77 protein-coding genes and 1 riboswitch (1 of these 78 only partly in view) are annotated in these 90,951 nt (G+C 35.3%); of the genes, 53 read left to right on the forward strand and 24 right to left on the reverse strand.

Annotated features, from left to right (window positions below; translation table 11 throughout):
* On the reverse strand, positions 1 to 31 hold the 5' end (the start) of the coding sequence (locus tag VB796_RS04810; protein WP_323345376.1) for a hypothetical protein. 362 nt of this gene lie to the left of the window's left edge; 31 of the gene's 393 nt are visible here — the first part of the coding sequence; its start codon is at positions 29 to 31; the stop codon falls past the left edge of the window.
* 901 nt (positions 32 to 932) lie between these two features.
* On the opposite strand from VB796_RS04810, the gene VB796_RS04815 reads away from it, so the two are divergent.
* From VB796_RS04815 to VB796_RS04830, 4 genes are all read left to right on the forward strand, one after another.
* Entirely contained in the window at positions 933 to 1,619 is a 687-nt protein-coding gene (locus VB796_RS04815; RefSeq protein ID WP_323345377.1) for a hypothetical protein, read from the forward strand.
* A gap of 108 nt (positions 1,620 to 1,727) precedes the next feature.
* Positions 1,728 to 2,729: a hypothetical protein gene (locus VB796_RS04820; RefSeq protein WP_323345378.1), complete on the forward strand. Its 1,002-nt coding sequence runs from the start codon at positions 1,728 to 1,730 to the stop codon at positions 2,727 to 2,729.
* Positions 2,730 to 2,919: 190 nt separating this feature from the next.
* Entirely contained in the window at positions 2,920 to 3,159 is a 240-nt protein-coding gene (locus VB796_RS04825) for a hypothetical protein (protein WP_323345379.1), read from the forward strand.
* Between the two features lie 2 nt (positions 3,160 to 3,161).
* Positions 3,162 to 3,659 carry a DUF2335 domain-containing protein gene (locus VB796_RS04830; protein ID WP_323345380.1) on the forward strand — a complete coding sequence of 166 codons (498 nt, stop codon included), beginning with the start codon at positions 3,162 to 3,164 and terminating at the stop codon, positions 3,657 to 3,659.
* Positions 3,660 to 3,773: 114 nt separating this feature from the next.
* On the opposite strand, the gene VB796_RS04835 is transcribed toward VB796_RS04830, so the two are convergent.
* The 3 genes from VB796_RS04835 to VB796_RS04845 all read right to left on the reverse strand — a co-directional run bounded on the left by VB796_RS04835 (position 3,774) and on the right by VB796_RS04845 (position 9,816).
* Positions 3,774 to 5,261 carry a RagB/SusD family nutrient uptake outer membrane protein gene (locus tag VB796_RS04835; RefSeq protein WP_323345381.1) on the reverse strand — a complete coding sequence of 496 codons (1,488 nt, stop codon included), beginning with the start codon at positions 5,259 to 5,261 and terminating at the stop codon, positions 3,774 to 3,776.
* Between the two features lie 135 nt (positions 5,262 to 5,396).
* Positions 5,397 to 8,579, reverse strand: coding sequence for a TonB-dependent receptor (locus tag VB796_RS04840; protein WP_323345382.1), 3,183 nt, complete (start codon positions 8,577 to 8,579; stop codon positions 5,397 to 5,399).
* Between the two features lie 157 nt (positions 8,580 to 8,736).
* A complete protein-coding gene (locus VB796_RS04845) occupies positions 8,737 to 9,816 on the reverse strand; it encodes a glycoside hydrolase family protein (RefSeq protein WP_323345383.1) in 1,080 nt (359 codons plus the stop codon).
* 353 nt (positions 9,817 to 10,169) lie between these two features.
* Here VB796_RS04845 and VB796_RS04850 point away from each other — a divergent pair, with 353 nt between their 5' ends.
* Both VB796_RS04850 and VB796_RS04855 read left to right on the forward strand, forming a co-directional pair.
* A complete protein-coding gene (locus VB796_RS04850; RefSeq protein ID WP_323345384.1) occupies positions 10,170 to 10,601 on the forward strand; it encodes a CHRD domain-containing protein in 432 nt (143 codons plus the stop codon).
* Positions 10,602 to 10,662: 61 nt separating this feature from the next.
* Complete coding sequence (locus VB796_RS04855) at positions 10,663 to 12,000, forward strand: dihydroorotase (RefSeq protein WP_323345385.1); 1,338 nt, start codon at positions 10,663 to 10,665, stop codon at positions 11,998 to 12,000.
* Positions 12,001 to 12,097: 97 nt separating this feature from the next.
* Here the strand turns inward: VB796_RS04855 and VB796_RS04860 are convergent, their stop codons facing one another.
* Complete coding sequence (locus tag VB796_RS04860) at positions 12,098 to 13,471, reverse strand: hypothetical protein (protein WP_323345386.1); 1,374 nt, start codon at positions 13,469 to 13,471, stop codon at positions 12,098 to 12,100.
* Between the two features lie 296 nt (positions 13,472 to 13,767).
* Between VB796_RS04860 and ftsZ the strand changes: the two genes are divergently transcribed.
* Together ftsZ and VB796_RS04870 are read left to right on the forward strand one after the other, a co-directional pair.
* The gene (ftsZ, locus tag VB796_RS04865) at positions 13,768 to 15,051 is read left to right on the forward strand and encodes a cell division protein FtsZ (protein WP_323345387.1); all 1,284 of its coding nucleotides are present in this window, start codon (positions 13,768 to 13,770) and stop codon (positions 15,049 to 15,051) included.
* Between the two features lie 78 nt (positions 15,052 to 15,129).
* Positions 15,130 to 15,648: a hypothetical protein gene (locus VB796_RS04870; protein ID WP_323345388.1), complete on the forward strand. Its 519-nt coding sequence runs from the start codon at positions 15,130 to 15,132 to the stop codon at positions 15,646 to 15,648.
* Between the two features lie 11 nt (positions 15,649 to 15,659).
* Here VB796_RS04870 and VB796_RS04875 read toward each other — a convergent pair whose 3' ends face one another.
* Positions 15,660 to 15,986 carry a DUF721 domain-containing protein gene (locus tag VB796_RS04875; protein ID WP_323345389.1) on the reverse strand — a complete coding sequence of 109 codons (327 nt, stop codon included), beginning with the start codon at positions 15,984 to 15,986 and terminating at the stop codon, positions 15,660 to 15,662.
* 105 nt (positions 15,987 to 16,091) lie between these two features.
* Here VB796_RS04875 and VB796_RS04880 point away from each other — a divergent pair, with 105 nt between their 5' ends.
* The 9 genes from VB796_RS04880 to VB796_RS04920 all read left to right on the forward strand — a co-directional run bounded on the left by VB796_RS04880 (position 16,092) and on the right by VB796_RS04920 (position 24,503).
* A complete protein-coding gene (locus VB796_RS04880) occupies positions 16,092 to 16,484 on the forward strand; it encodes a hypothetical protein (protein WP_323345390.1) in 393 nt (130 codons plus the stop codon).
* Between the two features lie 306 nt (positions 16,485 to 16,790).
* The gene (locus tag VB796_RS04885) at positions 16,791 to 17,630 is read left to right on the forward strand and encodes a MotA/TolQ/ExbB proton channel family protein (protein WP_323345391.1); all 840 of its coding nucleotides are present in this window, start codon (positions 16,791 to 16,793) and stop codon (positions 17,628 to 17,630) included.
* 104 nt (positions 17,631 to 17,734) lie between these two features.
* Positions 17,735 to 18,340, forward strand: a complete 606-nt coding sequence (locus VB796_RS04890) for a biopolymer transporter ExbD (protein ID WP_323345392.1) — start codon at positions 17,735 to 17,737, stop codon at positions 18,338 to 18,340.
* 243 nt (positions 18,341 to 18,583) lie between these two features.
* Complete coding sequence (locus VB796_RS04895) at positions 18,584 to 19,099, forward strand: biopolymer transporter ExbD (protein ID WP_323345393.1); 516 nt, start codon at positions 18,584 to 18,586, stop codon at positions 19,097 to 19,099.
* A gap of 268 nt (positions 19,100 to 19,367) precedes the next feature.
* The gene (locus VB796_RS04900; protein ID WP_323345394.1) at positions 19,368 to 20,204 is read left to right on the forward strand and encodes a TonB family protein; all 837 of its coding nucleotides are present in this window, start codon (positions 19,368 to 19,370) and stop codon (positions 20,202 to 20,204) included.
* Between the two features lie 120 nt (positions 20,205 to 20,324).
* On the forward strand, positions 20,325 to 20,576 hold the full coding sequence (locus VB796_RS04905; RefSeq protein WP_323345395.1) for a hypothetical protein: 252 nt from the start codon (positions 20,325 to 20,327) through the stop codon (positions 20,574 to 20,576).
* A gap of 53 nt (positions 20,577 to 20,629) precedes the next feature.
* Positions 20,630 to 21,580 carry a substrate-binding domain-containing protein gene (locus tag VB796_RS04910; RefSeq protein ID WP_323345396.1) on the forward strand — a complete coding sequence of 317 codons (951 nt, stop codon included), beginning with the start codon at positions 20,630 to 20,632 and terminating at the stop codon, positions 21,578 to 21,580.
* Positions 21,581 to 21,917: 337 nt separating this feature from the next.
* A complete protein-coding gene (locus VB796_RS04915) occupies positions 21,918 to 23,591 on the forward strand; it encodes a tetratricopeptide repeat protein (protein ID WP_323345397.1) in 1,674 nt (557 codons plus the stop codon).
* A gap of 141 nt (positions 23,592 to 23,732) precedes the next feature.
* Positions 23,733 to 24,503, forward strand: coding sequence for an SDR family oxidoreductase (locus VB796_RS04920; protein ID WP_323345398.1), 771 nt, complete (start codon positions 23,733 to 23,735; stop codon positions 24,501 to 24,503).
* Between the two features lie 107 nt (positions 24,504 to 24,610).
* On the opposite strand, the gene VB796_RS04925 is transcribed toward VB796_RS04920, so the two are convergent.
* Positions 24,611 to 26,521, reverse strand: a complete 1,911-nt coding sequence (locus tag VB796_RS04925) for an ATP-dependent DNA helicase RecQ (protein ID WP_323345399.1) — start codon at positions 26,519 to 26,521, stop codon at positions 24,611 to 24,613.
* 119 nt (positions 26,522 to 26,640) lie between these two features.
* Between VB796_RS04925 and VB796_RS04930 the strand changes: the two genes are divergently transcribed.
* Positions 26,641 to 27,738, forward strand: coding sequence for an acyltransferase (locus VB796_RS04930; protein WP_323345400.1), 1,098 nt, complete (start codon positions 26,641 to 26,643; stop codon positions 27,736 to 27,738).
* Here the strand turns inward: VB796_RS04930 and VB796_RS04935 are convergent.
* Positions 27,735 to 28,268 carry an acyl-CoA thioesterase gene (locus VB796_RS04935; RefSeq protein WP_323345401.1) on the reverse strand — a complete coding sequence of 178 codons (534 nt, stop codon included), beginning with the start codon at positions 28,266 to 28,268 and terminating at the stop codon, positions 27,735 to 27,737. The genes VB796_RS04930 and VB796_RS04935 overlap by 4 nt on opposite strands.
* Before the next feature lie 13 nt (positions 28,269 to 28,281).
* On the opposite strand from VB796_RS04935, the gene VB796_RS04940 reads away from it, so the two are divergent.
* From VB796_RS04940 to VB796_RS04980, 9 genes are all read left to right on the forward strand, one after another.
* Positions 28,282 to 28,413 carry a hypothetical protein gene (locus tag VB796_RS04940; protein WP_323345402.1) on the forward strand — a complete coding sequence of 44 codons (132 nt, stop codon included), beginning with the start codon at positions 28,282 to 28,284 and terminating at the stop codon, positions 28,411 to 28,413.
* A 157-nt stretch (positions 28,414 to 28,570) separates the two neighbouring features.
* On the forward strand, positions 28,571 to 29,251 hold the full coding sequence (locus VB796_RS04945) for a response regulator transcription factor (protein WP_323345403.1): 681 nt from the start codon (positions 28,571 to 28,573) through the stop codon (positions 29,249 to 29,251).
* A 105-nt stretch (positions 29,252 to 29,356) separates the two neighbouring features.
* A riboswitch (cobalamin riboswitch) is annotated at positions 29,357 to 29,649 on the forward strand.
* Positions 29,650 to 29,754: 105 nt separating this feature from the next.
* Positions 29,755 to 31,716, forward strand: coding sequence for a TonB-dependent receptor plug domain-containing protein (locus VB796_RS04950; RefSeq protein WP_323345404.1), 1,962 nt, complete (start codon positions 29,755 to 29,757; stop codon positions 31,714 to 31,716).
* A 38-nt stretch (positions 31,717 to 31,754) separates the two neighbouring features.
* Positions 31,755 to 32,849: a YncE family protein gene (locus tag VB796_RS04955; protein ID WP_323345405.1), complete on the forward strand. Its 1,095-nt coding sequence runs from the start codon at positions 31,755 to 31,757 to the stop codon at positions 32,847 to 32,849.
* A 250-nt stretch (positions 32,850 to 33,099) separates the two neighbouring features.
* Positions 33,100 to 33,687 carry a DUF6580 family putative transport protein gene (locus tag VB796_RS04960; RefSeq protein ID WP_323345406.1) on the forward strand — a complete coding sequence of 196 codons (588 nt, stop codon included), beginning with the start codon at positions 33,100 to 33,102 and terminating at the stop codon, positions 33,685 to 33,687.
* 156 nt (positions 33,688 to 33,843) lie between these two features.
* On the forward strand, positions 33,844 to 34,779 hold the full coding sequence (locus VB796_RS04965) for an ABC transporter substrate-binding protein (RefSeq protein ID WP_323345407.1): 936 nt from the start codon (positions 33,844 to 33,846) through the stop codon (positions 34,777 to 34,779).
* 106 nt (positions 34,780 to 34,885) lie between these two features.
* Entirely contained in the window at positions 34,886 to 35,590 is a 705-nt protein-coding gene (locus VB796_RS04970) for a diphthine--ammonia ligase (protein ID WP_323345408.1), read from the forward strand.
* A complete protein-coding gene (locus VB796_RS04975) occupies positions 35,591 to 36,232 on the forward strand; it encodes a diphthine--ammonia ligase (RefSeq protein WP_323345409.1) in 642 nt (213 codons plus the stop codon).
* A gap of 13 nt (positions 36,233 to 36,245) precedes the next feature.
* Positions 36,246 to 36,452 (forward strand): cysteine-rich CWC family protein, encoded by a 207-nt coding sequence (locus tag VB796_RS04980; RefSeq protein ID WP_323345410.1) that lies wholly within the window; start codon positions 36,246 to 36,248, stop codon positions 36,450 to 36,452.
* A gap of 51 nt (positions 36,453 to 36,503) precedes the next feature.
* Here the strand turns inward: VB796_RS04980 and VB796_RS04985 are convergent, their stop codons facing one another.
* Positions 36,504 to 37,607: an Mrp/NBP35 family ATP-binding protein gene (locus VB796_RS04985; RefSeq protein ID WP_323345411.1), complete on the reverse strand. Its 1,104-nt coding sequence runs from the start codon at positions 37,605 to 37,607 to the stop codon at positions 36,504 to 36,506.
* A 266-nt stretch (positions 37,608 to 37,873) separates the two neighbouring features.
* Here VB796_RS04985 and VB796_RS04990 point away from each other — a divergent pair, with 266 nt between their 5' ends.
* From VB796_RS04990 to VB796_RS05010, 5 genes are all read left to right on the forward strand, one after another.
* Positions 37,874 to 38,887: a histidine kinase gene (locus VB796_RS04990; protein WP_323345412.1), complete on the forward strand. Its 1,014-nt coding sequence runs from the start codon at positions 37,874 to 37,876 to the stop codon at positions 38,885 to 38,887.
* Between the two features lie 125 nt (positions 38,888 to 39,012).
* Positions 39,013 to 39,915: a sensor histidine kinase gene (locus VB796_RS04995; protein ID WP_323345413.1), complete on the forward strand. Its 903-nt coding sequence runs from the start codon at positions 39,013 to 39,015 to the stop codon at positions 39,913 to 39,915.
* A gap of 762 nt (positions 39,916 to 40,677) precedes the next feature.
* Positions 40,678 to 41,286, forward strand: coding sequence for a histidine kinase (locus VB796_RS05000; protein ID WP_323345414.1), 609 nt, complete (start codon positions 40,678 to 40,680; stop codon positions 41,284 to 41,286).
* A gap of 161 nt (positions 41,287 to 41,447) precedes the next feature.
* Positions 41,448 to 42,314, forward strand: coding sequence for a sensor histidine kinase (locus VB796_RS05005; RefSeq protein ID WP_323345415.1), 867 nt, complete (start codon positions 41,448 to 41,450; stop codon positions 42,312 to 42,314).
* Positions 42,315 to 42,318: 4 nt separating this feature from the next.
* Positions 42,319 to 43,065, forward strand: a complete 747-nt coding sequence (locus VB796_RS05010) for a LytTR family DNA-binding domain-containing protein (RefSeq protein ID WP_323345416.1) — start codon at positions 42,319 to 42,321, stop codon at positions 43,063 to 43,065.
* A gap of 183 nt (positions 43,066 to 43,248) precedes the next feature.
* On the opposite strand, the gene serA is transcribed toward VB796_RS05010, so the two are convergent.
* Positions 43,249 to 45,159, reverse strand: coding sequence for a phosphoglycerate dehydrogenase (gene serA / locus VB796_RS05015; RefSeq protein WP_323345417.1), 1,911 nt, complete (start codon positions 45,157 to 45,159; stop codon positions 43,249 to 43,251).
* Between the two features lie 72 nt (positions 45,160 to 45,231).
* Entirely contained in the window at positions 45,232 to 46,200 is a 969-nt protein-coding gene (locus tag VB796_RS05020) for a YheT family hydrolase (protein WP_323345418.1), read from the reverse strand.
* 276 nt (positions 46,201 to 46,476) lie between these two features.
* Between VB796_RS05020 and VB796_RS05025 the strand changes: the two genes are divergently transcribed.
* The gene (locus VB796_RS05025; RefSeq protein WP_323345419.1) at positions 46,477 to 47,628 is read left to right on the forward strand and encodes a tetratricopeptide repeat protein; all 1,152 of its coding nucleotides are present in this window, start codon (positions 46,477 to 46,479) and stop codon (positions 47,626 to 47,628) included.
* Between the two features lie 70 nt (positions 47,629 to 47,698).
* On the opposite strand, the gene VB796_RS05030 is transcribed toward VB796_RS05025, so the two are convergent.
* Positions 47,699 to 49,051 carry a M28 family metallopeptidase gene (locus VB796_RS05030; protein WP_323345420.1) on the reverse strand — a complete coding sequence of 451 codons (1,353 nt, stop codon included), beginning with the start codon at positions 49,049 to 49,051 and terminating at the stop codon, positions 47,699 to 47,701.
* A 408-nt stretch (positions 49,052 to 49,459) separates the two neighbouring features.
* Positions 49,460 to 49,972, reverse strand: coding sequence for an RNA polymerase sigma factor (locus tag VB796_RS05035; RefSeq protein ID WP_323345421.1), 513 nt, complete (start codon positions 49,970 to 49,972; stop codon positions 49,460 to 49,462).
* Positions 49,973 to 50,323: 351 nt separating this feature from the next.
* Here VB796_RS05035 and VB796_RS05040 point away from each other — a divergent pair, with 351 nt between their 5' ends.
* The 8 genes from VB796_RS05040 to VB796_RS05075 all read left to right on the forward strand — a co-directional run bounded on the left by VB796_RS05040 (position 50,324) and on the right by VB796_RS05075 (position 61,287).
* Positions 50,324 to 52,648: a TonB-dependent receptor gene (locus tag VB796_RS05040; protein ID WP_323345422.1), complete on the forward strand. Its 2,325-nt coding sequence runs from the start codon at positions 50,324 to 50,326 to the stop codon at positions 52,646 to 52,648.
* 62 nt (positions 52,649 to 52,710) lie between these two features.
* Entirely contained in the window at positions 52,711 to 53,346 is a 636-nt protein-coding gene (locus VB796_RS05045) for an OmpW family outer membrane protein (protein ID WP_323345423.1), read from the forward strand.
* A gap of 317 nt (positions 53,347 to 53,663) precedes the next feature.
* Positions 53,664 to 56,498 (forward strand): TonB-dependent receptor, encoded by a 2,835-nt coding sequence (locus tag VB796_RS05050; protein WP_323345424.1) that lies wholly within the window; start codon positions 53,664 to 53,666, stop codon positions 56,496 to 56,498.
* A gap of 136 nt (positions 56,499 to 56,634) precedes the next feature.
* A complete protein-coding gene (locus VB796_RS05055; protein WP_323345425.1) occupies positions 56,635 to 58,374 on the forward strand; it encodes an Ig-like domain repeat protein in 1,740 nt (579 codons plus the stop codon).
* 94 nt (positions 58,375 to 58,468) lie between these two features.
* A complete protein-coding gene (locus VB796_RS05060) occupies positions 58,469 to 59,017 on the forward strand; it encodes a hypothetical protein (RefSeq protein ID WP_323345426.1) in 549 nt (182 codons plus the stop codon).
* A gap of 238 nt (positions 59,018 to 59,255) precedes the next feature.
* Positions 59,256 to 59,831, forward strand: coding sequence for a DNA-3-methyladenine glycosylase I (locus tag VB796_RS05065; RefSeq protein ID WP_323345427.1), 576 nt, complete (start codon positions 59,256 to 59,258; stop codon positions 59,829 to 59,831).
* Between the two features lie 86 nt (positions 59,832 to 59,917).
* Positions 59,918 to 60,658 (forward strand): polyprenol monophosphomannose synthase, encoded by a 741-nt coding sequence (locus VB796_RS05070; RefSeq protein ID WP_323345428.1) that lies wholly within the window; start codon positions 59,918 to 59,920, stop codon positions 60,656 to 60,658.
* Positions 60,659 to 60,744: 86 nt separating this feature from the next.
* On the forward strand, positions 60,745 to 61,287 hold the full coding sequence (locus tag VB796_RS05075) for a CopD family protein (protein ID WP_323345429.1): 543 nt from the start codon (positions 60,745 to 60,747) through the stop codon (positions 61,285 to 61,287).
* Between the two features lie 282 nt (positions 61,288 to 61,569).
* On the opposite strand, the gene dxs is transcribed toward VB796_RS05075, so the two are convergent.
* From dxs to cysS, 4 genes are all read right to left on the reverse strand, one after another.
* Positions 61,570 to 63,531, reverse strand: coding sequence for a 1-deoxy-D-xylulose-5-phosphate synthase (gene dxs / locus VB796_RS05080; protein ID WP_323345430.1), 1,962 nt, complete (start codon positions 63,529 to 63,531; stop codon positions 61,570 to 61,572).
* Positions 63,532 to 63,720: 189 nt separating this feature from the next.
* Complete coding sequence (locus VB796_RS05085) at positions 63,721 to 64,632, reverse strand: rhomboid family intramembrane serine protease (RefSeq protein WP_323345431.1); 912 nt, start codon at positions 64,630 to 64,632, stop codon at positions 63,721 to 63,723.
* Positions 64,633 to 64,757: 125 nt separating this feature from the next.
* Positions 64,758 to 65,549, reverse strand: a complete 792-nt coding sequence (locus tag VB796_RS05090; RefSeq protein WP_323345432.1) for a rhomboid family intramembrane serine protease — start codon at positions 65,547 to 65,549, stop codon at positions 64,758 to 64,760.
* A gap of 85 nt (positions 65,550 to 65,634) precedes the next feature.
* Positions 65,635 to 67,125 (reverse strand): cysteine--tRNA ligase, encoded by a 1,491-nt coding sequence (cysS, locus tag VB796_RS05095; protein ID WP_323345433.1) that lies wholly within the window; start codon positions 67,123 to 67,125, stop codon positions 65,635 to 65,637.
* Positions 67,126 to 67,335: 210 nt separating this feature from the next.
* On the opposite strand from cysS, the gene VB796_RS05100 reads away from it, so the two are divergent.
* Positions 67,336 to 68,511: a hypothetical protein gene (locus VB796_RS05100; protein WP_323345434.1), complete on the forward strand. Its 1,176-nt coding sequence runs from the start codon at positions 67,336 to 67,338 to the stop codon at positions 68,509 to 68,511.
* A 59-nt stretch (positions 68,512 to 68,570) separates the two neighbouring features.
* Entirely contained in the window at positions 68,571 to 68,981 is a 411-nt protein-coding gene (locus VB796_RS05105) for a DUF4296 domain-containing protein (protein WP_323345435.1), read from the forward strand.
* Positions 68,982 to 69,032: 51 nt separating this feature from the next.
* On the opposite strand, the gene VB796_RS05110 is transcribed toward VB796_RS05105, so the two are convergent.
* From VB796_RS05110 to VB796_RS05125, 4 genes are all read right to left on the reverse strand, one after another.
* Complete coding sequence (locus VB796_RS05110; RefSeq protein ID WP_323345436.1) at positions 69,033 to 70,037, reverse strand: Gfo/Idh/MocA family oxidoreductase; 1,005 nt, start codon at positions 70,035 to 70,037, stop codon at positions 69,033 to 69,035.
* 234 nt (positions 70,038 to 70,271) lie between these two features.
* Entirely contained in the window at positions 70,272 to 70,478 is a 207-nt protein-coding gene (locus VB796_RS05115) for a tautomerase family protein (protein ID WP_323345437.1), read from the reverse strand.
* Positions 70,479 to 70,627: 149 nt separating this feature from the next.
* On the reverse strand, positions 70,628 to 71,896 hold the full coding sequence (gene ilvA / locus VB796_RS05120) for a threonine ammonia-lyase (protein ID WP_323345438.1): 1,269 nt from the start codon (positions 71,894 to 71,896) through the stop codon (positions 70,628 to 70,630).
* 207 nt (positions 71,897 to 72,103) lie between these two features.
* A complete protein-coding gene (locus VB796_RS05125; protein ID WP_323345439.1) occupies positions 72,104 to 72,538 on the reverse strand; it encodes a hypothetical protein in 435 nt (144 codons plus the stop codon).
* Between the two features lie 453 nt (positions 72,539 to 72,991).
* On the opposite strand from VB796_RS05125, the gene VB796_RS05130 reads away from it, so the two are divergent.
* From VB796_RS05130 to VB796_RS05140, 3 genes are all read left to right on the forward strand, one after another.
* Entirely contained in the window at positions 72,992 to 73,894 is a 903-nt protein-coding gene (locus tag VB796_RS05130) for a hypothetical protein (RefSeq protein WP_323345440.1), read from the forward strand.
* Positions 73,895 to 74,024: 130 nt separating this feature from the next.
* Positions 74,025 to 75,785, forward strand: coding sequence for an ABC transporter ATP-binding protein (locus VB796_RS05135; protein WP_323345441.1), 1,761 nt, complete (start codon positions 74,025 to 74,027; stop codon positions 75,783 to 75,785).
* Between the two features lie 410 nt (positions 75,786 to 76,195).
* On the forward strand, positions 76,196 to 77,356 hold the full coding sequence (locus VB796_RS05140; protein ID WP_323345442.1) for an MFS transporter: 1,161 nt from the start codon (positions 76,196 to 76,198) through the stop codon (positions 77,354 to 77,356).
* Here VB796_RS05140 and VB796_RS05145 read toward each other — a convergent pair.
* From VB796_RS05145 to VB796_RS05155, 3 genes are read right to left on the reverse strand one after another with little or no spacing between them, the layout of a single operon-like run.
* Positions 77,353 to 78,015: a DUF2490 domain-containing protein gene (locus tag VB796_RS05145; protein ID WP_323345443.1), complete on the reverse strand. Its 663-nt coding sequence runs from the start codon at positions 78,013 to 78,015 to the stop codon at positions 77,353 to 77,355. The genes VB796_RS05140 and VB796_RS05145 overlap by 4 nt on opposite strands.
* A 2-nt stretch (positions 78,016 to 78,017) precedes the next feature.
* Positions 78,018 to 78,644: a DUF4956 domain-containing protein gene (locus tag VB796_RS05150; protein WP_323345444.1), complete on the reverse strand. Its 627-nt coding sequence runs from the start codon at positions 78,642 to 78,644 to the stop codon at positions 78,018 to 78,020.
* Positions 78,583 to 79,407, reverse strand: a complete 825-nt coding sequence (locus VB796_RS05155; protein WP_323345445.1) for a polyphosphate polymerase domain-containing protein — start codon at positions 79,405 to 79,407, stop codon at positions 78,583 to 78,585. Before VB796_RS05155 ends, VB796_RS05150 begins: the two co-directional genes overlap by 62 nt.
* Before the next feature lie 743 nt (positions 79,408 to 80,150).
* On the opposite strand from VB796_RS05155, the gene VB796_RS05160 reads away from it, so the two are divergent.
* The 7 genes from VB796_RS05160 (at position 80,151) to VB796_RS05190 (ending at position 90,697) form a co-directional block, all read left to right on the forward strand.
* Entirely contained in the window at positions 80,151 to 80,606 is a 456-nt protein-coding gene (locus VB796_RS05160) for a hypothetical protein (RefSeq protein ID WP_323345446.1), read from the forward strand.
* A gap of 234 nt (positions 80,607 to 80,840) precedes the next feature.
* Positions 80,841 to 82,742 carry a YgiQ family radical SAM protein gene (locus VB796_RS05165; protein ID WP_416233513.1) on the forward strand — a complete coding sequence of 634 codons (1,902 nt, stop codon included), beginning with the start codon at positions 80,841 to 80,843 and terminating at the stop codon, positions 82,740 to 82,742.
* Positions 82,743 to 83,043: 301 nt separating this feature from the next.
* A complete protein-coding gene (locus tag VB796_RS05170; protein ID WP_323345447.1) occupies positions 83,044 to 83,796 on the forward strand; it encodes a lysophospholipid acyltransferase family protein in 753 nt (250 codons plus the stop codon).
* A 257-nt stretch (positions 83,797 to 84,053) separates the two neighbouring features.
* Positions 84,054 to 84,245 carry a hypothetical protein gene (locus tag VB796_RS05175; RefSeq protein ID WP_323345448.1) on the forward strand — a complete coding sequence of 64 codons (192 nt, stop codon included), beginning with the start codon at positions 84,054 to 84,056 and terminating at the stop codon, positions 84,243 to 84,245.
* 219 nt (positions 84,246 to 84,464) lie between these two features.
* A complete protein-coding gene (locus tag VB796_RS05180; RefSeq protein ID WP_323345449.1) occupies positions 84,465 to 87,305 on the forward strand; it encodes a PQQ-dependent sugar dehydrogenase in 2,841 nt (946 codons plus the stop codon).
* Between the two features lie 338 nt (positions 87,306 to 87,643).
* The gene (locus tag VB796_RS05185; protein WP_323345450.1) at positions 87,644 to 88,660 is read left to right on the forward strand and encodes a sugar phosphate isomerase/epimerase; all 1,017 of its coding nucleotides are present in this window, start codon (positions 87,644 to 87,646) and stop codon (positions 88,658 to 88,660) included.
* Between the two features lie 438 nt (positions 88,661 to 89,098).
* On the forward strand, positions 89,099 to 90,697 hold the full coding sequence (locus VB796_RS05190) for a hydrolase (RefSeq protein ID WP_323345451.1): 1,599 nt from the start codon (positions 89,099 to 89,101) through the stop codon (positions 90,695 to 90,697).
* Positions 90,698 to 90,951 lie beyond the last annotated feature (254 nt).

Below are 90,951 nucleotides of genomic sequence, written 5' to 3' on the forward strand. Positions count from 1 at the left end.
CAATTGCGAAGGTTTTTACGATAGTTTTCATTTTATTGATTGTTTAGAATATTTATGTTGTTTTAAAATTTATTTAGAGAATTGTAATTTTTCAGAGAAATAGATTTAGTGTAATTTTCAATTAAATAAGTTTAGAGGTTTGATTTACAGGTATTTGTGTTTTATTGTTTGTTTAGAGAATTGAATGTTTTAATAATAGATTTAGTATTTTTTTGAGTTCAAAGGTTTAGTATTTGATAGTTTAGAGATTGTTTTTGTTTTAATTTCTGTGTCAAAGTTATGTGTTAAAGCCAGTACCTTGTTATACAAAATAGCTAATCGGTTGTTTTAATGGATTACTGGTAGATTTTCTAAGGTTTTGGTTGATTTTTAATTTGAATGGTAATGATAAATGTCAATTTTTAGGTTGATAGAAAATCATGTTTTTAGGTTCATTGATAAGATGCAAGTATTGATAAAGAAGTTGCAAATTATTTTAAAAATATTTTAATTGTATCAAAGGTGCTTTTATATTGGGCGGTATAATTTATAGATAGTCATAATATTTATGGTTTCTATGTGACCTATAATACCGAATGTGGTTACTTTGATGATTCAAAATTATCAGTTGGAAGAAAATAATAAAAATGAATGTGATGAACCAAGTAAAGTTTGGGATAAAGTATCTGATTGGTGTGATTATGGGTAAAAATTGTATAAGCATCATCAAAAACCAAGACACCATCAAGTCCTGTAACCATTCCTAAATTGAAATAGCTTTTGATTGAGGAGAATCATTAATATTGTAAAGAATTTCAATGTTTGATATTCGGATTTCGATGTTTGGTTCTCGACTGAATCGAAAACTCATTTCAAAATCAAACATCAGGAATCGAAGCACCGAATCTGGAACATTGAGAAATGCAACCATCAAAAACTAAACATCGAAAAATATGGCAGAAGAAAAAAGTCTTGGACGAAAATTATTGAGTTTCTTTATTGAAGAAGAAACCACGCATACACAAACGCAAACAACCACAACACCCACACAAGAAGGGACACCGCCCAAAGTAGAAGTTCAACAAACGGTGGCGGTACAAAATTCGGCAGGGACGGGCGTGGTGGATAAAAAATTTGTTGACCATTTTGTTCAACTCATTGAAAACTCAAATTTGAAAGGTCCAGATTATTTTGAATATATGCAGGCTTTGAAAAGTTTGGCGGGTTTGGGACTTCCAGAAGACAAACAATATCAAGCGGCTTGGGCGAGTTTCAAAGCAATGGGCGGAATTACTGACGTTACGGTTTTATCAACAACTGCTAATCAGTACGTTGGAATTTTGGATGCTGACCGTCAGAATTTCCTAAAAGACGTTGAATCTGCCATTACGCAAAAAGTGGGCGGGTTGAAAAATGATTTGAAAGCGACGCAAGATGAAAACGAAGCGATAGCAAAACAAATTATTGAATTACAGAATCGAATAAATACGAATAGTGAGAAAATTACGAAAATAACAAGCGATATTTCGGAACAAAGTGCCAAGATTACCGCTAATAAAAGTAATTATGAAATCACATATAGTTCTTTCGTAGAACAAATAAAGGGTGATATTGCGAAAATTCAGCAGTATTTGAGTTAAGAAGAATGAGGAAAGAGGTTAGGAGGAAAGAAGTAATGAAATTTTGCAAGTGTTTCGCTTGTACACAAAAGATAAAAATTAAAATTTAACCAAATTAACAAAATAACAATGGCAGCAGACTTATCACAAATTGGAGGAGAAGGACCTCAAAAATCATTTTGGAGCAAACCAGAAGGAATTACTTCATTGCTTTTTATAGGAGCAGCAGGAGCTTTTGGCCTTTATTACATTAATGAAATCCTTAAATTTTTGATAGAAGTTACCTCAAATACGCTCTATTTAGCTGGGCTTTTAGCCGTTTTAGGATTAGTGATTTTCTTGGTTACAAGTCGTGACGTAAGAACGGCAGTTTTCTTTTTATTCAAAACTTTGATGCGTAAAATTACAGGTTTGGTTATTCAGCTTGACCCAATTGCCATTATGAAAATCTACATTTCTGACTTGCGAGAAAAGAAAGAAAAAATGTCTGGGCAGATTGATATTTTGGCGGGTCAATTGGTGAAATTGAACAAGAAAATCAATGAAAATAACGACAATATCAAAGCCAAATTTGCTGAAGCCAATAAAGCAAATTCAATGACTGACAAACCTGGTATGAAAGAAGCAGCCGCTTTGGCAACCATCGAAGGAGCAGGTTTACAAGAAATGAACGAAAAGCTTTTCCCTTTACAAAAAAACATGAAAACCGTGATGGGTTTTATGGAAAAAGTAGCTTCGTCAGCAGATTATATTATCAAAGAAACAGAAATTAAAGTAAAATTGAAAGAGGCTGAATATGAGATAGTTAAGTCGTCTTCAAATGCTTTAAAAACGGCTATTAGCATTTTCAAAGGCAATCCAGATAAGAAATTTTACTTTGATGAATCAATGGAATATATCCAAGATGATATGAGTAAAAAATTGGGAGAAATGAAACGTGCAATGGATTATTCAATGGATTTTATTAATTCCGTAGATATTCAAAATGGTATTTTGACCGATAAAGGACAACAGATGTTGGATGCTTATAATCAAGGAGAATTTAAGTTGATTACGTTGGATGCCCCATCTGAAAAAACGAAAGCAGTTAATCCTCCAAAGGATTCTAATTATAAGGGCTTGTTGGATTAGATAGGTGATACGAAAATAGGTAACATAAACTTTTTAAAAATTAAATACGTTAAACATAAGGATGGAATAAACTAAAATGTTTGATAGTCTATTCCATATTTAAACTTTTTTTGTAAACAACAGAGGATAATAAATAAAATAGGTATATTTATGCTATTACATTTAGCTCAAAATCAAACACTCTAAGAAAATGAACAAGACACGAATTGAATATAATACTGATTTCTTATTAGGCAAAAATAATTTCTGGGTAGGGTTAGGTAGTGTTCTTAATTTGCAAGGAGTTTTTTTTGATTATAGTTACTCAAAATCAGATGCAGAAGCAGATAATAGAGCATTATTTTCAGACTGGCAAAATGTTGGAGAAGATATCGAAAAAGCTACAAACAAGTTTGAAACAGAGAACTATCAAGAACTGAGTTTTAAATAGAAATGTCAAATAACTACTATATGAATCCTGATAAGAATAATTCAAATTCCATTAAATTAATACAATTAGAACGTGAACTTATTTCTCAAAACCCAGCTATTTTTGATGGAATACCATCCGAGAAAAAGGAGGAATTGCTTAGAGATATTTCCTTTACTATGATTCAACAAAAGTCTCATTCTGGACCATTACCTGATGCAGAAACATTAATAAAATACAACTCCGTTATTCCTAATGGGGCGGATAGAATAATGAAAATGGCTGAAAATCAACAGGAACACCGAATGATTATTGAAAAGAAAATTATTTTTGAACAATCTTCACAGAGTAAATTAGGACAATGGTTTGGATTGATTATTGGAATGGTTGGAATAGGCTGTGGAACTTTTTTAGCATACAGTGGAGAGACAACCGTTGGAGGAATTATTGCAGGAGGTACTGTGGTTAGTTTAGTGTCAGTTTTTGTGATAGGGAAGAAAATTCAATCATCCAAAAATTAAATGATTACTTTACAAAACAAAATCTTAAATATTCAAATAACGTAAATTTCATAAAACAAAAACGGTCGGTAAAGATTTTCTCTACCGACCGTTTTTATTTAAGAAACCAAACTCTTAATACCCAGAATTCTGAGTATATAAACCAGCTTTTACGTCTAATTCCGACTGTGGAACTGGGTAAAGAATATAGTCTGTTTTGAAGGCTTTCATTTGTTTCAAAACATCTTCTGCTGGAATCCAAGCCGTGATGGTTTTTTCAACTAAACCAGCACGAACTAAGTCATGCCAACGTGAGCCTTCTCCTGCAAATTCCTTACGACGCTCTTCCATCAATTGTGGCAAAGTCAAAGAAGTAATGTTGCCTAAACCAGCTCTTTTTCTGATTGAATTGATAAGGGTAACCGCTTCGTCTTGTGTTCCGCCACCACCTTGTAAAATACACTCAGCTTTCATCATTAATACATCTGCATAACGCATTGTAATAAAGTTGATTGGCCAGTCTGTACGACTTTTTCCGTATTTAGTAAGGTCGATATATTTTTTATAAAACGAACGAGTTTCCTGAACACCATTGGCTGTATAACCACTCAAAATACTGAATGCTTTCCGAGTATCACCTGTTGCATAAGAATTCAAAAGGTCATTCGAAATTGGACGGATTGTTAATGTTTGATTCGGTAAACCATTGGCAGTAAAATAAGTATCTGGTGCTAAAACAACTGGGAATGTTGTTCCTAATCCTAAACCTCCACTGATAAACTGAACATCAAAAATCACTTCTGCATTGTTCTCGTTTGTATATGAAAAAATACTTGGATAGGTTGGCAACAATGAATATTTTCCACTGCTGATAACTTCATTCAATAATGAATATGCCAAAGCCCATTCATTCACCCCTAAACCTGCCCCTTCGATGTTGTAAGTTGCTCCCGAACGAGTCATGTACACTAATGCTAATAATGATTTTGCAGCATTATTAGTGGCACGACCAACGTTTGCGGTGGTATAAGTAACAGGTAAATTTTGAGTGGCAAATTGTAAATCGCTGATAATTAATTTGTAAACATCTGCTACTGAACTTCTTGGAATTGCCAATGCTTCATTTTGAGAAACTACTTTGTCAATTACTGGTACTTTACCAAACCAACGAACCAAGTCGAAATAATACATGGCTCTTAAATAACGAGCTTCGGCTTCAAAACGAGTTTTTAAAGTAGCGTCTGAAATGATAGCTCCATTTTTAGCTAATTGATCTAAAAAATTATTTGCTTTGAAAATACCACTATAATTGGCAGACCAAGCCTCTGAAATAAAAGGATTGGTTGACAAGGTTGGATGGAAGCTATTCACACCTTCCCAGTCACGAACACCACCATCAGAAACGGCATATAAATTGTCAGAACGAGTTTCTGATAAATTCAATTGACGGTCTGGATAGCCTGACAATGAAGCATAAACCGAATTGATTCCTTGTAAGAAATCGTTATTACTTTGATAAAAAGTTAAGGTTGTGGCACTTGAAATGGGTTTTTGGTCGAGTTCATCAGTACAACCTGCTAATCCTAAAATGGCTGCTGATAAAAAGATATATATTCGTTTCATGATTTTAATTTAATTGGTTGTGATTGATAACACTGTTTAATAAGGTTTCTGGGAACTTCCCGAAAGTTTTAAAATTTCGGGAAGTTCCCAGAAACCTTATTAAATAGTGAATGCTTAAAAATTTCACTAAATTATTTAAAATGTTAGGTTTACCCCAAAGATGATTGAACGAGCCAATGGAAGTCCACCATAATCGCCACCTTGTGGGAATGAAGCATCGCCACTCAAGTTAGTATTTATAGCATCAGGGTTCCAACCTCCTTTGTATTGGTCTGCACCAAACCAGTTTTCAGCCGTTGCATAAACTCTTGCTCCTTGTAGATATTTCTTGCTAACAATTCTACCTAAATCATAACCAACTGTAATATTTCTTACTCGCCAATAGTCAGACGACCATAACCAATCTGTATTTTTAATTCTACCAAAAGTTGAATATGCTTTTCCTCTCAAACCTTCACCAGGATTTTCAGCCGAACGCCAACGGTCTCTATAAATTCCAAGAGCGTTATCTGTATAGCCTTGTCCAGTTCTATCAACTGCACGACCAAATAATGAATAAACTGAACCGCCCGTTTGTCCTTGTACCAATACTGTCAAGTCAAAGCCTTTGTATTTCAAGGTGTTAGTTATACCATAGATTAAATCAGGGTTTGGTTTTCCAGCATAAACACGGTCATTTGCATCAATTTTGCCATCGTTATTAGCATCAAAATATTTAGGGTCACCTGCGGTTTGAGTACCATATAAAGCTACTTTGTTATCAATATCTGCTTTAGACAAGATTCCTGTCATTTTTACTACATAAAAGGCATACATTGGGTCACCAACTTTTAAAACACTATGAGGAATGTCAAAAGATGAAGGAATATAAATTTGAGCATCACCTGGGGCTAAATGAACAACCTTGTTTTCGTTATGACTTAAATTCAAAGAAGTAGTCCACTGCAAAGCACCTTGATTTAGGTTTCTTGAAGTCAATTCAAATTCCCAACCTTGGTTCAATACCTCTCCGATATTTGTTAAAGAAGTAGCAAAACCTGTTGCAAGAGGTACTGGAACGTTCAATAATAAGTCGGTATTTTTCTTGGTATAATAGTCAAAAGCGGCTGTGAAACGGTTTTTCAAGAAACCAACATCTACCCCAACGTCAATTGTTTGTGATTTTTCCCAAGTTAAATCAGGATTTGAAATACGGTTTGGAGATTGTCCACCCACTTGAGCTCCACCAAATGTGTAGTTACCAAAACCCAATGTAGCAATACTACTATAATCACCGATATTATAGTTACCAGCTTGTCCCCATGATGCTCTTAATTTCAATTCACTAACTGCATCTTGGTTTTGCATAAAACTCTCTTCACTTAGTCTCCAACCGATTGAAGCCGATGGGAAAAGTCCCCATCTGTTGTTATCGCCAAAACGAGAAGAACCATCACGACGTAAACTGGCAGAGAGTAAATATTTCCCTTTATAGCCATACTGAACACGTCCGAAATAAGAAAGTAAAACGTTTTGTGTTTCGTTGGTATTTCCTGTTACTGAAGCGGCAGCGTTTAATGTCGTAATTGTACTACTGTTAAATCCACCTGCTGATGACATCGTTGATGTTGCTAACTTTGTTAAGTTATAAGCGTATCCAATTACGGTTGATAAATCATGGTCTTTTGCAATCGTTGTATTGTATGAAAGTGTATTTTCATTTACAATAGTTTGCTTTCTCAAAGTTGAAAAACTACCAGAAGTAGATATTCCCGGAGTATTTAAACGAGCTGTTTGGCTACCATTTACCCAATCAGGGCTGTATCTTTTCGTTGAAGCATCTGTATTGTCAAAGTTGATTGAACTTCTAAATGTCAATCCTTTCAATAATTCATAATCAACATACGTAGAGAATAGAGTACGGAAGTTTTTAGTCAAGCCAACATTGTTTTCTAACTGACGAATTGGGCTGTTTCTTGAAACACTCCACGCATAACTTGGAAATGCTCCTGTATTTGCATCAATACCTGCATTGGCTTCTTGTACAGGAGTCATACCTGCTACAATGTGAATGATGGCATCTTTGCCTTCAATGCCTGGGTCGTTGGCTTCAGAATATGATGGTGCTAAATTAATTCCGAATTTTAAATGGTCATTCGCTTTTACTTCTACATTGGCACGGGCAGAATAGTTTTTATAGAATGTATTTAGGGTTGTTCCATCTTGATTTAACAAATTTCCAGAAACGTAATATTTAACATTGGCATTACCACCGCTGGCAGAAAGTTGGTAGTTTTTTACCATTCCTGTTCTGAAAGCCTCTTTTTGCCAATCAATATATGTTAAACCTGGGTGTCCTTCTTGCGTCCAACGGTCATCTAACATCAATGAAGTGTTTACCGCAGTTCCTGATAATTTCAGAATAGCTCTTCTTTCAGCAGTTGTTTGGGCAGCGGTTCTTCCAGTTCCTGAAGCTACCCACTGAGCATTAATCATTTCAGTGGCACGGTCAATCCATTCATCTGCATTCAACATATCAAGCATACGAGTTGCTTTTGTGATACCTGAATAAACATTTAAGCTGATTTTTGCTTTACTATCTTGACCTTTTTTGGTTGTAATTAAAACAACACCATTAGCTGCACGAGAACCATAAATGGCTGCCGACGAAGCATCTTTCAATACTTGAATGTTCTCAATATCGTTAGGATTTAAGTTATCCAATGGATTGCCTGTACTAAAACCACCCGAAGCATTTTGTCCAGAGGTTTCTAAAGGGAATCCGTCAATTACATACAAAGGTTCATTACTTGCAGAAATCGAACCCGAACCACGAACTTGTACGCTAAATCCTTTACCAGGCGTTCCGCTTGTTTGTTTTACACTTACCCCAGCCAATTGTCCAATTAATGCTTGGTCAACTCTCGCTACTGGACGTTGGTCTAAATCTTTCGCATTGAAATTTGCCATTGAACCTGTTACGTTAGCTTTCTTTTGCGTGCCGTAACCTACTACTACTACTTCATCAAGTGATTTTGTGTCTGCCGATAAGGCAACATTAATCGTAGAGCGGTTGTTAATACTTATTTGCTGAGTAGCATAACCTACCGATGAAAATACCAAAATACCATTGCCATCTGCTACCGCAATTTTAAAATTACCAGATGCGTCACTGGTAACACCACGAGCTGAATTTTTCAATAAAATGCTTACTCCTGGAATACCTGAACCCGAAGTGCCATCGGTAACAAGTCCCGTAATCACCCTGTCCTGAGCAAATCCCATTAAAGAGACTAAAGACAGCATGATGATTTTCGATAATAGTCGAATTGCTTTCATATAAATTAAAATGAATTGTTTGGAAAAATTGTAATCTAAATCTTAAATGGGTAAATAAAAAGTGTTAATTAGACACAAATAATACTTGTCAGCCGAACATTAATAAACTAATAATCCGTGTTACAACCTTTGGCCTTATTTATGTTTTAGCACCAACCTAAGGCTCTATTTTAAAAACAAAACCAGAGGATGTCATATAATCGCCACCTTGTGTAGTGGTAAAAAGATAAGCAGGTTTGCCATCTTTCATTAATATTTGTGGACGTTCAAATCTGCCATAGCGAGTCAAGTGTGGGGGAGGAGGAAGTTGTTTTATATAAGTATCTGCTCCATGAAAGGCAATCTTTGGTTTTGCCCAATGAATTCCATCTTTCGACTCAAAGTATAATCCTACTGTATGATTAAAGAAACCCATATCTCTCATTATCATTTTGAATTTCTTTTTTTCGTAATAGATGTAAGCATCTTCAACCTGACGGTTTTCTCCATATCCCGAAAAATCTACAATTGGATTTCCTTCATATCTTACGTAAGGCCCTTCAAGATTTTTGGCAATAGCTAAACCGTACTTGCGATTTCCTTTGATTGTAGGGTTTTTAGCGTCGGTATATTCTTTGGAATTCCAAGATTTGTAGTATAGCCAATATTCACCATTTGGGTGTTTTAAGAAAGCTGGATTGGTTGTACAGTGGTCGTCCCAAGAACCATCCGAACCTGCTTCAAATAAAGGTTTGTCGGGGCGTATCCAAGGGCCATCCAAAGAATCTGCGGTGGCTAAACCAATACGTTTTGTATTAGTTTTTCCGTTTGAATTGCCCATGTAAAACAAGCAATATTTACCATCAATAAACTGAATGTGAGGATTATGACAGGTTGTACCATCCCAAAAGCCGTTACCTCTGGGTGCAAGGATAGTTTCAACATATTTGAATTCTGATTCTGGACTATCAGCTACTGCATGAGCAATTTCTGATTTATGTATCCATCCTCCCATCTTATATTTATCTGCCCATCTCGAATAAAATACGTGAACTTTGCCATCTGGGGCATAAATAGGAGCATTACACCAAACATAATAACCTTCGGTTTGTAGTATTCTCCCGACAGGTTTTAGTTTTTTACAGAAATCAGAAATATCTTTTTTACCAAACGGAACATCTGCCTTTAACTCTTCAATACTTATTAAAGAAAGTCCCGCAAGTGTTCCTAAGAAATCTCTTCTACTTACCTTTTTCATTATCTTAATCGCTTCAAACCCAACACATTATTTGCACATTTGCCTTATTTTTTTGTAAAATAACCTATACCGATTTCATTAACCCCCATGTAGTATCCTGCTAATCCCTAAAAAACTTGGAATAGTACAAGGTTTTTTTTAAAGAGTGGGTTTTGTCCTATTTTTAGATAATTATACGATTTTTTACCTGTCAGAGTGGTGAAAAACACCGTTCAAAGGGATACAGACTTTGTTTTAGGGTTACCTAAGCGGGATGAAACTCACAATTTGTTTTATCAAAAGCAACCAACGTGTTGAATTCTCCGTAAGTCTTTCACAAGTCCGTTTGGATTAAACACTTAAACAAAAACGAAATGAAAAAATTATTCTTCTCAATGATGATTCTTAGTGTGTTATTTGTTGTCTCTTGTAAAAAAGATGAAGCAGTTTCACCAGAAGTAAAATTTAATGTAACCTTGAATAGTGCAATGGAAGTACCTACCAATACTTCAACCGCTACTGGTAGTTTTGTGGGGACGTATAACAAAACGACCAAAATTATCAGTTACACTATTAATTATAATGGAGTAACGCCAACGGCTTGGCATATTCATAAAGGAGCTGTGGGTGTGTCTGGAGGGGTTATTTTTAATCTTGGAACAACATTCAATACTGCTTACAGTGCAACAACGGTGGCTTTGACAACTGAACAAGAAACAGATTTAATGGCAGGCAATTATTACATCAATATCCATAGTGTGTCTAAACCTGGTGGAGAAATTCGTGGGCAGTTAATATTACAATAGACTGAAAATAAAAATTACAAAAGCCGTAACCAAAAAGTTACGGCTTTTGTAATTTTACAGTATGAACACAATACTTATCCTCAATGCCCAAGTGGTTAACGAAGGCAAAATCGAAACGAAAGACGTTTTTGTGAAAGACGGCTTAATTGATAAAATTGGAACAGATTTGTCGGGTTTACAGGCAGATAACGTGATTGATGCCAATGGCAAGTATCTTTTTCCTGGCGTGATTGACGACCAAGTGCATTTTCGTGAACCTGGACTGACTCATAAAGCCTGTATTCATTCGGAAGCACGTGCGGGCGTAGCGGGTGGCGTAACCACTTTTATGGAAATGCCTAATACCGTTCCGAATGCACTAACCCAAGAACTTTTAGCGGATAAATATGAAATTGCGGCTCGTACATCTTTAGCGAACTATTCATTTTATATGGGGGTGTCTAATGATAATCTTGAAGAAGCATTGAAAACAAATCCAGAAAATGTTTGTGGATTGAAAGTGTTCATGGGGTCTTCTACGGGAAATATGTTGGTAGATAATGAGCAAACGTTGGATAATATCTTCTCAAAAAGTTCATTGTTAATTGCCACACATTGCGAAGTAGAAAGTATTATTAAAGCCAATACCGAAATTTACAAACAAAAATTTGGTGATAATCCACATCCAAGAGTTCATCCCGAAATCCGTAGTGTGGAGGCGTGTTACAATTCATCATCAATGGCGATTGAACTTGCTAAAAAACATAATACTCGTTTGCACATTCTTCATATTTCTACGGGTGATGAAACGGAATTATTCAGAAATGATATTCCTCTGAAAGAAAAAAGAATTACGTCAGAAGTTTGTGTGCATCACCTTTATTTTGATGCTCGTGATTATGAAACATTAGGCAACCAAATCAAATGTAATCCAGCCATCAAAGCCGACGGACACAAACAAAGAATTTTCCAAGCATTATTAGATGATAAAATTGATGTCATTGCCACCGACCACGCTCCGCATTTATGGTCTGAAAAAGAAAATCCTTATTGGTCGTCGCCATCAGGTTTGCCATTGGTGCAACATCCTCTAAATTTGATGTTAGAATTCTACCAAGAAGGAAAAATTTCATTGGAGCGTATTGCCGAAAAAATGTCTCATGCCGTTGCCGATTGTTTCCAGATTTCTAAACGTGGCTATATTCGTGAAGGATATTGGGCAGATTTAGTGCTGGTGGATTTAGCTAACTCAACAACCGTTTCCAAAGAGAATATTCATTATCAATGTGGATGGTCGCCCTTAGAAGGTAAAACGTTTAATTCACGCATTACACATACGTTGGTGTCGGGTCATTTAGCTTTTGAAGATGGACAGTTTGACGAAAGTGTACAAGGAAAAAGACTTTTATTTGAAAGATAAAAAACCGTTAGCAGTTAGCAGTTAGCAGTATAAAAGTTACATTAACCATTTTGCTAACTGCTAACTACTAACTGCTAACTGTTTACTGTAAAGTTGTTTACTGATAACCGAAAAGCTGCTTAACAAATGTCTTAGCCATCATTTGATGAGCCATCACATTGGGATGGTTATCGTAAATAGCAGAATCCGTTTTACTGGTTTTTTCCCAATGAACATACTTTGAATAATTTTCATCAGGACGAATATTTGCTCGTAACACAGAATCAGCATCAATAAAAGTGATGTTTCTGGCAAACTCGCTTTTTATTGTTTCTTTAAATTTCTTTCGGTCGTAATGATTTGCCATTCTTTGTTCATCCGAATAACCAAAACCACCCACATTCACAACTACCATTTTTACCCCATATTGTTTACAAAGCTGATATAGTCTCTCATAAACATATTTTTCTATTTTTTGATTATCAACTTCAGAAGTAGGAAGTAATCCTAAAAGCATTTTCCATTGAGCCACTTGCCGTTTCCATTTATCTATCATTGAAACGGTGATACCCACTTTAAAAATGAAAGAAAGTTTATCTGAAAATGAAGCAGGAGTAGTTTTGTAAATGCTATAATCAGGATTATACAAAGCAGAACGAAAGAATGGTTCATGAATATAAAAATCGCCTTTGTCATTTTTTGTTACAAAAGGAAAAGGCATAACACCATGAGCCGATGGGAAAAACATGAATCTGGCCCTATCCGCTAACCAAGGAGAGTATTGTACCGATAAAACTTTAGGTTGATGTTTGGGAATATTTTGTTCTGCTAAAATGAGCATTTGTGCCAATCCATAAGCATCCACACCACAGTTTAAGGATTTATAATTTAGAGATTGTGCCGTTAGAGTAGGATAAGTTTGTTCAGCCAAAACATAATCACCCCAAGTGAATGAACAACCCAAAAACATCATTAAACTATCTGATTTTGAGGTAACGATTTTCTCTGGAATTCTAAACCCTTCTGCATTTAATTTTATTGGAACATTTATTTGTGCGTGTTTTGAAGAGTAAGTTGCCTTACCATATCCATTCGGAATACCTCTGTGTCCAAGCGTATCATCAACTGTAAAAACATTGCCTGCAATACCGATATTTTTCTTGTAATAAACATACAATTTATCAATCGCCCTAAGATTGCCGTACACTTCCTTAGTCACAAAACAAACGATAATAACACAGAGAGCAAAACCAATGATGGATGAGGTCTTTTTTAATGTATTGGCATCCCAGATTTTCTTATAAGTAATGGATAATAAGAAAATTAAGGTAATAATTACGCCAATGACATCAAAAAATAACTCAACCAAATTATGATTAATTTGAATATGTCTAAAGCGAGAATGTCCCAAAAACCAACTAATAAAATTGGGGATTTGATAAAATAAGATGATGAGTGCAAGAATGACAAAAGTAAACTTTAGGCTTTTCATAGATTAGTAGTTTTAGTAGATTTTTCTTTCAAAAATTTCTGAAACTTTATAAGGGTTTTCAATTTTTTCTTTTAATTTTGAATAGCTGTTTAAAAATTAAGTATTGGTTATCAGTTATTTGCTATTATAAAGAATATATTATTTCTTGATGTTTTCTCTCGAAAAGGATAAATAATAGATAACTGCCGCATTAGTAAAATTATAGAAAATCCTTTAATCATTATAATTTATTCCCCCCCGAATTAATTATAATTTAATATCCTTATTCAAAGTATCCTTTCCTGAATATATACACTATGGCTTTTTACGATCACAATATCGAAATCCCCTCTGAAAAGAAAGATAATATTATTAAAGTTATTGGCGTTGGCGGCGGCGGAAGTAATGCCGTTGAACACATGTACGAAATGCAAATCAAAGATGTGGACTTTGTGGTCTGTAACACTGATTTACAAGCTCTTAACGACAATAAAGTTCCTACAAAACTACAGTTAGGGGCAATTCTAACAGAAGGTCTTGGTGCTGGTACAGAGCCTGACCAAGGTCGTTTGGCAGCCCTTGAGAGTGAGGCTCAAATCAAAGCATTGTTGCAAGGTGATACCAAAATGGTTTTCATCACGGCAGGTATGGGCGGAGGTACAGGTACTGGAGCTGCTCCAGAAATTGCCCGAATTGCCAAAGAGTTAGAAATATTAACCGTTGCTATTGTTACTGCTCCATATTCATGGGAAGGAACGGATAAAATTGATGCCGCCAATGCAGGTATCAAAATGTTACAACAAACTTGTGACACGGTTTTGGTAGTATTAAATGATAAACTTCTCGAAATTTTCGAAGACCTCAATATTTTAGAAGCCTTTGAACACGCCGATGATGTTTTGGCAAATGCTGCAAAGTCAGTTGCGGAGGTAATTACCAAATCAGGAAAAGTAAATGCGGACTTTAGAGATGTTAAGAAAGTATTGAGCAATGCAGGTCAAGCTGTAATGAGTAAAGCAACTGCACAAGGCCCAAACCGTGCCAAAGAAGTTATCGAAAAAGCACTTGACTCTCCACTTTTAAATAACCGTGATATTAAAGGAGCTGAGCGTATCCTTGTGACCGTTGCCACCAGTATGCAAAAAGTAATGGGAGTAAAAGAACAGCAGGCTATTACCTCACACATCATGGAGGCAATTGGAGGGCAAGCTCCCAAAGGATTTAAGTTAGGTTTTATCATTGATGAAACACTTGGCGAGCAAATGAGCATAACTGTAATTGCTGCTGGATTTGATAAAAAGGAAATTCCCGTTGAGCAGGTTAAGCCAATTGAAGAAGAACCAGAAGAAATAGAGGAAGAGATAGTCGATGAAGTAGAAATCGAAGAGCCAGAAGTTGAACAAGAACCCGCTCCAGTACAACCTATCGTATTTACACATCGTGAAGATGATACTATTCGATTAAGAAAAATGATTGATAGTTTCTGTCAAACAATGCCATCAGAGATGGAACTTGAAGCTCCTGCTTTTCAACGTTACGGAATAAAGTTATTAGATGTTTCTGAAATAAAAGGTGTTGAATTTCAACGACATACTTTATAATCATACTCAGCGTATTTTTAATCCCGCAAGAAAATAATTTTTGCGGGATTTTTACTTTAACAATCCTGCTTAATCTTTATGAAAAATAAGCTCATCCTTCTGATATTTGTTGTTTCAGCAAATACACTTTTTGCCCAAGAAGAAATCAATAAACTCACACTCGAAAGAGAAACTCTTTACCGACAGTATAAAGAAACCGAAAGTCTTTCAACAGGATTGTTTGGCAACCGTTCAAAAGATGATTTACAAACAACAATTGATGCACTAAACGAAATCATTAAAAAGGATAATGAAATTTTAGACGAACTCAAACATATCCAAGAAGATTCAAAAATAGAATTTACCAATAAGTACAATGACTTGATTCATCAAAACAATGAATTGAGCGATAAAAATCGTGAGCTGATAGAATTGACAGAACGCCATAAAGGTTACTCAAAAGAAAATCACCAAATACTTGAAGCAACTGAAGAAAAGCAAATTTTACATATTTCACTTTTAGCGATCTTTGTCTTATTGACAATTATTTACATGGTGAAATATTTTTCACTCAAAAGTGATTATAAGAAATTGAAATCAAATAATAGTGTTAGTTAAAGGTCTTTAAACTATATAAAAATAACGTCATCAATAATGTCTTCCCCAACTTGCTTATTGAGCAAAGTAATGATTTTCGTCTTTGCCAATAACAACTCATTGCGTAAGGGAGCAGAATCTAATTGAACAAAAAGTTTACGTTCTTTAATATAAAGTTCAGTTGTTCGAGAAGAAATGGGTAGTCCCATAATTTGTTCCCAATATGCCACAATATAAGTTTCGTTAAATTTAGAACGAAGCTTATATAGTTCCAACATATCTTCAATAGCTTCTTTCAAAGGTAAAGATTTCGTTTTACGTCGTGCATTCTCTCGATTATACTGATATACTTGTGCCAAAAGTCGTTATGTTAAATTTTTAAAGAACCAAAGATAGCAAAATTTAGCGTTAGGCACTTAGCTTTATGGGTGTATTCTTAATCATTTCACCTCAAAAACAGTATCATGAATCTTTTCATTTACCTCCAAATCACCAATTCACCAGAAGACATAAAGTTTTCAAACCCCATTATTGCTTACATCAAGGAACATCAAAATGATACAATTGTGTATGACTTTGATAATCATTCAGATACGTTAGTTTTAGGGTACATTAATAAACTCATTATGGATTCGGATACCACCCTGATATTTATAGACACCAATTTAAATAGTAATTTTTCAAAGCTGATGCCTTTTTTTACCAATATTCTTGATAATCCCCAAGGAATTAAAATTATTATGGAAGGAGATAACGCAAGGTTAGAAAAAATGATAAGTATTTTACCCCATTTAAAAATTCCAGAAAATACTTACGGCTTAGAGCAAATTGTCCAATTTTTTGCCAAAATATTCTAAAAAATCATCATCTATGAAAAATTATATACTTTCTACGAAAAATTATTTTCTTGAAATAGTACATCAAAAAAGTTTCAAAACCGATGAATTTATTGAGATAGTACAATGCGAAGGAATAGTTGAATATTTTTTTACTAAAACTTGACACAGACCATATTCAAATTAAAATTTTTTTATGTTAGATTTGTCAGACTGTGGAAGGAAGATAATTCAGTAGAATCTTTTGTGAACAGGTCATTTTTCATTTTTTTATTTTAAAATTCACCTAAAACTGTTTTTTAACTTAAACCCAAAATTACCAAACTAATGAGTACACAAGCAAAAACTCCAGCTGCTAAACCAGCAGCACCAGCTCAAAAAAAATCAGGCGGCATTCCAGCAGGCGTGGTTATGATTATTCTTTTTGTTATTGCTGAATTGTTTTTCCATTTTGTGATGGGAGACGGTTCACGTTTTGAAGGAGGTACAAACGAAGGACACCCACACCAAGGTGATTATTTAGCGATTGCTTACAAAGGTGGTGTTATCGTACCAGTACTTTTAACTTGTTTCTTGACTGCTCTTACATTCTCTATTGAGCGTCTTCTTACTATCGGTAAAGCAAAAGGTAGTGGCGATGTTAACGCATTTGTTCGTAAAATCCAATCTTTGTTGGACAAAGACGATACTGATGCAGCTTTGAAAGAATGTGATAAGCAAAAAGGTTCAGTAGGTAATGTAACTTTAGCTGCTGTTAAAAAATACAAGCAATTAACTACTGATGGTTCATTAGACAAAGAACAAAAATTAGCTGCACTTAGCAAAGAAGTTGAAGAAGCTACTTCATTGGAATTGCCAATGTTAGAGAAAAACTTGACTATCATCGCTACGTTAGCATCAGTTTCTACGCTAATCGGTCTATTAGGAACGGTAATCGGTATGATTAAAGCGTTCTCGGCACTTGGTAACTCAGGTGGATCAACTGACTCAACTGCATTAGCAAACGGTATCTCTGAAGCCCTTGTAAATACGGCATTAGGTATTGGTACTTCTGCGGTTTGTATCATCGCTTACAACTTCTTTACGTCTAAAATTGACGAATTGACTTACAGTGTTGACGAAATTGGTTTGAGCATCAACCAAAACTACGCAACTCACCATAATTAATAGTTATTCGTTTCTGTTAAACAGTTATCCGTTATTTTAATAACGTAACTCATAACTTATAGTCTCAGCGGCGAACCGCTTAAAACTTATAACTAAACAATATTATGCCAAAAGTTAAAGCAAAACGACAAAGCGTTTCTCTCGATATGACAGCGATGTGCGACGTGGCGTTTTTGCTACTGACTTTCTTCATGTTAACTGCAAAGTTTAAACCAGAAGAAGCGGTAACAATCACACCACCAACATCAATTTCAGAGAAAGCGTTGCCTGCAAATGCTGGTTTTCTTACAGTATCAGTAGGTCCAGAAGGCGGTATTTTCTTAGGAACTGACGACAAATTAGCTAAAGATGCAATGTTGGAAAGAATGGCAAACCGTATGGGTATTGCTATCACTCCTGAAATGCAGAAAAACTATAACTCTTCTGAATTAGTGGGTTATCCAGCAGGAGCGATGCGTCAGGTATTAGGAATGAAACCTTCAGATGTAAAAGCACAAGGTTTGATGAAAGGTATTCCTTGTGACTCTGCAAATAATGAACTTTTCCTATGGGTTAGTTACGCAAAAATTGCGAATCCAGCCCTACAAGTTGCTATCAAAGGTGATGCAAATTCAAACTACAAAGTATTCAATCAAATTGTTGGTACTTTGCAAGAACAGAATATCAACAAATTTCAGTTGGTAACATCACCAGAAGGTAAGCCTCAATAATTTTATTTTAGTTGTACTCAGTAGTTTTAACCCTGCCTCTCGCTCGAAAGGCAGGGTCTTATAGAACTTAATTAATAGTTGATAGAGAATAGTCAATACGTTTAGTTCTCTGTAGAATATGTTAAGGTTTAACTATTAGAAATACAACTAAATAGTTTGAAGGTTAGTAAAATTAGTATTTGTTAATTTCAACTATTAATCATTAATCATCAACTATTAACTACTTAACAAACCCCAGAAAAAATGGCAGAAATAAGTCAAGACGGTGGGGGCAAAAAAGGTGGTAAAAAACGTAGTAAGAAAGCGTCAACCAAAATTGACATGACACCAATGGTGGATTTAGGTTTCTTACTAATTACCTTTTTCATGTTAACCACGACGTTAGCAAAGCCCGTAGTAATGGAGTTGAATATGCCTGACAAAACGGAGACGGAAGAAAAATCACCAGTGAAAATGTCAGAAACATTGACAGTTATTCCTGATGCAGAGAAAGTATATTACTATCAAGGTCTTCCAACCGATGCTACAACTCAATTGCAAAAAACTGATTATTCAAACAAAGGTATCCGTACTGTTTTGTTTGATTTGAAGAAAAGAATTGGTGATAACTTCACCATTGTAATTAAAGCATCTAAAGGTGCTAAGTACAAAAATATGGTTGATTTATTGGATGAATGTGTTATCACAGGAAACAAGCGTTATGCCATCTTAGAAATTGACCCAGATTCAGAAGCATTGATTAAAAAATCAGGGCTTTAATTCAAAGGGTTAGAGAGGTTTTGAAGTAAACTAAGTTCAAAGTAACTCATAAAAACCTCTATGCTATATTAATCCAATGATTTAGAATTAAAACTAAAAAAATAGTTGAAAATATTTTGAAAACTAATTAAATAGTTTTAACTTTAATTCAAGAAAGATTAGCGAAAAAATTAGTGTAATTGCAATGTAACGATTGATTGTTGATTGATAGCGGTTTTCCGCTCGACTAATAATTGTTAATTGCTCAACAGTATTAACATCAAGAATTATGTCAAACGTAATAAGTCCAAACGCAACATTGGATGATATTATTTTCAGAGACAAAAACAGAAGTTATGGTGCTTTTGTCTTGAGAAAAGAATATCCCAAAGTGGTTACAAGGTCTTTACTGGTAGGCATAGCTTCTGTTTCAACTCTTTTTGCTCTATCTTTTGCTTATAATAAATTAGCAGAGACTATTGAAAAAAATAAAACAGAGGTAACAGCTGAGGTAATGAAGATTGACCAGCCACCACCAGAAAATAAAGTACCACCACCACCACCACCACCACCACCGCCACCACCACCGAAAGAAATTCCGAAGGTGACTACAACAAAATTCTTACCTCCTGAAATTAAAAAGGATGAAGAGGTAACGAAACCTGAGCCACCGCCAGAAGTTGTAGTAGGTAATACAGCATCTGAAACAGTAAAAGGCGAAACGGAGGTAGAAGCACCACCAGTTGACCCAGATGCTAAACCAGCTAAGGAAGAAGCTCCAGTTGAACCACCAAAACCGAAAGAAGAAGAAATCTTTACGGCGGTAGAACAACAAGCTGAATTCCCAGGTGGTATGGGAGCTTTTGCAAAATTCTTGCAGAAAAACCTAAAATACCCAGCTGCCGCTCAGCGTGCTAACGTTTCAGGAAAAGTATATATCCAATTCGTAGTAAATACGGATGGTTCTATTCAAAACGTTGAAACGTTGAAATCAGTAGGTTTTGGTTGTGATGAGGAAGCAGCAAGAGTAATTAAATCTGTACCAAAATGGACTCCAGGTAAACAGTCTGGTCGTGCGGTACGTTCAAGATTTACTATTCCTATTAACTTCCAATTATCAGAATAGTATTTATTCGAGCAATCGAAAATCATAGCTTAAAAAATGAAAACCTGTCAGGAAACTGGCAGGTTTCATTTTTCTTAACAGTTTATAATATGAATCGGGAGATTCGTGTTACAAAAAAATATGCCAAATAGAATTTTTGCAATAGTCAATGCCTTAATGGCGTTATCATATTCCATTATTGGAGTAATGTTGGTTTTATATCCACAATCAGCTTTTGCTCAAATGATGTTGCCTTCTTCTAAATGGGCTTATGCTTTAGGAGCAGTTCTTATTGTTTATGGCTTGTTTAGGGCATGGAGAGTGTATGAAAAGTTTAAGGATGATGATGATGACGATGAGGAGTATTCATATTACGATGGGAGAAAAGGGTAGTGTTTAGCAATTACAATCTTATTTACCAATCATTCGGTACAACAATTAAAATTATGAAAAAGCTATTGAATTTGACGCTAATAGGACTTGGAATGAGTGCTTTAGTTTCGTGTGGGGGAGGAAAAGATAAAGATGGAAATGAATTAGACACACCAGCCAATGGAACAATTACAGTGGCGGTGGATGAATCATTTAAACAAATAATTGAGGCGGAGAAATCAGCGTTTGAGAAGACATTTCCTTATACAAAAATAAATTTAGTATTCAAGCCAGAAGGAGAAGCAGTAGCAATGATGCTCAATGACAAAGCTCGTATGGCTGTGGTGTCAAGAGAATTAGATGAAAAAGAAAAAGCCGTTTTTAAGCGTGACGATATCAGATATAAGAGTTTTAAATTTGCTGGGGATGGTATCGCATTGATTACAAATAAGGCAAATCGTGATACTTTGATAACAACAAAGGAATTAGAAGAAGTAATGAAAGGTACGAAAAAGAGATGGTCGGAAGTAGGTAAAGGAGGTTCTGGACAAGATATAGTATTGGTTTTTGATGGTACAAGTTCAAGTAATTTAACATTTTTATTAGATACTTTTAATATTGATAGAAAGCAAAAGGTTTCATTTTTTGCTGCAAAATCTAATAAAGATGTAATTGAATATGTAAAAACGCACGCAAATGCTATGGGGGTAATTGGAGTAAATTGGATAAGTGATGGTGATGACCCTACTTCATTGAAGTTTATCAGAAGTGTAAATGTCCTGTCGGTGGCGAACAAACCGAATCCCAAAACAGAAGATTATTGTCAACCATTTGGGTATAATTTGGCTTTGAAAAAGTATCCATTAACTCGTAAAATTAGATTGATTTTGAAAGAAGCACACATGGGGCTTGGTACGGGTTTTATCAATTATATGACACTTGAACAAGGACAACTAATTGTCTATAAAAATGGATTGATTCCTCTGACACAACCATTACAGATTAGACAGGTGAAAACTCAATAGATGTTAATGTTTTGTTAAGGATATTTCAAAGGAGTTACTTCGTGTTTTCGAGGTCGTCAGATAAATATCTTTCATAATTTGCAAAATATTATAAAAATAATCCACTTATGTAAAATCTGAAAAAAGAATAGATAAAGAATAAAAGTGGGGTTTTTATTACAATTTTTTTATTTTAATTTTGTAAAGAGTCTTAAAATTGAAATAATATAAAAGTTTTATCAATTGGGGCTTTTATTTTAAATTTTAAGAGAATAAACTAAAGGGAACGAATTAAATTAATGTGTGCAAGCACTCAAAAACTACTTACAACTAAAAAATCAAGACGATGAACGTAAAAATGAAATCTCTATTGGTGGCTGCAGGTTTGTTATTTACTAACATGGTAAATGGACAGACAGTTCAGCAAGGATTAGCGCAGTTGGATGGAGACCAGCCAACAAAAGCGAAAGCAACGATGACAGCAGTAGTGACGGCTTCACCAACTGCTGAAAATATGTATTATTTAGGTTATGCTCAACTTCGTACTGGAGATTTGGCAAGTGCAAAAGCAACCTTTGAAAAAGGGTTAGCTGCTGAACCAAAACAACCTTTAAACTCAGTAGGTTTAGCAACATTGATGTTGGCTGACAAAAATGCACAGGGAGCTAAAGCTGCTTTTGACAAAATTTTGTTGGATACCAAAATGAAAAATGCTGAAGTGATGTTCCGTATTGCAGAAGCATATACTTTGTACGAAGAAACAAATGACCCAGGTGAAGCTATCCGTTTGATAGATTTGATTACTGAGAAAACGAAAAAACCTTTAACTGCTGATATGAACATTGTTAAAGGAGATGCTTATTTGTTGAAAAATGATGGTGGTCCTGCGGCAACAGCTTACGAGCAATCAATCTTAGTAAACAAAACGGCTAAAGCTTATATCAGATTAGGGGTTGTTTATTTGAGAGGTAAAAACTATCAGTTTACAGTAAATAACTATCAAAGTGCTTATGAAACTGACTCTGCTTTTGCTCCTTATTATAAGCGTATGGGTGAATATTATATCATTTTCAACCGTTATAAGCAAGCATCTTCATTGTTTAGAAAATATGTGGATAGAGCAGAAGCAACTTCTCCAGTATTGTTGAGTACAGCTAAATTGATTTTCTTAGCAAAAGACTATGAGTCAGCTTTAGAATTTACTCAAAAAGCAGAAGCTGGTGGAGCAACTGATAATGATGTATTTAGAATGAAAGGATATTCTAATATTGAATTAGGAAAATGTCAAGATGGTATTAATAACTTAGAGAAAATGGTGAAAGCAGGTGTGAAACCTTATTTCTTAGATAACGTGTATTTTGCGAAAGGTTATCAGTGTTTAAAACAAGATTCTTTAGCGATTACGTATTACGAGAAAGCTGCTCCTTTAGATACTATCAACAACCACAATGCAACAATGTACACAATTGCTTATGGACAGAAAAAGTATGCTAAGGCTGTTGACTATTCAACTAAGTCGATGGAATGGAAAGCTAAAAAGAAACAAGCTTTGACAAGTACAGACTGGTATAACCCAGCAATGGCTCAATATTTTGTAACTGCTTACACTCCACGTGAAGATACTTTAGGAAGATACAATCAAGGTCTTAAAGCAGATTCAATGTATGCAAAAGCAATTGCTATCAATGATAAATTTGCTCCGTTCCATTTGTATCGTGCAAGAACAAATAGTTATGTTGACTTTACTGGAACGAAATGGTTAGCTGTTCCTCATTATGAGAAATTCTTAGCGGTTGTTGACATGGCAAAAGCTAATAAAGACCAATTATATGAGTCTTACAAATATTTAGCAGGTTACCATATCAGCGTTACTAAAGATTTAGTAAAAGCTCAAGAATATGTTGACAAAGCGGTAGCTATCAAAACTGATGACCCAGACGGATTGAAAGTAATGTTGAATCCAGCTTCAGCAATTCCTGCAACTCCTGTTCCAGCAGTAAAAACACCAGCTCCGAAAACTCCGAAAAAATAATTTTTTAGATTTTTCAATACACAAAGCCCTGCCTTATGGTGGGGCTTTGTTAATTTTGGGGGTATTTGTTTGTAAAATATCAATTACTTCGTCAGAATAAGGGAAACACATCAAATTATTCATCATATTAAACCAAAAAATATGTACGCATTAATCACAGGAGCAAGTAAAGGGATTGGAAAAGAAATAGCTATTGAGTTAGCGAAAAAACAATTTAACTTAATTTTGATTGCTCGTTCAGCCAGTCAATTGGAAGAAGTTGCGAATGAAATTCAAAGTAAATACTCGGTTAAAGTTCAATTTTTAGCCGCAGATTTGTCAGCACCAGATGCCGCAAGAGGCGTTTTTAAATGGGTTGAACAAAATGGTTACAAAGTTTCTGTTTTGGTAAATAATGCAGGCTACGGAGCAGCAGGCAATTTTGATAAGTTCACGATTGAACAAAATCGTGATATGATGAATCTTAACATGATTACTTTGACCGAAATGTGTCAGGTGTTTTTACCAATGTTGAAGAATCAATCTCAAGGATATATTTTGAATATTGCCAGTTCAACAGCCTATCAAGCATTGCCACAAATGGCCGTTTATGCAGCAACGAAGATTTTTGTTTTGAATTTTTCAAGAGCTTTGAAATTTGAACTAAAAGATTCTCCCGTATCGGTAACTTGTGTTTGTCCAGGAGCAACGGATACGAATTTTAACGACCGTGCAGATATTCCTGCCAAAGCCAGAGAAGCCGCAGAAAAAGTAGTGATGACTCCGCAAGAAGTAGCTAAAATTTCGGTAGATGCCATGTTTGCGAGTAAAACGGAAGTTATTCCTGGATTTATCAATAAGTTAGGAGCGTTCTTGGCTTGGCTCGCTCCGAAGTCAATTACCGAGAAAGTAGCGGCTGGAATTTATCAGTAAATTTGGGTAGAGACAAGGCATTCCGCTGTCTAAGGCAATAAAAATTATTTGTGAATGTTATTACGCTATTGAGACAAGGCACTGCCTTGTCTCTACAATAATATAATTTATACCAAATTCCCTTCATCATCGTACCGAATTTCTTCATTGGCAATCATCTCTCTAATAATTGTTTGGAATTTGGTTTGATTATTTGGTTGCATAATTTGTGTAATTAATGGCAAACTCATGGCTCCGTTTTGTAATAACTGTTTTACTTTTTGGCGAATAATATCTTCAGAAGTCCTGTCTTCAATTTCACCTTTATTTTGACGTTTTTTCTTTAAACAGTTATCACAAACGCCACATTCTTCGTCCGTAATTTCGTTGAAATATTCTAATAATAATTGCGTTCGGCAACGGTTAGCATGTTCCATATAATGTCTGACTGCTTTTGCTTTTTGTAAATCTCGCTCTTTTCGATTTTTGATTTCCAATTCCTGCAAAGGCAACTCTCGAAGGTCGAATCGGGGCGTTAAAAAAGTCAATTGTGGTTTGTCTTTTTGTTTGTCGTAAATCAAAATATCAAACTTTTCTAAGATTTGAAGCCAAGCTTCTATTTCTTTAACGGGGATTGAATACGCTTTGGCAATATTCGCTTCTGAAATATTCAAGAAAGTTCCAAAAAGTTCTCCTCCGTACATTCTGAGCAATAATTTAATAAAAGAATCGTACTTCGGATTTCTCAATTGAAAATCATACAATTGCCGATTATCCACAATTAGCATAATTTTAGAAGTATTTTTAAATCCTTCGGATAATTGTAAAAACCCTTGAATTTCAAGAATTTTCAGAGCAAAATAAGTGTCGGTGGGAGGGAGGTCAAAACGACGTTGAAATTCTACTAAATCAAAATCATAGCTGGCAAATTCTCCTGCTCCAACTGCCAACTGAAAAAGGTTTCCTAAACATTGATAAACTCGTCGGATGAGCTCAATGGGGGGATAAGCTTGTTGCACATTTTTCTCTAAACCATCAATATCCGACTGATTAAATAAGGAAACCCCATAAGCCTTTTCACTGTCACGTCCTGCCCGCCCAGCTTCCTGATAATAGGCTTCCAGAGTATCGGGCAAATCCAAATGTACAACCGTTCTCACATCAGGTTTGTCAATTCCCATACCGAAAGCATTGGTGGCAACAATCACTCGTACTTGATTTCTAATCCATGATTCTTGCCTTTTGGTGCGTTCCGTTGCGTTCAGTCCTGCATGGTAAAAAGTAGCTTGTACGTGATATTTATTCAACAAATCCGAAATCTCCTGTGTACGCCTTCGATTACGAACATACACCACCGCCGAGCCTTGTACATTCTGCAAAATCTTCATCAAACGTCTTTCTTTGTCGTCCTCTTTGAAGGCTGAATACGATAAATTGGCTCTCGCAAAACTCTGTTGAAAAGTTTGCGGATTGTTCATTTCCAAACGTTCAACAATATCCATTTTCACTTCTTCGGTTGCGGTAGCCGTTAAAGCAATCATGGGAACTGGAGCAATAAGTTTCCGAAATTCCGCAATTTTCATATAAGGCGGACGGAAATCATAACCCCATTGCGAAATACAGTGAGCCTCATCAATTGCTAAGATATTGATTTTCATCTGCTTAGCTCTTTCAATGAAAATTTTGGTCTGTAATCTTTCGGGAGAAACGTAAAGGAATTTTATATCACCATAAATACAATTGTCGAGGGCAATATCAATTTGGTTTTTGTGCATTCCCGAAAAAATACCAATGGCAGAAATTCCACGCTTTTTTAGCTGTAAAACTTGGTCTTGCATCAAGGCAATTAAGGGAGAAATCACAATACAAATACCTTCCGACATGAGAGCGGGTACTTGAAAACACAAGGATTTGCCCCCGCCCGTAGGCATGAGGGCGAGCGTATCACGACCATCAATTACCGACTGAATAATGTCAGCTTGTAATGGACGAAAATTATCGTAACCCCAATATTGTTTTAGTATTTCTTGTGCTTTCATAAAATTGATAAGTGTGTCTTATTTTGTTAATCGGATACCATTCTCGTTTATTTTCAACAATTCAGCGTAAATTTGTTACAAAGAATTGCCCATAATGTATTTCGCAAAATAAAATAAATATGAGTACAATCTCCAATAATCGTAACCAAGCCATTGATTTTTTAAGAGCCATTGCTGTATCTCTAACTCTTTTTAGACATTTTGGAATCAATTTATTTATGTACAAAATTGGCTGGGTTGGTGTGGATTTATTTTTTGTTTTGAGTGGTTTCTTGGTTTCGGGTTTGTTGTTTGGGGAATTCAAAAAGACAGGTAAAATTGATTTTATACGCTTTTTTGTGCGTCGTGGCTTAAAAATCTATCCTTTGTTTTACCTGCTTATTGTTATTTATATCATTCAAACAAAACTTGACCCCATTGCCAAAATAGATTATCATGCCATACAAGTAGAGGCTCTTTTCTACAAAAATTATGTGGGTGGCAACGCATTCTGGATTCATACATGGTCGATTGATGTAGAAGAACATTTTTATCTGTTGCTCCCGTTGCTTTTCTTAGCCTTATTGTTTTTCAATAAAGCAAGTCAAACGCCTTTTAAAGCCATTCCCTATTTGTTTTGTGCAATTGCCATCGGAAGTTTAGCACTCAGAATTCATGCAACTTTAACGATGCCTTTCTCTCACGTTACCAACGTTTCGCCTACGCATTTACGGATTGACTCGCTTTTCTTTGGTACGCTGTTGTCGTATTTCTACCATTTTCATCGTGAAAAATTAGGCAGTTTCGTTACCAATAATAAAAATCTTCTCCGCATCGCAAGTTTCATCTTGCTTTTACCTTGTGCCATTTTTTGGGATGAAAACCCACAAATGATTACTTGGGGCTTTACCTCTTTATATTTAGGTTTTGGGGGAATTCTACTATTAAGTATTTATTCTGAAATAAAATTGCCTCCATTTCTTGAAAAAATATACAAGGGTATGGCAACGATGGGTTTGTATTCGTATTCAATGTACATCATTCATTGGCCATTGATTTGGTGGTTTAAATTACCTATTGGGGAGTATTTAGATAACCATTTCCCCATTAAATTAGGGGCGTTTTTTGTCTATTTTGGATTGGTTTATCTATTGGGATGGATACTTTCTAAAACGATAGAAATTCCATTTTTGGCTTTACGAGATAAACTTTTTCCTGCCAAATCAAAATCACTTTAAGATAGCATAAATGTACCTTCTGCCAATTCTTTTTTAATGACTTTTATTCTGTCGTTTAATGTAATATGTTCAAAATCAATGCCTTCAACGCAGATGGCTTTTAGAAATACTTCTACTTCTGGTTGGTGATTGGTCTTTTTCCCTGTGCGTACATCAATGTATTTTGAGGTCGTCCAAAGTACAGCACGAACCGTTTTACAGTCGTAGTCGGTCATAACAAATTCTGTAACTAACGTATTTTCGTTATGATAAATGGCTGATGAAATTATTTTGACCCATTCACTCACTTTTGCAGACGACACATAAGCAATTTGATGGTTATAAACCACCCATGATGTTTGATTATGAATAAAATAATCGTTGTAGTCAAATTGATAAACTTCTGCTACTTGGTCTTCCCGAGCATTGAAAAAATAGTCAAAGTATTTAGCGTTATTCAAATGTTGAAGCGGGTCGCAATCTTGGAAACGAATGACCGCTTTTGAATATAATTTCTTGGGATAAGTTTTATTGGAATCTAATTGGAACATATTTTTGGAAGTGATGAGTTATAATTTATACGGTAGGACAGGTTTCCAACCTGTCAATGAAGTACATTTGAGAGATTTCCAACCTGTCAATGAAGTACATTTGAGAGATTTCCAACCTGTCAATGAAGTACATTCGACAGGTTAGAAACCTGTCCTACCTTTATCAATACAAAGTTAGTTTATAAGCGTGGTTGAAGAAGGGCAAAGTAGAATGAATTGTAAATATTCTTCAAAACCCCTAAATTAGCAAGTAAATGTAGTTCGATGGCTTAACATCGAAAACATATTCAAATACAAAACGAATGACAAGAATATTATTAGTTGAGGACGACGATAGTTTAGGGTTTGTAGTAAAAGACAATCTTGAGCAAGAAGGATACGAAATAAACCTCCAAACAACAGGAAAAGCAGGACAAAGAGCCTTTCAACAGAATCAATACGATATTTATATTCTTGATGTGATGCTTCCAGAAATGGACGGTTTTACGCTTGCAGAGTACATTCGGAGTACGGGAAGTGATGTGCCAATCATTTTTTTGACGGCAAAATCTTTGAAAGAAGACCGCATTAAAGGCTTGAAATTGGGAGCGGACGATTATTTGACAAAACCATTCAGCATTGAAGAATTGGTTTTGCGAATCGAAGCTATTTTGAAAAGAACGGGTAAAAAGAGCAATCAACAACCCATAGCAATTCATACACTCGGCAAATATACTTTCGATACCAAAAATCTAAAGCTCATTTTTGAAGAAAAAATTCAAGACCTAACGCACAGAGAATCTGACCTTTTGGAGTTTTTGGTTCAGCATAAAAATGAAACTTTGTCGAGAGATAAAATCCTTATCGCTATTTGGGGAGACGACGACTATTTCAAAGGCAGAAGTTTGGATGTTTTTATTACTCGACTTCGTAAATATATCAGCCAAGACCCAAGCGTTAAATTAACCAATGTTCACGGCGTTGGGTTTAGATTGGAGGTGTAAAATGTAGCACGGGAATCCTTCCCGTGTGATTTGCAAGTATCCGTTTAAAACACGCCTCACGGGAAAAAATCCCGTGATACCATAATATTTTTCAATTTTCCCACTACCTTTGCATCAGTTTATGGTGCTTTCTATTCGTTATCGAACGAATTTAACGCTTAATAGGGAAATCGGTAAAAGCCGATACTGTCCCCGCAACTGTAAGTTTTATAAAGTCATTACCATTCTTCAATAACCACTGGTTGTTGGTTATTGGTTATTAGTTAATTAGTTATTGGTTAATGGTATTTTTAATACTTGTGCCTAATAACCAATCACTAATAACCAATCACTAAAACTGGGAAGGTTCAGTAATGATAAAACGAGTCAGGAGACCTGCCATTAAATCATTCTTGGTTTTTGTTTACGGAAGATAAACATAATCGAGCGTTAGATTTTCTCTTTTTATTTTCTTGGTCAATTTCAGCGGTGCTTCCGTCGGTCAAGGCTTAACGAATGTTGTTATGTCTCTTGTCGTGTATTCTGTACGTTCTCGGATTTTATTTTCATTAGTGGGTTTGGTTTTACCCTTGTTTGGCTACGCCCAAGAGATTGCCAACAAGCAAATTGATGAAGTAAAAGTTACGGGTTTTGCTACCGAACACTTTATGGCGGGTTTGAAAGTGCAAAAAATAGATTCAGCCACTTTAGCCAGATTTCAATTCCAAACCTTAGCTGATTTCCTACAATTTCAATCACCAATTGCTTTTAAAAGTTACGGTTCTGGGCAACTGACGAGTATTTCCTTTCGTGGAACGTCGGCAATGCACACGGCGGTACTTTGGAATGGCTTAAATATCAATAGTCCAATGGCAGGGCAAACGGATTTTTCAACCGTTCCTGTTTTGGGTTTCGACGAGATGTCAATTCAGTACGGTTCAGCCGCCAGTTGCGTAGGTACGGATGCGGTTGGAGGAAGTATTTTATTAAGTTCCGTTCCAAAATGGAAACAAAAAGGGACAAATTTTACCATTGGCGGTCAGTATGCAAGTTTTGATAATTATAACGGACAAGCAGGTTTGAGATTTGTAAAAATTAGTAAATCTGGTTTGCAATTTTCTGGAAAAACATTGTTGTACGGAAGTCAATTTAACAACCATTTTAACGCAACCGAAAGAACCGACAATACAGGGAGAACTTACCCAATTGAACCTTCTGAAACTGCCCAAAAAGGATTTATCCAAGATTTATATTTGAAGAAAAAGAATGGAAATACGCTTTCTTTGAATATTTGGTTGACCGATAATAAATTAGCCATTCAGCCCGATGTAATTGCTTTTCGGGAAATTACGCAAAGTAAAGCCTACCGTGTTTTATCAGCTTATCAATTTGGCAATACCAATGTAAAAGCAGGTTTTATTAAAGATATTTTAGATTACGGAACGGGTGATTTTCTAAATCCAAGTCATTCAGAAACAGATAGATACATTGCTCGTGCCGAACACGAATTTTCAATAAAAAAGAAAGATTCCTTCCAACAAACTTCTTTGAGAATTGGGGGTGAATTTGTGCATTACGTCGCCAAAGTAGATGGTTATGGTGGTGGCTCAATCACCGAAAGCCGACAAGATGTTTTTGCATTGTTACGCCAACAATTTACTCAAAAATTAACCGCTTCACTAAATCTACGTCAGGCATTTTCAACTCGTTATGTTGCTCCCTTTACGCCATCTTTTGGTTTAGAATATGCGGTGATTTCAAACGAAAAAACACAAATTAAATTAACAGGAAATATTGCCAAAAGTTACCGTTTACCAACGCTTAATGAACGTTATTGGAAAGTATTAGGCAATATCAATATTCAGCCTGAAAGCGGATTGAACAAGGAAGTTGGAGCAAATTGGAAACAAGTTGTTTCTGCCAATCTCAATGCTTCATTAGGCGTAAATGTCTATCATAATTTGATTGATAATTGGACGTACTGGAATCCAGATAAAGGCTATCGAGTAGAGAATTTACAGCAAGTTTTAAGTCAAGGTTTTGAGATTACGGGTAGCATTAAGTATTTGAAGGATAGGATATTAGGGGGCGTTTTAGCTACTTATGCTTATACCGATGCGTCTCAGCAAAAAGTCTATGATGTTTATGCCGTTGATATTATTGGCAAACAATTAATTTACGTTCCCCTACATACACTCACGGGAACGGCTTATGTGGGCAAGGGCGATTGGTCATTGAATGTTCAAGGGCTTTATAACTCTGAACGTTTTATTACCTTCGACCATTCAGGGCGACCATTTCCGTCGTATTTTATTGTAAATAGTACCGTTTCGGGCAAAATTCATTTCGGCAAAATTCAAAGTAATCTTATTTTTCAGGTCAATAATTTGACAGATACCGTTTATCCAAGCGTTAGAAAAAATGCGATGCCTGGGCGTAGTTTTTCTTTGGGTTTGGTGTTTTCGGGGAATGTTTTTAATCATTAAAATTCAATAATTTTTTATCCATATAAATCAAAACAATAATGCAGTTTAATTCTATTTATGTTCGTTCATTGGCAGTAGTTTCTTTATTTTTAGGGCTAAATGCTTGTAATTCAACTTCCGAACCAGAGCCTTCTCAACCTTACGATACTGGCGTTTTTGTACTAAATGGGGGAAACTTCTTCGATAATAATGGTACAATCTCTTTATATAATCCTACAACCAAAACGATTTCTTATGATGTTTTTCAGAAAGAAAATACTCGTGCTTTATCAGGTGGTGTTGCAGGTTATACAGAGGTAGATGGTAAGGGTTTGATTTTGGTAGATAACTCTACCAATGGAAGTGATGCTGTGGAAATTGTATCAGCAAGAACATTCAAATCTGTGGCAACAATTAAGGATTTAGAAAATCCAAGAAGTGTAATTAAAGCAAGCACCAATAAGGCTTATGTAGTTTGTTGGGATGTTCTTAATCCAGATTATTCATATAAGTTAGGTTATGTAGCAGTAATTGACCTTACAACGAATAAAATTACGAAGAAAATCCCTGTTCAAAACGGTGCAGAAGGTATCGTGATTGTGGGTAATGAAGCATTTATCGGTAATACTTCTTATTCAGGAATTAAAACAATTACGGTGATTGATATTAGCAAAGATGAGGTTTCTGGAACGGTTGCATCAGCAGGAGCAGCATCAAATTTGATAGTTGATGCGAATAATAAAATTTGGTGTACAATTGGAAAAGAAATTGTACGTATCAATCCTACTTCTAAAGTGGTAGAAACACGCCTGACTGCTGGTACAAGTACAACAAAAAGCCCACGAAACTTGACTTTGAATGCTAATAAAACAGCAATTTTCTTTGAATATTCTTTTTCAGATTCGTCTGATGGATATAAGCAAAAAGGAGATATTTTTAGTTTTAACATTAGTGATGCCACTATTTCAACGAGTACATCATTAATTAAACGTGCTTTCACAGGATTTGGGTTTGATGCTAAAAACGGAATTATTTATGGTGGAATTACACCATCTTATAAGCAAGCAGGTTATGTAATTAGATACCAAACTAATGGAACATTAATTGACTCTGTAAAAGCAGAAATTGCTCCTAATGGCTTCTTATTCAAATAGATATAGATAAGTGTGGGCGTAGGCGGTGCGACTACGTATTATTAGGTCAGACGATGGTCGGACAGACAACCAATTATACTTAGTGGTCTGACTACCGTCTGACCAACTTGGTCTGAATTATACTTAGTGGTCTGACTACCGTCTGACCAACTTGGTCTGAATTATACTTAGTGGTCTGACTACTGTCTGACCAACTCGGTCTGACTACAAATAAATTTTGCCACAAAGCAAAGTATAAATTAAAACAACCATGAAACAGACATTAAATCCTCGTTTTTTAACCTTGCTTTGCTTCATTTTAGCAATCGCTTTATTACGAATTGCAAACTCAACAGGGTTGACTCCTTTTGCTCATTATTCGCCAATTGGTGCTTTGGGATTATTTGGAGGAGCGTATTTTTCAAGTCGTTGGAAAGCTTTTGCCTTGCCGATTCTCACACTTTTAGTGAGTGATTTGGTGATAAACAAAGTCATTTATCAAGGAAAATATGGCGTGATGTATGAAGGTTGGTATTGGATTTATGGAATTTTTGCGATTATCGTTTTATTCGGAAAGGTAATTCTTCAAAAAATCAACGTTCAAAATGTAGTTTTGGCGGCAATTATTGCTTCAGTTTCACATTGGATTTTGGCGGATACTACCGTTTGGATTGGTGGCGGAACAGATTTAAGAACGATGCTTCCATTAAGTAAAGATTGGGCAGGTTTGCAACAATGCCTCATTCAAGGATTTCCATACATGAAAAACTTTTTGGTGGGAACATTAGCTTACAGCGGATTAATGTTCGGTGCATTTGAATTATTGCAAGTACGTTTTCCAAAATTAGCAATAGTATAGAAGGAGTATAGAGCACGGATTGAAGCCACAATGGAATTGGGATTAGACACGGATGGAAATTAATTTATAAAAGATTATTTGAAGTATAATTCAATCCGTGTCTAATCCGTTTAATCCGTGTTCCAATTTACTTGTAACACGAAAAGCCAATAAACAATGAAAGCCGTTTCTTTCCTTCCTGCCGCAACGCAAATGATTTATGATATGGGTTTGCAAGACCTTTTGTATGGCGTAACCTTTGAATGTCCCGAAAAATCACGGGCTGAAAAGCAAATATTGGTTCGTTGTGTATTGGAAGGAAAAGACTATTCGAGTGAAGAAATTGACCGTATTTTTTCCGCTTCAAAAGCACAGGGTAAAAGTCTTTATTATGTAGAAGAAGACAAGCTACAAGCCATTGCACCTGATATTGTTATTACGCAAGACGTTTGCGAAGTTTGTCAAATAGACACCAAATGCACTCAAGCAGTTATTGATAATCTTGAAAAAACACCTCTCATCATCACACTGACACCCCAAAGCTTGACTGATGTATTTCAGTCCGCCATCACAATTGCTTCGGCGTTGGGTCGAGAAGAAGCCGCTTTTCATTATTTGGCAAAACTTCAACATCGTATCGACACCGCCATTGACGTACTCCGAGAACATCGGGCTTTGCCGAAGCGAGTGATGGTGATGGAATGGATTGAGCCCATTTATAACTGTGGACACTGGATTCCGCATCAAATTGCGTATGCTGGAGGAACAGATATGTTGGGGAATCCTTCGGGAGATAGTATTGTAACTTCGTGGGAAAAGGTATTAAAATATGACCCCGAAGTTTTAGTCATAGCTCCTTGCGGTTTTGAAACCAAAAGAAGTCTTGAGGAATTGCACCTATTAACTTCAAAACATGGTTGGGAGAACCTACAAGCAGTTCAAAATAAAGCAGTCTATATCCTTGATTATGATTTGTTTACTCAACCAAGTGCCTCGACCTTAGTAAATGGTATCGAAATTTTGGCAGCATTATTTCACCCTACACTTTTTAATATTCCAGAATCATTGAAACATAAAATTTATCCAGTTTTCAATGAAATTTTAGTTGAATGATAACACATCAATACATTAAATAACCTCTAACTTATTCATTGGTCTGATACGAAAGTGCCAGACCAAATTTTATTCCTAATAAATTCTTTCTGTTACTCATACTTAAATGCAAAAAAGAGCCTTAATGAATTGGTCGGGAGGAAAAGATTCAGCCCTTTCGCTTTATCATGTTCTTCAAAATAAAGAATACGAAGTTGAATATCTTTTAACATCCTTGAATGATTCTTTCAAGCGAGTTTCGATGCACGGCGTTCGAGAAGAATTGCTCGACCAACAAGCCGAAAATATTGGCATTAATTTGATAAAATTACGTTTGGCTGAAACCGTTTCAATGGAAGAATATCAAGCAAAAATGGCTGAAACGATGCAACCTTTGATTGATTCGGGCGTTGAATATTCCATTTTTGGCGATATTTTCTTAGAAGATTTGCGTAAACATCGGGAAGAACGTTTGGCAGAAGTCGGTATGAAAGGCGTATTTCCTATCTGGAAACGTCCTTCGTTGGAATTATTGGATGAATTTTGGGATTTAGGTTTTAAAACAATGGTGGTTGCCATCAACGGAAATCATTTGGATAAATCATTTTGTGGTAGAATTCTCGACCGTGATTTTGTCAAAGATTTACCCAAAACGGTTGACCCTTGCGGAGAAAATGGCGAATTTCATACCTTCGTTTTTGAAACGCCTTATTTCAAAAATTCCATTAAATTTGATATTGGCGAAACGGTTGATAAAACCTATCATTTCAAAAATTCAGACGGGGATGATTTAACTTCGACTTACTTTTTTACCGACTTGATTCCTAAATAAATGAACTTAATTTGCTCATGGTCAGGGGGCAAAGATTCTTGTTTTGCTTTAATGCAAATGAATCAACCTCCCACCGTTTTATTGAATGCTCTAAATGAAAATGGAGAAATTAGTCGCTCGCATGGTTTGCATACCACTGTTTTGCAAGCTCAAGCCAAAGCGATGAACGTTCCGATTGACTTTATTTCGGCAACTTGGGCAGATTATACCGAAAATTTTATTCAAAAACTTCAACATCTTACCCAAGAATATCAATTAACCGATGCCGTTTTTGGTGATATAGATATTGAAACTCACCGAGAATGGGAAGAAAAAGTTTGCCAATCAGCAAGTCTAAATTGCCATTTACCTTTATGGCAACATGACCGTAAAGATTTGGTTATCAGGATGATTGAATCAGGAATTGTGGCTATGATAGTTTCTTGCAATGACCACTTAGGACAGGTTTTTTTGGGTAAAATAATTAATTTAGAAACAATTGCTGAGTTGGAAACCAAAGGCGTAGATGTATGTGGCGAAAATGGCGAATTTCATACCGTAGTATTAGATTGTCCTCTTTTTACAAGACCAATTGACGTTATTTTAGGTGAAAAAAAGAGTAATGGAACGGGTTATAATTTCTTGGAGTTAATGATGAAGTAGAAGTTGAATTATCATGGAAAAACACGTTGCCGATAGTTGCCCAAGGTGTGGCGATATTTTCACTTGCAAGGTAAATAACGTCTTGCAATGTGATTGTATGAAATTGGTTTTGACTAAAGCCGAAACGGAATACATTGCAGATATTACTGAATGGGAATATGAAGGTAATTGTCTGTGTAATAAGTGTTTAATAGAACTGAAAGAAGAAATAAAATCATAATTCGATGTTCGTTTTAAGAATTAACAAACATCGAATTATGACCAACAAAAATTATACTCTTACTTGTACAGGTTGCGTTTTTGCTTTACTTGCATTTCTAATAGCAACTTGTTGAGCTAATAAATTGGCAGATTCACGGAAGGCATCTGCAATTACACCTTCGTCCATTACCGCAGGGCGACCAGCATCCCCAGCCTCACGAATACCCTGTACAATTGGAATTTCTCCTAAAAGTTCAGTCTCAAATTTAGTTGCTAAGTTTTTTCCACCATCTTTCCCGAAAATATAATATTTGTTATCAGGTAGTTCTTCAGGTGTAAAGTACGCCATGTTTTCGATTACGCCCAAAACAGGTACATTAATCTGTGGCTGACGGAAGAACATTAATCCTTTGGTAGCATCGGCAAGAGCCACTTTTTGTGGAGTTGTCACGATAACAGCACCCGTTACTGGCACTAATTGTACCAACGAAAGGTGAATATCTGATGTTCCTGGAGGAAGGTCAATCAATAAATAATCTAATTCTCCCCAGTGTGTATCGCTAAAAAACTGACGTAAAGCCTGCGTTGCCATTGGTCCTCTCCACGGCACAGGATTATCTTGTGGTGCAAGAAAACCCATCGAAATCATTTTGATTCCGTACTGCATAATAGGCTGAATCATATTCTTGCCATCTACCTGATGCACCATTGGTTGCATATCTTCTGCCCCAAACATTACAGGAATAGAAGGCCCAGAAATATCGGCATCAATAATACCAACTTTTGCCCCTGATTGTTTGAGAGCCATTGCTAAATTGGCAGTAACCGTAGATTTTCCAACGCCACCCTTGCCAGAAGAAATGGCGATAATGTTTTTAACATCAGGGAGTAATGTTCCACCCATTCGAGAAGAGGTAACATCAGAACTCATATTGATAACAACGCTCAAATCTGCATCCACGTGTGTGTGAATAGCCTCTGTACATTCTTTACGAATCCGTTCTTTTAATGGACACGCTGGTGTTGTTAAAACTACCGTAAAGCGAACTTCACCTACACCCAATTCGATGTCCTTAATCATATTGAGGGTTATCATATCTTGTTTCAAGTCAGGTTCTTGAACAGTCGATAATGCCCTAATAATATCTTCTTGTTTTATTTTTAAATCACCCATGATTTTAATGAAATAATTAGTGAATTAAGCACTCGGAGAATGTTTTGTCCAAGCCTTAATTTTGAATTGTAAAGATACGGCTGAAATTTGGAAGGAGAGTTAGAAAAACAAAAAAGGCTTCGGAACAACTAAGGGCTTCTTTAAGTGTTGATACAAGATATTAGGCTGTTCACCCCGATTAAAGGCTGTTTAGCGTAATAAAATGATTTTTAAAGTATTGAAAGTTTGAGAATTGGTAATTTTGTTTAAAAGTTGTCATAGATAAAATGGATAAAAGGAGAAATCACATCATTTTTTGGGTAGGGTATTTTTTATTGATTAATGGAATTAATATTTATTCAAGGATTATAACAGGCTCTTTAACGATTCCTTTTTTTTTAAGAATTTTTGTTGGAGATGTCACAACTGTATCGCTAACCTATTTGTACCTGAATATATTATTTCCTCGTTTTTTAGTTACAAAAAAATATTTATGGTTGGTCTTGGTGAGTTTGTTTTTTTATTTCTTAATCGTTTCAAGTATTTATGGATTGTTTCATGGCTTACATCAATTATATCCTCTCGCTTTTTCTGATGTTCAATTTTTAGAAGAATTTATAAAGGTGCTGCATTCTTTTTTTAGAGTGCTTAACATAACATTTTCATTTTGGATTTTTAAAAAACTATTACTTGAACTTGAGCAAAGAAAAGAAAAAGAAAGAACATATTTTACCTTGAATAAACATATATCGAATGCCGAACTGATGAGTCTGAAAAACCAAATAAACCCTCATTTCTTTTATAATAGCCTTAACTTTTTATACGCACAATCAATTCCTTATTCAGACAAACTTTCAAAGAGTATTCTTTCCCTTGCAGACATGATGAGGTATTCTATCAGAGAAAATGATGAAACGAAAACGATATCCTTAGAACAAGAAATAGCCTATCTTGAGAGGTACATTTATTTAGAAAATATGGAATATCAAAATAGTTATCAAAGCCAATTTATAGTCACAGGCAATACCAAGTATAGACGGATTCTTCCAATGGTATTACAGCCTATTTTAAGTAGTAGTTATTATTTTGGTAAAGAGACTTACTTTGAAATATCAATAGAAGAAAATCAGATACAATTTGTCTGTAATTATACAAAAAAACAAGAAATTCAGATAGACGATATTTATGAGTTTTATCATACTTTAAGAAGTAAAATGGTTAGTAAATATTATCAGAGTTTATCGGTCAACTATAACCATAGCAAAGAGTTATGTAACATTTTCGTTGTCATATTATCATGAAAAACTTTAAATATCACATAATTTATTGGTCTATATTTTATGTTCTATATTGCACATTGCATTTTGGTACATATACGACTGAAATTTATTGGTACTCTTTTTTTATATTACTATTGAATTTATGTATGTATATAATACCATATTATGCTTCTTTTTTATTTATAATTCCAGAGTATTGGGAAAAGAAGAAATATAGTTTGGCTATTCTCCTTTTTTTTATGTCAATATGTTTTACGCATTTTTTAATACAATTTTTTTACACATTTTTAAAGATACCTATTCCAAGAGGAGATAACTCTAATGAATTATCAATGTTGCAGAATTTTTTATTTATGATGAATATATTTATTCTTACACTTCCATTTGCTTTTACCTTATTTTATAGAGAGAAAATAGAAAAAGAGATAGCAGAACAAAGAATAATAGAATTAGAAAATTTTCGACTTGAACAATCCATTACACAAGCAGAATTAAACAATCTAAAAAATCAAATAAATCCAGACTTCTTATTTCGGAAACTTAATCTTTTCTATACTGAATCTCTTCTATATTCACCCAGTTTATCAAAAGGTATCTCTTTATTAACAGATATGATGCACTATGCCATTGATGATGAAGATGATAATGGCATGGTGTCTTTAGCGAAAGAAATCAAACATATCCAGAATTTTATTGAGATTAATCAGCTCCGTTTTGATGGACGCTTACAGGTTGATTTTTTAATGACTGATATTGAAGAAAGGCATCAAATAATGCCTTTAATTTTGATAACCTTTGTGGAAAATGCGTTTAAGTATGGCGAGTTGTTTGATGTAGAAAGTCCTATAAAAATACAAATCAATGTATTGGATGAGTGCTTAAATTTTAGGACTCATAATCGTACCCGTAAAGGTCCAACAGAGCTATCAGTCGGAATCGGTATTGTCAATACTCAAAGGCGTTTGGCATTAGGTTATCCAGCCAAATATCAACTAAATATCAATCATGAAGATGAGTATTATGAAGTAAAATTACATCTTAAATTATAGAGAATATTTTGGGCAATAAAAAAGGCTTGTAAAGAATTACGAGCCTTTTTGTTATATAGATGCAGAGACTGGTTTATAAATTGATGGGCAAATTGCCTATGTAGAATACTTCGTAGAACCCTTAATTTCCTTAAAGTTGGTTTAAGTTTTTTAATAAAAAAAACTAATTATATGAACTCCTCAATAAAAATGATGAACTGGGCGAAATAAAGGGTGAACAGGTTTTTGGTAGTTTTTCTATTTAAAATAGAGATTATCCTAAAATAAATGGAGTCAGACACAAAAAACAACCAGTTCACGTAAAAAGATAATTTTTAACACAGCAAGAAATATAGAATTGGTAATTTTGATAAATGGAATCAATCAAACTAAATGGATAAAAGGCGAAATCATATAATTTTTTGGACTGGGTATTTTTTGTACTATTATGTTATGTATTTGGCTGCATATAAATCCAAATCTTATATGCCAACGATGTTGATAAACACTTTTAAAGTGTGCTTTAGTAGTTTATATTTATTTTATCTTTTTATTATACATATTCTCCCATCTGTGTTGCCTCTAAAAAAGTATTTCAAATTAGCTGGCTATGTTATATTTGCTTTTGTATTTAGTTTAATAATAAACTATAGTTTGTCCTTAATAATGCATCATTTATTTCCTAAAAGCATTGAAATATCACCTATAACTAGAAATATAGCTTGGACTTTGATATCATTACAGCAATCATTTGCTCTGGCACTAATCTTTTGGTTTAGCAAAATGTTTGTTGGAAATGTAGCGTATGAGACTATTCTCCAAACGAAACAAAATATACTACGAAACACAATTTTGAATACAGAATTATTAGCCTTAAAAAATCAGATAAATCCTCATTTTTTCTATAATATGCTTAATTTTTTTTATGCACAGTTTTTGCCATATTCTGAAAATATATCAAGTTCTATTCTAAAACTATCAGATATGATGAGATACACCATTAGAGACAATAATGAAGATGGAAATGTAGCCTTGGATTCAGAAATTATCTATTTGAGAAATTATGTGGAATTAGAAAATATAAGTGAGCAGTCCAAAATAGAAATTTATATTAATGGTAATCCTAAATTTAGGCGAGTTCGTCCGTTGATTTTTCAACCAATTCTTTGTCATAGTTATATTTTTGGGGTTAAAATAGTGTTGAATATTACTATTGAGGACAGTCAGATTATTTTTTCAAGTAATTATATTACAAAAGCAGGTGCTAATACTTCGCATATTTTTGAAAGTGTAGAGAATATTAAACAAAAATTGTCGAATATTAAAGGATGTCATACTACGTTTCAATTTGATGAGTTGGAACATCGTTTTCAATTATTTCTAATTTCATGAAGAACTTTAAATATCATTTCTTTTTATGGGTAACTAATTATATTTTTCATTGTACAAATCACTTTTTATTTTCTCCTACAAAAATTGGTGTTCTATCGCTTCTTATTATTTTGTATAATGTATTTATAAAAGCCATAGTTTTTTATATAACCTTATGGTATTTGTTACCATTATTCTGGGAACAGAAGCAGTACTTGCGATTTGCTTTGTCAACAACTCTTGTTCTACTTCTTATAACATTTGTTAACTTATTTGTAAATCATAATTTTATACCTGTTCCTGAAGGAGATATTACGGCAAATTATCCTTATGATAAAGAGTTTATCTTGACAATTGTAGGAATATTGATTGAATTCCCATTTGTATTTGTATTCTGGTATGTTAATAAAATTGTAACACAAGAACGAATTAAAATACAAATAGAGCAAGAAAACCACCATCTCGAACAATCCATTATAGAGACTCAGTTGAATAATTTGAAAAATCAAATTAACCCTGATTTCCTCTTTCGGAAACTCAATTATTTCTACCAAGAATCTTTGCCATATTCTCCCAATCTCTCAAAGGGAATTTCGTTACTGACGGATATGATGCACTATGCAATTGACGATGAGGAAGATAATGGTAAAGTCTCTTTACAAAAAGAATTAAAGCACATTCAGAATTTTATTGAAATCAATCAACTACGTTTTAATGGACGTTTACAAGTAAAATTTGATATAGTAGGTGTCGAAAAGAAACATGAAATAATGCCTTTGATTTTGATAACTTTTATCGAAAATGCCTTTAAATATGGAGAACTATTTGATATTAATCATCCTCTACAAATTGCATTGAAGGTTGAAGACAATAACTTATATTTTAGTACTCATAATGCAACTCGTAGAGGACCAACGGAGGACTCGGAAGGCATTGGAATTAACAACACTCAAAAGCGACTTTCTCTGGGTTATGCCGAAAATTATAGTTTGGATATCAAGCACGAACCAACGTTTTACGAAGTAGCATTATACCTTAAATTAGAATAACACCATGATAAATTGTTTAATAATTGATGATGAACAAGCGGCTATTGATGTCATAAAGTTTCATAGCAAAAGTATTCCTTTTCTAAATGTGATTGCTGAAAGTCTTGGACCTGTGGAGGCTTTGGAGATTATTTATACCCAAAAAATTGATTTGATTTTTATTGATATTCATATGCCTGAATTGTCTGGACTGGATTTTATAAAATTAACTAAAGGAAGAAGTAAGTTTATCCTCACCACAGCCTATAAACAATATGCACTTGATGGCTATGAACACAATGTGATAGATTATCTCTTGAAACCAATTTCTTTTGAACGATTTTTACAAGCTGTTCAGAAGGCTCAAGATATACTTTTTCCTGTTGCTATTCCTGTAGAAAATACGACAGTTAATGCAATGAAAACGAAAGATTTTATTTTTATTAAAACTGACAATCGAATGCAAAAAGTATTTTTCTCTGAAATACTTTTTGTCGAAGCTTTAGGTAATTATGTAACGTTTAATACCACCAAAGGAAGATTTGTTTCACTTTTGAATATGAAGGATTTGGAAGATGACGAGTCTTTACCCCACGATAATTTTTTACGTGTTCATCGCTCATTTATTATTTCGCTTGATAAAATTGAATACGTAGAAGGAGGGTATATTTATTTGGATAAGGATACGCCTATACCGCTCGGAGACACATATAAAAGTCAACTTTGGACAGCCTTAGACAGTAGAACGATTCTATCTAAAAAGAGTTATTGATATTTTATCTGTACCGCTATAAAGCAAAAAGCCCCAATCCGTGAAGAAAGGGGCTTTTTTGTTATTTTAGCTACTCGTTAAAAATCAATTTAGGTTTGATTATGTTGTAATAACAAGATTAATAATGTCTGCCAACATTAATCCGAACCTTCGGTCGAGTTAACAATTAAACCCCAGACCTGCTTAATACAATAATCTAAACTTAATTGTATTGTCAATTCCTTTCAATTCTGCTACAATTTCATCGGCATATTCTTTTGAAATATCAGTGATAACGTAGCCGATTTCGTTGGTCGTTTTCAAATATTGCCCTTTGATGTTTACATTATATTTGGCAAAAATGTTGTTGATTTTTGCTAAAATACCTGGTACATTTTGGTGAATATGTAACAAACGGTGAGCATCTTCCAATGGTGGTAATTGCAATTCTGGGAAGTTTACCGAACCATAAGTGCTACCATTATTCATAAATTGCAATAATTTACTCGGTACAAATTCACCAATATTTGCCTGTGCTTCTTCCGTTGAACCGCCAATGTGTGGTGTCAAAATTACTCTTGGCAAACCCCGTAATTCGTTGATAAATTCTTCGTCATTCGTTTTTGGTTCATAAGGAAATACGTCAACTGCAGCTCCCCAAACTTTTCCAGATTTTAAAGCATTTACCAAAGCAGGAATTTCAACAACGTGTCCACGAGAAAGATTGACAAAAATTACATTATCTTTCATTTGGGCAAATTCACGTTCACCAATAATATTTGCATTTGATTTACGTCCGTCCACATGAAGTGAAATGAAATCAGAAATGCTCAACAATTCTTCTAAAGTTTTACATTTCTTCGCATTTCCTAAGGCTAATTTATCGACTGCATCGTAAAAATAAACCTGCATACCCATAGCTTCAGCAATAACAGAAATTTGAGTACCGATACTTCCGTATCCAACCAAACCTAACTTTTTACCTCTGATTTCGTAAGAATTTTTAGCAGATTTATCCCAAATCCCTTCGTGCATTTTGTTCGACTTAGTCATGATGTCACGGGTCAAAATAATCATTTCTCCGATTGCCATTTCTACTACCGAACGAGTATTTGAGTATGGAGCATTGAAAACTGCAATACCTCTACGCTCGCATTCATCTAAATTAATTTGGTTTGTTCCGATACAAAAAGCCCCAACCGCCATCAAACGACTTGCATTTGGATGTTCTAAAACTCGCTTCGTTAAGTTTGTTTTTGAACGTAAACCCAAAATTGAAACGCCTTTGATTTTTTCAATTAATTCATCTTCATCCAAAGCCCCTTTCAATAATTCTACCTGAAATCCTTCAACCTTAAATGCTTCAACTGCTTTTGGGTGAACGTTTTCTAATAATAAAACTTTGATTTTTGATTTTGGGTAAGACTGTGAACGACTCAAACCATTGATGTATAAAAATTCATCAAATGAGTGTACAATTTCGTCTGCTTTGTCGGTAACTTTCTGACGTTCAACGTTTTCTGTAAAAGCAAAGAATTTGTTTGCTAAGCCAGCTTCACGCATTTCGTAGTCAGTATAACCATCACCAATGGCATAAATATCACCTTCAAGGTCTAAATCACGTAATAATTTTACCTTGCCTTTATCTTGCGACAATAAATTACTTTCGTCATAACCCGTGATATTTCCTTCTTCGTCGTAAGTGAAAGTATTAGCGAAAACATTTTCTTCTAAAATGCCCATTGAAGCTGCCACAGGAACAATAAAATCCTTAAAACCCGATGAAACGATATAAACGTGTTTCGCATTTTCACGGATAAAATCTTCGTTACGAGCGAAAGAATCGGAGATTTTTCCCATCAAAAACTCAATCAACTCTGTTACGTGCGAGCTATTGGCAGGCAAAAGAGCAACTCTTTCTTTCAAGGATTCGGCAAATCCGATTTCGCCAGCCATACCTCTATCCGTAATAGCTTTAATCTGACCTACAATTTTGTCTTGGTCTTTATGACCTTTCAAGGCAATGGCTGCCAATTCGTCAAGTCCTTCAACTTTAGTAAAAGTTGAGTCAAAATCAATAACGAAGTTAATTTCTTGTGCTGTGTTGGTTAACATTTATTTTTTAATCTTGTTTTTCTTATTTGTAAATTTCAGGTTTTGAGAAACCTTCTGTCTGTATTGATTCTCTCAATTCACTACCCACTCCAAAGCCCGCTTCTCCGACCATAAAACTCCTTGATAATCAGCTTGATAAAAGCCACAATGCCCTCCCATTTTGGGGGCTTGAAAGTGTACTTTTTCTAAATGTTTTATTTTCTCAAAAGGAAAACATTCTTTTGAGAGAAAAGGGTCATTTTGGGCATTGATGATTAGGGCCTGGATAGCGATTTTATCCAAAAAGTACAGCGAACTATTACGCTCGTAGTAATCTTCGGCGTTTTTGAATCCATGTAGTTGTGAAGTGTAACAATCATCGAAATCTTTTAATGTTTTAATTTTCGAGATGTTTGAAGTGTTTAGTTGAAACTCAGGATAACGTTGAGATTTCTCCTGTATTTTTTTTATCAAGGACTTGTTGAATCGTTTGGTATAAAGCCAACCGATTGTCTTACTGCTACTTGAAAGGTGCAAAGGTACTGAAAAAGTTACCGCTTTTTGGACTTCAGTGTAAAGATTTTGCCCTTTTTCGCCTAAAAACTTGAGTGTCAAATTTCCTCCAAGACTAAATCCTACCAAAAATATTTTTTGATAACCTTTTGAAATAGCGTGTTTTATCACAAAATCTAAGTCGTCTGTTGCTCCACTATGATAAAAACGTTTGGTTTGATTGAGTTCTCCTGAGCAACTTCTAAAATTCCAAGCTAAACAATCAAAACGATGTTCGTTAAATTGTTTAACCATACCCGTAATGTATTGCCGACTTGAATCTCCTTCAAGACCATGAGAAAGTATAACGAGTGGGGGGGGGAATGAGTGATTGAGTGAATCTGCTTTGGAGAAATCTAAATCTAAAAAATCATCATCATGGGTGCTAATTCTTTCACGCACATAATTGACTCCTTCAACTTTACGAAAAACAGATGGATAAATCGTTTGTGAGTGACCTTCTGGTAACCAAAAAGGTGCTTGATAGTCAGCGTGTTGTATGACTGGCATTTGTTTCAGAATTAGACAATGAAGTTACAGCGAATCCTTTAAATGTTCAATATTTATTGAGAAAATCAATGTTTTTTCATGGAATAGTTAAAAAAAACGTTTTGTAAGATGAATATTAATATTTTCACCTAATATTTTAGTTTTAAATCCTTAATGTCGAAGTTGCCTAAACAGCTTCATCTATTCAATTATGAAAACTCTTCACATAATTATCATCAGTATGTTTTGTTCATTTTCGGTAAAAGTATTTGCACAAAATTTTCTTTTAATGATTTAATGCAGAAAGGAGAATACGCACAAGCATTATCACAATTAGAAAAACTTAATATTGGCGATAGTACGCAAGCAGAAATTTTACAGAAACAGGCTTTGTGCAACTTCAAATTGGGGCGATTATCACAAGCTAAAAAATTGTATTATTCTGCTTTAGAGAAGAATGGGGATTCTCCAGAGATTCTATTGCAAATTGCGATAGTTACCGAAAAAGATTACAACTTATCAGAGGCTTTAAAAACTTTTCAAAAACTTAATAAACTTGATTCAACGAATACATTTTATTTGAAGGAATTAGCTCGAATTAATACCCGCATGGAGCGTGCTAAATTGGGTATGTCTTATCTCAAAAAAGCCATAGAAATTGATGATAAGGATATTGAAAGTATTGTTAGTTTAGCCAATTTGTACTTGAATGATGCTAAAGATGAATTAGCTGAACCTTTGATTAAAAAAGGCTTTGAATTAGATAGCTCTTCCATTAAAATGAGACATTTGAGAAGTAGATTATTGTACAGAAAATCAGACTTTTATGGTGTCAGAAGTGATTTGTTGTTCACCATGACATTAGGTGATTCAACCAGTTTTTATCAAAGATTATTAGGAACAGCCTATTACCAAATGGATAGTATTCCGCAAGCAATTGCCGTTTTTAAAAGACTTTTGAAAGTTGGTGAAGATACAGAAAATGTAAGAGTAGGTTTGGCTTTTGCTCAGTTGAAATCCACTGAAAATAATACGGATGTTTTACGAGAATCTACGGATAATTTCTATCTTGCAATCGATTTAGGAAAGTCTGACCGATTGACTGATTATGAATTGGGTTTGGCTGATGTTGCAGACAAATTAGGACAAACAGAAACTGCAATTCATCGTTTTCAAAATTTGATAAATTTCCGCCCAAAAGCTACTTTTAGATTAGCTGAAATATATGAAAAAAAGAAGAATGATAAGGAAATGTCTTTAATCTTTTATCAGGAATATCTTAGAGTTTGCGGGACAATGAAAAAGCCTACTGCCGACTGTAATTTTATGGAATTGGCAAATCGTAGAATGACAAATTTGAAAACTAATAAATCCATGGAAATTCCTAAAATTGTAGTTGCGAAGGATTCGGTAGAAATGGTTGTAGATACGGTTCGGAATGATGATTAAGATATAAAAAATGCTTGACGATTTCATATCGCCAAGCATTTTTTATATTATCATAGGAAATATTCCCGTCTTACATTCCAACTTTTGGTAAAACTGGTAAACTTTCGTTTCCGTCTTCGCTAACTGCTTGAACTGCAAAGAAATAATGGTCTTTTGAGTAGGGGAGGACAATCCCGTTTTTGGTAGTGAAAATCTTCTTTTGCCAAAATGGTTGGTAAGTTTCACGCATCAATACATAATAGCCTTTTACTTTTCCTGTTTTGGGTGCTTGCCAAAATAAAGTAGTTGAGTTTGTTAAACTTTTGGTGTCAATCGTTAAGTTTTGAACCGTTGCGGGGGCTTTTGCCAAATTTGAAAGTGTTGCTAAATTCATTGCCGTATTTTTGCGGAGATATTCAAAATCCATTGCCTCTGGAACATCACCGAATTTGATGCCTTTTTCAGTTCGTAAATCTTGGTGCTGATGTTCGTAGTTTTCGTTCATTTCCGTGATTCTAACCGCTGGGAAGCCTTTCTGTACGAATGGCGTATGGTCGCCCCCACGCAAGAAACGGTCATTTCTGTAAACCATAACTACTTCTAAATTATCAACATAACGTTCACCAACTTCTTTTGCATAACGTGCCAAAGTACGTGCTTTTCCATCATTTTCTTGTCCAAAATTACGGATACTGACTGCCTTTTTATCTAAGTCAAAAAATGGCAAACCTTCACTGAAAATTCTAACTCTGGTATTGTCAATAATATTGGTTTCGTTAGAATTGTTTGAACCCATGATGTCATTATTTAAAATTCCTTCAATGTTCCATTTTTCTTCAAATGCTTGACTGGCAAAATGGTCAGCTCCTAAAAGCCCTTGTTCCTCACCGCTAACAACCAAGAAAATTACCGTTGCAGGAAATTTTGCTTTTGCCATAACTCTCGCCAATTCAATCACGGCTGCCGTTCCTGAGCCGTCATCATTTGCCCCTGGAGCATCAGCGGTGCGGTTCATAACGTTTGAAACACGGCTGTCAATATGTCCAGAAACCAAGAAAATACGGTCGTCATTAGGGTCTGTACCTTTTAAGGTTGCGATGACGTTGCCCATTTCTATATCTGTATCTATTCTTTTTCCATCTGGTTTAAGTGTCCAAGAGTCAATTTTTGCGGTCATTCTTCCTTCCGACTGTTTGGCAAATTCTTGAAAACGACTTAAAACCCAATTTCGTGCTGCCCCGATTCCTCTTTTGGGGTCAGTCGTTGTGCTTAAAGTGCTACGAGTTCCAAAACTGACTAATTTTAAAATGTGGGATTTAAGACTATCATTATTTACTTCCATAACCATATTTTCAATTATGGGGTCACGTTGAATGACTTTTTGGGAAAATGCGGAAGTTAAAAATGTTGTTGAAATGAGGAGTGTTATAAACTGTTTTTTCATGAAATTATTAGTTGTTTTTTGGTTTGATGATGAATTAATAAAAATACGATATGTAAGTTTATAAAACAAAAAAGCCAAGCATTGCCTGGCTTTTTGTAACCTTCTTCTGTTAACCAAAAAACTAATCAATTAATTTCTAACGGAATTATCTACTATTTGTCGCAAGACAAAATTAGACCACGGATAGAACAGATAAAACAGATTTACACTGATTTTTCTTTAAATTTATCCGTGTAAATCTGTTGAATCAGTACAATCTGTGGTCTAATTTTATTCTGCGACAAATTGTAGATAGTTCCGATTTTTAATAAGTATTCGTTAAAACCAGTTAATGTATGATTGTATTGCAATGTGCTGATTAATACTAAGTTGTCATGCCAACACGAAGTGTTGGTCGCCTTTATGTAGCTAATTTGAATAGGCATACATATACAACTTATCTTTCAATTCCTTTCTTGCAATATGAATTCTGTTCTTCACAGTTCCGATTGGAATATCTAATTTATCAGCAATTTCATGGTATTTGAAACCTCTAAAATACATCATAAATGGCGTTTTGTAGGCTTCATCCAAGAGTCCAACAGCTTTATTGATGTCGTTCATCGCAAAAGTGCTAATTGCCATATTGTCTGTACTGCTTTCTACTGAGTTGATAAAATGTAAATTATCAGAAGTATCAATGAAAGTGTTTTTTCTCACCATTTTTTGATAATTGGTGATGAAAGTATTTTTCATGATTGTGTATAACCATGCTTTCAAATTAGTCCCTTCTGTATATTTATCTCGGTTTGTAAATGCTTTGAGTAAAGTATCTTGCAACAAATCATTTGCTTCTTCATAGTCTCTTGTGAGCTTCATCGCAAACGGTTTTAATGATTTAGAAACCTTACCTATGTGATATGTGAATTCTAATGCTGTCATTGTAGTAGTCTTGTTGGTGATTTGTTTAACAAATATAATATATTGTTAAACAAAAAAGCAAATTTTAAAAGCAAATTTCTATGAAATTTAATATTGAAATTATTTATTTATAGATATTTAGAAGTAAAATTAGCCATATAGACGTTTTTTGGCACTTTTGCGATTAAATTTAACTTTGTTTATAAATTTATAATTTTTGTTAAACAATATGAATGTTTAGCCTCATTTAAGATTCTTGTATGTTTGGGTAAACATATCTTTCAAAAAACTTTGATTTGCAATATTGTTGCATTAGTTGGTTTTTCTTATGAAAATCTGCGTAAATTGCACGCTAAAACTTCATCCGAATTCGTGAAAAAAACTATCATCATAATTACGTTATTTTTTAGTGCTTGGTTGTCAACATTCGCACAAAGAACTTCATGTACTTGTTCGCTTAAAGGAGTTGTGCATGAAAAAGATATTCATCAAGCGGTTGCTGGGGCAGTTATTTATATTAAAGGCACAAATATTTCAACTTTTGCTGATGGTAATGGAAGATATGGTTTCAAAAATTTGTGTCAGGGGCAATATACTTTGATTTGTCAAGCAGTTGGTTTTCAGAAGGTTGAGTTGATTGTGAATTTAACTCAAGAACACAATGAGGATTTTTCATTGGAAGATAGAGACGAACATTTGCAGGAAGTGGTAGTGGCTGGGAAAAAGATTGAAACGATTACCCAAACCAGAACTACGCTCGACGGACAGGCACTTGAGCAAACTCGTGGACAGAGTTTGGGTGAATCTCTCAAAGCCATCACAGGCGTTACTTCTTTACAAACAGGAAGCTCCATTTCAAAACCTATTATTCATGGAATGCACTCCAATCGGGTTTTGATTTTGAATAACGGAATCAGACAAGAAGGTCAGCAATGGGGGAGTGAACACGCTCCCGAAATAGACCCATTTGTGGCTAAAAAACTAACCGTTGTAAAAGGTGCCGCTGGAGTGAGATATGGTTCAGATGCTATTGCGGGCGTAATTATGGTTGAACCAGACCCATTGCCAGATTCTGCACATATTCACGGAGAAATTAATGCCGTTGGTTTGTCAAATGGGAGAGTGGGTGTTTTTTCGGGAATTATTGAAGGTGGACTTCCTAAAATACAAGGTTTAGCTTGGCGTTTGCAAGGAACATATAAACGTGGTGGAGATATTAAAACTGCCGATTATTATATGCTGAATACAGGTGTTCAAGAACGCAATTTTTCGGTTGCGATTGGGTACAAGAAGCAACATTTTGGAACGGAGTTATTCTTTAGTTATTTCGATACGCAATTGGGTATTTTCACGGGTTCGCACATTGGGAACTTGACTGATTTGCAAAATGCTATTCAGAATACAAAACCCAATGAAATTTATACGCCTGCCGAGTCAAGTTATGATATTAATCGCCCGAATCAGGATTTAGCCCATAATTTATTCAAAATCAAGAGTTTTGCCATTACCGAAAATCTTGGTAAATGGACACTTACGCTGAGTCGTCAGTACGACTGGCGTTTGGAATACGATGCTCCTCGTGGAAATCGAACCTTAAATACACTCAATTTTAAACTCACCACTTATACAGGAGAATTATTGTTAGACCATAAACCCATTTTTAAAAATATCAGCGGTTCAATTGGTTTAAGTGGTTTATATCAGGAAAATCTATCATCTGCTTATGAACTCCGTAAACCCTTGATAAATACCGTTTTGATTCCTAATTATCAAGTAGTCAGCGGTGGAGTTTTCTTGATTGAGCGTTATCTCAGACAAAAATGGGAGTTTGAAACGGGACTTCGTTATGATTTTAGAAATGCACAGGCTTTTGGTTTAAGTCCTTCGGGAGTGTATTTTGATAATTCTTTTAATTTTGGCAATTTTTCTGCGACCTTGGGGGCAAATTATACTGTAAATGACGCATTGAGTTTTAAATTTAATGTAGCCAATGCGTGGCGTTCTCCAAATATGAATGAGTTATTTTCAGATGGTGTGCATCACGGAGCGGCGGCTTATGAAAAAGGAAATATTAATCTAAAGCCAGAAGTTGCTCATAATTTTTCGTTGACGAGTAATTTTGAAAAAGAGAAAATTGCCATTGAATTAACGGCTTATTTGAATTATATCAATGATTTTATTTATCTAAGACCACGTATCGAAAATGGTATTCCACAAACAGTTTTGACGGTACGTGGGGCTTTCCCAGCCTTTGATTATACCCAAGTTGATGCCCGTTTTGCAGGACTTGATTTGTCTGTTAATTATTTGATAACGAATCGTTTATCTATCAATGAAAAGTATTCAATAGTTCGGGCAAAAGATATTTTGAATGATGTTTTTATGGTCAATATTCCCGCTGACCGTTTAGAAAGCACTGTAAAATATTCGTTCAAGAAATACGATTCATTTGTAAGTATTGGTAATCAATTGGTGGCACAACAAGCTCGTGTGGAAGACAAAAGTGATTTTGCTTCACCGCCACCTGCATACAGTATTTGGCGAATAGATGCTGGCATGAAAATTCAAAAAATTAGCTTAGGCTTAAGTGTTAGTAATGCTTTCAATTTAGCATATCGAGAATATTTGAACCGTTTTAGATATTTTACGAATGAAATGGGTAGAAATGTGACGCTGAGATTGAAGTATGTATTTTAAAAAGTCTTTCAGTAAAATTTACTAATTTAGCTTTTCGTTAATATAAATCAATATCCAAAAATATGTCTTTGAGATTCTATTCAGTTTTAATATCTATTATTTTATTAAACGCTTCACGAGTGTTTTCTCAGCAGACAACCGTTGGACATTTTACTTTGGGACTCCAAAGTGGGGTTTTGATGCCCTTAGGGGCGAATAAAGGCGTTGCTTCTGAGCAAATGGGAATTAGCAATGCGTTGACCTTTAAGTATTTTCCGAGCGACTATTTTGCGATGGGAATGACCATTGGTATGATGAATAATCATTTTATGGCACAGACGAAAGCCAATAATGTATCTATAACGCAAGTTCCGCTAACTTTTGATTTTGAATGGTATCCGACGGATTGGGTTGTGAAGCCTTATGTGGGAATGGGAGCAGGATTGACCTTTTTCTCGGTAAAACCCATAGGTGGATTAATCAATACGTTAAAAGAAATACCTGATACTTATACAACGCCAGGGTATTTATTGACAGGAAAAGCAGGATTGTCATATCAACTGAGCGACCGTTTTAGTCTTACAGGTGAAGGAAAATATTTTATGATTGCCGAACCCGGTGAAGCATTTCTTTGGCAACAAAATGACGGAACAGTATATCGTCAATTCTCCAATAAAGCCACTTTCACTTTAGGAATTCATTATCATTTTGATGAATAGGGTTTTATTTTTAGGTATGAGGTATTTTTTAGGTATGAATTATGAGGTATTATAAGGCAGACATACTACATAACCCATAACTACTTACGACCCCATACCTACGACCTCATACCTCATACCTAAAAAATACCTACGACCTACGACCTCATACCTAAAAAATACCTCATACCTACGACCTCATAATTCATACCTAAAAAACCTCCAAACTCCCCTTCTTAACATTACGGTAACATAAGCATAACCTAAGCATAATGAACCCGTAACATTGGGGTTAAATAGCCACTCTAATTTTGTAGCATCAAAAAACCAATATGATGATGCAAAAGTTACTGAGTACAATTTTAGTTTTAATCGCTTCTATTTCATTCGCTTTCGCCCAAGAGGGTACAATCAGAGGAACAATCAAAGACGCTAAATCAAAAGAAGATTTAGTAGGAGCAACAGTCTTCCTTGAAGGACATAATAAAGGTGGTGCTGCCGATATTAACGGATTCTTCTCTTTAAGTCGCTTACCAGTAGGCACTTACAAATTAAAAATCTCATTCGTAGGATATAAATCTAAATTTATTGAAAATGTAAAAGTCCTTGCAGACCAAGTTACAGAAATCAATACATCGCTTGACGAAGAAGGTTCGACACTTAATGAAGTTAAAGTTGTTGGTCAGAAATTGACAAATACAGAGGTTTCGGTAATTTCAGAAATTAAAGCAGCTCAACAAATTGTAAGTGGTATTTCTGCGGCTCAAATCGGTAAAACACTTGACCGTAACGCTGCTGAGGTAGTAAAGCGTGTTCCTGGTGTAACCATTTTTGGAGAACGTTTTATCAACATTCGTGGTCTTAATGAGCGTTATAATACAGTTTTATTAAACAACGCTTTTGCTCCAAGTATGGAAGCAGACGTTCGTTCATTCTCATTTGACGTTATTCCGTCAGCACAAATCGACCGTATTTTAGTATTCAAATCTCCTGCTGCTGAATTGCCAGGTGAATTTGCGGGTGGTGTGGTAAAAATCTTCACAAAAAGTATTCCTGATAATAATTATTTTACAATTGACATCAGCGGAGGTTCTCGTGAAGGAACAACAGGTAAAGAAATGTTGCAACCACAAAGAGGTAAAAATTACTTGTTAGGTTTTAACAACGGTTTTGCTGATTTACCAAAATATTTCCCTACAACGGCTGGTTTGAAACAAATTGCTACTTCAAATCCAGTTGCATTGACTCAGGCAGGACAATTATTGCGTAATACTTGGACTCCAACTTCAACAACTGCTCTTCCTGACTTACGTATGACACTGACAGGTGCATATAAATTCATTGATAACGATGGCATTAAATTAGCAAACGTAACAGCGGTAAATTATAGCAATACCAATTCAATCTTTGAAATGTTGAGAAGTGACTTCGGATATACCGCAGCAACAAGCAACGAGATTTCAATTAATGAGGATACAAAGTTTAGAGATTTACAATATAACAATGCCATTCGTTTGGGTGTGCTTCATAACTGGGCATTGAAAATTAACGACAAACATACATTTGAATTCAAAAACCTTTTCAACCAAATGAGCAATGCTCAGTATGTAAACAGAAATGGTTTTGAAAATGGTGGAACTTGGAATATCCGTTCTTTAGACCAAGTTTTTAGAGGAATTTATACAGGTCAAGTATTAGGTCGTCATAAATTAAACGATGATAAAACATTAGTTGATTGGGTAGTTGCTTATAACAAAACGTACCGTGACCAACCTGATTATAAACGTTTTAGATATTCAACAGATAATGGTTCAGAACCAAGTTTGTTAGTGCCATTTGGAGCAGCTCAAACGGTAAACTTAGGTAGAACAAATATCTTACTTGATGAAAAAGCATTGATGGGAGGTTTCAACGTAGTTCAGAAATTGACCGTTGTGAAAGGTGCAACGAAAGAAAGTAGTAAAGAATTAGAATTGAAATTTGGTGGATTCTACGAAAATAAAGACCGTTCTTTTAATGCTCGTAACTTAGGTTTTGTTCGTGCTAATGGAACATTGTTTGACGTTGGAAGTTTACCAATCGACCAAATCTTTGCTCAACAAAATATCAATTTAACTAACGGTGTGAAAATTGACGAGCAAACAAATGCTTCTGACTCATACTCGGCAAGTAATAACCAAATTGCTTTTTACGCATCAGGAAACTATTCTTTCACGAAAAAATTGAATTTGATTGCAGGCTTACGTGTAGAGAAAAACGTTCAGAAATTGAATAGTTACGACATCAGTAAAAATGCTCCAGTAAACTTCAATCGTGATATCACGAATGTTTTACCTTCGGCAAACTTAACTTACAATTTCTCTGAAAAATCATTGTTACGTTTTGCTTACGGAAAAACCGTTAACCGTCCTGAATTCCGTGAAATTGCTCCATTCTCTTTCTATGATTTTGTAAATAACCGTGTAATCACTGGTAATTCAAATCTTGAAAATGCACAAGTTGACAATGCCGATTTCCGTTACGAATTCTATCCAACACCTTCTGAAATTATCTCGGTTGCAGCTTTCTATAAATATTTCAAGACACCAATCGAAGTTGTTTTTGACGGTGTGAATAATAACAACATCAGTTTTAGTAACGCAGAAAGTGCTTTCAGTACAGGTATCGAATTAGAGGTTAGAAAATCATTGGATAAATTGACTGACTCTAAATTCTTGAATAAAATCAATTTGGTTTTCAACGGAGCATTTATTTATAGCCGAGTGAAATTTAGTGCCAATACGATTAACCAATCAGATAATCGTCCATTACAAGGACAGTCGCCGTACATCATCAATGCAGGTATTAATTACAACGATAACAAAAACAATACACAAATTAGCTTATTGTTCAACGTAATCGGAAAGCGTATTTATGCAGTAGGAAACTCATTTGCAGCAGGTTATCCAGACTGGTACGAAATGCCACGTAATGTGTTAGACTTGACTTTCTCGAAAGAAGTTTACAAAAACTTAATCGTGAAAGGTGGTATTACAGATATTCTTAATAACAAAAACTTAATTCTTCAAGACGGAAACAGAGATGGTAGTTTCAATAGCGATTCAGACCAAACAATCCAGTCTTATTCTCCAGGTAGAGTTTATTCTTTGGGCGTAGTTTATACAATTCGCTAATTGAAAATTTGATAAGCATTAAAAGAGCAGTAAGAAAGAATAAGCCGTTCCACAAAATCATAAAGAAAACAGTCAGTATAAATAAAATAAACATTATTTCAATTTAATATATTATAAACTATTCATTTCGAAACTCATGAAATCTATCAAAATTATTGCTCTGTTACTTTCGGTAATAACAATGTTTCAGGCTTGTAAAGACGATACTCCTGCTGTTGTGCCAATTCCAACAATTACGACAAGCGGAACTTTATCGGGAATTCCAGGAGCAACCGTTCAAATCAAAGCATCAATTAATGCTCCAGGTGGCGTAAAAGCAATTACAGTTTTGAAAAATGGTTCTGCTTTTGATTCTCAAACTGGAACTGGACAAACAACACTTGACTATACTAAAGATTACGTTATTGAGTCACTTGCAGCTAACTCGGTAGTTAATTTTACCATTCAAGTAACTGATAACAATAACCAAGTTTCTTCTTTAACTACTATTCCAGTAACAGTTTCTGCAATTCCTGCTCCAACAGTAGTTACAGTTTCAGGTAATTTAGAAGGTAATATTACTTGGACGGCTGATAAAATCTATAAATTGAGCGGTTTTGTTCGTTTGGGTCAAGAAGCAGTATTTGGTACTGTTACTAAAACGGCAACATTGACAATCCAACCTGGTACAGTTATCATTGGTGAACGTGCTACAAAAGGTACTTTAGTTGTTCAAAGAGGTAGTAAATTAATTGCAGAAGGTACAGCAGCGAAACCAATCGTGTTTACATCTGAGCGTGCAGCAGGTGAGCGTGAACCAGGTGACTGGGGTGGAATTGTAATTTGTGGTAAAGCAATCAACAACTTACCAGATGCTCAAGCAAACCGTGAATTAGAAGGTGCTTATGGTGCATTCCACGGAGGTACAGATAATACTGATAACTCTGGTTCTTTAAAATATGTTCGTGTTGAATTTGCAGGTATTCCAATTAACCCTAACCAAGAAGTAAACTCATTCACTTTTGGTTCAGTAGGTGCTGGTACAACGTTAGAATATTTACAAGCTACTTTTGGATTAGATGATTCATTTGAATGGTTTGGTGGAAATGTAAATGCTAAATATTTGGTAGCTTACAAAGGTTTAGATGATGATTTTGACATTGATAATGGTTTCTCTGGAAATGTTCAATACGGAATTGGTATTCGTGGTGCTACACAAGCAGATATTTCTGGTTCAAACGGATTTGAGGTTGATAATGATGCTGCTGGTTCTTCAAATGCTCCATTCACTTCTGCAACGTTTGCCAATATGTCTATCATTGGACCAAAAGGAAGTTTGATAACCATTAGTTCTCAATTCCAAAATGGAGCTCAATTACGTCGTAACAACAAATTGAAAATCTATAATACAGTTATTACAGGTTATCCAAACGGTGTTTATATTGATAGCCAAAGAGGAGATGCAAAAGGTAATGCTGCCAAAGGAGATATTACGCTTCAAAACGTTATCGTTGCAGGTTTAGACAAATGGGGAACAAATGGTTTTGGTCAAGGAGATGCTAACCTTCCACGTGGATTTGGTGTAGTAGATAACGAACAATCTACGGCTGCTCCAGCAATCTTGATTGGTACTCAAAAGCCTTCTGAATGGTTTGTTGCTCAAACAGGAAACAAATTATTGGCTAATACTTCAACGCTTGGTTTAAACTCATCTTTATGGTCAACTGGTCGTCCTACATTTGTTTTAGGAACTGGCTCTACTTTATTAGGTGTAAATCTACCAACAACTTTACCTGCTTTCTTCACGAAAACGACTTTTGCAGGTGCATTTAATGATACAGACTGGACACTTGGTTGGACGGAGTTTAATCCACAAACAATTGTTTACGTAAAATAAATAAGGTTTTAGGTTTAGATATTAGGTTTTAGTATTCGAGAATTTTCAAACTAAAACCTAATATCTAAAACCTATACTCTCAGAAATTACCAATATGAAAACGATACTTTTAGGCTTACTGATTACCTTAACGCTCATTTCCTGTCAATCTAATAATAACGACTTTGATAATTATTTTTCTAAAAGTCAACAAGATAGCCTCTTAACCAATATTGTTACTTACCTCTATTTACCTGCTCCAGAAGCAACCAATAAAACAAAGTTTCAGCCTCAATTTAGAGGTTTTTACGCCAAAAATATTCCTAATTTTAAAGTACAAAAGTATTACCAAGCAGAAAATGGTTGGCATTACTTTTTCCTGATTCGCCCAGTAGGTTCAAGCTCAGCTTTTAAAAGAGGCGTTCTCGGGAAATTCAAATTAACGCCCAATTCATTAATGCCAATAGCATTTGAAGAAGTTGCCAATACACCACATTTAGCGGAGGAAGTAGCAAAAGAACGTGGTAATTATTTATTCCAAGAATTGATAAAAAACGGGAATTTAAACCAGCAAATTCCTATGAAACAATATATAGAATGGCCAGATGAACATTTGGCTTATGATAAAAAGACAAATCAGTGGATAACTATAAAACCGTATTAAAGATTTCCTCTCTGCTACGGTAGGGAGAAAGTCCAAACGGATTTTCATATTGGTGTAATAAAGCAAAAGCCGAGATTTATAGTCTCGGCTTTTCTGTTTCTTTAACTTTTCACAGCAATAAATAATATCTTGAGTGTGTAGTCTTGAAAGAAATTAAACTTTCAAGTTTTCGAAATACTTTGATAGCATACTTGATAAATGCCACTTAAATTTGTAAATAGTTAAACAACACTCTAATATGACTATCGAAAAAGAAACTATAACCCGTTGTCAATGGGCTGGAAATGATGCACTTTACATAAAATATCATGATGAAGAATGGGGCGTTCCACTTTATGATGATGATAAGTTATTTGAATTTTTAATCCTTGAAGGTTTTCAGGCAGGATTGAGTTGGATAACCATTTTACGGAAAAGAGAGAACTTTAGAAAAGCATTTGATAATTTCGATGCCTTAAAAATTGTTAAATATGATGCTCAAAAAGTAGAAGAACTCATGCAGGATGCAGGTATCATCAGGAATCGTTTGAAAATAGAAGGAACAATCATCAACGCTCGTTTATTTCTTGAAATACAACAAGAATATGGCAGTTTTAGAGAATATATTTGGCAGTTTGTAGGAGGTCAACCCATTGTAAATCAGGCGAATAGTTTAGGTAGTGTGCCTGCAAGAACCGATATTTCAGATGCCATGAGTAAAACTCTCAAGAAACGAGGATTCAAGTTTATTGGTACTACAATTTGCTACGCCTTTATGCAGGCAACAGGTATGGTCAATGACCACATTATAAATTGTATCTGTTATAACCGATAATCTATCCCATAAAATTGACTTAGCTTTTGTAACTTTGCATATAAGAACGGTTCGAATCACCAATCTTCAAAATAAAACTAAAATAAATGAATTCACGTATCGTCATCATTCCTACTTATAACGAAATAGAAAACATTGAAGCCATTATACGTAAAGTGATGAGCCTTGAACCTGCTTTCGATTTATTGATTGTAGATGATGGTTCTCCAGATGGAACTGGAAAAAAAGTTAAAGAATTACAAACCGAATTTGGGACAAATCGTTTGCACTTACAGGAACGTAAAGGTAAATTAGGTTTAGGTACAGCTTATATTCATGGTTTTAAATATGCTTTAGGACTGAACTATGAGTATATTTTTGAAATGGATGCCGACTTTTCGCATAATCCAGATGATTTGGTAAGATTGTATAATGCTTGTGCCAATGACGGTGCAGACATGGCGATTGGTTCAAGATACATCAATGGTGTCAATGTGGTAAACTGGCCAATGAGCCGTGTATTAATGTCATATTTTGCAGGATATTATGTAAGATTTATTACTGGTATTCCTGTAATGGATGTTACGGCAGGCTTTAAATGTTATACCGCTAAGGTTTTGAAAACCATTAATTTAGATTCTATAAAATTTGTTGGTTATGCGTTTCAAGTAGAAATGAAATTTACCACATGGAAATACGGTTTCAAAATTGTTGAAGTGCCAATTATTTTCACAGACCGTACAAAAGGACAATCTAAAATGTCTGCCAATATATTCCGTGAAGCAATTTTAGGAGTTATTCAAATGAAAATCAATAGCTTCTTTAAAAAATATAAGAGAAGTTTATGAGTTTAGCGTTTATGAGTAAAAAAAGGAATATTCTTTATTCAGTTAAGACTCATAAACTCATGAATTCATAAATTTACAAACTCAAAATGACTTACGAACACATTAAAGCCATTCATATTATCTTCGTAACCAGTTGGTTTGCAGGACTTTTTTATTTGCCACGCCTTTTTGTGTATCATACTGAAGCTAATGATAAACCAGATTTGGAGCGTTCTATTATTCAAGAACAATTCAAAAAAATGGAAAAAATTCTGTTCAATGCCATCATGGTTCCTGCCATGTGGTTGACGGTTATTTCTGGGATTACAATGGTTTATTGGACTTGGTGGGATTCTTTCTCAGCTCATGGTTGGTTACATATCAAATTGAGCTTTGTGGTTGGACTAATCATTTATCATTTTTATTGTAGAAAACTGATTGCCGAATTACGCCAAGATAAATTTAGGTTTACTGGTTTTCAGTTAAGACTGTTTAACGAAATAGCTACTATTTTCCTTTTCGCCATTGTATTTTTAGTAGTTCTCAAAAATTCAGTGGATTGGATTTGGGGTATTTTAGGCTTAGTTCTTTTCGCCGTAATCATTATGTCAGCGGTAAGAATTGTGAAGAAAATTCGGGAGAAGAAGTAAGCTGAAATCGTAAACTAAAATTAGACCACAGATTGTACTGATTCAACGGATTTACACGGAAATTTAAAGAAAAATCAAAACTCCGTTATGGGTAAATTGTAGATGGTTTTGAAATCATTAACGGTACGATAAAGAGTTTGTCTCAACACAAACGATAGACCACTGATTGAACGGATTATACTGATTTTCGCTGATTTTTCTTTATCTGCTGTGTAAATCAGTATAATCCGTTTCATCAGTGGTCTAAATTTGTCTGCGACAAATAGTTTATAGTTCTGATTATTAATTCAAAACCAATTTCACATCTTCTGCTTTTTGTTGAATTTTCTTTGTTCCTAAAATAGCTCTAACGGCTTCTGCAATTCCTTCAGGGTCGAAACCACATTCACGATGAAGTTCAATTTGTTCGCCGTGTTCAACAACTCGGTCAGGAATACCTAAACGTTTGATTTGAGCCGAGTAATCATGGTCTAACATAAACTCTGCTACCGCCGAACCAAATCCACCTTGAATACAACCATCTTCTACCGTGATTACTTTATCATAATTTTGGAAAATTTCGTGTAACATCGCTTCGTCTAAAGGCTTTACAAAACGCATATCGTAATGTGCTGGATTGATACCTTCTTTTTCAAGGATTTTACAAGTTTCAACGGCATAATTTCCAATATGTCCGAGTGTCAAAATCGCTACATTCTCCCCGTCTTTTATCTTTCTACCTTTACCAATTTCCATTTTCTCAAATGGTGTTTTCCAATCAGGCATAACACCTTCTCCACGTGGATAACGAATTGAAATACAACTTTTTAAGTCCTTAAAATTGTCTTGCGAAACGGTAAACATAATATCTCGTAATTCCTTTTCATTCATCGGAGAAAACACAATCATGTTCGGAATACAACGCATATACGCAACGTCATACGCTCCATGATGGGTTGGTCCATCTGCACCTGCAAAACCCGCACGGTCAAGACAGAAAATAACAGGTAATTCTTGTATTGCTACATCATGAACCACTTGGTCAAAAGCTCGTTGCATGAACGTTGAATAAATATTACAGAAAACGGTCAGACCTTGCGTTGCCATTCCTGCTGAGAAAGTTACAGCGTGTTGTTCGGCAATACCTACATCAAAAGCACGGTCGGGCATGGCTTTCATCATCAAATTCAATGAACTCCCTGAAGGCATAGCGGGCGTAACACCCATGATTTTGGCATTTTGCTCTGCTAATTCAACAATAGTATGCCCGAAAACGTCCTGATATTTAGGAGGTTGTGGCGTAGAATAAACTTTTTTCTTGATTTCTCCTGTGATTTTATCAAATTTCCCTGGAGCGTGCCAAAGTGTCTGGTCTTTTTCGGCAAGGGCATAACCTTTGCCTTTGGTGGTAATGCAATGAAGAATTTTAGGGCCTGGAATGTCTTTCAAATCATTCAAAACCGTTACCATATATTCCACGTCATGCCCGTCGATTGGACCAAAATAACGAAGATTTAATGATTCAAATAAGTTGCTTTGATTGAGTAAAGTTGCTTTCAGTCCATTTTCTATTTTGGAAACAATATCTTGGGCAGATTTACCAAATTTGGACATTTTGCCTAATAAATTCCAAACTTCATCTTTTACACGATTGTAGGTATGAGAAGTGGTAATATCGGTCAAATATTCTTTTAAAGCCCCAACATTAGGGTCAATCGCCATGCAGTTGTCATTCAAAATAATAATCATGTTGTTAGGAATATCTCCCGCATGATTCATCGCTTCAAATGCCATTCCTGCTGTCATTGAGCCATCACCGATAATTGCTACGTGCTGACGGTCTTTTTCACCTTTATACTGAGAAGCCACCGACATTCCCAAAGCCGCTGAAATCGAAGTTGAAGAGTGCCCTACACCAAAAGCATCGTATTTACTTTCCTTTCGTTTTGGAAAACCCGAAATGCCTCCATAAAGACGATTGGTATGAAAATTGTCTCGTCTCCCTGTCAAGATTTTATGTCCGTAAGCTTGATGACCAACATCCCAAACTAATTGGTCATTTGGGGTATTGAAAACGTAATGAAGTGCCACCGATAGCTCAACCACGCCCAATGAAGCACCAAAGTGTCCTCCAAAAACAGACACATCATCAATAATATATTGACGAAGTTCATCACAAATTTGGATTAATTCCGAGCGGTCTCTATTTCTTAAATCCTCTGGGGAGTTAATTTGAGCCAATATTTTGCCAGGGGTGATTTGCATGGGTTTCAATTATCGAAAAGTGTAAAGATATAACTACAAATATTTTAAAATGTTTGGAAGCAATATCTATCTGGAAAGATTCTAACAACTTCTGAACAAATTTACGGAAATTTTTTGAGGTTCTTACAACGCAAAACGGTCAAGCGTTTTAGGCTTGACCGTTTTGCGTTGTAAGTATCAATTTTAATGTTATTTCTGCGAAGCTTTAAATAACTTTTGTTTTTCTTCTTTGGTCAAACTTTCATAACCTGAGCGAGAAATTTTATCTAAAATCTCATCAACCTCATCATCGTCTGGATAACCTCCGCCAACGCCCGCAGGGGTACTACTATAAGTGGATTCTTTTTGACGATAAGCCACTTTAATCGTTGGTTTTTCAGTACGCTTAAAGATATTTTGGAAAAAATCAAAAGTGGCATCCAGTGGGGTTCCCCAATCTCTGCCCACTTGCAATTGTTTTACATACAAATAACCTAATAACGCTCCTCCTAAATGGACAATTCCTCCGCCTGCATTTGTACCAATTGCTCCTGCCAATGAAATCAAGAAAAAGAAAAACGCAATGTATTTAATCCGAACAGGACCAATCAAGAATAAAAAGAAGGTATAATCAGGCATTAAGGTTGCGGCTGCAAAAACAATCGCCATAACGCTTCCAGATGCTCCGATGATGGTTGTACTAAGGGCTACTTGATAATACGGAATAAAATTGAAGGCAGCTAAGGCTAAGATTCCACCAAATAATGCTCCAAGAATGTATAAATTAATTAATCTACGGCTTCCTAAAAACTCCTGAATAATTGCCCCAAACCAATATAGCATCAACATATTGGGCAAAAGGTGAGCAATTGGATTTACCGAGTGAAAGAATGCGTAAGTAAGTATTGTCCAAGGGCGAAAAAGGAACGTTCCCATCGCTGGCGTGAGGCTGAAATATGAAAGTACATTTTCAAAAACATCGGATTTTTTGAAAAACACCGTTAATGTTATCAAGCACAATAACATGACCACATACACCGCCACATTCAGCCAAATTAACTGAATTAAACCGTTGTTACGCTTGGCGAAAGCGTCTTTGAAGTCATCTAAAATCCCACTCATATTTTTAGTTGTGATTTGTGAATTACGATTGGTGGTTTTCTAAACAAATTTATAAAATAAATTATCACCATTTATTTTGATAACATTTTGATTAATAAAAAGTTACCAAATTTGTAAATATAATTTTAATAAAAATTGTTTCGCTTTGTTCCCCAAATTTTAATGAGAATAAAAGCAAAAATCATGCCTCCAATATGGGCAAAATGGGCAACGTTATCGCCAGGCATTTTATGTAAGCCAGCATAGATTTCGTAAAGCCCATAGAAAGTTACAAAATATTTAGCTTTAATCGGAATTGGAATGGGGAAAAGCATTAATTCTGTATTGGGAAATAAAATGGCAAAACCTGCCATTACGCCAAAAACTGCTCCTGATGCCCCAATCATTGGGGTATTCAAAACACTTTTTAAACTTTCTTCAATAACAAATACGGATTCTTTCAATGAAACGTTGCCTGTATTTTCTAATAATCCGTAAACATTGGATGGAATTCCCTCCGAATAAAACTTTTGTATGAGACTTTCAAACTGTTTAAAATCTGGATTTTGAATATATGCTTCTGAAGCTGCTTGTAAAGCACTAATGTCGTAATATTTTAACCCCATATATAGCAATCCTGCCCCAATACCTGTTCCGAGATAAAAAGCTAAAAAACGCTTCTCTCCCCAAAACATTTCTAAGATTGGGCCTAAAAAAAATAGCCCCAACATATTTCCGAAAATATGCCCAATGCCCGAATGGACAAACATATACGTTACCAATTGAATTGGATTGAATTGTTCCGAAGAAAAATAGTGCAAACCAAACAGCGAAACAATCATTCTATCATATTGTGGATTAATAGATTGAACGATGAATACAATAACATTTATGGCAATTATCGCCCTAATAATAGGCGTGATAGTGGGTGTTCTCATTTTTTAGGGGTTGGGGGTTGGGGTTTAGGATTTAGGGAGGTGCATTGTAACTAACCCCTAAACCCCAAAACCTAACACCTTTTATCTATTCCTCATACGCCCAATCAATACGAGTTTTCATGTCTTTGATTACTAAACCATTGGCTTTGAAATATCCTCTGATTTCATCCACTTTATCGTATTGTTTGGCTTCTTTATGTTCTTTATATAACGATAACATTCCTTTGGCAAAAGCCTCAACGGAAGTATTTTGTTCCTCAACAATTCCTAAAACACCTTCAATGATTAAGACAAATTTTTCCTTCAAAAGGTTGAAAGTAGCTTCACCAATTTGAGCAGTTTGTACTTGACCCATGTATAATTGGTTGATTTTTTTCACGAGATTAAACAAACCTGCAATGGTTATTGCGGTGTTCAAATCATCATTTAAGCCATCATAACATCCTTGAATACCTTTTTCAATTTCGGCAATTTGTTTTTCATCAATAACGATAGAATCATCGGCAACGTATTCTAAGTTTTTTATAATTCTTAATCCGTTAATCAAACGTTTGTAACCTTTCTGTGCCGCTTTCAAAGCATCATTTGAGAAATCAAGCGTACTTCTGTATTGCGACTGCAACATGAAGAAACGAACCGTCATTGGGCTATATGCCTGCTCTAACAACGGATGAGTACCCGCAAAAAGTTCGGCTGGAAGGAATGAATTTCCGAGCGATTTCGACATTTTTTGTCCGTTTACCGTCAGCATATTTGAGTGCATCCAATAACGTACAGGTTCACGGTCGTTTGCCCCTTTGGCTTGAGCAATTTCACATTCGTGGTGTGGGAATTTCAAGTCCATTCCTCCTCCGTGAATATCAAAACTGTCGCCTAAGTATTTGGTACTCATGCAAGTACATTCTAAGTGCCAACCTGGGAAGCCTTCGCCCCAAGGTGAATTCCAACGCATAATGTGTTCGGGAGCGGCTTTTTTCCAAAGAGCAAAGTCAAGTGGACTACGTTTTTCGCCAACACCGTCTAAATCACGGGTTTCGGTTAATAAATCGTCCAAAATTCTTCCCGAAAGTTTACCATATTCACCACCTTGTTCGTTGTATTTTGCAATGTCAAAATAAACAGAACCGTTGGATTCATAAGCTAAACCTTTATTAATGAGCGTTTGAGTTGTTTCGATTTGCTCAACAATATGTCCAGTTGCTGAAGGCTCAATGCTTGGAGGAAGAAAATTAAATTGTTCTAAAACCTTATGAAAATCGTTGGTGTAACGTTGTACAATTTCCATCGGTTCGAGTTGCTCTAACTTCGCCATTTTCCCGATTTTGTCTTCGCCTTCGTCTCCATCGCCCACCAAGTGACCTACATCGGTAATATTACGAACATAACGCACTTTGTAACCAAGATGAGACAAATAACGATACAACACATCGAAAGTCATGAAAGTACGGACGTTTCCTAAATGGACATAGTTATAAACAGTTGGTCCACAAACGTAAATACCCACGTGCGGGGCGTTTAGAGGAGTAAACAATTCTTTTTCTCGGCTGAGGGTATTGTATATTTTTAACGGTTGCATTCGGCTGTTGTTAATTTTTAATATTCTACAAAACTAATAAAAGTATAACGGAATGAGATATTTTTCGTTCCAAAATGCGAGTTTATGAAAAAAGGTTTGATGACGAGTTCGTCAAATGTACTTAGTTACTCCACAAGGTAACTAAGTTACTCTTTCCTCAATTCTCTCAAAATCCCCTATCTTTACTAAAAAATTAAACAAGCAACCACAATGACCATTTTAGAAGTCGCTGACGATAAAAAATTACAACAAGAATTTCTTTTATTACCTGTAAAACTGTACGCTGAGGATGCTAATTGGATTCGTCCGCTCGACCAAGATGTTGAGAATACGTTTAATCCAAACAAAAATAAATACTTTAAACACGGTGAGGCTATCCGTTGGATTTTGCAAAATGAATCTGGCGAAACTATCGGTCGTGTAGCAGCTTTTATCAATCATGAAACTGCTCAAAAAGAAGAACAACCAACAGGAGGAATGGGCTTTTTTGAGTGTATCTCAGACGAAAAAATAGCTTTTTTATTATTTGATACTTGTAAAAATTGGTTGGCATCAAAAGGCATGGAGGCAATGGACGGTCCAATCAATTTTGGCGAACGTGATGCTTTTTGGGGCTTAATGACTAAAGGTTGGCAATACGAACCAACTTACAAAATGGCTTGGACAAAAGAATATTACATTCCATTTTTTGAGAATTATGGCTTCAAAGATTATTTCCAACAATTTGTGTATGTTTCGCCAATCAGGGCGGCATCGGTGGCGGATACTGTGGAAGACAAAGCTCGTAAGGTTTATGCAAATCCTGATTATGATTTCAGGCATATTGAAAAACGTAAATTAGAAAAATACGGGGAAGATTTTAGAACGGTTTTTAATGAAGGTTGGGCAAAATTTCCTGGAGTAAAAGCTATGAGTTCGGAACAGGCTCAGAGTTTGGTAAAAACAATGAAACCTATCATTGACGAACAATTGACTTGGTTTGCTTACGCAGGCGAGCGTCCGATTGCTTTCTTTATCGTTATCCCAGATATTAATCAGATTGTCAAGCACTTGAATGGTAAATTTGGTTGGTACGAAAAAGCAAAATTCGCTCTTTTGCTCATGCGTGGCGTGGTTACTCGTACTTGTGGGATGATTTTTGGCGTTGTACCCGATTTTCAAGGAAAGGGAATTGAGTCGGCAATTGCTTTGCGTTTCCGTCAGGCTGGGCGAGATAATCCACATTATCAATACGAAACTATCGACATGAACTGGGTGGGCGATTTTAACCCTAAAATGAACCGTTTTGTGTCGCAATTGGGTACAAGTCGTGACAAAGAATATATCACTTATCGTTTTCTTTTTGATAGAACAAAGGAATTTAAACGTTGTCCAAGAGTGGGATAATCTTTCTTAAAAATTCTTAACGGAGTAAAATCTATACAAATTCGCAGTAAATTTGAATTATGAGATTTAGAATTATTTTACTTGTATTTGCCCTTTGTGCTTGCAGTTCTGACGATAAGCCAAAAGATTTGATTGCTGAGGATAAAATGGCGGTCATTTTATCAGATATTCACATACTGGAGTCGCAGGTGAATGATATGCACATTAGCAATACTGATTCTGCCCTTTTTATTTATCAAAAATTAAAGGGAAAAACGTTGAAAAAATACAACATTGATACGGCAAACTTTAATATGAGTTTGCGGTATTATATTGCCAATCCTGCATCGTTGAAGAATGTTTATGTTGATGTAAAAAAACTTTTGGAAGAAAAAAAGAAGAAAATCCCAACGATTAAAGCAGGACAATACAGTAGAAAACAACCTGCTGATTCTACAAAAAGAGATTCGGCAAGACATAAATTGCCGTAACACAGACTTTAGTCTGTATGTCGATGATTAACATACAGACTAAAATCTGTGTTACGCTCTTACTTGTTCAATAATTTTGATTTGCTCCAAAACCTCCTCAGGTTTGATAAATAACGCTTTGCCATCAACAATTACATCATGTAGATTTTGGAATAATAAAGCCCAATTTCCAGTCAAAGTATCAACTGTTCCTCTAACGCCTAAGCCATTCATATCAGTGTTCAAAACTCCCATTTGAGAACTCGGCTCAATACCAAAACCTATATCATTTGGCTGTAAACCTGCTTTTAGGTGGTCTTCTTGTACATCAATTCCATATTTTACGAATGACCCCTTTGTTCCATGAATAATATATCTTGGAGAATCTTCACGAACTAATAAACTCGACCTGAGCGTAACTTTCAATTTGCCATAATCCAAACGAATATCAAACGCATCTTCAATTTCAGAACCTTCTCTTTGCGTAAAAGACTGTCCCCAAACGCTTTGTGGAGAACCGAAAAGAACAATGGCTTGGTCGATGATATGAGCTCCCAAATCGTATAAAATTCCATTGGCAGGGCTAACCGTTTCTTTCCATTTTTTAGGATTCAAAACAGGTTTAAATCGGTTAAAATGAATTTCAAAATTCAAAATTTCACCCAATAAACCATCTTCAATGATTTTCTTTACGGTCATAAAATCACTGTCAAAACGGCGATTTTGGAAGATTGTCAATAGTTTTCCTGTTTCTTTTCCCAACGCAATGAGTTCTTCCGCTTCTTCGATAGTTGCGGTAAAAGGTTTTTCTACCAAGACATTTTTGCCTGCCAATAACGTTTTTTTAGCATACTCAAAATGCGTTGAATTGGGTGAACAAATACTTACCAAGTCGATAGAATCATCTGTCAAAACTTCCTCTAAACTTTTGGCAACATTGACATTGGGGAAATATTCCTTCGGATTTTGACTATTAGAAACAATCGTTTTAAGATTGAAATTTGGATTGGTTTCAAAAAAGGGAGCTTGTAAATATCTACCCGATAAACCAAAACCAATAAGAGCGACGTTGAGCATGATTATTTTATTTTGTAACCCGATGCCTCTGCATCGGAATATTATTCACTGTAAAATCGGCTGGAAGCCTGTTAATAGTGGTAACTCGCAAGATGCGAGCTACTGGGTGAGATTGGCTGACGAATATTCCTTTGTATGGGATTGCTGAGATGCTTTAGTACGGTTATTATTGACTATAAATCTCTAACATCGGTAACTCGTAAGATGCGAGCTACCGATGTTAGGGATTTGTAGTTACTTTTGTTTGTTCAATTCTTCTTTTATTTTTTGTACACTAACACCCCCAACAGCGATATCTTCGTCAGGTTTTTCATTTATTGTTATAAAAAACAAATGTTTTGGTATTCCTGTAATTTCTACTGAAATATCTGTCAGTTGTGTTATAAGTTTCTCTTTTACTTCTTTTGTTAATTTCCCTGCTGTAAATTCAATTATTGGCATATTTCAGAAAGTTGTTTTGCGTAAGCATACACAGCAAACGGCTTTATAATAATCATGCTCAGTGTGTTGCTTTCGTTAATGTTGTTTGTTTTTTGTAGCCCGATGCTTCCGCATCGGAATATAATTGCGTTCGATGCGAAAGCATCGGGTTACACCAATACCGAAAATAAATCAGGTTGTTCGTTAAGTTCTTGATAAACAATATTTTCTGCTTTCATTCTGTCGATGAGGGCAGCGTAATCTTCTCTGGTTTTTAGTTCTATTCCTAATAAAACTGGCCCTGATTCTCTACTTGTTTTCTTCTGATATTCAAAGAAAGTAATGTCGTCGTCTGGCCCTAAAACGTTATTCAAAAAGTTACGTAATGCTCCTGCACGTTGCGGAAAACGTACCATGAAATAATGTTTTAGCCCTTCGTAAAGTAAAGACCGTTCTTTGATTTCTTCGGTGCGAGTGATGTCATTATTGCCCCCAGAAACCAAACAAACCACATTTTTACCTTTGATTTGCTCCTTCATAAAATCCAAAGCCGCAATGGTCAAAGCTCCTGCGGGTTCGGCCACGATGGCAGATTCGTTGTATAACTCCAAAATGGTTGTACAAACTTTTCCTTCGGGAACAATGATGATGTCGTCTAAATTTTTTTGACAAATCGCAAAAGGAATCTCACCTACTTTTCCTACCGCCGCACCGTCCACAAATTTGTCAATTTTATCTAATCCCACCACATGACCTGCATCAATACTTGCTTTCATAGACGCCGCCCCCGCAGGTTCAACGCCAATGATTTTGGTATGTGGCGATAACTGTTTGAAAACCGTAGAAATCCCCGCAGAAACGCCTCCGCCACCAATGGCAAGGAATAAATAATCAATTTTTATATCGGCATCTCTAAAAATCTCCAGTCCGACAGTAGCCTGCCCCGTAATAACATCAATATCATCAAATGCCGACACGAAAGTAGCGTGATGTTCTTCACAATATTGTTTGGCGGCATTGGCGGCATCATCGTAAGTATCGCCTACCATCATTACTTCAATATCGTTTTTACCAAACATTTTTACCTGCTTGATTTTCTGATTTGGGGTAGTTGTAGGCATAAAAATGGCTCCTTTTACACCCATTTTGTGGCAAGCATACGCCAATCCTTGAGCGTGATTTCCCGCAGAAGCACAGACTACACCTTTATCTAATTCCGATTTAGAAAGTCTTGCCATTTTGTTGTACGCTCCTCTGATTTTGTAAGAACGAACAATTTGTAAGTCTTCCCTTTTCAAGAAAATATTTGCCTCATAACGCTCCGAAAGAATTAAATTTTCCATCAAAGGTGTGTGTACGGCTATTCCACGTAGTTTTTCAGCAGCTTCGTAGATGCTTTCTAAACTTGGTGCAACGATTGTTTTAGTTTTATTGCTCATGAAGTGTTTGTGTTTTGATGTTCGGGGTTTGAATCTCAAATTGCATCCAAATTAGACCATTGATAATACGGATTGGACTGATTTACACGGACTATAATAATTTTAATCTGTGTGAATCAGTCCAATCTGTGCTATCTGTAGTCTAATTTTAAGGAGTTTTAAAATCATCGGATGCGTAAATCAATTCTACATTCTAAACATCGAAAATTATTCTAAAACTATCTTCCCGTCACGGTCGATATTTGTTCTTTTGTCGAAATGAAAATCATAGAAACCTGCATTGCCCGATTGAGTGTCAACTTTTATTGAGCTACGTCCCATTTCTAAGCCATCGTTGTCGTAAGCTTTGGCGGTAACTTTTCCTTTGAATTTTTTAGAGAAAATTAAATAGACACTCAAAAGATTGTCTGTTCCTCCATCTTTATCACTTTTCAGCGTTACTTTTCCGTTGGTAATCCCTTTATCGATGAGGGCTTCTGTATAAGTTAATTTAATGGCACGAGCTTTTTTTACACCTGTTTCAATGCCTTTTACCATTGTGCCAGCGGTTTCTCCAATTTTTTCGGTAGAGTTACTCAATCTGTCGCAAGATGAAACCATGGTTGAGAAAGCTAAAATACTGAGAATTAATACTTTTTTCATGATGTTGGAATTATAGATTCTTCCTCCAAATTTAGTGAAAATAAATGGTTCATTTAATATTTATCCGTTAGGGTAAAATATGACACTTTTGGCAATTACCGTTTAACCAATTTATAATCGAATTTTCTGCTTTGAGTCGCAGGAACTTTGCCAAAGGTTTTAACTATTTGGAAGCGATAATTTGGGCGTAAAATTACTTCTATATATTGGGGGCTTATAGATATTTAAAGTACCATTTGCTCAATAATCTCTAATTTTATTTGATTGTACTAAAATTTACAATATTTTTACATATCTCTTCTAAGTAGTTAATTCTTAAATACTCACCAGAATTAATATTCAGCATCACTAATAGGCATTTAATTTTTTTACATTTCAACGATTGGCTATTCTCCCTCTGATTAGCACAGAGGATAGCGTGTATATCTTAGTAAACTTTAAACAATTTCAATCATGAAAAAAAACAATTTCTTACGTTTGTTAACCATAGCAAGCGTAACCGCCATGACTATTTGGGCTTGCCAAACCAACGATTTAACAAGTCCTGTTTCGTCAAATGAAGAAACCAATGTATCAAGTGCCAAAGTGGCGGCTTGTCCTCCTGTGTATGCTTTGGTTTTATTGGGAAGTGCTGGCTCGCCTGTTCCTGCGGGTTTTGCATCGTATATTTATAAAGTAAATCCTTGCTCGTCGCCTGTTGGTTTTACACCAGTTTCACAAATTAAAATTGGAGGTACTCCTGTGTATTCGGTAACAGGTCTTTGTGATATGTATGGCGTAGCTGATATGGCTTGGGCAGTTACGGGCATTAATTCAAATTTCCCTCAAAAATTGTTGAGAGTAAAAATATCAACTGGAGTTGCTTCTGTGGTAAGCACAACGACTGCTCCTTTGCAAGATATTGAAAACTATGGCAATACATCCTTATTTGTAGCCATTAAGGAAGGAACTTCCCAGCTTTTGAAAGTGGCAGTTCCCAGTGGAGTTACGACTATATTTGCTCCTGCTGGACCAACAGCACAATATAATGGATTGACTGTGGTGGGTACTAAATTTCAAGCTATTTCGGGTTTAACCAATTTAATTTGTAGTCCAAACAGTGGAGATATTTTTGAGTATCCAAATACTGGAGGAGCCTATACAGGTAAATATTCGTATAAAAATTTACCTGCTAATGGTATTTGGACGATGAAAGAATTAGGCTTCCATTTTGATAGTTGCTGTAGTAAACGTTGGATGGTTGGTAGTTCGTCTAATATTCTGTCTCACAATATAAATGTTACCGCTTGTTTGCCATCAAATCCCGTATTGTTATTTCAAACTCGCCCAATTTATGATTTCATGGTAAAACCCTAAACGAGAACTTAAATTTTTATATTGGGGTTTAGTTTAATATGCTTTAGGCAGTAAGCCGTATGCAATAAGCAAGTTTAGCCTATTGCATACAGCTTACGATATTAACCAACCATTCACGATTATATCCCCGATGAAAATACTATTACGTTATCTGAAAAAACACCAAACAACCGTTTTTGGAGCTTTGTTTTTAGCAGCAATCAATCAAATTTTTTCTCTTCTTGACCCATTTATTTTTCGCAAAATTATTGACGATGTAGCAAATGTGTATCGCTCAAATACACATACCGTTGAAGATTTTTTACACGCTATTATTCCACTAACATTAGCGTCTATCGGAGTGGCATTTGTGAGTCGGGTAGCCAAAAATTTTCAGGATTATTTTATCAATACCGTTACTCAAAAAGTGGGGGCTCAAATCTATGCAGACGGTATTAGCCATTCTTTAGAATTACCTTATGAATCTTTTGAAGACCAACGTTCGGGAGAAACTTTAGGGAAATTGCAAAAGGTACGTACCGACGTTGAGAAAATTATCACCGTAGGAATTAATATTCTTTTCCAATCGGTTATTGCTCTAATTTTCATTTCGATTTATGCATTTTCGGTACATTGGATGATTTTGCCTTTGTTTTTGATAACGGGCCCACTCATTGCATGGATTAGTTCAGTGTTGAGCAAAAAAATCAAAACGATTCAGATTCAAATCGTGAAGGAATCAACGGGTTTGGCAGGTTCAACGACCGAATCTTTACGTAATATCGAATTGGTAAAATCATTGGGTTTGGCAAAACAGGAAATTGCTCAGTTGAATGCCACGACTCAAAAAATCTTAAAATTAGAACTCAAAAAGGTGCGTTACGTGCGTTCAATGTCGTTTGTACAAGGAACGGTCGTAAACTTCTTGCGTGCGATGATGGTGTTGGTTTTGATTTATTTGATTTACGAAAACAAAATTACACTTGGACAATTTTACTCCCTGAACATTTATTCATTCTTCTTATTTGGGCCACTCCAAGAAATTGGTAACGTAGTAAATACTTACCGTGAGGCGGAGGTTTCACTGCAAAACTTTGAAGATATTTTCAAGATTCCAGTGGAAGTAAAACCTGCTAATCCATATCCAGTGATTAGCATTGATTCGCTTGAATTTCAAGATGTTAAGTTTAAACATCAATCTGCGAATAAAGACGCTTTGCGTAAAATTAATTTCAAGGCACAACGTGGCGAAACCATTGCTTTTGTAGGGCCATCGGGGTCGGGAAAATCTACTTTGGTGAAATTATTGGTTGGACTTTATCGTCCGAAAGAAGGAAAAATTTTGTACAACGGACATAATTACGACGAAATTGACTTCGACCAACTCCGTGAACGCATCGGTTTTGTAACGCAAGATACGCAGTTATTTTCGGGAACAATTCGAGAAAATTTATTATTCGTAAATCCAACGGCAACCGACGAACAATGTTTGGACGTATTGAGAAAAGCCGCTTGTCATACCCTTTTAGACCGTGCTGAAAATGGCTTAGATACCATCATCGGAGAAGGTGGCGTAAAAGTATCGGGCGGAGAAAAACAACGTTTGAGTATCGCCAGAGCCTTATTACGTAATCCGAATTTATTGGTTTTTGACGAAGCAACCTCTTCATTAGATTCATTGACGGAAGAAGAAATTTCAGAAACCATCCGTGAAGTTTCGGAAGGCACAACGCATTTAACCATCGTAATTGCTCACCGCCTCAGTACCATCATGCACGCCACCAATATTTTTGTGTTAGAAAAAGGAAAAATAGTAGAAAACGGCTCGCATGAAGAATTATTGGAAAACAAAGGTTTGTACTATGCGATGTGGAGACAACAGGTTGGCGAAAAAGATTTAATCGAAGAATAATATCAGTAGAGACGTTGCCTGCAACGTCTTTATCGCAACGTTTTGACCCACAATGTCTTTATCACAATGTTTTGACCCACAACGTCTTTATCGCAGTTTTGACCCACAACGTCTTTATCGCAACGTTTTGACCCACAACGTCTTTATCGCAACGTTTTGACCCACAACGTCTTTATCGCAACGTTTTGACCCACAACGTCTTTATCGCAACGTTTTGACCCACAACGTCATTATCGCAACGTTTTGACCCACAACGTCTTGATAGCAACATTTTGACCCACAATGTCTTGATAGCAACGTTTAATTTAGATTATTCAATAAATTTATTATGAATATTGTTGCCTGTAATGCCCTCTAAGACGTTGCAGGCAACGTCTCTACTATAAATATTGATTCTCAAACACGCCACGATGAAACGGATTTTACCCATTATTGTCATTTCTCAATTTTTCTGTACGTCGCTTTGGTTTGCAGGAAATGCCATTTTACCTGATTTAGCCAAACATTTTAATATTGAGGCGAATAATATCGCTCATTTAGTAAGTGCCGTTCAGTTTGGTTTTATATCGGGAACTTTCGTTTTTGCTCTTTCTGGACTGGTGGATAGATTTGTGGCTACTCGTATATTCTTTGTTTGCTCCATTTTGGCGGCTTTGTGCAATATTAGCGTTGTGATTTTGCCAACAACAGAAGCTATTTTGTTGATTTCTCGCTTTTTAACGGGTTTTTTCTTGGCAGGCATTTATCCCGTAGGCATGAAAATAGCTTCCGACCATTACCAAAAAGGTTTGGGCAAATCGTTGGGTTTATTAGTAGGAGCTTTGGTATTGGGAACGGCTTTCCCGCATTTTTTGAAAGGATTTAATACCAATTATTCGTGGGAATTTGTCCTTTGGGCTACTTCTGGACTTTCGGTTTTGGGTGGTTCAATGATGTTAATTTTTGTACCCAAAGGTCAATTTTCATCAGTTTCTAAGAAAATTGATTTCAAAGCGATTAGTAACGGCTTTAAAATCCACAATTTCCGAAGTCCAGCTTTGGGATATTTTGGACACATGTGGGAATTATACACTTTTTGGGCATTTTTGCCCGCCTTGATTTTGTCTTATAAAAATCAGCATTATCAAACAGATATTAATGTTGCTCAATGGTCGTTTGTGATAATTGCTTCTGGTTCGGTGGCTTGTGTTATTGGAGGTTATCTTTCTGAATATTTTGGAATGAAAACTGTTGCTATTTCTGCTCTTGGTTTGTCTTGTCTCTGTTGTTTGATTTCTCCAATTTTACTTACTTATGCCAATGCTCCTGCTTTATTTTGTTTCCTATTATTTTGGGGAATGGTCGTTATTGCAGATTCGCCATTATTTTCAACTTTAGTCGCTCAAAATGCCCCAGTAGCATCAAAAGGGACATTGTTGACCATTACCAATAGCATTGGTTTTTCTTTAACAATTATCAGTATTCAGTTTTTAGGACTATTGTCAAGTGTGATAAATACCAATTATTTATACACTTTTTTGGCTATTGGTCCATTGTTGGGGATAGTTATGCTTCTTAAAAAAGAATCTTAAAATTTGAATTTATAGCCTAATCCAATAATCGCTCCAGATGATTCTGTTCCAACTAAATCCACATTAGAAAATACCGATACATCAACAGCATGGTGTTTGTTAAACTTATAAGAAATACCTGCTTTAGGGCGTATTTGGTCAATTTTTGCTCCAATTTCATAGAATATATCTCCCGAAATATAAGGCGTGAATTTCGACTTATTCGGATATGATATTTCTAATTTGTTTCTTAAATAACTGGTATCAAAATCAGTTTCTCCGTCATTATCTTTAAATTGACTTTGATAACGTAATCGGTTTTCAAATTTCAAAAAGCCTAATTTTCGTTCATAGGATAAATCTGCATAAAAACGATGACGACTTTTAAACTCCTTTGTTTCATTTTTTCTTCGCTCAGTATAACGGTAGTTTCCTGAAATTTCAAAGTTTTTTAGAAATTTATAAGATAAACCAATCTCTCCAATATAGGTCTGAGCATAAGAGACATTCTCTACAATTCTTGCTTGACCGCTGAGAGATACGGATAATTTTTTGGTTATTTTTTTCTCTACACTAATGCTATTCCACAAAGCTAAACCCTCATTTTGGGCATAGAGTTGATTGAAAGTGAATGTCAATAATAAGAGAATAATGAAAGGGTGAAATGATGATATTTTCATGTTTATTTTTCGTAATAATACATAATCAGTTGTACAGAGTCTTTCAAAAAATCATAATCCTGGATTTCTACTCGATGAATATTTAGTCCTGTTCTTGCACTCAAATCTTCTATTAAAAGTTCTCTATTGGCAGGACTAATCAATCCTATTTTATCATAAGTTACTACTTTTGTATGTTCTTTTTTGATAAGCCAACTTCCTTCTAATAAGGCAGTTATCAGTAATAAAATAGTTGTTGTAAATAGTAGCTCTTCCCAAGAATTCTTACTGATTGCCGAAATCAAACCGATAGCAATAACAATAAAAAGATAGGTCATGTCTTTGGTAGAAATCCCTTCAGTACGGTAACGTAGCATCGAAAAAACTGCAAACAAACCAAAGGCTGCTCCCATGCTCATTTCTACTTTATTGAGAAGGTAGGTAAGCAAAAATATAATTACATTGAACCCAAAAAAAGTAAGAAAATGGTCTGTCCGACGATAATGTCTGAAATAAATAATTCTGATTAAAATAAAAACTGCAATAATGTCAAATGCAAATTGTGTTAAAAATTGGGCTGACGAAGCACTAAGCCATTGAATATTCAGAAGGGTGTGGGATGAAAGTGTTATTGATTGTAAATAAGTCATATTGGTTAATGGTCTTTTGTAAATGTAAATATTTCGATTTGAAACGGTTATATTTTATGGTAGGTTGAGTGCTGATAACCCCCAAACAATACTTGCTAATTGAGCCTTCACGTAGGTTGTATTTTCTGAAAATATCAATAATTGGAGATGACCCCAATTGTTCTTGTTTTACCTCAGCAATAGCGATTTTAGGAAAATTTACTTCTTGATTATTTCCTTGAAATTGTAAATTAATATCAATCGTTAAACGCTCAGGACTTGTTCTGTTGACGAAGGTCATTCGACGGTAATTTACGCCTAAATTCTCTTGAATGTCATAAGGTCTGTACGGACTTGTTTTTTCTAAAAATTGAGACATTTGTGGGCTAAATACCTCATCAGGACTTCCTTCTATTCGTTTTTTGATGGTTCTTCCTTTATTATTTTTATGCTTAATTTCTAAAAACGATAATGACGAATTAAGATATGTTCGAAATCTGATTTTATACCGACTACCCCTTCCAGATTGATGATGATGATATAATTCCAATTGTTGAGTATCAAAATAGCGACTTTCATAAGCAGATAATCGTTCCCCTTTCACTTCTAAAATTCGGTAAAGTGGCAACGCTTCTTCCAAAATTTGCGGTAAAAGATGAATAGGAATAATATATTTTACGTCAACTCGATTCATCAGGCTAACACCATCCATTTGTTTGAGGTCAATTTTTTCAAACTTCGAGGTAATAACTTTAATTTCTTCTATATAAAATGCTGGATTCATAGTATTTGCAAAATCTATAACTGCTTGATTACAAGTGGAAACGACTTGTTTTGGTCGTTTTGGTTGAACTAAAGTTTGATAAATTTAAGATAGAGACATAAAATCAAATCGGAACTATCTACAATTTGTCGCAGAATAAAATTAGCCCACAGATTGTACTTATTCAACGGATTTACACGGATAAATTTAAAGAAAAATCAGTGTAAATCTGTTTTATCTGTTCTATCCGTGGGCTAATTTTGTCTTCCGACAAATTGTAGATAATTCCGAATCAAATAGATGTTCATTGGTCTTAATCAATGATATAAATTTTTGATTACAATTGCAAATCTCATGGATAAATGGCTCTCTTGGTTTATCAGATATACACAACATGACGTATAACTATTGCCAAATAATTGAAATGTTATGGATGTTTTATTTTTTTGTTAAAAAATGATTAATGTCTATTGGGTTAAAAATCAGTATTTTGTGCATGGAAAATGCCTGATAATTAATGATGTTTTTCTTTGAATTTTAAAATAACCGTTGACTAAATGCACTGTTTAATAAGTTTTTTCAACTTCCCGAAAGTGGAAAAAACTTTCGGGAAGTCCCCCAATCAAACATTTTAGGGTGAAAATTATTCAGAAAACTTATTAAACAGTGTACTAAATAGCAAGATCTGTACTTTGATTAATCTTAAAAAAGTTAGATATTTACCAAAAACTAAGGCAAATTTCTCTCCCCAAATCATTATTGTCATGAAAAATACTATTTACTGTTTTATAATCTGTACGTTCTTAATTGTTCAACAATCCTTTGCACAGTCTCCTGTTTCGTTTCCAGATGGAATTACAGTTGGGAATCCAACCGTTACTATACCTGCGGGAAGTTCTTATAAATTAGCAGTAAGTGGCGGAATTATTACTGAAAAAGTACGTGTAGCAACCAGTGGAACTACTTTTTGGGCTGATTACGTTTTTGAACCAGCTTATAAACTTCGTCCATTAAAGGAAGTAGAAACGTTCATTAAAGAAAATAAACATTTACCAGATATTCCTTCAACAGCAGAGGTTTCTCAAAATGGCATTGACCTTGCTCAAACACAAGCTTTACTTTTACAAAAGGTAGAAGAATTAACACTTTATGTAATCGAACAAAACAAGAAAATTGATAAATTAGAAAGAAAAGTACGTGTACTTAGCCATAAAAAGTAAGAGCGTTTACTTTCAGAATTAACCAAAATAAAAAAGCCAAGATTATAGCCCAAAAGGTAATCTTGGCTTTTCTATTTTACCAATCATAAATAACCAATATCTTCGATAACATCTTGAAAACCATAAACATAAATAATGTGTTAACAATATTGTTGCGGTAAATGGAAATGTAGATTGATAGAATTAAAATCAATTTATTAAAAATCAACAGGTTATATCGCTTAATTTTGTATTATGATTACGATAAGAGAAAGACCAATTGGTCATTGGTTGCCAATTACGAAGAAAGAAGTTGAACAGCGTGGCTGGGAACAATTAGATGTTATATTGATTTCGGGAGATGCCTACGTGGATCACCCTGCTTTTGGTGCGGCCGTTATCGGGCGTATTATTGAGAGTGAAGGTTTTAGAATTGGTATTATTCCACAACCTAATTGGCGTGATGACCTTCGTGATTTTAAAAAAATGGGTACGCCAAAATATTTCTTTGGCGTAACGGCTGGCTGTATGGATTCGATGGTGAATCATTATACTGCCAATAAAAGATTGCGTTCAAACGATAGTTATACTCCAGGTGGTGAAGCGGGTTTTAGACCTGACTATGCCACAACCGTTTATACCCAAATCCTCAAAAAGATTTATCCAGACATTCCTGTATTGATTGGTGGTATTGAGGCTTCATTGCGTCGTGTGACTCATTATGACTATTGGAAAGATGAATTATTACCGACTATTTTGGAAGATTCGGGGGCGGATATGTTGGTTTACGGAATGGGCGAACAACCCCTGAGAGATATTTTGAGATTGGTAAAAAGTGGTGTGCCGTTAAATGAAATCCGTGATGTAAAACAGATTGCTTACTTAGATGATAAGCCTGTTCCAGCTCATGAAACATGGGAAACCGTAGAATTAGCAAGTCATGAGGTGTGTTTGGAAGACAAAATAAAATACGCTTCCAATTTCAAAATTGTGGAGGTAGAATCTAATAAATGGCAAGCCAATCGTATTCTCCAAAAAGTGGGAGAGAAGACCTTGGTCATTAATCCGCCTTTCAAAACGATGGAAGAACAAGAAATGGATAAATCTTTTGACTTGCCATATACTCGTTTGCCCCATCCGAAATACAAAAACCGTGGAGCAATTCCTGCTTATGAAATGATTAAGTTTTCGGTCAATATGCACCGAGGCTGTTTTGGTGGTTGTAGTTTCTGTACGATTTCGGCTCATCAAGGGAAATTTGTAGCTTCTCGTTCCGAAGAATCCATCATGAAGGAGGTAAAGCAAATTGCCGAACACCCAGAATTTAAAGGGTATATTTCAGATTTGGGTGGGCCTTCTGCCAATATGTACCGTATGAAAGGCAAAGACGAATCTATTTGTGCGAGATGCCAAGCTCCAAGTTGTATCAATCCTGTGATTTGCTCAAATTTGGATACGTCGCATAAACCTCTCACGGATATTTACCGAAAAGTGGATGCTTTGCCCGAGATAAAAAAGGCTTTTGTGGGTTCTGGGGTTAGATATGACCTTTTGGTAGATGATTTTAATAAGAATAATTCCGACGGAAATCACGATGAATATATGGAGCAATTAATCACACGACACGTTTCGGGTAGATTGAAAGTTGCCCCCGAACATACTTCTGACGCTACGTTGAAAGTGATGCGTAAACCTGGATTTAAGTATTTTAGAAAATTCAAGGAGAAATACGATAAAATTCAGGATAAGCATGGTTTGAATCAGCCTTTGATTCCGTATTTCATCAGTTCTCACCCTGGTTGTGAAGAACAAGATATGGCAAATTTGGCAGCAGAAACCAAAGATTTAGGTTTTAGATTGGAACAAGTACAGGATTTTACGCCAACTCCCATGACCGTTGCGGAGGTAATTTACTACACAGGCGTACATCCATATACCTTGCAACCCGTTTATACAGCCAAAACCAAAGAGGAAAAACAAAATCAAAATAATTATTTCTTTTGGTACAAAAATGAATTTAAAAGTTGGATTAGACAACGTTTACAAAAACTAAAACGTCCAGATTTAGCCCAACAATTATTAGGAGACGTAAATCCAAATCCAAAAAAGAAAGAAGGTCCAAGAAAGGACTACACAACCTATAAACGAAAATGGTAGAGACGTTGCCTGCAACGTCTTTTTATTGCCTGCAACATCTTTTTTATTGCCTGCAACGTCTTTTTATTGCCTGCAACATCTTTTTTATTGCCTGCAACGTCTTTTTATTGCCTGCAACATCTTTTTTATTGCCTGCAACGTCTTTTTATTGCCTGCAACGTCTTTTTATTGCCTGCAACATCTTTTTGATTGTTTAAAGAGATTTTTATTATCCTTTCAACAAAGACGTTGCAGGCAACGTCTCTACAAATCACAAAATTTATTGTCAGCAAAATTGCCTTAAACCGCATCTTCAATCAACATGAGAAAAGCATTTGATTTTTTCCTCAGTAGTATTTATTTAGTGTATTTCCTTCTGATTTTGTTTATTTTTCATCCCATACAAATTATCTGCTTTGAACTTTTTGGTCAGCGAACACATCAAAAATCAGTTCATTTGTTAAATTTTTTTCTACTCAACGGAGCAAGAATTGTGGGTACACGCCTTTCATTTATTCAACAAACGTCACTTCCAACCGATAAACCCATTATTTTCATTGCCAATCACCAAAGTATGTTTGACATTATTGGCATGATTTGGTATTTACGCAAAAACTTTCCTGTATTTGTCTCAAAACGAGAATTAGCAAAAGGAATTCCTTCTATTTCTTATAATCTTCAAAAAAGTGGAGCTGCCCTCATTGACCGTGAAGATGGCAAACAGGCAGTTGTGGAAATTGCTAAATTGGCAAAAATGATAGAAGCAACAAAATTTTCTGCTTCGATTTTTCCCGAAGGTACACGCTCACGGACTGGAACAATGAAACCTTTTGCAGTAGGAGGAGTAGCTATTTTGATGAAAAAAGCACCCAATGCACTCATTGTCCCTGTTGCCATTGAGAATGTAAACAAAATGAATCCTAAAGGTTTTTTTCCTCTCAAAAGCTTTCAACATCTAAAATGGACTGCCCTTGCACCTATTGACAGAACCAATAAAACTCCAGAAGAAGTAGTAGAAGAAGCCCGAAAAGCTATTTCTGCTATTGTTGAGAATAATAGTAACAAACAATTTTAAATATTGACACTCCCATTCTAATAAGCATAAGTAGATTAGGGTTTTGTGTTGTAAGTCGTTATTAATCAGGATATTGTGACATAGTCAAAATAAACTAAATCCAACCCTTACTTAGCTTTAAATAGGATTAATGATAGCTATATATTTCTACCAAAATATTTTTGAAAAAAAGTTTAAATTAGGTAATTCTACGCTAAAACCACAAAAAGTTGCTTCATACCTTTGCCTATTATTAAACTTATAAAATAAACACCTCCATGCAAAACTTTGGAATTCGCTACAACAATGAAATAATTAGGGTTTTTCGTTATGAAAAAACCGCACTTAGATACAAAAACAATACTGATTTACCCGTTATGATTGTGCTTACGGATGAAGAACTTACGGAATTTCCAGAAGGCAGTCCATATTATGAGGATACGAGCAATATTTCTCAACAAGGTTCTTAATCTACTTTTATTTTTAGTGTGACTTCTTGTTTTACTCCAATCGGTGAAATTTACTCACCCTTCTTTGCTATTGCCTTCACTCGACTTAATCTCATCCCTTAAAAAAGGCGATGAATCGAATTAATATTCCCAATTGTCGAATATTTAATAACTTTCTAAGTTTTTTTTGCACTTTTACTCTCTTAAAATCAATCCCAATTATTACCAACCTTTCAAATGATGAAAAATTTATTGTTATGTTCTGTCAACTTACAAAAACCTAAACAGGCTCTTGCTAAGTTTTCAGCTTTTCTTTTCTGTCTAACAATCACTAATCTTTCTCTTGCTCAAAATGCTCCTGAAGAAAACCGCTTTACGAAAGTTGTTTTGGGGGATAAATTGGACGAACCAATGGAAATGACCTTACTAAAAGATGGTCGTGTTCTCTTTGTGGAGCGTAAAGGGGCTTTGAAGCAATTCGACCCAAACACGGGAGTTATCAAAACAATCGCTGCGATTCCTGTAAATACAAAATACACCAACGCCAAAGGACAAAAACGTGAAGCAGAAGAAGGTTTGATGGGTTTAATTCATGACCCAAATTTTGAAAAAAATCACTGGATATATATGTACTATGCCGACACTGCCAAAACGCAACACGTTTTGGCTCGTTGGGAATTGAAAGGTGACGAATTAGTAGCAAGTTCTAAAAAAGTCGTTTTGGAAGTCCCTACGCAACGTGAAGAATGTTGCCACACAGGCGGAGGAATGGTTTTTGATAAAGCAGGAAACCTTTATTTGACGGTTGGAAACAATACATCAAATAGTGGTTCAGACGGTTACGCAAACCTTGACGAAAGAAAAGGTTGGGCGTATTGGGACGACCAACGTGGTGCTGGAAATACTAATAGTTTAACGGGTAAAATATTGAGAATTACTCCCAAAGAAGATGGCTCATACACGATTCCAAAAGGCAATTTATACGAAACATTACCAAACAATGGCGATGGTTTAGTGAAGAAGGAAATTTATACAATGGGACACCGTAATCCGTGGCGACCAACTATCGACAGTAAAACGGGTTATTTGTATTGGGGAGAAGTAGGGCCTGATGCCTCGGTTGATGGAGAACAAGGACCAAGAGGTTACGATGAATTTAATCAAGCAAGAGGTGCTTCAAATTTTGGGTGGCCTTATTTTATTGGTGATAATAAAGTTTATACAGACTGGGATTTTGAAACAAAAAAAGTTCGTCCAGATTCAAAATATGACCCACTAAATCCAATTAATGATTCTCCAAACAATACAGGTTTGAAGAATTTACCACCAGCCCAAAAAGCATTTATTTGGTATCCTTACGGTATTTCAGAAGATTTCCCGTTAGTTGGAAGCTCAGGAAGAAGTGCTACGGGCGGCCCTGTTTTTCATAAGTCAGACTTTCCGAATGGACAAAGAGTATTCCCTGATTATTACGAAGGAAAATGGTTAATTACCGATTTTATGCGTGGTTGGATTATGTCCGTTTCAATGGACGAAAGCGGTAATTATAAATCAATGGAGCGTTTTATGCCAAATACAGATTTTGGTAGTGCCATTGATATGGATTTTGCTCCCGATGGAGATTTGTACGTTTTAGAATACGGTTCGGCATGGTTCAAAGGAAATGATAATGCCAGACTCGTAAAAGTTGAATATAATGGCGGAAACCGTATGCCAAAAGTGGTAGCTTCGGCGGATAATTTAACGGGTGCTGCACCATTGAAAGTAAATTTCTCTTCAAAAGGAACGATGGATTATGACGGAGATAAATTAACATATTTATGGGAAATTAAAAGTAAAGCAGGGAAACGTGTTCTTAAAACAGAAAACCCAAGTATAACTTTCGACAAAGCAGGAACTTACGATGTAACTTTAACCGTAAAAGATAGCAAAGGCGAAACAAATAGTGAATCATTGGAAGTAAAAGTGGGTAACGAATCACCTGCTGTGGCTTTTAATATCAAGAAAGGAAACAAAACTTTTTATTTCCCGAATAAACCAATCGAATACGAAGTGAGTGTTGCCGATAAAGAAGACGGAGATTTGAACAGCGGAAAAATTAAGCCTGACCAAGTATCGGTAAGTATTGATTATTTGCAAATTGGTTACGATAAAATCGAAGCATCTCAAAATCATCGTGGCGTTGATGCCTCAGCTTTTGCGTCAATGGGCGAAAGAATGTTGAACAAAAATGACTGTAAATCTTGTCATATTATTGATACTAAATCGGTTGGGCCAAGTTATCGTGATATTGCTACAAGATATAAAAGCGATGCCAAAGCGATTGAAAACCTTTCAAATAAAGTAATTGCTGGTGGCGGAGGCGTTTGGGGCGACCACAGAATGGCTGCTCACCCACAAATTTCACAAGCAGAAGCCAATATCATTGTTGAATATATTTTAAATATCAACGAACCTAAAACGGCAAAATCATTACCAACAAAAGGAAATTATGACACCAAAGTTCCAACAGGACAAAAAGAAAATGGTTCATACATTTTACGTGCAGCCTATAAAGATAAAGGTACAAAGGTGATGAAATCTTTGGCAACGGAAGATTTAATCGTTTTGAGAAATGCCAAATTGAACCCTGAAATTTCGGATAAATCAAAAGGTACACAATTGACCATTACGCCAATGCGGTCATTCTCAATGGTTGGCAATAATGCTTATCTTGCTTATAATAACGTGGATTTAACAGATATTAGCGAAATTGAAATTGCAGGACAAGCACAAACCAGAGTTGGGGCATCAGGCGGAATTGTAGAGATAAGATTAGATTCTCCAACAGGAACAGTTATTGGAAAAAGTGAACAAATTGAACCACAAGAAGTAAGGTTTGGTCCTGCACCTGCTGCACCTGCGGGTAGTGCCGCACCGGCAGCACCACAACGCAGACCACCGAGTAAATTCAAAATTGCTGTTCCCGCTAATTCGGGGCAACATGATGTCTATTTTGTCTTTAAAAATGATAAAGCAAAAGACTCACAGATAATTATGTCAGTTTCTGCTATCGAATTTAAACCTGTGGGGGCAAATTAATTTGACAAATTAGTATTTTTATCCTAAAAGGATTTAGGTTTGCAAAATCATGTAGAATAGCTTGTTGATAACTTATGAGTTCATCTATTGGCTTTTCTCAAATTGCTTTTCGCTTAATATAATACGGAACTATCTACAATTTGTCGCAGAATAAAATTAGCCCACAGATTGTACTGATTCAACGGATTTACACGGATAAATTTAAAGAAAAATCAGTGTAAATCTGTTTTATCTGTTCTATCCGTGGTCTAATTTTGTCTTGCGACGAATAGTAGATAATTCCGATATAATATTACTTTAAGGTCTTAACTATAAAACTTATCAATCAAGATTTTACAATGAAAAATGAAATTTCACGTCGTGGGTTTATGTCAATCATTCCTGCAGCAGCCGTTGGCGTATTATTGAGCAAGAGTTCTATTTTCGCCAGAAATGTAAATGGACCAGAATTAGGAAAACCTAATTCAAAATTTGGTGGAGTTCAAGTGGGCGTAATTACGTATTCGTTCAGAAGTATGCCACATGATATTGACCAATTATTACAATTTTGCGTAGCTTCTAATATAAGTGCTATCGAAATGATGGGCGACCCTGCCGAAACTTTTGCGGGAAAACCTGTAAGTCCGATTAAAATGCCACCAATTCCACCAAAAGGAGGTCAGCCACAAAGAACACCATTGACGGATGAGCAGAAAAAGGAAATGGCAGATTATAACAGAAGAGTAGCAGAATGGAGAGCAACTGCTTCGATGGATAAATTTGTTGAGATTGGTAAGAAATTTAATGAAGCTGGTATTACGATTTATGCTTTCAAACCAAATGCGTTTGGAGTAAATAATACCGATGCAGAAATTGAATATGGTATGAAAGCCGCTAAGGCATTAGGAGCGACTTCGGTAACAGTAGAAATTCCAACCGATAATACCCAAACAAAAAGATTAGGAGATTTTGGTTTAAAGCATAAAGTTTATGTAGGTTATCATGCACACTTACAAGCGAATGATACACTTTGGGATACAGCTCTTGCTCAATCACCATATAATTCATTGAATCTTGACTGTGGACACTACATTGCCGTAGGTGGAAAAAATACAAAAGAATCTCTATTGGCTTTAATTGAAGCAAAACACGATAGAATCACAAGTATGCACATGAAAGACCGTACTGCTGATGGTAAAAATAATTTAGCGTGGGGACAAGGAGATACGCCAATCAAAGATATTTTGTTATTGGTGAAAAACAAAAAATACCAAATTCCAGTAACCGTTGAATTGGAATACGATATTCCAGAAGATTCAGACGCAGTAAAAGAAGTAGGAAAATGTGTTGAATTTGCCAAGAAAATTTTAGTATAAAGTAAATAAAAAGCCTTATTAAAAGCTCTCAACTTTTAATAAGGCTTTTTTAATAGACTTCCTGCGAAAGTGTTTTATGATTGAAAAATGGTATATTTTCGAGTGAAAATAGCGGGAATATTGAAAGCATAGCAGAGAAATGGGGGGATGCCCAATCTTGAAAAATTTTTCGCTATTTGTAGCTGAAAAGATGTTGTTTTACGACTTAAAACACTTTCGCAGGAAGTCTAATGGACAAATATTCCCTTAATTCTCTGCAAAATACAAAAGCCTTCACTTGTATTTCAAATATTATTTTTGGAGATAAAATAATAACAAATCCTTAATAGGTTCAGATAATAAAATTCACGCTTATTGACAGATATTTGCATAAATATTTATAAATTCATCACTCATAAACGTTTTTATAATTTTATTTCATCAAAACCAACCTAAATCATGTTTCATTTCTCTAAAATTAAAGTCTCATTTGTTGCAGCGTTGACAATTGGAGCAATGTTGACGAGTTGTCACTCTGTTGACGAATTCGTACCAACAAATTCAAATCAAAGTAAATCAGCCAAAATTCAAGCAATTGCTCTTTCAGAAGGTTTTGAAGTCGGAGCAACAAGCCCCAAAACTGCTTATGATGTTGCCCCGACTGGCTCAAGTAGTGGTGACAATGTTACACTTCAAGCAAAATCATGGAATCTATATGACGGATTAATCGGTAATACAACCGCTGATAAAAAAGCAGGAACATGGTCTGCTCGTATCAGAAATACAGGAAAGCTTTCCATGTTATTTAATCAAACAACAGGAATTAGCACTATATCTGTAAAACACGCTACCTACGGAACAGATGCCGCTTCAACATGGGGACTTTGGTATTCTATAAATAGTGGTAGCACTTGGACTCAGTCTGGAACTAACGTAACAACTACCGCAACGCTCCAAACAAGGACATTTACCTTAAATATAACAGGAACAGTTCGTATAGAAATTCGTAAAGCAACAGGCGGAACCAACCGTATCAATATTGATGACATTGTAATCAACGATAATGCAGGTACTGGTGGCGGTGGAGGAGGAATTCCGGGAAAGAAGTTCCTTTTTGATGCTACAAAATATGAAAATGCAGGTAGTGCAGATTGGTTGATTGATGCCGATGGAACAGTAAGTGTACCCACATATACAGGAGGAACAACCATAGAAAGTTCAGCACAAAGAATTCCAACACCATCATATACAGGTATCACAGCATCAACACCAGAAACATATTGGAAAGGAGGAATGTCAGCTTGGGCAGTTGAATTGGTGAAAAGAGGACATTTTGTCGAAACACTTCCAGCAGGTACTGCAATTACTTATGGAAATACATCAAACCCTCAAGATTTGAGCAACTATGATGTATATATGTTAATTGAACCAAACAGATTATTTACTGCGGCAGAAAAAACAGCAATTATGAATTTCGTCGCTAATGGAGGTGGACTAATGCTCGTTGCAGACCATACCGCAGCAACAACAGCGGGTACAGATGCAAATGGCTATAACCCGTCAGATAGAGATGGAGATGGTTATGACTCTCCAAGAGTTATCAATGACCTAATGTTTAATAATGGAATCAATAATAATAATCCATTTGGCTTTACTATCGACTATGTTGATATTGACGAGCAACCAACAACTAAAGTTTATACTGGAACAAATACCAATGCACAAAAACTATTAAACGGATTAGCAGGCACAGCAAGTAAATTAGCATTTTATGGAGGAACTTCTGCCACTTTAAATCCCAATACAAATGCAAACGTGCAAGGATTATTTTGGAGAATGGGAGGAACTATCGGAAACAACGCACAAGTAATGGCATTATTATCAACTTATGGAACAGGTAGAATAGTCTTTGTAGGAGACAGCTCTCCATCTGATGATGGCACAGGTGATACTAACGATAATTTATTTAATGGCTGGTCAGGAGACGCACCAACTGGTTATACCTCACATCCAGCTTTACACTTGAATGCAGCCCTTTGGTTAGGGAAAGCACAGTAAGCGTAATGTTATCACTTTATATAAGACGAGTCACGACTTTAATCAACGTGACTCGTTTTTTTTATAATTATTTTTTGAAAAAGTTTAACTATTATGTTTGAGTATAATTGCTTATTTTTCAATGTACAAAAAACATTTATTTTTTTATTTTATAAGTATTTGATAGTCAATGCATTTGTGATTTCTTTTTATTTTTTTGTTATATAGTTTGGTAGTTTAAAATAAAAGGTAGAACTTTGCACTCCGAAACGACG

This window comes from Arcicella sp. LKC2W, assembly GCF_034931005.1.
Lineage (GTDB): Bacteria > Bacteroidota > Bacteroidia > Cytophagales > Spirosomataceae > Arcicella.

What these genes read in the sequence shown, in the direction of transcription:
- VB796_RS05155 (WP_323345445.1), bottom strand. Translation starts at nt 79,407, where the DNA reads ATGAATCCAGCATTTTATATAGAAGAAATTAAAGTTATTACCTCGAAG.
- VB796_RS05160 (WP_323345446.1), top strand. Translation starts at nt 80,151, where the DNA reads ATGAAAAATACTATTTACTGTTTTATAATCTGTACGTTCTTAATTGTT.
- cysS (WP_323345433.1), bottom strand. Translation starts at nt 67,125, where the DNA reads ATGCAACCGTTAAAAATATACAATACCCTCAGCCGAGAAAAAGAATTG.
- VB796_RS05170 (WP_323345447.1), top strand. Translation starts at nt 83,044, where the DNA reads ATGAGAAAAGCATTTGATTTTTTCCTCAGTAGTATTTATTTAGTGTAT.
- VB796_RS05180 (WP_323345449.1), top strand. Translation starts at nt 84,465, where the DNA reads ATGAAAAATTTATTGTTATGTTCTGTCAACTTACAAAAACCTAAACAG.
- VB796_RS05055 (WP_323345425.1), top strand. Translation starts at nt 56,635, where the DNA reads ATGAAATCTATCAAAATTATTGCTCTGTTACTTTCGGTAATAACAATG.
- VB796_RS04980 (WP_323345410.1), top strand. Translation starts at nt 36,246, where the DNA reads ATGGAAAAACACGTTGCCGATAGTTGCCCAAGGTGTGGCGATATTTTC.
- VB796_RS04855 (WP_323345385.1), top strand. Translation starts at nt 10,663, where the DNA reads ATGAACACAATACTTATCCTCAATGCCCAAGTGGTTAACGAAGGCAAA.
- VB796_RS05175 (WP_323345448.1), top strand. Translation starts at nt 84,054, where the DNA reads ATGCAAAACTTTGGAATTCGCTACAACAATGAAATAATTAGGGTTTTT.
- VB796_RS04850 (WP_323345384.1), top strand. Translation starts at nt 10,170, where the DNA reads ATGAAAAAATTATTCTTCTCAATGATGATTCTTAGTGTGTTATTTGTT.
- VB796_RS04935 (WP_323345401.1), bottom strand. Translation starts at nt 28,268, where the DNA reads ATGTTCCAATTAGATTCCAATAAAACTTATCCCAAGAAATTATATTCA.
- VB796_RS05090 (WP_323345432.1), bottom strand. Translation starts at nt 65,549, where the DNA reads ATGAGAACACCCACTATCACGCCTATTATTAGGGCGATAATTGCCATA.
- VB796_RS04895 (WP_323345393.1), top strand. Translation starts at nt 18,584, where the DNA reads ATGGCAGAAATAAGTCAAGACGGTGGGGGCAAAAAAGGTGGTAAAAAA.
- VB796_RS04965 (WP_323345407.1), top strand. Translation starts at nt 33,844, where the DNA reads ATGAAAGCCGTTTCTTTCCTTCCTGCCGCAACGCAAATGATTTATGAT.
- VB796_RS05020 (WP_323345418.1), bottom strand. Translation starts at nt 46,200, where the DNA reads ATGCCAGTCATACAACACGCTGACTATCAAGCACCTTTTTGGTTACCA.
- VB796_RS04830 (WP_323345380.1), top strand. Translation starts at nt 3,162, where the DNA reads ATGTCAAATAACTACTATATGAATCCTGATAAGAATAATTCAAATTCC.
- ftsZ (WP_323345387.1), top strand. Translation starts at nt 13,768, where the DNA reads ATGGCTTTTTACGATCACAATATCGAAATCCCCTCTGAAAAGAAAGAT.
- VB796_RS05010 (WP_323345416.1), top strand. Translation starts at nt 42,319, where the DNA reads ATGATAAATTGTTTAATAATTGATGATGAACAAGCGGCTATTGATGTC.
- VB796_RS05100 (WP_323345434.1), top strand. Translation starts at nt 67,336, where the DNA reads ATGACCATTTTAGAAGTCGCTGACGATAAAAAATTACAACAAGAATTT.
- VB796_RS04930 (WP_323345400.1), top strand. Translation starts at nt 26,641, where the DNA reads ATGAGTACAATCTCCAATAATCGTAACCAAGCCATTGATTTTTTAAGA.
- VB796_RS05125 (WP_323345439.1), bottom strand. Translation starts at nt 72,538, where the DNA reads ATGAAAAAAGTATTAATTCTCAGTATTTTAGCTTTCTCAACCATGGTT.
- VB796_RS05065 (WP_323345427.1), top strand. Translation starts at nt 59,256, where the DNA reads ATGACTATCGAAAAAGAAACTATAACCCGTTGTCAATGGGCTGGAAAT.
- VB796_RS05190 (WP_323345451.1), top strand. Translation starts at nt 89,099, where the DNA reads ATGTTTCATTTCTCTAAAATTAAAGTCTCATTTGTTGCAGCGTTGACA.
- VB796_RS05035 (WP_323345421.1), bottom strand. Translation starts at nt 49,972, where the DNA reads ATGACAGCATTAGAATTCACATATCACATAGGTAAGGTTTCTAAATCA.
- VB796_RS04950 (WP_323345404.1), top strand. Translation starts at nt 29,755, where the DNA reads ATGTCTCTTGTCGTGTATTCTGTACGTTCTCGGATTTTATTTTCATTA.
- VB796_RS05135 (WP_323345441.1), top strand. Translation starts at nt 74,025, where the DNA reads ATGAAAATACTATTACGTTATCTGAAAAAACACCAAACAACCGTTTTT.
- ilvA (WP_323345438.1), bottom strand. Translation starts at nt 71,896, where the DNA reads ATGAGCAATAAAACTAAAACAATCGTTGCACCAAGTTTAGAAAGCATC.
- VB796_RS05165 (WP_416233513.1), top strand. Translation starts at nt 80,841, where the DNA reads ATGATTACGATAAGAGAAAGACCAATTGGTCATTGGTTGCCAATTACG.
- VB796_RS04840 (WP_323345382.1), bottom strand. Translation starts at nt 8,579, where the DNA reads ATGAAAGCAATTCGACTATTATCGAAAATCATCATGCTGTCTTTAGTC.
- VB796_RS04995 (WP_323345413.1), top strand. Translation starts at nt 39,013, where the DNA reads ATGTATATAATACCATATTATGCTTCTTTTTTATTTATAATTCCAGAG.
- VB796_RS04960 (WP_323345406.1), top strand. Translation starts at nt 33,100, where the DNA reads ATGAAACAGACATTAAATCCTCGTTTTTTAACCTTGCTTTGCTTCATT.
- VB796_RS05150 (WP_323345444.1), bottom strand. Translation starts at nt 78,644, where the DNA reads ATGACTTATTTACAATCAATAACACTTTCATCCCACACCCTTCTGAAT.
- VB796_RS05140 (WP_323345442.1), top strand. Translation starts at nt 76,196, where the DNA reads ATGAAACGGATTTTACCCATTATTGTCATTTCTCAATTTTTCTGTACG.
- VB796_RS05185 (WP_323345450.1), top strand. Translation starts at nt 87,644, where the DNA reads ATGAAAAATGAAATTTCACGTCGTGGGTTTATGTCAATCATTCCTGCA.
- VB796_RS05030 (WP_323345420.1), bottom strand. Translation starts at nt 49,051, where the DNA reads ATGAAAAAACAGTTTATAACACTCCTCATTTCAACAACATTTTTAACT.
- VB796_RS04845 (WP_323345383.1), bottom strand. Translation starts at nt 9,816, where the DNA reads ATGAAAAAGGTAAGTAGAAGAGATTTCTTAGGAACACTTGCGGGACTT.
- VB796_RS04920 (WP_323345398.1), top strand. Translation starts at nt 23,733, where the DNA reads ATGTACGCATTAATCACAGGAGCAAGTAAAGGGATTGGAAAAGAAATA.
- VB796_RS04870 (WP_323345388.1), top strand. Translation starts at nt 15,130, where the DNA reads ATGAAAAATAAGCTCATCCTTCTGATATTTGTTGTTTCAGCAAATACA.
- VB796_RS04955 (WP_323345405.1), top strand. Translation starts at nt 31,755, where the DNA reads ATGCAGTTTAATTCTATTTATGTTCGTTCATTGGCAGTAGTTTCTTTA.
- VB796_RS04925 (WP_323345399.1), bottom strand. Translation starts at nt 26,521, where the DNA reads ATGAAAGCACAAGAAATACTAAAACAATATTGGGGTTACGATAATTTT.
- VB796_RS05085 (WP_323345431.1), bottom strand. Translation starts at nt 64,632, where the DNA reads ATGAGTGGGATTTTAGATGACTTCAAAGACGCTTTCGCCAAGCGTAAC.
- VB796_RS05110 (WP_323345436.1), bottom strand. Translation starts at nt 70,037, where the DNA reads ATGCTCAACGTCGCTCTTATTGGTTTTGGTTTATCGGGTAGATATTTA.
- VB796_RS04970 (WP_323345408.1), top strand. Translation starts at nt 34,886, where the DNA reads ATGCAAAAAAGAGCCTTAATGAATTGGTCGGGAGGAAAAGATTCAGCC.
- VB796_RS05130 (WP_323345440.1), top strand. Translation starts at nt 72,992, where the DNA reads ATGAAAAAAAACAATTTCTTACGTTTGTTAACCATAGCAAGCGTAACC.
- VB796_RS04910 (WP_323345396.1), top strand. Translation starts at nt 20,630, where the DNA reads ATGAAAAAGCTATTGAATTTGACGCTAATAGGACTTGGAATGAGTGCT.
- VB796_RS04820 (WP_323345378.1), top strand. Translation starts at nt 1,728, where the DNA reads ATGGCAGCAGACTTATCACAAATTGGAGGAGAAGGACCTCAAAAATCA.
- VB796_RS04905 (WP_323345395.1), top strand. Translation starts at nt 20,325, where the DNA reads ATGCCAAATAGAATTTTTGCAATAGTCAATGCCTTAATGGCGTTATCA.
- VB796_RS05145 (WP_323345443.1), bottom strand. Translation starts at nt 78,015, where the DNA reads ATGAAAATATCATCATTTCACCCTTTCATTATTCTCTTATTATTGACA.
- VB796_RS04815 (WP_323345377.1), top strand. Translation starts at nt 933, where the DNA reads ATGGCAGAAGAAAAAAGTCTTGGACGAAAATTATTGAGTTTCTTTATT.
- VB796_RS04915 (WP_323345397.1), top strand. Translation starts at nt 21,918, where the DNA reads ATGAAATCTCTATTGGTGGCTGCAGGTTTGTTATTTACTAACATGGTA.
- VB796_RS04880 (WP_323345390.1), top strand. Translation starts at nt 16,092, where the DNA reads ATGAATCTTTTCATTTACCTCCAAATCACCAATTCACCAGAAGACATA.
- VB796_RS04860 (WP_323345386.1), bottom strand. Translation starts at nt 13,471, where the DNA reads ATGAAAAGCCTAAAGTTTACTTTTGTCATTCTTGCACTCATCATCTTA.
- VB796_RS05115 (WP_323345437.1), bottom strand. Translation starts at nt 70,478, where the DNA reads ATGCCAATAATTGAATTTACAGCAGGGAAATTAACAAAAGAAGTAAAA.
- VB796_RS04890 (WP_323345392.1), top strand. Translation starts at nt 17,735, where the DNA reads ATGCCAAAAGTTAAAGCAAAACGACAAAGCGTTTCTCTCGATATGACA.
- VB796_RS04885 (WP_323345391.1), top strand. Translation starts at nt 16,791, where the DNA reads ATGAGTACACAAGCAAAAACTCCAGCTGCTAAACCAGCAGCACCAGCT.
- VB796_RS05060 (WP_323345426.1), top strand. Translation starts at nt 58,469, where the DNA reads ATGAAAACGATACTTTTAGGCTTACTGATTACCTTAACGCTCATTTCC.
- VB796_RS05075 (WP_323345429.1), top strand. Translation starts at nt 60,745, where the DNA reads ATGACTTACGAACACATTAAAGCCATTCATATTATCTTCGTAACCAGT.
- VB796_RS04975 (WP_323345409.1), top strand. Translation starts at nt 35,591, where the DNA reads ATGAACTTAATTTGCTCATGGTCAGGGGGCAAAGATTCTTGTTTTGCT.
- VB796_RS04825 (WP_323345379.1), top strand. Translation starts at nt 2,920, where the DNA reads ATGAACAAGACACGAATTGAATATAATACTGATTTCTTATTAGGCAAA.
- VB796_RS04990 (WP_323345412.1), top strand. Translation starts at nt 37,874, where the DNA reads ATGGATAAAAGGAGAAATCACATCATTTTTTGGGTAGGGTATTTTTTA.
- VB796_RS04985 (WP_323345411.1), bottom strand. Translation starts at nt 37,607, where the DNA reads ATGGGTGATTTAAAAATAAAACAAGAAGATATTATTAGGGCATTATCG.
- VB796_RS04945 (WP_323345403.1), top strand. Translation starts at nt 28,571, where the DNA reads ATGACAAGAATATTATTAGTTGAGGACGACGATAGTTTAGGGTTTGTA.
- VB796_RS05050 (WP_323345424.1), top strand. Translation starts at nt 53,664, where the DNA reads ATGCAAAAGTTACTGAGTACAATTTTAGTTTTAATCGCTTCTATTTCA.
- dxs (WP_323345430.1), bottom strand. Translation starts at nt 63,531, where the DNA reads ATGCAAATCACCCCTGGCAAAATATTGGCTCAAATTAACTCCCCAGAG.
- VB796_RS04835 (WP_323345381.1), bottom strand. Translation starts at nt 5,261, where the DNA reads ATGAAACGAATATATATCTTTTTATCAGCAGCCATTTTAGGATTAGCA.
- VB796_RS04900 (WP_323345394.1), top strand. Translation starts at nt 19,368, where the DNA reads ATGTCAAACGTAATAAGTCCAAACGCAACATTGGATGATATTATTTTC.
- VB796_RS05070 (WP_323345428.1), top strand. Translation starts at nt 59,918, where the DNA reads ATGAATTCACGTATCGTCATCATTCCTACTTATAACGAAATAGAAAAC.
- serA (WP_323345417.1), bottom strand. Translation starts at nt 45,159, where the DNA reads ATGTTAACCAACACAGCACAAGAAATTAACTTCGTTATTGATTTTGAC.
- VB796_RS05025 (WP_323345419.1), top strand. Translation starts at nt 46,477, where the DNA reads ATGCAGAAAGGAGAATACGCACAAGCATTATCACAATTAGAAAAACTT.
- VB796_RS05000 (WP_323345414.1), top strand. Translation starts at nt 40,678, where the DNA reads ATGTTTGTTGGAAATGTAGCGTATGAGACTATTCTCCAAACGAAACAA.
- VB796_RS05105 (WP_323345435.1), top strand. Translation starts at nt 68,571, where the DNA reads ATGAGATTTAGAATTATTTTACTTGTATTTGCCCTTTGTGCTTGCAGT.
- VB796_RS05045 (WP_323345423.1), top strand. Translation starts at nt 52,711, where the DNA reads ATGTCTTTGAGATTCTATTCAGTTTTAATATCTATTATTTTATTAAAC.
- VB796_RS04940 (WP_323345402.1), top strand. Translation starts at nt 28,282, where the DNA reads ATGAGTTATAATTTATACGGTAGGACAGGTTTCCAACCTGTCAATGAA.